The sequence below is a fragment of the Streptomyces sp. G5(2025) genome, assembly GCF_049542075.1.
GTDB lineage: Bacteria > Actinomycetota > Actinomycetes > Streptomycetales > Streptomycetaceae > Streptomyces.
This window is the reverse complement of the sequence record NZ_JBMUZT010000006.1, coordinates 5,308,585-5,422,239: the sequence shown is the minus strand read 5'-3', so window position 1 is coordinate 5,422,239 and position 113,655 is coordinate 5,308,585. Positions and strand designations below refer to the sequence as shown.

Below are 113,655 nucleotides of genomic sequence, written 5' to 3'. Positions count from 1 at the left end.
TCTCGGCGCCCGGCTGACCTTCACCAACGCCCCGGACGGCGGGGCGGTGGCGACGCTGCGGCTGCCGTTCGACGAGTGCCCCGCCGAGGACGAGGCGGACGGGCCCGAAAGCACCACGTGAGCGTGCGCGCGCCCAAAGTGCCGCTTTTACTGTGATGTGCGGCCTTTGAGCACTCATCAGAAGCCGCACGCCCGCGCCCTCTTTCCCTTCCTCCCGAGGAGGCCCCATGTCCCCGCGGACCACCGCCACCCGGCTCGGCGTACTCGCCGCCGCCGGCGCCCTCGCCACGCTCGGCCTTTCCGGCCCCGCCGCCGCCCAGGACGACCCCGACCACAAGGGACGCGTCACCGACCACAAAGCACCCGCCACCGATCACAGAGCACCCGTCACCGACTACAAAGCCCCCGTCTACAAGGGCCGCGTGACCGCCAAGAGCGGACTCCTGCTCCGCGACTCGCCCCGCCGCGGCAGCCGCGTGGTCCGCAGCGAGCCCCACGGCAAGGTCGTCACCATCTACTGCAAGACGAAGGGCGACCGCGTGGGCCGCACCAACCACTGGTACCTGCTCACCGACGGGACCTGGGCCTGGGGGTCGGCGAACTACATCGCCAACATCGGGAAGGCACCGCGCTGGTGCTGACGCCGCGCCGCCGCACCACACGGCCACGTCAGTCGACATATACGGCATAAGCGGACTTCAGGGCGCGTTGCTTGCTACGTTCCCGGCATGACCGGAACAGGAGTGGGCACCGCATCCCCCGCGGTCCCCGCCGTCCGCGTCCCGCGGCGCCGCGGCACGGAGCTCGCCCTGCTCGTCGTCGCCGTCCTGCTCTGCGTGTACGGCTACTGCGCCGTCGGTCTCGCGAAGAACGGCACCGTCCCGCCCGGCGCCGCCGGTTACGGCGCCGGGCTCGGTGTGCTCGCCCTCCTCGCGCACCTCGCCGTCCGCTTCCGCGCCCCGTACGCCGATCCGCTGCTGCTGCCCATCGCGGTGCTCCTCAACGGCCTCGGCCTGGTGCTCATCTACCGCCTCGACCTTCAGACCCCGCACGACGAGGCCGCGCCCGCCCAGCTGGTCTGGTCGACCGTCGGCGTGGCGCTGTTCATCGCCGCCGTGCTCGTCCTGCGCGACCACCGGGTGCTCCAGCGGTACGCCTACCTCTCGGTGGTCACCGCGCTGGTCCTGATGATCGTGCCGATCTTCTTCCCCGCCGTGAACGGCGCCCGGATCTGGATCAGGTTCGGCGGGCTCTCCATCCAGCCGGGCGAGTTCGCCAAGGTCCTCCTCGCGGTCTTCTTCGCCAGCTACCTCGCCGCCAACCGCAACGCGCTCGCCTGCACGGGCCGCACCCTGTGGCGGTTCCGGCGCCTCCAGCTGCCCACCGGCCGCGTCCTCGGCCCGATCGTCACCATCTGGCTGCTGAGCGTCGGCGTCCTCGTCCTGGAGCGCGACCTCGGCACCTCGCTGCTCTTCTTCGGGCTCTTCGTGATCCTGCTGTACGTCGCCACGGGCCGCATCGGCTGGATCGCGGTCGGCCTGCTCCTCGCCGCGCTGGGCGCCTTCGCGGTCGGCTCGCTCGAACCACACGTGCACAGCCGCGTCCAGGACTGGCTGCACCCCTTCGCCTCCATCGACGCGGGCGAGGGACCGAACCAGCTCGCCCAGTCCCTCTTCGCCTTCGCGGCCGGCGGGATGCTCGGCACCGGGCTCGGGCTCGGCCACTCCATCCTCATCGGCTTCGCCGCGAAGTCCGACTTCATCCTGGCGACGGCGGGCGAGGAGCTCGGCCTCGCCGGGCTCTGCGCGATCTTCCTGCTCTACGCCCTCCTCGTCGAGCGCGGCTACCGCGCGGGCCTCGCGCTGCGGGACCCCTTCGGGCGGCTGCTCGCGATCGGGCTCGCCTCGATCATCGCGCTCCAGGTCTTCGTGATCGCCGGCGGTGTCATGGGGCTCATCCCGCTCACCGGCATGGCGATGCCGTTCCTCGCGCAGGGCGGTTCGTCCGTCGTCACCAACTGGATCATCGTGGCGCTGCTCATCCGGCTCAGCGACTCGGCCCGCGCCCAGTTCGCCGGCGAGGACCCCCGGTGACCCGGTACATGCGGCACGCCTCCGCCTTCTGCGCGCTGCTGCTGCTCGCGCTGCTCGTCAACGCCACCCGCGTGCAGGTCGTCGACTCCGCGTCCCTGGACGGGAACTCCGCCAACCGGCGGCCGGCCATCGCCCGCTTCGAGCAGCCGCGCGGCGACATCCTGGTCGACGGGCGTCCGATCACCGGTTCCAAGGACACCGGGGAGCAACTGCGGTACGAACGCACGTACAACAACGGGCCGCTGTACGCCCCGGTGACCGGCTTCGCCTCGCAGGTGTACGGCACGACCTTCCTGGAGAACGCCGAGGACGGCATCCTCTCCGGCACCGACCCGATGCTCGCCCCGCTCCCCCTGTGGAACGACGTCACGCGCGCGCGGAACCCCGGCGGCAAGGTGGAGACCACCATCAAGGCGGCGGTGCAGCGGGCCGCCTACTCGGGGATGGGCGGCAAGCGGGGCGCCGTGGCGGCGGTCGAGCCGTCCACCGGGAAGATCCTCGCGCTGGTCAGCACGCCCAGTTACGACCCCGAGCGGCTCTCGGGCACCGGCCGGGCGGTGGCGAGGGCGTGGGCGAGGCTGAACGGCGGGGCCGAGAAGCCGATGCTGAACCGCGCGATCCGCCAGACGTATCCGCCCGGTTCGACGTTCAAGGTCGTCACGGCGGCCGCCGCGCTGGAGTCGGGGGCGGTGAAGGACCCGGACGCGCCGACGAAGTCCCCCGACCCTTACACCCTGCCGGGCACGCGCACGCGGCTGACCAACGAGGTGGAGGGCTGCGCCGACGCCTCGCTGCGGTTCGCCTTCCAGTGGTCCTGCAACACGGTCTTCGCGAAGCTCGGCGTCGACACGGGGCTCGGCCCGATGGTGGAGACCGCACGGAAGTTCGGCTTCGACGACAGCGGACCGCGCATCCCTTCTCCCGCCTCCCCCAGCCGTTTCGACACGTCCCTGGACAAGCCGCAGCTCGCGCTCTCCTCCATCGGCCAGTACGAGACCCGGGCGACGCCCCTCCAGATGGCGCTGGTCGCGGCGGCCGTCGCCAACGGCGGCTCCCTCAAGGCGCCCTACCTGGTGGAGCGGACGACCACGGACGACGGTGACGTGGTGGCCGCCTCGGGCCCGCGGACCCTGCGGCAGGCGATGAACCCCGGCACGGCGGCGCGGCTGCGCGAGATGATGACGCAGGTCGTCGAGAAGGGCACCGGCGCCAACGCCGCCGTGCCGGGGGCGACGGTGGGCGGCAAGACGGGCACCGCCCAGCACGGCATCGGCAACTCCGGCACGCCGTACGCCTGGTTCGTCTCCTGGGCGCAGGGCCGCGAGGAGCCCGAGCCCTCGGTGGCGGTCGCGGTGGTCGTCGAGGACGCGTCGGCGGACCGCGGCGACATCAGCGGCGGCGGCAGCGCGGCCCCCGTCGCGAAGGCGGTGATGGAGGCGGCGCTCAGCGGCGGCGGAGCGCGGTGAGGTCGATGTCGAGGGGGAAGGGCGCGGTCAGCTTGAGCCGGTCGTGGAAGATGCCCGACAGGCCGTAGGCGCGGCCCACCGGGTCGAGCTCGTAGACGTACACCACCGGGAGACCCCGGTTCTGTTCGACGAGCCAGTAGTGGGCGATGCCCGCTTGGGCGTACTTGCGGGGCTTTACCTCACGGTCGCGGTCCTCGGAGTCCTCGGAGACGACCTCGACGGCGACGACGACGTCCTCCGGGAGCAGCCGCGTCTCCTTGGTCCCGAGGTCCGCGCCGGCGCGTGTGACCAGCACGTCGGGCTCAGGGCGGTTGCGCCTGTCCAGCGTGATGGTGAACTCGCGGAAGACGTCGAAGTCGTCCGGTGCCTGGTCGAGCAGCGAGTTCTCCAGCAGCCGGATCGTACGCATGTGAAAGGCGGTCTGCGGACTCACGAGGACCAGGCTCCCGTCGAGCAGCTCTGTGTGCGGAGGAAGATCCGGGAGCTCGTCGAGGTCGTCCGCCGTCCAGCCGCCCTCCGGCGGGCGAGGCCACTTGTACTCACCGTCGAGTCCGTACTCGCGTGCGGCGCTCATGATCGCTCCCATGGGGCAGACCTTGCCTGGTGAGGCCAGCGTACCCAGCGGGAACGCCTGAGCACCCGCCCATCGAGTGACGCGCGTGCGCCGCGTTGGCCTCAGTCCGCCGCCCCGCCCGCCGCGATCGCGTCCTCCACCTCCGCCACGCGCTCCTCCTCCTCGGCGGCGAAGCGTTCCGCGTCCAGTTTTTCGGCGATCTCCTCGTCCTGGGCCATGAGCTGGTCGAGGTTGGCGTCGCCCAGTTCGAAGACGCCCATGTCCACATAGGCCTGCTGGAGCCGCTTGCCCCACAGGCCGATGTCCTTGACGCAGGGGACGATGCGGCTGAAGAGCAGCTGCCGGAAGAGGGCGAGGAACTCGGACTGCTCGCTGTACTCCTCGGCCTGCGCCTTGGGGATGCCGAGGTTCTCCAGGACCTCGACGCCGCGCAGCCGGTCGCGCATCAAGTAGCAGCCCTCGATGACGAATTCCTCGCGCTCGCGCAGCTCCGCGTCGGTGAGCTGCTTGTAGTAGTCGCGCAGCGCCATCCGCCCGAAGGCGACATGGCGGGCCTCGTCCTGCATGACGTACGCGAGGATCTGCTTGGGCAGGGGCTTGTCGGTGGTGTCGCGGATCATGCCGAAGGCGGCAAGCGCCAAGCCCTCGATGAGGACCTGCATGCCGAGGTAGGGCATGTCCCAGCGGGAGTCGCGCAGGGTGTCGCCGAGCAGCGACTGGAGGTTGTCGTTGATCGGGTAGAGCATCCCGATCTTCTCGTGCAGGAAGCGGCCGTAGATCTCGGCGTGCCGCGCCTCGTCCATGGTCTGGGTCGCGGAGTAGAACTTCGCGTCCAGGTCGGGCGCCGACTCGACGATGCGCGCCGCGCACACCATCGCGCCCTGCTCGCCGTGGAGGAACTGGCTGAACTGCCAGGAGGCGTAGTGCTTGCGCAGCTCGCCCTTGTCCTTCTCGGTCAGCTTCGCCCAGTGGGGCGTGCCGTACAGCGACAGCGACTCGTCGGGGGTGCCGAGAGGGTCGAGCGGGTCGACCTCCAGGTCCCAGTCGATGCGCCTGGCGCCGTCCCACTGCTTGTCCTTGCCCTTCTGGTACAGGGCGAGGAGGCGCTCGCGTCCCTCGTCGTACTCCCAGCTGAAGCGAGCCGAACCGGCCGACGGTACCTGCCAGTTGGGCTCGCCGGGGGGCCTGGTGTAAAGCTCGTGCGTCGACATAGAGGCAGGCTCACACGCTGCTGGACAAGGGGTCAACAAGTCGTGCGCGAGGGATTGACGGCCTTGCTGACAAGCAGTCTCATAAGTGGATGACCGCCGGTGATACCGCCGGTAACCCGCGACAAGGCAGGGACAGTCATGACGACCGTGACGGAAGACGTTTCACTCCAGGGCCTGCGGGACGCGCTCGGACTGCTCAAGGACCGGGAGCAGGTGGCCGTCCGGCTCCTGGAGTCCTCCGCCAAGCACTCCTTCGACCCCGACAGGGAACTCGACTGGGACGCCCCCGTAGAGGAGGGCAAGTGGTTCTGGCCGCCGGAGCTCGTCTCGCTCTACGGCACCCCGCTGTGGAAGCAGATGTCCGAGGAACAGCGGATGGACCTGGCCCGGCACGAGGCCGCCTCCCTGGCCTCGCTCGGCATCTGGTTCGAGATCATCCTCATGCAGCTGCTCGTGCGGCACATCTACGACAAGTCGGTGACCAGCGCGCACGTACGGTACGCGCTGACCGAGATAGCCGACGAGTGCCGGCACTCCATGATGTTCGCGCGCATGATCCAGAAGGGCGGGGCGCCGACGTACCCCGTCACGCGCCTCAACCACAACCTCGCGCGCATACTCAAGACGGTCTCCACCACGCCCGGCTCCTTCGCCTGCACGCTGCTCGGCGAGGAGATCCTCGACTGGATGCAGCGGCTCACCTTCCCGGACGAGCGCGTCCAGACCATCGTGCGCGGCGTGACCCGCATCCACGTCGTCGAGGAGGCGCGCCACGTCCGGTACGCCCGCGAGGAGCTGCGGCGCCAGATGGTGACCGCGCCGCGCTGGGAGCGGGAGTTGACGCGGCTGAGCTGCGGCGAAGCCGCGCGGGTCTTCTCGCTCGCCTTCGTGAACCCCAAGGTGTACTCGGATGTCGGGCTCGACCGCCGCGAGGCCGTGGCGCAGGTGAAGGCGAGCGGACACCGCAGGGAGGTCATGCAGACCGGGGCGAAACGACTGACGGATTTCCTGGACGACATCGGGGTGATGCGGGGGCCCGGGCGGCGGCTCTGGAGGTCGTCGGGGTTGCTGGCGTAGCCCTTCGCTCGCCGCGGGTCGTGTGCGGGTGACCGCGCAGTTCCCCGCACCCCTCCGGGACGCGCGGCGGTTACGCTGCGAGGCATGACCTCGCCAGCCACCAGCCCCGCGTACCGCCGCCTGAGCGTCGAAGCGCGGCGGCGGCAGCTCCTGGAGTCCGCGCTCTCCCTCTTCGCGCACCGCGCACCCGATGAGGTCAGCCTCGACCACGTGGCCGAGGCGGCCGGGGTCTCCCGGCCTCTCGTGTACCGCTACTTCCCGGGCGGCAAGCAGCAGTTGTACGAGGCCGCGCTGCGGTCTGCCGCCGACGAGCTGGAGCAGTGCTTCGCCGAGCCCCCCGAGGGCCCCCTCACCCAGCGGCTCTCCCGGGCGCTCGACCGGTACCTGGCGTTCGTCGACGAGCACGACACGGGGTTCAGCGCGCTGCTCCAGGGCGGCAGCGTGGTGGAGACCTCCCGGACCACCGCCATAGTGGACGGCGTGCGCAGGGCCGCCGCCGAGCACATCCTCACCCACCTGGACGTGCCGGAGCCGGGGCCCCGGCTGCGGATGACCGTACGGATGTGGATCACCGCGGTGGAGGCGGCGTCGCTGATCTGGCTCGACGAGGAGAAGCAGCCGCCGCTGGACGAGCTGCGGGACATGCTCGTCGAACAGTTCATGGCGGTGCTCGTGACGACGGCGGGACGCGACCCGCAGACGGCGCGGGTCGTGCGACGGGCGCTGGACCTGGAGACGGCGGAGGGCCCCGTGGGCGGCCTCGCGCGGCGTGTGCTGCCGGTGGTCGCCGACGCGGGCCACCTGCTGTGACGGCCTCGGTGTGACACTGGTGGTGTGAAGAGCGAAGAGACCCCCTTCGTGGGTGGCCCCCTGGACGGCCGCGTGCTCCCGGTCCTGCTCGGCCCGACCGGCCACCCGCCGAAGGTGTACCGCGTCCCCGTCCCGGACGACGCCGGCGGCCCCCCGACCGTCCTGGTCTACCGCCGCACCCCCACGAAGCCAGCCCAACGCCTCACCCTCACCCCGAAGTGGCAGTACGAGTACGACCCCGAGGGCGCCAAGGACGACGGCCTGAAATGGCCGTGGTCCAAGCCGGGCGGCCGACCGTAAGGGGCGGGGCTCCGTAAGGGGCGCGGCTCCGTAAGGGGCGCGGCTCCGTAAGGGGCGCGGGACTGCGATACCTGCGCCTCCGCCGCGCGAGCGCCCCCAACCACAGGCCACCCACCGCCCCGTAAGGGGCGCGGGACCGTGGCACATGCGGCTCCGCCACGCGAGCGCGCCCAACCCCACGCCACCCACCGCCCCGTAAGGGGCGCGGGACCGTGGCACATGCGGCTCCGCCACGCGAGCGCCCCCAACCCCACGCCACCCACCGCCCCGTAAGGGGCGCGGGGCTGTGACACATGCGGCTCCGCCGCGCGAGCGCGCTCAACCGAGACGCACCCGCACGCACGACCGAGAGAACCCACCCCCCTCAGGGGCGCGGGGAACTGCGCACCCAGCCCCCACTCACCCGCACCCAAAACACAACCCCCCACACCGCCACCCCCCGTACGAGTGACCCCATTGCGCCGACCGCCCACCCCCGAGAGGCGCACCCCCCGCTGACCCCCCACGCTCACGATGCGCGCGGCGGAAGTCCCGCCCCTGCACCGGAGGTGATGACGTGTCAGCACGGCTGCTGCGCTGGATCTGCACAGGCGCCGCCCTGAGCGCCCTGTGCACGCCCGCACCCCCCGCCCACGCGGCCCCCGCGGCCCCCGCGGCCCCGCGACCGGAAGGCCGCACCCTCAGCGCCTTGCTGACAGACCTTCAGCAGCGCTACCGAGCCGCCGAGGAGGCCACGGAGACCTACAACGCCACCGAGGAGAAGCTCAAGGAGCAGCGTGCCAAGGCGGCGGACCTGAACCGGAAGCTGATCCAGGCCCGCGCCTCGCTGCGCGACAGCCGCGGCGACGCGGGCCGCTTCGCCCGCCAGCAGTACCAGGGCGCCACCGGCCTCTCCCCCTACGTACGCCTACTGCTCGCCCGCGACCCGCAACGCGCCCTCGACCAGAGCCACGTCATCCAGCGGGTCGCCGCCGGGCGGGCCGCCGCGATCGAGCGGCTGACCGGCGGCGAGAAGAGGGCCCGGGAGCTGGCCGACGCGGCGCGGCGGGCCCTGGCCGCCCAGAGCGCCCTGGCCGCCCGGCAGAAGAAGCAGCGGGACGAGGTCGGCGGCCGGCTCAAGGAGGTCCACGAACTGCTCGCCGCGCTCACCCCCGACCAGCTCGCCGCGCTCCGGGCGGCGGAGGACGCGGGGACGGCCCGCGCCCAGGAGGAGTTCGTGGCGTCCGGCGCCCTCGGCGGCAGCCCGGCCACGCGCGCGCCCTCACCGCGGGGCGACAAGGCCCTCGACTTCGCGGTGCGCCAGATCGGGCGGCCCTACGAATGGGGCACCGCGGGCCCGGACACGTACGACTGCTCGGGGCTGACGTCGAAGGCCTGGCGGCACGCGGGCCGCGCGATCCCCCGGACCAGCCAGGAGCAGTGGGCGAAGCTGCGCCGCGTCCCGCTGTCGAAGCTGCGCCCCGGCGACCTCGTCGTCTACTTCCCGAAGGCCACGCATGTGGCGATGTACCTGGGCGACGGGAGGGTCGTGCACGCGCCGCGCCCCGGCGCCCGCGTCAAGGTGTCACCGATCGCGGCGAACCCCGTCCTCGGCGCGGTCCGGCCCGACCCCAAGAGCCGGCCCCTGAGCGGCTACACCCCGCCGGAGCTGCCCGAGGGGGCGACCTCGGGCAGCGATCTGGGGTACGGCGGCGATCAGGCGCCGGACGCGACCGACTCCAGGTAGGCGGCGGCCTTGTCCGGGTCGTAGAAGAAGTTCTCGAAGTCGGCCGGGTCGTTGAAGCCGTTCGCGAACCGGTCGGCGACCGGCTGGAGCTGCCCCGCCGCGCCGAGGATGTTCAGGACGTGCTCCGGCGGGGCGCCCAGCATCGCGTTGGTCCACTTGGTGACCCACTGCGCGGTGTCCCAGTAGCGGTCGAACGCCGACTGCATCCACGCCTCGTCGAACGGCTTGTCGCCGTGCTCGACGATGGCGGAGATGTACGAGGCGGCGCACTTGGACGCCGAGTTGGAGCCCTGCCCGGTGATCGGGTCGTTGGCGACGACGACGTCCGCGACGCCGAGGACCGCGCCGCCGCCGGGCAGCCGCCCGATGGGCTTGCGGACCGTGGGGGCGTACCGCCCGGCCAGCGTGCCGCCCGCGTCGGTCAGCTCGACCTTCGTGGCGCGCGCGTACTCCCAGGGCAGGAACTTCTCCAGGAGTTCGAGAGTGAGCGCCAGGTGCTCGCTCGGGTCCTTGACGCCCTGGAAGACATCGAGGGGGCCGCCCGGGATGCCCTCCCAGAAGAGGATGTCGGCACGGCCGGAGGTGGTGAGCGTCGGCATGACGAAGAGCTCGCCGACGCCGGGCACGAGGTTGCAGCGCACCGCGTCGAACTCGGGATGCTCGGGGCGCGGGCCGAGCCCGTGGACGTACGCGACCGACAGGGCGCGCTGCGGCTCGGTGAACGGCGAGCGGGACGCGTCGCGCTCGAACATCGACACCAGCTCGCCCTTGCCCGCCGAGACGAGCACCAGGTCGTAGGCGCGGGAGAAGTAGTCGAGGTCGGAGACCGCCGCGCCGTGGATGACGAGCTGGCCGCCGCGCTGGGCGAACGTCTCCATCCAGCCGGCCATCTTCACGCGCTGGTCGACGGACTGGGCGTAGCCGTCGAGCTTGCCGACCCAGTCGATGACGCGGGAGGAGTCGGGGCCGGCGACCGAGACGCCGAGGCCCTCGATCCTCGGGGCCTGCGACTCCCAGAAGTTCGCCTGGATGTCGCGCTCGTGCTGGAGCGCCGTGTGGAACATGCACTGGGTGGACATGACCCGCCCGGACCGGATCTCGTCCGCCGTGCGGTTGGACATCAAGGTGACCTCGTACCCCCGCGCCTGGAGTCCGAGGGCGATCTGGAGTCCGGACTGACCGGCTCCTACGACAAGTATCTTCCGCATGGGGGCACTTCTCCTACGTACGTACTCAAAGAGGCTGAGGCTGTGGGGGGTGGCGTCGGCTACTCGGGGGTGGCGTCCAGCGCGTGGCCCACCAGGGCGAGCAGCGACTCGATGACCGAGATCCGCTGCCGCGCGTCCATGATCAGCACGGGTATGTGCGGCGGCACCGTGAGGGCCTCGCGCACATCGGGCACCTCGAACCTCTCGCTGCCGTCGAAGTGGTTGACGGCCACGATGTACGGCAACCCGCAGCTCTCGAAGTAGTCGAGCGCCGGGAAGCAGTCGGACAGGCGGCGGGTATCGGCGAGCACGACGGCGCCGATCGCGCCGCGCACCAGGTCGTCCCACATGAACCAGAAGCGCTGCTGCCCCGGCGTGCCGAAGAGGTACAGCACCAGGTCGTCGTCGAGCGTGATGCGGCCGAAGTCCATGGCGACCGTGGTGGTCGTCTTCTCCGGCGTGCCGCTCAGGTCGTCGGTGTCGGCGCTCGCCTGCGTCATCAGCGCCTCCGTCTGGAGGGGCGTGATCTCGGAGACGGCGGTCACCAGCGTCGTCTTGCCGACGCCGAAGCCGCCCGCCACCACGATCTTCGTGGCGATGGGGGCGCGTGACCTGTCCGTCTGCCAGGCCTGCAACTGACCCTCGTGTTCGTGTTCGAGGAGTTCAGAGACGGCGGAGTCCACTCAGCACCCTTTCCAGCAGTGCGCGGTCGGGCTTGCCCGGGCCGTGGCCCGTACCGTACACGCGGATCTTTCCCTGATCGGCGAGGTCGCTGAGGAGTACGCGGACCACGCCGAGCGGCATCTTGAGGAGGGCCGCGATCTCCGCGACCGTGCGCATGCGGCGGCAGATCTCGACGATCGCTCGCATCTCCGGCATGACGCGGGAGAGGTTGCCCTTGGGCAGTTCGAGGCGCTCCTCGGCCGCTTCCAGCTCGGGGTTGCTCGCCACGAACGTCTCGACGAGCAGGACGTGGCCGAACCGGGTCCGTCCGCCGGTCAGGGAGTAAGGGCGCACGCGAGCGGGTTTCCGGTCGCCGCCGCGCTGCGGCAGCTTCGGCGTATTGCTGCGGCTGCCGCTCATCGGGCGCTCTCCATCGACTTGCGCAGCTCGCTGCGGAGTTCGGGGGTGAGGACGTGCCCGGCGCGGCCGACGAAGAGCGCCATGTGGTACGCGATGACGCTCATGTCGCAGTCCGGGGTGGCGTGCACGCCGAGCAGCGAGCCGTCGCTGATCGACATGACGAAGAGGCTGCCCTCCGCCATCGCGACCACGGTCTGCTTGATCCCTCCGCCGTCCATCAGCTTGGCGGCGCCGATGGTCAGGGAGCCGAGCCCCGAGACGATGGTGGCGAGGTCGGCGCTGGATCCCTTGGGGCCGCCGGTGTTCGCGGCGGGGCGCTCGGCGTTGCGCCCGGGGTCGGAGGAGAGCAGCAGCAGTCCGTCGGAGGAGACCACCGCGACGGAGAGGATCCCGGGCACCTCCTCCACGAGGTTCGTCAGCAGCCAGTGCAGATTGCGGGCTTCACTGCTCAGGCCGTATGGAGCGGGCGTGGCGGGTCCGGCGGAAGAACTGGGCGTGCGCATGGGCGCAGTCAACTGCTTGCCTCCTCGACTGAGTCCCCCATTACGTCTGCGGCTTTTGCGGTCTTTTTGTTACGTTCCGACTGGTCCCCCGGCTCCGTCGGGTCCGCCCCCGCGGCGAGCTCGGCCTCCACGTCCCGTCGGCCGCTCTGCGCGCCCTGGTGGAAGCCGCCGAGGCGGCGTCGGAGTGCGTCGGCGTCCACGGGACCGCGCGGCTTGGGCGCGGCGCTCGCGGGTGCCGTGATCTTCGGCGTGCGCTTGGGCAGCCCCTTGTCGGTGACGCGCTCCCACTTGGGCTGCGCGGGGGCGGGGGCTTCGGGTGCGGGGTCTTCGGGTGCGGGCTCGGGCTCCTGGTCGGGGGTGGCCTCCGGGCCGGTTTCCGGGACCGCGGGGGCCATGAGTTCCATGGTCGTCTCCGCCGAGGGCGACGGCGACGGCGAGGGCGAGGCCGACGGCACGGGTTCGGCCTCGGGCTCGGGCCCGGCCTGGGACTCGGGCTCGACCTTGCTCCGGGGCTCGGACTCCGGCTCGGCTTCGTGCTCGGCCGCCGACTCCTTGGCAGGCTCCGGCTCGACCGGGAGCTCCGGCAGGGCCGACTCCAGGGTCCGTTCGGCCGCTGCGATCAGCGGGTCCTCGCCGGGGGTGCTGATCGAGCGGCCCGGCAGGACGTTCGAGTTGGCCTCGGCCTCCGAGCCGGGCAGGTGCGTCAACGGCTCGCCGTTCCGCGGCGGCGGGACCACCGCGGTCGCCGAGAGCGCCTGCGCCAGGATCGGCTTGGGCAGCACCACGACCGCCGCGACGCCGCCCTGCTTCTGCTCCCGCAGCCGCACCCGCGCGCCGTGCCGCGCCGCGAGCCGGGCGACGACGTACAGGCCGAGGCCGAGGCCGTCCCCGCTCTCCTGGTCGTACGCCGCGTCGGGGTCGAAGTCCGCGAGGCGCGCGTTCAGCTCGTCCATGCGGTCCTTGGTGACACCGATGCCCTCGTCCTGGACGGAGAGCATGACCTCGCCGCTCTCCAGGAGCCACCCGCAGACCTCGACGGAGGCGTCCGGCGGCGAGAACGAGGTGGCGTTCTCCAGGAGTTCGGCCATGAGGTGGCTGATGTCGTCCGCGGCGAAACCCGCGACGTGCGCGTGCGGCGGCAGCGTGGCGATGCGCACCCGCTCGTACCGCTCGATCTCGGAGACGGCGGCGCGTACGACGTCGACGAGCGGGACGGGGCCGGGGTGCTGGTGGCCGTGCTCGGCGCCCGCGAGGACCAGGAGGTTCTCGCTGTGACGGCGCATGACCGTGGCGAAGTGGTCGAGCTTGAAGAGCGTGGCGAGGCGCTCGGGGTCCTGCTCGCGGTCTTCCAGGTTCTCGATGACGGCGAGCTGGCGCTCGACCAGGCCGAGGGTGCGCAGGGCGAGGTTGACGAAGGTGCCGTGGATGGACTGGCGTACGCGGTCCAGGTGCGCCGAGGCCTCGGCCAGTTCGGCGCGCAGGGCCTCGCGCTCGTCGGCCATGGCCTGGCGCTTGCCGATGAGGTGCTTGCGGTCCGCTTCGAGGGTGGTCAGGCGCTCGGTGAGGGCGGCGGCGTGGCCGTGCAGGGCGTTGACGGAGCGGACGACCTGGGCGAACTCGTCGTCGCGGCCGGTGAAGCGGATCGGCTCCTGCGGCGCCGGCTCGGTGGCGAGGCGGGCGGAGCCGAGGCGCAGGACGGCCAGCGGACGGGTCAGCGAGCGCGCCATCGCCATGGAGACGCCGACCGCGGCGAGCAGGCAGACGCCGACGAGCGCGACGCGGATCTCCAGCGCCGTGACGTCGTCGTCGCGCAGCTGGGCGAGGTGCTTGGTGCGCTCGACGCCGAGCGCGGACTCGGCGCCGCGCATCATCTCGATGCGGGCGGAGAGCGCGGCGTCGACCTTCTTGGGGTCGAGGCCCTGCTCGGCGGTGGAGAGCGTGGGCTGGTCGGTGAGCCGGGCGAGGTACTTCTCGGCGGTGGTGACCTCGGGGCCGGTGACGGTCGACTCGTACGTGCCCCGGGCGGGGTCGTCGGCGGCGTCGCGGAAGTCGGCGAGGGCGGCCTGCTCGCGGAAGTGGGCCTGCTGGGCGGCGGCGCTCAGTCCGTCGCGGCGCTTGCCGTCGGCCGGCGACTCGCCCGTGGCGGTGGTCGGCAGACCGGTGGCCGGGTCGACGGTGGTGGACGCGGACGAAGAGGGCCGTACGGCGAGGGCGGCGAGGAGCAGGCCGCGGGCGGCGGCGGCCTGCTCGACGGCGTGGTCGAGGTCGGCGAGGGCGAGGGCGCCCTTGTTGGCCTCGGGCGGCAGCTGCTCGGCCAGGTCGCGGGTGAGACCGTGGAGTTCGGTGATGACCTTCGTGTACGCCTCGTGCGCTTCGAGGGCGGTGCTCTTGCCGGTGAGCGCGGCACGGCGCACGGCGGCGACGTCGGCGAGGTCGTCGCGCAGCCCGGCGGGGGCGTCGGCGCCCCGCAGCTCGCCGATCTGCCGGTCCACGCGGGCGCTGCGGCTCTCGGACAGGCCCTTGCCCTCGGGGCGGCCGGCGGCGATGAAGGAGGTGACCTCGTCGCGCTCGTCGGCCAGCGAGTGGCTGAGGGAGACGGCCTGCTGGGTCTGCTCGGCGAGGGTGACGAGGCTCTGCGTGTCGTTCAGCCGGCCGGAGGCGGCGAGGAGGGCGGGCGCGCCCGCACCGGCGATGGCGGCGGCCACGACCGCCACGGCGACGATCAGCCGGTTGCGCACGCGGGCGGTGGGCTTCTTATCGACACCGGCGGCAACCGCGGCGGCGGCCTTGGCGACGTCTCCGGAGGGGGCGGTGGGGGCGGCCTGCCCGGCCGGGGGCATCGCGGCCTGCCCGGCGGGCGTCACCGGCACCGTCACGTCAGGCCCTTCGGGGCCCGCCGCGCGGTCGGTCGAATTGGTCGCGCCCGGCGTGGCCCCTTCCGGGGCCGTCTGCTTGCCTTCGCGCCGAGGCCGCATCATCTGCACCGGTGCTCGCATTCCTGTTTTTCGTCTGCCCATGTGCCCGGGTGACGTTCCGTCAACACGAGCGCGGCCCCCGGTACGGCACCTGACCCTTCCAGCGCCGGTGAGTGGCGGTCGCGCATCGCATGCCTGGCCACCCGAAGGAGTGAACATCGGCGGGGAGTTGGCGGGCAAGTCCCGGCGCGTGGAGCTCCGGGCATATGCGGTGTGCCGGTTGGACGTCGCCGACCGGCTTTGGCAGGATGCGCCGCCACAGCCCGCCGGAGTCGATCATTCCGGTCCAATTCCGGCGCGTGACCTGCTGGTCCGGGCCAATCCCGGCCCCGCTCCCCGTATCCGACGGCCCTCGTGAGGGCCTCGTGCAGACTGGCTGAATGCGTATCGAACTCGCCACTGAGCCCGGAGACCCCGCACGCCCCAACGAGGACTACGCGTCGGTCGCGCTTCCCGCTTCCGGGCAGGGCGGATCGCTCGTCCTCCTGGACGGCGTGACCCCACCCGAGGGGTCCGTGGGCTGTCTGCATTCCGTCCCCTGGTTCACGGCGCGACTCGGCGGCGCACTGGGCGAACTGTCCGTTTCGCGGCGGGATATGACGCTCCCTGAGGTCCTTGCGGCCGCCATCACGCGTACCGCCGACGCCCATGGTTCAACCTGTGACCTTTCTCACCCACGCACCCCTCAGGCAACGGTGGTGCTCATGCGGTGGGACGCCGAGCGCCTCGAACATCTGGTCCTGTCCGACTCGGCCCTCCTCATGGAGGGCGAGGGCGGCGGGGTGACCGCCGTCCTCGACCGCCGTCTCGCCGAACTGCCGCCCGCCGTCCAGGCCCTGCGCGACCAGGTGCGCGCCCTGCCGCGCGGCTCGGCCGAGCGGGAGGTGGCGGGCCGGGCCTACGGGGCGGCGGTCGAGGCGCTGCGCAACGCCGAGGACGGCTTCTTCACGGCCGCGGCGGACCCCTCGGCCGCCCTGCGCGCGGTCACCGGCGAGGCGGCGCGGGCGGACGTGAAGGCGGTGGCGGCCCTCACCGACGGGGCGGCGCGCTGGGTCGAGACCTTCCGCGAGGGCGACTGGGCGGAGTGCTTCGCGCTGCTGCGCAAGGAGGGGCCGCAGCACCTCCTCGACCGGGTGCGGGAGTTGGAGCACGCCGATCCCGACCGCCTCGCCTTCCCGCGCGGCAAGCGGCACGACGACGCGGCGGCGGTGTACGTGGAGCTCTGAGGCGTCCGGCGGCTCACGCGTCGGCGGTGTACGTGGAGCTCTGAGGCGCCCCGCGGCTCACGCGTCGGCGCCGGCGTTCAGCCGCCCGAGCAGCCGGGCCAGCTCGGCCACCTCCGCCCGGTCCCAGCCCTGGAGTTGGCGCACGTACCGGGCGCGGCGGGCGGCGCGCACCGTGCGGAAGCGGGTACGGCCGTCGGGTGTGAGCCGGATGAGCCAGGCGCGGCCGTCGGCGGGGTCGGGTTCGCGGGAGACCAGGCCGAGCTCCTCCATGGCCCGCAGCTGGCGGCTCATCGTCGCCTTGCCGACGCCGATGTACGCGGCGAGCTCGGTGGCCCGCTGCGGGCCCGAGTCGTCCAGGCAGACGAGCAGGCCGTACGCGGCGGGCTCCAGGTCCGGGTGGACCTGGCGGGCCATCTCGCCGGAGGAGGCCCGCGCGCGGCGCATCAGGAGCGACAACTCCCGTTCCAGGGAGAGGAACTCGCGGTCCACCCCCGGGTCGACCTCACCGTGCGTCCCGTCCTTCACGCCCTGCTCTGTAGCACCCATGTCCCGCTTTCCCGATTCTGAAAGTTATCGCCGGAAGACTCCCGCGCCGCGGCCGTGGCGCCAGCGGCCTGACCAGTATTTCGCAAGGTCGGAACCGTGCCGCCCGGGTCCACCGCCACTGGAGTGGACCAACGGCGGCGCTCTGTTCCTCTTCCCCGCGGCGGTCTACGTGCGTAGCTTTTCAAGTGGCATGTTCACACCATGACGTCCTCCCCGACGTCCACCACGAACGTCCTCCCTGGACATCCACCACGAACGTCCACCGTGAACGTCCACCGTGAACCTGTCGCAAGGTCCCCCCAGAGCACCATCGAGGCCTTCGGAGGCACGCAGATGCCACAGACGCCCGTGCACAGACCCGGCCCGTCCCGCCGCTCCCGCTTCTCGCCGGCGGCGGTCCTCCTCGCGCTCCTGTCCGCTCTCTCCCTCCTCCTGACGCTCCCCACGGCGGCCCAGGCGGACGACGTCCCCCCGCGCGGCTCCGCCCGCCTCGGCCAGGGCGTCATCGAACACGACGGCCAGGGCGGTCTGCCCACCGGCGGCGGCGCCACCCAGACCGAGGGCGTCGACGTCAGCAGCCATCAGGGCAACGTCGCCTGGTCCACGCTGTGGAACAGCGGCGTGAAGTGGGCCTACGTCAAGGCCACCGAGGGCACGTACTACGAGAACCCGTACTTCGCCCAGCAGTACAACGGTTCGTACAACGTGGGCATGATCCGTGGCGCGTACCACTTCGCGACCCCCGACACCGCCAGCGGGGCCACCCAGGCCAACTACTTCGCGAGCAACGGCGGCGGCTGGTCGCGCGACGGCAAGACGCTGCCGGGCGCGCTGGACATCGAATGGAACCCCTACGGGGCGGCCTGCTACGGCAAGACGCAGTCCGCGATGGTCAGCTGGATCCGTGACTTCCTGAACACCTACAAGGCCCGCACCGGCCGCGACGCCGTGATCTACACGGCCACCAGCTGGTGGAAGCAGTGCACCGGCAACTACAGCGGCTTCGGCGCCGGCAACCCGCTGTGGATCGCCCGCTACGACACCACCCCGGGCGAACTCCCCGCCGGCTGGGGCTTCCACACCATGTGGCAGTACACCTCCTCCGGGCCGACGGTCGGTGACCACAACAAGTTCAACGGCGCCTACGACCGGGTCCAGGCACTCGCCAACGGCTGAGTACGCGAACGGCGGCCCGCCCCGAGGACCGGGACGGCCGCCGTTCCCCAGCCGCTACACCGCGGCCGGGATCCTCAGCTCGGCCACGGTGGCCTCGGTGAGCGCCAGTTCGAGCACCTGGCGCACATCGGTCACCGCGTGCACGTCGAGCTTCTCCAGGACCTCGGCCGGGACGTCGTCGAGGTCCGCCTCGTTCCGCTTCGGGATGATCACCGTGGTGATACCGGCGCGGTGCGCGGCCAGCAGCTTCTGCTTGACGCCGCCGATCGGCAGCACGCGACCGGTCAGCGAGACCTCACCGGTCATGGCCACGTCGGTACGGACCAGCCGGCCGCTGAGCAGCGAGGCGAGGGCCGTCGTCATCGTGACGCCCGCGCTCGGACCGTCCTTCGGCACCGCACCCGCCGGGAAGTGGATGTGCACGCCCCGGTCCTTCAGGTCGGCGACCGGCAGCTCCAGTTCGGCTCCGTGGGAGCGCAGGAAGCTCAGCGCGATCTGCGCCGACTCCTTCATCACGTCGCCGAGCTGGCCGGTGAGCGTGAGCCCCGAGGCCCCGGTCTCCGGGTCGGCGAGGGACGCCTCCACGAACAGCACGTCGCCGCCCGCCCCGGTGACCGCGAGCCCGGTGGCCACGCCCGGCACCGCGGTGCGTCGCTCGGCAGGGTCCTGGGCGGACTCGGGCACGTGGTGCGGCCGCCCGATCAGGTCGCGCAGATCCGCGTCGGTGACGGTGAAGGGCAGCTCCCGCTCGCCCAGTTCGTGCTGGGCCGCGACCTTGCGCAGCAGCCGCGCCACCGAGCGCTCCAGGTTGCGTACGCCCGCTTCGCGCGTGTACTCCCCGGCGAGCTTGCGCAGGGCGCCCTCGTCCAGTGTGACCTCGTCCTGCTCCAGGCCCGCCCGGTCCAGCTGGCGCGGGAGCAGGTGGTCGCGGGCGATGACGATCTTCTCGTCCTCGGTGTAGCCGTCGAGGCGGACGAGTTCCATGCGGTCGAGCAGGGCCTCCGGGATGGCTTCGAGGACGTTCGCCGTCGCCAGGAAGACGACGTCGCTCAGGTCGAGCTCCACCTCCAGGTAGTGGTCCCGGAAGGTGTGGTTCTGCGCCGGGTCGAGGACTTCGAGGAGTGCGGCGGCCGGGTCGCCCCGGAAGTCCGAGCCCACCTTGTCGATCTCGTCGAGGAGCACGACCGGGTTCATGGACCCGGCCTCCTTGATGGCCCGCACGATCCGGCCGGGCAGCGCGCCGACGTACGTACGGCGGTGTCCGCGGATCTCCGCCTCGTCCCGTACGCCACCGAGCGCGACCCGCACGAACTTGCGGCCCATGGCATGCGCGACGGACTCGCCGAGCGAGGTCTTGCCGACGCCGGGCGGACCGACGAGGGCGAGCACGGCGCCGCCGCGACGCCCGCCGACGACCCCGAGGCCCCGGTCGGCGCGGCGCTTGCGCACCGCCAGGTACTCGGTGATGCGCTCCTTCACGTCCTGGAGCCCGGCGTGCTCGGCGTCCAGGATCTCCTGGGCGCCCTTGATGTCGTACGCGGAAGCACTGTCATCGGTGCGCTCGTTCCAGGGCAGTTCGAGGACAGTATCGAGCCACGTCCTGATCCACGAGCCCTCGGGCGACTGGTCGCTGGCGCGCTCCAGCTTGTCGACCTCCTTGAGGGCTGCCTCGCGGACCTTCTCGGGCAGGTCGGCGGCCTCGACACGGGCGCGGTAGTCGTCGGACTCCTCGGCTGCGTCCTTGCTGTCGCCGTTGAGCTCGCGCAGCTCCTTGCGTACGGCGTCCAGCTGACGCCGCAGCAGGAACTCGCGCTGTTGCTTGTCCACGCCCTCCTGGACGTCCTTGGCGATCGTCTCGGCGACGTCCTGCTCGGCGAGGTGCTCGCGCAGCTGGGCGGTGGCGAGCTTGAGGCGGGCGACGGCGTCCTCGGTCTCCAGGAGTTCGATCTTCTGCTGGACGGTGAGGAAGGGTGAGTAGCCGGAGTTGTCGGCGAGCGCGGAGACATCGTCGATCTGCGTGACACGGTCGACGACCTGCCAGGCACCGCGCTTCTTCAGCCAGCTGGTGGCGAGCGCCTTGTACTCCTTGACCAGCTCGGTGACGGCGCCGGGGAGGGGTTCGGGGACGGAGTCGTCGAGCTTCTGGCCCTCGACCCACAGCGCGCCGCCGGGCCCGGTCGTACCGGCGCCGATGCGCACGCGGCTCCGGCCCCGGATGAGGGCGCCGGGGTCGCCGTCGGAGAGCCGCCCGACCTGCTCGACGGTGCCGAGGACGCCGGTGGCGGCGTACGTCCCGTCGATGCGCGGAACAAGCAGCACCTTGGGCTTGCTGTCGCCCTCGGAGCGGGCCGCGGCCTGCGCCGCCTCCACGGCGGCGCGCACCTCGGCGTCGGAGAGGTCGAAGGGGACCACCATGCCGGGCAGGACCACCTCGTCGTCGAGCGGCAGCACAGGCAGAGTGAGCGTTGTGTACGAGCTGTACGAGGCGGACTCAGTAGCCATGATCTCCCTTTCGGCATTCAAGTTGAGTTATACCGGCTCAATGCTTATGAGCGCCTGAATGTTCCCCAAGCGTTGTTCGCTCTGAGCGATCAGCGAGAGCGCTGTCCTGTAACGCTTGACCTTGCAAAGGTCAGCTTGATCCTGCATGCGATCTCGCACAGGTCAGCGTGACCTTGCATCGGGGGCCAGCGTTAGCTGGTCGTGGTGCATGCGTTGAAGGTGCTGTCCGGCGGGTCCGCCGGGCCACCGATCGAGGGGTTCGAGGTCGCCTACGCCGACCGGGACCGGTCAGAGTTCCGTCTGCCGCTGGTGGATGCGTGGGCCGTACGGTTCGAGGACGTCGCTCCGGTGCGCGCGTTCAAGTCGTACAAGGGACAGCGCCACCTGCCCGGTCTGTGATGGTCGGCGACGGCCGGTGGGCACGTCGGGTACGAGTCCTGGCTGGAACGCGATCACGTGATGCTGATGGACTTTGACCCGTCGGTGGTGGGGATCTCATCGCAGCCGTTCTGGCTGTTCTGGCGGTCGGAGGCGGGCAAGGCCGTCTCGCATGCGCCGGACTACTTCGCCCGCCAGGAAGACGGCGCGGCGGTGGTGGTCGACTGCCGTCCGGCGGATCGCCGCAAGCCTCGGGACGTGGCGAAATTCGAGGCGACGCGGTCGGCCTGTGCTCAGGTGGGTTGGGAGTTCCGGCTGGTGGGGGCGCCGAACGCCATTGTGGTGCGCAATGTGCGCTGGCTGGCCGGTTACCGCCATCCCCGGCACCGGTTGGAGCCGGTCGCCTCCGAGTTGCTGGCGGCGTTCGCCGAGCCGCGGCCGCTGCTAGAGGGGGCGGCTTCGGTGGGGATGAGATCGCGGCGTTGCCGGTGCTGTTCCACCTGCTGTGGTCGCACGAGCTGGCTGTGGACGTGTCCGTTCCTCTGCACACGGAAGCTGCGGTGTCCGCGGGGGTGGCCGGTGACTGGATCACTTACAGCGACGAGGACCACCAGGTGGTGGCGCTCGCCGGTACGGCGGTGCGGCTGCGGTCGCAGTCTGGGGCGGAATCGGTGGTGCTGGCCGCACATCTGATGGCGGCGCCGGACTTCTCCGTCACCGGCACGGAGCCGTTGCCCGCGCTGGAGCCGTCCGGGCTGCTGACGGCGCTTCCGGAGGCGGTGCTGAGGGCGGCAAAGGAGTGGGAACGGCACATTGCCGAAGTCAACATGGGGCTGTCCGCCGACGCCGGGCCGGGCACGTCTCCTCGGCCGGAGTACGACCCGGCAGTGCACCCGTTGAGCGAGCGGGCCAGGGCGAAGGCGGTCGAGCTGGGGGTGGGCCTGCGCACAGTGAACGAGAAGCGGGCCCGTTATGCCCGGCAGGGGCTGTGGGGCCTGGTCGATCAGCGTCTGGTGCGGGTGTCGGAGCCGACCGGGCGGGCGGATGCCCGTCTGGTGGCGGCGATCCGGGAGGTTGTGGACGCGGAGACGTCCGGCTCGACGGGGACGCGCTCGCGGCTGATCCGCCGGGTGGTGAAGCGAGTGGAGGCCACCCACGGCGAGGGGGTGGTTCCGCTGCCGAGCAAGAACACCTTCTACAGGCTGATCGACGCGTTGTCGGCCGGGCGGCATACGTTCAGTTCGGCGGTCACCCGGCGGTAGACGGCGAACCGGCCGCAGGGGCCGTTCACGCCGACGTTCGCGGACCGGCCGGGGGAACAAGTACAGATCGACTCCACCCCGCTGGATGTGATGGTGGTGCTCGATTCGGGGCTAACTGCCCGCGCGGATCTGACGATCGCGGTCGACGTCGCGACCCGCACGGTCTGCGCCGCGGTGTTGCGGCCGGTGGGCACCAAGGCGGTGGACGCCTCGCTGCTGCTGGCCCGGATGCTGGTGCCCGAGCCGATGCGGCCCGGCTGGCCTGCGTCGCTGCGGATGGCGGCCTCACGGATGCCCCACATACGGCTGCTGGACGTGGACGCGCGGATGGAACAGGCCGCGGCGAAACCGGTGATCGTGCCGGACTCCGTCGTCATCGACGGCGGCAAGGTGTTCATCTCCGACACGTTCCTGCGGGCCTGCGAACGGCTCGGCGTCTCGGTGCAGCGGGCGCGTCCGCGCACGCCGACCGACAAGGCGATCGTGGAGGCCACTTTCTCCTCGATCAACACACTGTTCAGCCAGCACCTGGCCGGCTACACCGGCCGGGATGTCTCCCGCCGCGGCGAACGGATCGAGGACCGGGCCGTCTGGACGGTCCCTGAGCTCCAGGATCTGCTCGATGAATGGCTGCTGGCCGGGTGGCAGGCCAGGCCGCACAGCGCTCTGCGCGACCCCTTCCGCCCGAAGAGGGCGATGTCGCCGAACGACAAATACACCTCGCTGGTGGCGGCCTGCGGCTATCTGCCGTTGGTGCTGCGCGGAGAGGACTACCTCGAACTGCTGCCGACGGCCTGGCGGGCGGTCAACGACTACGGCATTCAGATCAGTTACCGCACCTACGACAGCCCTGATCTGGGGCCGCATCGGCGCGAGCACTCCGGGATCACCGCCAAACGCGGTCTGTGGGAAGTGCACTACGACCCCTACGACCTGTCTCAGGTCTTCGTTCGCACACCGGGCGGCTGGGTCACCGCGCCCTGGACGCAGTGGCCGCTGGTGAATGCGCCGTTCGCGGACTTCACCTGGCAACACGCGCGCCGTCTGGCGGCCGAGGCTGGACTGGACTGGACGACACGAACGAGACGGCTGTCGCCCGCGTCCTGGACGACTTGCTCACCCGCGCCGAGCACGGCCCGGACACCCGGTCCGCCAAAGTGGCCGCCCGCACCCGCACCGCCCGCGCCGTCCCCGCGCCCGCCGCGGCACCTGAGACCGAACGCTCCACAGAATTGGAGACCGGACTCCAGCCGCCCGCGGCGGCGGTCGAATTCGGGATCTTCGATGCTCACGCAGAAGCCGAGAGGTGGCTATGAACATGCCCTCCCCGCCCGCCCCGGGCACGGAGGCCCCGCCGGACAACCCGCTGACCAGCAAGGAGGGCTGGCGTCGCTTCGTCGACCACGAGCCGGTCCCGCCCCGGCTGCTGACAACCGACGAACGGACCGCGCTGAGCGGGCGGGAACGGATGCATCAGGACGAACGACGCCGCGAGTATCACGCTGATCTACCGATGGTGAACACCCCGGTCATCCGCAAGGTGACGACCACCTCCCGGTTGCTGATCCAACTCAACCGCAACCAGATCTCCGCCCGCCGCGGCGTCATCCTCTCCGGCGTCTCCGGCACCGGGAAGACGACCTTCCTGACCCAGCTCGGCCGGGCACACGAGCTGGCCGTCCGCAAGCGGCATCCCCACGACCGCAACCGGCTCCCGATCCTCTACGTCACCGCCCCGCCCGCGGCGACACCGAAGATGCTCGCCATGGAGTTCGCCCGCTTCTTCGGGCTGACTTTCCCTTCCCGCGCCAACGTCACCGACGTCGTCGACGCCGTCTGCGCGACGGCCGCCCACGTCCATGTCGACCTGGTACTCGTCGACGAGATCCACAACCTGACCCTCGCCACCTGTTCCGGGGCCGAAGCCTCCGACCAACTGAAGTACTTCGCCGAACGGCTGCCCGCGACCTTCGCCTACGCGGGCATCGACATCGAGTCCAAGGGCCTGTTCACCGGCACCCGGGGACAGCAGATCGCCGGACGCTTCATCGTCATCCCCGCCGCCCCCTTCGCACACGCCACCGCCGAGGACCAGGACGCCTGGCGGGCACTGGTGGGCACCCTGGAATCCACGCTCCGGCTGCACCACCACACCCCCGGCACGCTGGCCGGGCTGAGCGAGTACCTCTTCCACCGCACCGGCGGCATGATCGGCAGCCTCTCCCAGCTCATCCGCGGCGCCGCCGTCCTGGCCATCGAGGACGGGAGCGAGCGCATCACCGAGGACCTCCTGAAGGACGCCCCCGTCGACTACGCGGCCGAGCAGTCCGAGAAGCGCACCGCCCCCGCCAAGCCCGCCGCCCGGCGAAGGCGCGCGGCCTGATGCACATCCGCCGACTGCCCGATCCCGTCCCGCCCGCACAGCACGAGATCCCCGCCTCCTACATCAGCCGCCTGGCTACCCTCCACGGCCTCGACATCAACGCCCTCTGGACACAGGTCACCGAACGCGAGAAGTCCGGCGGCATGCGCCGCGTCGTCGTCCCCGAGCGCCTCGCCGCGCTGACCGGACGCACCGTCCACGCCCTCGCCGGAGCCCTGCCCGAACTGCGCACACCACGGCCCGACTGGACGATGTTCCGGCACCAGCCACAGATCGGCTGCCACCGCTGCGACGCCCGGCACCCCGGCGGCAAAGTGACCCGGCTCCTGCCCCACCACCGCTACGTCTGCCTGCGCCACCGCACCTGGATCGGTCCGCCCGACATCGATCACCCCAACGTCGACCTCACCCAACTGCCCGAAGTCGTCGACGCCCAGCGCAAACATCTGCGCATCCTCAGCCGCTACGGCTGGGCCGCCGCCTACGACGCCGTGCTCAGCGGCCTGATGCTCTGCGCACACATCTGGTCCATCGACGGCTACCCGACCCCATGCGGAACGTGGGACACCTGGGACGACCGCATCGACCTCCTCATCCCGTTCGACCGGGAGAAGCAGGACTACACCAACTACAGCACCTCGCGGATGTTCGCAGCGGTCTATCCCGAGGCCGTTGCCCTGGCACCCATGATCGCCTCACCCCACTGGCGGCAGCTGGCCGACGGCACCAAGGCCGAGCAAGCCCGCTTCTTCGCGGAGATCAGCAACCGAGTCACCTACCCCTACAACCCACCCGACCGCAAGGGCGACGCCATCGCGCACTGGTCCCTCGCCGACTCCTGGCGCCCGCCCAGCCAGCCCTTGACGACCTACACGCCCGGCCGGATGCGCGGCACCCTCCCCGGCCTCGCAGCGAACCGCCTCGCCCGGCACGAAAAGAGCGCAATGTGGTTCAGCCGGACGCGGCGGGAACTGGGCCGCCAACTCCTCTTCCACGGCCACCTCAAGCCGGTCCTCCTACGTGACCCCGACCCCCAGTACGAGAAGTGGGAAGGAACCGTCTGGCACAGCACACGCGCCGACGACCTCATGCGCGAAGAGGTCGCTAAGCAGCGCCGATCCCTCAGAGGACGTCCGTGAGGCTATGTCCGTAATGCCGTTGACTCTGGGTTATAGCTGCTGGTGGCGGGCTGGGCGAGGGTGACCAGGATCAGAGTCGAGCTGTTCTATCTGCCGCCAGACAGCCCGGAGCTGAACGACATCGAGCTGGTCTGGCGGCAGGCGAAGCACGAGGACTACCCACGACGCACCCAGACCAGCACTGACTCCCTCGGCGAAGCCGTCGACCAGGCAATGGCCCAGCAACGAGACCGAATCCGAGGATCAACAAAACGACTTCCCCCAAACCACTTAGGCGTTGAGCCTGGGGGCCGTGACGCGGAGCTGGACTGCCCTGCGGGCAGATGGCGTCGGCGAGTGGGCCGAGGCCGTCCTCCCCTCCCCACCGCACCTGGCCCCACCACTGACAGAAGGACGGCACGATCATCGAATACGTCGAGCACCGGCCCGCTCCAGAGGGTGCCTGGCGTTGTCCTCGCGCCTGGGCGGAGGCAGATGCGGGGACCTGACGACTACTTCGGCCGACAACCGTCGCGGTAGGGCATGCCGGGTACGTCACGCTTCCATTCCTTGCGGGTCGGACCGCCGTTCGCGATCTCGCATGCTTCGGCTGCTGGATCGGTGACCAACGTGGGCAGCCTCCCCAGGTCCCATAGGGTGATGCCGTCGCCGCCGCCCGTGACCAGGGTGCGGCCGTCCGGGGTGAAGGTCATGTCAGCTACGTCCTGGCTTTCGTGGTCCACCGATTCGGTGCGGGTGGGGCGGCCCGCGTTGCTGATGTCCCACAGCGTCACCGTTCCGTCCTGCGTCCACACCCCGAGGAGCCGCCCCCGCGGGTGGATCGCGAGGCGGCTCACGCGGTCCGTCGTGGGCGGAAGCTGGGTGAGCTGACGGGGGTGCGAGGCGGAGCGCACGTTCCACAGGGAGACGCGATGTCCTTCGCCCGTGACAGTGGCCATGTGCTCGCCGTCCCTTCCGAACGCGGCCGCGCCCCCTGGCACGGTGCTCAGCCGTCGGCCGTCCGTCGTGAGCAGCCGTGTCTTGAGTTTCTCCGCGGCCCAGCCCTCCTCCGACACGTCGTCGGAGAGGGCCAGCAGCCGGCGGCCGGGGACGTAGGCGACCTCGGTGGTGTTGTCGGAGGAGCCCATCGCCTTCTCCTTGACGGGAGGCCGCACGGTGACGTTCCAGGTCTCTATCTCGGTCTGCTCGTCCGTGACCATGGCCAGGGAAGTGCCGTCGTGGGAGAGGGAGACGGACGGGCTACCGCTCTCCTTGGGCAGAGTCGAGTAGAGGCGCGGACGGCGGGGTTCGCCGATGTTCCACAGCTCGACGTTCTCCCATTTGCCGCCGTTCGCGAGCAGTCTGCCGTCGCCACTGAAGGCCAGGTCCTCCGATCCGCTCTGGCCGTTCAGCGTGGTCAGGTGGGAGGGGGAACGCGGGCGGGTGATGTCCCACAGGCTCAGCATGCGCGGCTTCTCGTCGGGGCCGATGATGGTGGAGTTCTGCGGGGTGTCCCCGGAGGCCACCGTGTGTCCGTCGGGGCTGAGGGCGAGGGCCGAGGTGCCCTGGCCGCCGTTGACGAGGGTGGCCAGGCGCGATGGACCCGGCTCGTCGGTCCTCCAGTGGAGCACCCCGCCGTCCACGTCGGCGGAGACGAGCTCCTTGCCGTCTTTCCGGAATCCGAGCCCTGAGATCCAGCCGCGGTGTCCGTACAGCGTCGAGTGGCGGCTGCCGCTGTTGGACGGGTCCGTAGTGTCCCACAGGACGACCTCGTGATCCTCCCCGCCGCTCGCCAGCTTGGTGCCGTCGTCGTTGAATGCGAGGGCGCCCACCGTGTCACGGTGGGCGTCGAGCGTCGCCACGCGGCGGGGAGCCTTGCCCTGCCCGTACCGCCACAGCGTGACCTGGCTGCCCTGCCCCAGTGCGAACAGGGGCTTCTTGGGGTGGAAGACCGGGCAGGCCGACCAGCCCTCGATCCCTGCCACGGGGTGGAGGCGCGGGGTGCCGCGACGGTTCCAGAGGACGATGCCGGGCTGGGTCCGCTTGCCTCCCACCTGCGTGAGCATGCTCGAAGCGGTCACCACGGTCTTTCCGTCGGGGCTGACCGTGATGCTCCCGCTGGGATCGTCGGACACCGCCGTTTCGACGGGGGTCCCCTTGGACAGCAGACGGCCGCGCGGCCGTCCCGAACCGTCCATGTCCCAGGAGGTGATCCGGCCGCGCATCTCGGAGGAATCCCCCGACAGGAGACGACCGTCCGGGGTGAAGGCGACGGAATTCGCCTTCACCGAACCGGGGAACGCCGGCTTCTCGACCGGCTTCCGCGGATCCGTGAGGTCCCAGGCCCTCAGGTGCGGTCTCTCGGAATCGTCCATACGGTCGTCGGCCGCAGCCGCGAACTCCCGGCCGTCGTCGCTGAAGGCCAGGTCGACCCGGCTGCCGGGCATATGGGCGAGCGAGGCCACGGGGCGCGTCCTGTGGCGCTCGGAGACGTCCCACAGCTTCAGCCTGCCTGAGCCGTCCACAGTGGCCAACAGGTTGCCGTCGGGACTCAGTTCGGTGTCGCTGGTGAGCGAGAGCGCGGGGACGCGCGAGCTGCCCGCATAGCGGGTCCTGCTCAGCGTGTCGAGCAGGCTCTTCCTGCCCGCCGCCGTCGGCTTGATGGACTGAGCCGCAAGACCCAGGCGCAGGGACCGCTGTGGGTCGGACCTGCGTACGCTGTCGGCCTGGGCCAGCAGCGCCCGGCGGGTGGCGAGGCTCCGTTGACGTTCGGCCTCGTCGCGCTGCTGGGTGGCGACGACCGCCTGCCAGCCCGCGAGGACCGCCACAACGGCCAGAGCGACCGCTGCGGCCCAACCCACGGCGACTGCCTGCCGACGCCGTCGCAGGTCGTCGGAGTACAGCTCGTCCTTGCTCTTGTTGTGCATCGGTGCGGCGAGGGAGCCGACAACGTCCCGAAACCGGGCGTCGCGCAACGTCAGCTGTTTCCTCTCGCATGCCCAGCGGAGGTCGACCCACTTCGGCTCGGCGGAAAACCATCCGCTCAGCGTGCGCGGCAGCGCTGTGGTCGATTCCCAGTCGAAGTCTCCGGCCGACTGGTCCCACGCGATGGTGCCGCTGGTCAGGACGATGTAGAAGGTGTCGCGTGCGCGATGCTCGCGCCACCACGCGACCTCCTCGTGCACCCAGCCGGACACCGCGGCCTCCGGTGAGGCCAGCAGTACGAAATGCCGGGATACGCCCAGCACTCTCTGGAGGCTCTCCCACAGGTCGCTGCCGGCCGCCAGGCTGCTGTGGTCGTAGAAGACCCGCAGCGCCCGCAACTGGTTCCATTGCCGGGCGAACCGGTGCAATCCCCGCTTGAGCGCGGGAGCGCGGCGCGCGTCGGCCTTGCGACTGTAGGACAGGAAAGCGTCGTACGAGCGGTGGTGCGGTGTCTTCCCGGGTGGCCCGGTCACGGACGCTGGGGCTGGCAGTTCGAGCTCCGGCATGGGCTCCTCTTCACTCTCACCGTGCACCGTGCGTGGGCTTCACCCACCGTGTGAGGCTCGCCATAGCGTGTGCTCACGGGAGATGGCCTCCTCCGCGTCGGCCACGAACGCCGCCCAGGTGTCCTCCGAGCGCGCCCGCTCGGCCCGCGCCCGGATGGCGGCCAGCTCGTGGGTCGCCACGCCGTACGCCGTGGCGAGGTTCTGATGCTGCTTGGTCTGGACCCAGGCCGCTCCGGCCGCGGCAAGTGCGGCCGCGATGCCCAGTACGTCGATGGTGATCAGCTCGGCCACCCGCATGATGCCTGCGGAGATCCCGACGAGTTCGAGCACGGCCAGCAGCACCGCCCAATGCGTGGAACGCCGGGCGTTCCAACGCGCCTTGCGCGCATACCAGTTCCACTGGTCGTCGATGCGCTGTCGCAGATACAGGTCGCGACGGCCGTCGAGCGGGAGCTCCCTGGCCCGGCGCATGCCGGCCGTCACTTGGTCGGGGGCTCCGTGGTCGGGCAGCAGCCAGATCGGCTGCACGTCCGCCTGGATCTCCGCGAGACGCTCCATCAGCACCTCGGTCGCCCTGTCAGTCTCCATGACGCCGGTGCCCAGCGGCGCGCCGCCCACCATGTAGCGCCACGTGAGGGTCTTGACGGACTCCGCGACGGCTCGCCCGCCGTACCAGTGCCGGTCGGGGCGCTCCTTGAGCTGGTAGATCTCGCTGACCAATGCCGTCGCGAAGGCCACCGTCGCGAGCACAGCGGACACGTCGACCCCCGACGTGGTGAGGCTCAGCGCACCGAATACGGCGGCAGCCACGAGGGCAGTGAGCTGGATCCTGGTGGCTCTCAGATACCTGCGCTGGCCCGCGAGGGAATTGGCGTCGGCCGCACGCAGGAGGGCCGGGAGATCACTGTAGCCAACGGTCACCGAACACCTTTCTGCAGCCCAACAGGTATTCTATGTAAGCATGTTGACGTCTGTGCCGGGCCAGCGCCACGGACCGTGCACAGCGTGACGTACCCCGCATGCCCTACCGCGACGGTTGTCGGCCGAAGTAGCCGTCAGGTACCCGCACCTGCCCCTGCCCAGGTTGCGTTTCCCCGAGGGGTAGGGACGATCGAGGCCGCCCACATGCGCCGTGACTGTCTGCTCACCTGCGGCCCACGGACCTCGGTGTGGTGGCGTCGATGCCGGAGGCGCCAGGAACCGACAGCGGACTACGCGCCAAGGACATCTGCCGCGCCCTCGACACCGGCACCACCACCAACCACGCCGAAAGCCTGCGCGCAGAACTCGAACGCCTCGTCGCCCGCAGCGTGCTCACCGAACCGGAGTCCGGCCTGTTCACCTCGCCCAGCCCGCCACCCGCAGCGCTAACCCAGAGCCAACGGCATTACGGACGCAGCCTCACCGGCGTCCCCTCACAGCAACAACCCCTCCCCTGCCTCCGCAGCGGACGGAAAGTACAGAGACAACCTGCACACAGCCACGCCCTGCCGATCAATCCGTTCGCTCATCTTCCAGGTAACACACCGGCCCTGATGCAGCATCGAACGTGATGGGACAAGAGCGCTGACGGTGACGGTGACGGCGGCACCAGCAGCCGGCACCGGATCGCCCTCTGTACGGGCGGCCGTTCTCTCGGGACCGTGGAGACTTCCGGCTTTCCGACTCTCGCGGAGGAGATCCACGGTGGACACACCCGACCTCACCGGGCAGCTCATGGAGCACGCACTCGGTCATCTCTTCTCGGCGGCGCTGCGCACGGCGGCCCGCTGCCGCGTCGCCGACCACCTGGCGGCCGGGCCGCGCACCGCCGAGGAGCTGGCCGAGCTGACCGACACGCACGCCGGGCACCTGCGGCGCGTCCTGCGCTATCTCGCCACGCGTGACGTCTTCCGGGAGGACGAGGCGGGCGCCTTCCACCTCACGCCGCTCGCGGAGTCGCTGCGCACGGACGTGCCGCACTCGCAGCACGCGGCGGTCGTGATGCTGACCGACCAGGCGTTCCAGCAGACCTCGGCGGGCCTTGAGGAGACGGTGCGCAAGGAGGGGCCGTCCTTCGAGCGCACCTTCGGGCAGCCGTTCTTCGCGTACCTGGCCGGGGACCCGGCGCTGCGGGAGCTGTTCGACGCCGGCATGACCTCGCTCTCGGGGCCGGTCGACGCGGCGGTCGCCGAGGCGTTCCCCTTCCCCGAGCGGGGCACGGTGGTGGACGTCGGCGGCGGGCGCGGCAACCTCCTGAGGACGCTCCTGCGCGGGCGGCCCGGCCTGACCGGGGTCCTCTTCGACCAGACCCCGGCGATCAGTACGCACGTCCTGAGCGGGGACGACGCCGTGCGAGGCCGCTGGAGCGCCGAGTCCGGGGACTTCTTCGCGCAGGTCCCCAAGGGCGGCGACCTCTACGTCCTCAAGCACGTCCTGCACGACTGGCCGGACGACGCCTGCCTGCGGATCCTGCGCAACTGCCGGGCGGCGATGCGCCCCGGCGCCCGCCTCCTGATCGTCGAGTCGGTGCTGCCCGAGGGCAACTACCCGCACCCCGGCAAGGCCCTGGACGTCGCCATGGCGGCGATCGTGGACGGCCGGGAGCGGACGGAGGACGACTTCACGGCGCTGCTCTCAGCGGCGGGGTTCACGCTGACGCGGATCCTGCCGACGGCGGCGTGGCCGTCCGTGCTGGAGGCGGTGCCGGCCTAGCTCGCGCCGGCGCGTGAGGCCTGCCCCGAGGGAGGAGCCCGGAAGGGACGACCGCGCCGGAGCAGGGGCCAGACGCAGACGCCGACCGCGAACGCGAGCAGGTGCCCCCAGTTCGTCATCGGGTCGGTGAACGCGATCAGGTCCTCGACCAGCATCCAGCCGAAGCCGGCGAGCACGGCCCAGCGCAGCCACGGCGTGAGCAGCCCCGCGAGCGCGCCGACGCTGGCGGCCACGCCGAAGCTGATCCCGTAGTCCAGGCGGTGCAGCGAGCTGCCGGGCAGATGGCCCGCGAGGACGGACAGACCGACCGGGACCTCCGTCGCGAGGGTGGCGACGACGTGCCCGAGCAGGAAGACCCCGGCCGTGCGCAGGCCTCCGATGCGGCGCTCCAGCGCGGTGAGGACCAGCAGGAAGCCGATGGCGTACGGCGAGGTGATGCCGCCCGCGATCCACAGCGCACTGGCGACGAGAACGAGGAGCGGGTTGTGCGCGAGGTGCGCGACATCGGTGCTGGAACCGCGCAGCAACGCGTCGACCAGCTCCGGGTCGGCGTACCGGCCGAGGAGCGAGGTGGCGGTGAGGACGACCGCGTACCCAAAGGTGAAGGGCGTACGACGAGGCCCGGGCAACAGCCACCAGGGGCGGATCCGGGAGCGGACCCGGGAGGGAGCTGCGGGGGAGGCGGATCCGGCGGGGGCTGTGGCGGTGGGAGCGGGCCCGGCGACGGCGGCAGCTCCGGCAGCGGTCGTGACGGCAGGCACGGGCCCGGCGACGGCCGTGGCGACGGGCGCGGGCCCGGCGGCGGCCGTGGCGACGGGCGCGGGCCCGGCGGCGGCCGTGGCGACGGGCGCGGGCCCGGCGGCGGCCGTGGCGACGGGCGCGGGCCCGGCGGCGGCCGTGGCGACGGGCGCGGGCCCGGCGGCGAGGGTTGGGGCGACGGGCGCGGGCCCGGCGACGGCGGCAGCTCCGGCAGCGGTCGTGACGGCAGGCACGGGCCCGACGACGGCGGCCGTGACAGCGGGCGCAGGCCCGGCGGCGAGGGCTGTGGCGACGGGCGCAGGCCCGACGGCGGCCGTGGCGACGAGGACGGGCCCGGCGGCGACGGATCCGGCGGCTGTGGCGGCAGGCGCACGCCCCACGGCGGCGGCAGCTCCGGCGGCGGTCGTGACGGCAGGCACGGGCCCGGCGACGGCGGCCGTGACAGCGGGCGCAGGCCCGGCGGCAGCCGTAGCGGCGGCGGGCCCAACGGCGGCAGATCCGACGGCGGCCATGACAGCGGGCGCAGGCCCGGCGGCGCACGTGACGGCCGGCACGGGCCCCGCCGCGGCCGGAGCGGCGACGGGGGCTGTGGCAGCGGGTACGGGCCCCACGGCGGCCGTGGCGACGGGCCCGGCGACGGCGGTCGTGACGACAGGCGCGGGCCCGACGGCGGCCGTGGCGACGGCCGCAGGCCCGACAGCGGCCATATCCCGAGCCGCAGGCCCGACCACGGCCGTGACGGTGGCCGCAGAGCCGACACCGGTCCTGGCCCTGGCCCTGGCCGCAGATCTGACGGCGGCCGTGCCCGTGGCCGCAGGCCCCGCGGCCATAGCCGTGACCCCGTGCTCGCCCTCCGGCGGCCAGAGGCGCGGGGGCGGCTGCCGGGGGATCGCGTGCAGGGTGGGCGGCTCACGGTCCCCGGGAGCCGCGGGCGGCTCGCAGCCCCCGGGCGCGCGGGCGATGCCGGTGGTGTCGGCGGTGTCCGGGGGCTCGACGCTCTGGTTCACGGGTGAGGCGCTCCTTCCGTCCCGCCCTACCCTTTGCCCATTCCCGGAGCGCTGTCCACGTCCGGCGTCCACGTGGGACGCGATTCACAGCAACCTCAGGGGTCACTTCCGCGTCACCGGCGGCCTCCCGCACCGCCGGAAAAGCCGCCCGCGCCGTCGAAAAAAGCGGCCCGCGCCCCGCCCCGCCGCTCATACCCTGTGGCCCATGCACACCCACACCACCGCCCCCGTCGTCCTCGACCGGCGCGAGGGCCCGTACGGCGAGGTCGTACTGCGGCGCCACGGTGAGCTGCTGCAGATCATCGCCAACGGCTGCTTCCTGATGGACACCTCCGACGGCCGCTCCGAGCGGCTGCTCGTCGACGCGGCGCGGGACGCCCTCGACGACCGCCCGGGGCCGGCCCTCCTGATCGGCGGCCTCGGCGTCGGCTTCTCCCTGGCGCACGCCGCCGCCGACCCCCGCTGGGGGCGTATCACCGTCGTCGAGCGCGAGGCGGCCATCATCGACTGGCACCGGGCGGGACCGCTCGCCGAGCTGTCCGCCGCCGCACTCACCGATCCGCGTACGCAAATTCTTCACACTGACCTCGTCACCTACATGAACGGAACCGGGGGCGCACGACCCGGTCCCCCGCAGACGTACGACGAGACGTACGACGCACTCTGTCTGGACATCGACAACGGCCCCGACTGGACGGTGACGGAGGGCAACAACTCCCTTTACTCGCCTGCCGGTCTGGCCGCCTGCAAAGCCCGCCTCACCCCCGGCGGCGTGCTCGCCGTATGGTCCGCCAAGCCCTCGCCCGCTTTCGACGACGCTCTACGGAATGCCGGATTCCAACAGGTACGCACCGAAGAGATCCCCGTTGCCCGAGGCGTCCCCGACGTGGTGCATCTCGGCGTCAGGGCTGCGTAGCCGAGGTGCCTTCGCGACCCGTACCCTGCTGACCGAACACAAGCGATCAGTGTCAGGGGCGGGCGATGGAGCAGACACACACCTCCCACAACGGCGCCACGGCGGCGACACCCGGCGCCCAGCGACGGGTCCTGGTGGTCGAGGACGACCCGACGATCGTCGACGCCATCGCCGCCCGGCTGCGGGCCGAGGGTTTTGTTGTGCAAACGGCCGGGGACGGCCCTTCGGCGGTCGACACGGCCCAGGCCTGGCAGCCCGACCTGCTCATCCTCGACATCATGCTGCCGGGCTTCGACGGCCTGGAGGTGTGCCGCCGGGTCCAGGCCCAGCGGCCCGTCCCGGTCCTCATGCTCACCGCGCGTGACGACGAGACGGACATGCTGGTCGGCCTCGGCGTGGGCGCCGACGACTACATGACCAAACCGTTCTCCATGCGGGAGCTCGCGGCCCGCGTCCACGTCCTGCTCCGCAGGGTCGAGCGGGCCGCACTCGCCGCGACGACGCCCCGCAGCGGCATCCTGCGCCTGGGCGAACTGGAGATCGACCACGCCCAGCGGCGTGTGCGCGTGCGCGGCGAGGACGTCCATCTGACGCCCACGGAGTTCGACCTGCTGGTCTGCCTGGCCAACACCCCGCGTGCCGTCCTCTCCCGCGAGCAGCTGCTCGCCGAGGTCTGGGACTGGGCCGACGCCTCCGGCACCCGCACCGTCGACAGCCACATCAAGGCGCTGCGCCGGAAGATCGGCGCCGAGCGCATCCGGACGGTGCACGGCGTGGGCTACGCCCTCGAAACCCCGGCGCCGTGAGGCCGGTCCTGCCATGAGCGGGCCTTTCGGGTCCTTCGGGCCGTTCCAGGGGCTGCGGCCGTTCTCCATCAAGACGAAACTCGGGGCCCTGGTCGTCGTCTCCGTCTTCATCACCACGGGCCTGCTGCTGGTGGCCATGAAGACCGAGACCGAGCTGCGCTTCATCACCGTCTTCTCGGTGATCGCCACGCTGCTCATCACGCAGTTCGTGGCGCACAGCCTCACCGCGCCGCTGGACGAGATGAACGCGGTGGCCCGCGCGGTGAGCCACGGCGACTACACGCGCCGGGTGCGCGGCGCCGACCGGCGCGACGAGCTGGGCGACGTGGCCACCACGATCAACGCCATGGCCGACGACCTGGAGGCTCAGGACACCCAGCGCAAGGAGCTCGTGGCCAACGTCAGCCACGAGCTGCGCACCCCCATCGCGGCCCTGCGCGCCGTCCTGGAGAACGTCGTGGACGGGGTCTCCGCCGCCGACCCCGAGACGATGCGCACCGCCCTGAAACAGACCGAGCGCCTCGGCCGTCTGGTGGAGACCCTGCTCGACCTCTCCCGCCTCGACAACGGCGTCGTACCGCTGAAGGCCCGCCGTTTCGAGGTCTGGCCGTATCTGTCGGGCGTACTGAAGGAGGCCAACATGGTGGCCTCCGCGCGCGCGGCCATCGCCTCGGGCTCCGGCAGCCACACGCGTACGGACGTCCATCTGCACCTCGACGTCTCGCCCCCGGAGCTGACGGCGCACGCGGACGCGGAGCGCCTGCACCAGGTGGTAGCCAACCTCATCGACAACGCGGTCAAGCACAGCCCGCCGCACGGCCGCGTGACAGTGCGGGCCCGGCGCGGCCCCTACCCCGAGTCCCTGGACCTGGAGGTGCTCGACGAGGGCCCCGGAATCCCCCAGTCCGAATGGCATCGGGTCTTCGAGCGGTTCAACCGGGGCAGCCACGCCGGCGCCCCGCCAAGGGCTCGGCCATCGACGGCGGCACCGGCCTGGGCCTCGCCATCGCGCGCTGGGCCGTCGATCTGCACGGCGGCCACATCGGGGTGGCCGAATCCCCGCGCGGCTGCCGGATCCAGGTCACTCTTCCGGGCCTGTCCGACGCGTGAAGTTGACGTAGGGTTCGAAGCGGAAGCGATTACCGGCCGCTCTCGCGGGCACCCGGAGGCCGCCGCCGCGCGTAGACGTCCCTCCGACGTACCCGCGCGGCCATCTCGCGTTGCGGAACCTCGCTTGTTTCCCGCCATTTACACCCCCGAAACCCTTCGCCCAGTGTGACTTACGCGACGGATGACGGGCCCGGCCTGCACCCAGCGCCGATGGAGGCGTAGCCTTTATTTCCGCTGTCCATCACCTTGTGAAGCGGAAGAGGGCGGTTACCGCCGTGTCGCCAGAGTCCCCCAGTAACTCGAGCATCTCGACCGACCAAGACGCGCAGGGCAAGGACCCTGCCGCCGCCTTCGGTCCCAATGAGTGGCTCGTCGACGAGATCTATCAGCAGTACCTCCAGGACCCGAATTCGGTCGACCGAGCCTGGTGGGACTTCTTCGCCGACTACAAGCCAGGGGCGGGCGCTTCCGTAGCCGCCGCCCCGGCGAAGCCGGCGGGTGACGCGGCCGCGGGGGCCGCGGCCACCAGTGCTCCCGCCACTCCGGCCGCGCCCGCCGCACCGGCCGCCGCCGCACCCGCGGCTCCGGCCGCCCCGGCCGCCGAGAAGCCCGCCGCCCCCGCGGCGAAGCCCGCGGCCGCCGCTCCGGCCCCGGCCGCCAAGCCCGCCGCCGCGAAGCCGGCCGCCACCAAGGCGGAGCCCGCGAAGGAGGCCCCTGCGAAGGAAGCCCCCGCCGGTCCCGAGTACGTGACGCTGCGCGGCCCCGCCGCCGCGGTCGCGAAGAACATGAACGCCTCGATCGAGGTCCCGACGGCCACGTCGGTCCGCGCGGTCCCGGTGAAGCTGCTCTTCGACAACCGCATCGTCATCAACAACCACCTCAAGCGCGCCCGCGGCGGGAAGATCTCCTTCACGCACCTCATCGGGTACGCGATGGTGCAGGCCATCAAGGCCATGCCGTCGATGAACTACTCCTTCGCGGAGAAGGACGGCAAGCCCACCCTGGTCAAGCCGGAGCACATCAACTTCGGCCTCGCCATCGACCTCGTGAAGCCCAACGGCGACCGCCAGCTCGTGGTCGCGGGTATCAAGAAGGCCGAGACCCTGAACTTCTTCGAGTTCTGGCAGGCCTACGAGGACATCGTCCGCCGCGCCCGCGACGGCAAGCTCGGCATGGACGACTTCACCGGCGTCACGGTCTCCCTGACCAACCCCGGCGGCCTCGGCACCGTCCACTCGGTGCCGCGTCTGATGCCCGGTCAGTCGGTCATCATGGGCGTCGGCTCGATGGACTACCCCGCGGAGTTCCAGGGCACCTCCCAGGACACCCTGAACAAGCTCGGCATCTCGAAGGTCATGACGCTCACGTCGACCTACGACCACCGGGTCATCCAGGGTGCCGCCTCCGGCGAGTTCCTGCGGATCGTCGCCAACCTCCTCCTCGGCGAGAACGGCTTCTACGACGAGATCTTCGAGGCGCTGCGCATCCCCTACGAGCCGGTCCGCTGGCTCAAGGACATCGACGCCTCGCACGACGACGACGTCACCAAGGCCGCCCGCGTCTTCGAGCTGATCCACTCCTACCGGGTGCGCGGCCACGTGATGGCCGACACGGACCCGCTGGAGTACAAGCAGCGCAAGCACCCCGACCTGGACATCACCGAGCACGGCCTCACCCTGTGGGACCTGGAGCGGGAGTTCGCGGTCGGCGGCTTCGCCGGCAAGTCGATGATGAAGCTGCGCGACGTCCTCGGCGTGCTGCGCGACTCGTACTGCCGCACCACCGGCGTCGAGTTCATGCACATCCAGGACCCCAAGCAGCGCAAGTGGCTCCAGGACCGCATCGAGCGCCAGCACGCCACCAAGCCGGAGCGCGAGGAGCAGCTGCGCATCCTGCGCCGCCTGAACGCCGCCGAGGCGTTCGAGACGTTCCTCCAGACCAAGTACGTCGGTCAGAAGCGCTTCTCGCTCGAAGGCGGCGAGTCGGTCATCCCGCTGCTCGACGCGGTCATCGACTCGGCCGCCGAGTCGCGCCTGGACGAGGTCGTCATCGGCATGGCCCACCGCGGCCGCCTGAACGTCCTCGCGAACATCGTCGGCAAGTCGTACGCGCAGATCTTCCGCGAGTTCGAGGGCAACCTCGACCCGAAGTCGATGCACGGCTCCGGCGACGTGAAGTACCACCTGGGCGCCGAGGGCACCTTCACCGGTCTGGACGGCGAGCAGATCAAGGTCTCGCTGGCCGCGAACCCCTCCCACCTGGAGGCGGTCGACCCGGTCCTGGAAGGCATCGTCCGCGCCAAGCAGGACATCATCAACAAGGGCGGCACGGACTTCACGGTCCTGCCCGTCGCGCTCCACGGCGACGCGGCCTTCGCGGGCCAGGGCGTGGTGGCCGAGACCCTGAACATGTCGCAGCTGCGCGGTTACCGCACGGGCGGCACGGTCCACGTCGTCATCAACAACCAGGTCGGCTTCACCGCCGCCCCGGAGTCGTCCCGCTCGTCGATGTACTCGACGGACGTGGCGCGGATGATCGAGGCGCCGATCTTCCACGTGAACGGCGACGACCCGGAGGCCGTGGTCCGCGTGGCCCGCCTGGCCTTCGAGTTCCGTCAGGCGTTCAACAAGGACGTCGTGATCGACCTCATCTGCTACCGCCGCCGCGGGCACAACGAGTCGGACAACCCGGCGTTCACCCAGCCGCTGATGTACGACCTGATCGACAAGAAGCGCTCGGTGCGCAAGCTCTACACCGAGTCCCTCATCGGTCGCGGCGACATCACCCTGGAGGAGGCCGAGCAGGCGCTCCAGGACTACCAGGGGCAGCTGGAGAAGGTCTTCACCGAGGTCCGCGAGGCCACCTCGCAGCCCTCGCCGGTGGACGTCTCCGGTCCGGAGGCCGAGTTCCCGGTCGCCGTGAACACCGCGATCTCCCAGGAGGTCGTCAAGCGCATCGCCGAGTCCCAGGTCAACATCCCCGACCGCGTCACCGTGCACCCGCGCCTGCTGCCGCAGCTCCAGCGCCGCGCGGCCATGGTCGAGGACGGCACGATCGACTGGGGCATGGGCGAGACCCTCGCCATCGGCTCGCTGCTGATGGAGGGCACCCCGGTGCGCCTGGCGGGCCAGGACTCGCGGCGCGGCACGTTCGGCCAGCGCCACGCGGTCCTCATCGACCGTGAGACGGGCGACGACTACACGCCGCTGCTGTACCTCTCCGAGGAGCAGGCCCGCTTCAACGCCTACGACTCGCTCCTCTCGGAGTACGCGGCGATGGGCTTCGAGTACGGCTACTCGCTGGCCCGTCCCGAGTCCCTCGTGATGTGGGAGGCGCAGTTCGGTGACTTCGTCAACGGCGCGCAGACCGTCGTCGACGAGTTCATCTCCTCGGCCGAGCAGAAGTGGGGCCAGACGTCCGGCGTCACCCTGCTCCTCCCGCACGGTTACGAGGGCCAGGGCCCGGACCACTCGTCCGCCCGCCCGGAGCGCTTCCTCCAGCTGTGCGCGCAGAACAACATGACGGTCGCCATGCCGACCCTGCCGTCGAACTACTTCCACCTCCTGCGGTGGCAGGTGCACAACCCGCACCACAAGCCGCTGGTGGTCTTCACCCCGAAGTGGATGCTGCGCCTGAAGGCCGCCGCGTCCAAGACGGAGGAGTTCACCTCAGGCAGCTTCCGCCCGGTCATCGGCGACGCGTCCGTGGAGGCGAAGGCGGTCCGCAAGGTCGTCTTCTGCGCGGGCAAGCTCTACTACGAGCTGGACGCCGAGCGGCAGAAGCGCGGCATCACGGACACGGCGATCATCCGCATCGAGCGCCTGTACCCGCTGCCGGGTGCGGAGCTCCAGGAGGAGATCTCCAAGTACCCGAACGCCGAGAAGTACCTGTGGGCGCAGGAGGAGCCGGCGAACCAGGGCGCGTGGCCCTTCATCGCCCTCAACCTCATCGACCACCTGGACCTGGCGGTCGGCGCCGACATCCCGCACGGCGAGCGGCTGCGGCGCATCTCGCGTCCGCACGGCTCGTCTCCGGCGGTCGGTTCGAAGAAGCGCCACGAGCAGGAGCAGGCGCAGCTCCTGAGCGAGGTCTTCGAGGCGTAGGCCTCAGCGGCCTCAGCGGTTCTACGAACGGTGGGCCCGGCCCCGAGCGCTTGTCGCCCGGGGCCGGGCCCACCGGCGTGTGCGGGGTCTCGGCCGCCTACCATGAGGGGGAAGAGGCCGTCCGCATCAGGAGCATGAGTTGTACTTCACCGACCGTGGCATCGAGGAGCTGGAGAAGCGGCGCGGCGAGGAGGAGGTCACTTTCGAGTGGCTCGCCGAGCAGCTCCGCACCTTCGTGGACCTCAACCCCGACTTCGAGGTCCCGGTCGAGCGCCTGGCGACGTGGCTGGCGCGGCTGGACGACGAGGACGAGGACGAGTAGCCACGCCCGGCCACCCGCTCACCCGGCCCCCAGCCACCCGGTCACCCGGCCCCCTGGTCACCCCGTCACGAGCGCAGGCGCCAGCTCCCGCCACTGCGGCAGGGGCAGCGCCGCCGGGTCCTCGGTCAGCACCTGTACGCAGACGTGGTCGGCGCCCGCGTCGAGATGGGCCCGCACGCGCGCGTGGAGCACGTCGACGTCTCCGTAGGCGACGATCGCGTCGACGAGGCGGCGGCTGGGCGGGCCGCCCGCGAAATCTGCGTCACCGAACCCCATGCGCCGTACGTTCGCCTTCTGGTGAGGAGCGCTCGTGACGTAGCCCGCCACGTGCCGCGCGGCCACCTCTCGCGCCCGGTCGACGTTCCTGTCGAGGACGACGGCCTGCTCGACGCCCAGGAACGCGTCCGGCCCCATGGTCCTTCGCGCGAGCGCCGTGTGCTCGACGGGGACGAAGTACGGGTGGGCGCCCCAGGTACGCTCGGCGGCCAGCGCCAGCATCTTGGGGCCGAGCGCCGCCAGGACGCGGCGCGGGGCGGGGTCGGGAACGGGGCCGTGCGCGGGGGCCGCGTCCATGGACTCCAGATAGCGGCGCATCGTCGCGAGCGCCTTCCCGCGCGCGGGAACGGGATAGCCGTCGACCTCCACGACGGTGTCGTCGACCCGGTGGCCGCCCAGACCGAGCAGATAGCGCCCCGGAAAGGCCTCGCCCAGCGTGCGCTCCGCCGCCGCCATGGCCAGCGGGTCCCGGAAGGCGATGTTGGCGATGCCCGAGGCGACGACGATGCGGCGGGTCGCGGTGAGCAGCAACCAGGCCTGCCCGAAGGTGTCCCGCCCGAAGGCCTCCCCGTACCAGAGGGCGCCGTACCCCAGCTCCTCGATCTCTATGGCGGTCTCCCGGACCCGCCCCGCGGGGTGCCCCTCGAAGGCGAAGGTCCATACCCCTGCCTGCCCGAGCCCGCCCCGCACCATAGCCCCACTCATGCGCCCCACCCTTGCCTTCCCGGCGCTCTTCCGGAGAACCTCTCCGCTTGGCGGTCCCAACAATATGGAGAACCTCTCCGGTTAGCTAGCCCCTTGCTGTGCGGTACGCGACGATGACCGGATGAGCACACCCGAGGAACGACGCCGAGAGGGACAAGGGAAGGGCCACAGGAGGGGGCAGGGGCAGAGGCAGAGGCACGCACAGGAGCAGGACCAGGACCAGGACCAGCGAACGGGACCGGCGCTGGACCGCCGTACCCGCGCCGCCGACCAAGCCTCCGTCGACCGGCGGCCGCGCGCGGACGCGCGGCGCAATCGCGAGCGGATCGTCGCCGCGGCACGGGAGGCGTTCGCCGAGTCCGGCCCCGAGGCGTCCCTCAACGAGATCGCCCGCCGCGCGGGGGTCGGCCCGGGCACGCTCTACCGCCACTTTCCCGCCCGCCCCGCACTTCTGACCGCGGTACTCCAGGACCGGATCGACACCCTGTGCGGACGCGCGGAGAAGCTGCTCGCGGCCGACTCCCCCGACGAGGCGCTGGCCGAGTGGCTGCGCGCGCTGCTCGCCCACGCGCGGGTGAACCAGGGCCTGGGCAGCGCCCTGCTGATCGAGGAACTGGAGCGGCCGGACGCCCTGGGCTTCGACTGCCACCAGCGGATCCAGGACACGGCACACGGGCTTCTGGCCCGGGCCCAGCACTCCGGCACGGCCCGCTCCGACCTCACGGCTCCCGACCTGGTCCAACTGGTCGTGGGCATCGCGTTGTCGACGGCCCACGCCACGGCGGACCCGGCCCAGCCGGACCGCCTCCTGACACTCGTCCTCGACGCGGTACACCGCCACTGAGCCGCTGGAACCGCCATCGCCGAACCTTGACGCGGTACACCCGCGCTGAGCCACAGGAACCGCCACCGCTGAGGCCTTTGGAACCAACGCCGCCGTCACCGCCGGGCCGACCACCTGGCCCCCGCGCCCGGCGGGGCCCCTCAGCCCCGGGCCCGCATCCGGTCGTACGCGAGGCCCAGCACCCTGCACCACCGCCGAGTCGACCACCTGAACCACCGCGGACGGCAAGGCCCCCTAACCCCCGCGCCCGGCGGGGCCGACCCCCGAGCCCTCGCGACCGGCGAAGCCCCTCAGCCCCGAGCCCGCATCCACTCGCACGCCAAGCCCAGCACCCCGAACCGCCACCGCTCTCGCCGCCGAGTCGACCACCTGAGCCACCGCGCCCGACGAGGACAACCACCGCCACGTCACCGCCGGGCCGACCACCTGACCCCACGCCCGGCGGGGCCGACCCCCGAGCCCCCGCGCCCGACGAGGCCCCTCAGCCCCGGGCCCGCATCCACTCGCACGCCAAGCCCAGCACCCCGAACCGCCACCGCTCTCGCCGCCGAGTCGACCACCTGAGCCACCGCGCCCGACGAGGGCAACCACCGCCACGTCACCGCCGGGCCGACCACCTGACCCCACGCCCGGCGGGGCCGACCCCCCGAGCCCCCGCGCCCGGCGAAGCCCCTCAGCCCCGGGCCCGCATCCACTCGCACGCCAAGCCCAGCACCCCGAACCGCCACCGCTCTCGCCGCCGAGTCGACCACCTGAGCCACCGCGCCCGACGAGGGCAACCACCGCCACGTCACCGCCGGGCCGACCACCTGACCCCACGCCCGGCGGGGCCGACCCCCGAGTCCCCGCGCCCGACGAGGCCCCTCAGCCCCGGGCCCGCATCCGGTCGTACGCGAGGCCCAGGGCCCCCTGCACCAGCAGCACCGCCGCCGCGGCGGCCCAGCCTCCGCTGCGCCGTCGTACCGCCCATACGGCGAGCGGCAGGGCGGCCGCCACCTGGGCCGCGGCCAGCGCACGTGCCTTTGGACCGCGCACCCAGGGGCCGAGCGGCCCGCTGTCGACCACGTCGAACTCCGCCCGTACCGCGTCACGCCAGCCGGACCACTCGATCCTGCGCAGGCCCCGCTGGACCCGCGCCACCTCGCGCAGCCGGTCGGCCGGTTCTCCGGGGCCGAGACCGGGCGGGAGGGTGAGTCCCGTGCGGGTGAGGACGGCGAGGAGGCCGAGCATCCTGGCGCGCGCGTCGGCCTGCGCGTCGGGTCGGGTCAACGCCTCCAGGGACTGCATGTCCAGGACCGGATCGAGGCCGAGCCGCGCCGCGAACGTCCGCATCGCCTCGTCCTCGCCCACAGGCGTGCCGTTGGCGAGCCATTCGTAGCCGACGGTGCGCCGGAAGCCCGCCGCGAGGGTGTAGCCGGAGCGGTCGGTGTCCCACCACAAGGCGAGCACGGGCCGGCCCGAGCCGACCGCGAGGGCCGTGGCCCAGCCGGTGAGCACCCGGTCGACAGGCTCCTCACCGTGCAGCCAGGGCTTGCCCTCGGGCACGAGTACGCTCCAGCCACCACCGGCCGGCGCGAGCAGCATCCGCTCGCGGAGCAGGTGGGCGGCGGGCTCCACGATGTCGGGCTCGGCCTGGCTGAGCAGCAGCGCGCCGACGCCCGTGGCGTGGTCGAGGGCTTCAGACGACATGGCCCCACGCTAGGACAAATCACGGCATTCGGCGCACGAGCCGGGACATATGGCTCACGGGCCACCACCAGGGGGGCGCCGACGACGCTTCACTCTCAGAATGTCTTGACTTCCGGCAACCGCGATATATCGTGGATAGCAGAGACGCGATATGGCGCGTCCTGTTCGTCCCGCCGCCCCGCCCGCCCCGCCCGACCCGCCCGACCCGCCCGACCCGCCAAGGAGGTCAGCCCATGTCCGAGTGGTCCGTCGCCGAGCCCCGGAAGCTCACGTTCGACGCCCCGGTGGCGACCCTCCACGTGCGCCTCGTGGAGGGCATGGTGCATGTCATGGGCACCGAGGAGAGCTCAGCCCGCCTGGAGGTCTCCGAGGTCGAGGGCCCTCCCCTGACCGTCACCCACAAGGACGGCGCCCTGTGCGTCGCCTATGACGACCTGCCATGGAAGGGCTTCCTCAAGCTCAAGGGACTTACTCGCAAACGATGGCGGCGCAGCGCGGTGGTGTCCCTTGCCGTACCCGCGGGCACCCGCGTCGAGGTGGGTGCGATCGGCGCGGGCGCCCTGCTCTCCGGTATCGAGGGACCCGCGGAGGTGAGGAGCGTCTCCGGCGACACGACCCTGGTCGGTCTCCTGGGCCCGGCCCGCGTGGAGACGGTGTCAGGCAGCGTGGAAGCGCAGGGCGTCCGCGGCGACCTGGAGTTCCAGTCCGTCTCCGGGGACCTCACCATGGTCGAGACCGCGGGCTCATCCGTCCGGGCGGATTCGGTCAGCGGCGCGTTGATCGTGGACCTCGCGCCGGTGGGCACCGCGACTGACATCGCCCTGACGAACATCTCCGGCGAGATCGCGGTCCGCCTTCCGCACCTCGCGGACACCGAGGTGGAGGCGGACACCACGAGCGGCGCGGTGTCGAACGCCTTCGAGGAGCTGAGGGCCGGCGACGGTTCGCAGGCTTGGGGATGGGGCGCCAAGCGCGTCACGGGCCGGCTCGGCGCGGGCAGCGGAAGACTCCGGGCGACGACGGTGACCGGAGCCCTCGCGCTCCTGCGCAGGCCGCCGATGGAGGAAGATCCATACGACGAGGTCCGCCCGGACGTCGCCCCGTCGGACTCCCCTGACGTCACCCCTCCGCCGACCGCCGCCCCGACCGACAAGAAGGTGCTCTGAAATGCCCCCCGTGTTCGCCCACGGCCGCCTGCGCCTGTACCTGCTCAAGCTGCTCGACGAGGCCCCCCGCCACGGCTATGAAGTGATCCGCCTCCTCGAAGAGCGTTTCCAGGGTCTGTACGCCCCCTCGGCGGGCACGGTCTACCCGCGCCTGGCGAAGCTGGAGGCCGAGGGCCTGGTCACGCACATCACCGAGGGCGGCCGGAAGGTGTACGCCATCACGGACGCGGGCCGCGCCGAGCTGGCCGGCCGCAGCGGTGAGCTGGCCGACCTGGAGCTGGAGATCCGCGAGTCGGTCGCCGAGCTGGCCGCCGAGATCCACGAGGGCGTCCAGGGCGCGGTGGGCGATCTGCGGCGCGAGATGCGGGCCGCCGCCAAGGAGGCGCGCGCCTCGGGAGCCGCGGGCGCTGGCAAGGGCTTCCCCGACCCGACCGGCTTCCTCGACGGCGCCTGGGGCGACAAGGACGGCTGGCGGCAGGCGAAGGAGGACTTCAAGCGCGCCAAGCAGGAGTGGAAGGAGCAGGCGCGCCGCGCGAAGGACGAGAGCCGCCGGGCCCGCGAGGAGGCCACGCGCGCACGCCGCCAGGCCAAGGACGCCCAGGAAAGGGCGCGGGCCCTGGCCCATGAGGAGGTCCAGCGCATCGCCCAGCGCGTCCAGGAGCAGGTCCAGGACCACTTCGCGCGGGGCGACTGGCCGGCGGGCGTACAGGAAGGCCTGGCCGAACTGGCCAAGGGGTTCGGCGAGTTCGGCATGGACTTCGGCAAGCGCTTCTCACGCCCGGCCCCTGGGGCCGAGCCGGACACCGAGCCGGACACCGGAGCAGACGCTAGGTCGAACACCGAGCCGAATACCGGGCCGGACGCCGAGCGCGGCTCCGCGTCCGGCCCCAACTTCAGCGCGGCCCCCGAGGACTTGGTCGTGGCCTACATGCCCGACTGGGCGCGGGAGGACTCGACCGGAAATCCGGCCCGCGACCTCGACCGCCTGCTGGACCGCTTCCGCGACGACGTCCGTGACGCCGCCCGTGACCACGGCGTCACGGAGGACCAACTGCGGGACGCCAGGCGCCACTTGTCGACAGCGGCCGCACATATCGCGGCAACCCTGCGCCCACCGAAGGCCTGACAGCCCGCCAGGGAGGCAGCGAGCCGAACCCACCACCCACCTCACCACCCACCCCGTCGCCCACCCCGTCACCTCACCCCAACACCCGATCCACCGCCGCATGGGTGACCCCATGATCCGCGAGCACCTCGGCGACGACTCCCGGGCGGGCGGTGAGGGCGAGCAGGATGTGCTCGTCACCGATGCGGCGGTCACGGCGGGCCGTGGCGATGCGCAGGGACTTCTCCAGGCTTCCTTGGCCTCGCGGGAGAAGGGCACCCGGCCGAGTCGGCCCCGCCCGCCCGCGCCCTGCTTCCCCCGGGCGCGGGCACCGTCCAGCGCACCCTCCCCGTGGCTCTCCTCGACGCGGGAGACGATCGCGGCCATGTCGATACCGAGCTCCGCCAGCGCGTCCGTGTCGGCCTGCGACAGGCCCCCTCGGCGCCGCGCCCCGCTCAGCGCCTCCTCGATGGAGTCCCGTTGGCGCGCGGCCCCGAGTGCGGCAAGGACGAAGGACGCCCGGCTCGCCTCGCGGTCGAGCAGCGCGAGCAGCATGTGCCCGTCGTCCACCGACGCGGCGCTCCCCCGCCCGGCGTGCTCGACCGCGCCCAGCACCACCGCGCGGGCATCCTTGGTGAACCGCTCGAACATCACTGCCTCCCGTACTTCTTGTGCACGGCCTGCCTGCTCACTCCGAGCTCCGCGGCGATCTCCTGCCACGACCACCCGTGCCGGCGCGCACTGCGCACCTGCACGGCCTCCAGCCGCTCCACCAGCTTCCGCAGCGCGGAGACGGCACGCAGCCCGACCCGCGGGTCCTGATCGCCCGCCCGCTCGGCGAGATCCGTAGCTTCGGTCATACATGTCAACTTACGTTGACAGGGCCCCTCCGTCAACCACAGTTGACAGAAGGGCTCCGGGAAGGCGTTGGCGGCGGCCGCTCAGACCTCCAGCACGATCTTGCCGAACTGGTCCCCGGACTCCATCCGCTCGAAGCCCTCCCGCGCCCGGCCCAGCGGCAGGACCTCGTCGATGACGGGCCGTACTCCCGTGGCGGCGCAGAAGGCGAGCAGGTCCTCCAGCTCGTCCTTGGTCCCCATCGTCGAGCCGACGACCTTCAGCTCCAGGAAGAAGATCCGGGTCAGCTCGGCGTGCGAGGGGCGATCGCCGCTGGTCGCCCCGGAGATCACCACGGTGCCGCCCGGCTTCAGCGACTTGACCGAGTGCGACCAGGTCGCCGCGCCCACCGTCTCGATGACGGCGTCGACCCGCTGCGGCAGCCTGGCGCCCGACTCGACCGCCTCCACCGCCCCGAGCTCCAGCGCCCGCTTCCGCTTGGCCTCGTCACGGCTGGTGGCGAAGACCCGCAGGCCCGCCGCCTTGCCGAGCACGATCGCGGCCGTGGCGACGCCGCCGCCCGCGCCCTGCACGAGGACCGAATCCCGGGGCGCACCCCGGCGTTGGTGAAGAGCATGCGGTACGCGGTCAGCCACGCGGTCGGCAGGCAGGCCGCCTCGGCGAAGGACAGCTCCTTCGGCTTGGGCAGCACGTTCCAGGTGGGGACGGCGACCTGCTCGGCGAAGGTGCCCTGGTACTTCTCCGTGAGGATGGAGCGGCCCTCGCGGGGCCCGACCCCGTGCCCGGACTGCCCGATGACGGAGTGCAGGACGACTTCGTTGCCGTCCTCGTCGATCCCGGCCGCGTCACAGCCGAGGATCATCGGCAACTTGTCCTCGTCGAGGCCGACCCCGCGCAGCGACCACAGGTCGTGGTGGTTCAAGGAGGCGGCTCTGACGTTCACGGTCGACCAGCCGGGGCGCGCCTCGGGGGCGGGACGCTCCCCCAACTCAAGGGCGGCGAGCGGCTGGTCACGGTCGATACGGGCGGCGTATGCAGCGAACATGCCGCCGACCATAGGCCGCCGCCGGGCCGTGGCGGAACCACGTACGACTGTGAGCGGAACCACGTACGACTGTGACACGAGCCGCGCCCCCTGCCGTACGCGAGGTGCGGCAGGGGGCGCGGTGTGTCAGTGCCGGGCGGGCGGTCAGCTGCGGGCGACGCCCTCCGCGCGGGCGGCGGCGGCGACCGCGGCCGTCACGGCCGGGGCGACGCGCTCGTCGAACGGCGACGGGATCACGTACTCGGCGGACAGCTCGTCCCCGACGACGTCCGCGAGGGCGTCGGCGGCGGCGATCTTCATGCCCTCGGTGATCTGCGAGGCGCGCACCTGGAGGGCGCCGGCGAAGATGCCGGGGAAGGCCAGCACGTTGTTGATCTGGTTCGGGTAGTCCGACCGTCCGGTCGCCACCACGGCCGCGTACTTGTGCGCGATGTCCGGGTGGACCTCGGGGTTCGGGTTGGCCATGGCGAACACGAAGGAGTTCGGCGCCATGGAGGCGACGGCCGGCTCCGGCACGGTGCCGCCCGAGACGCCGATGAAGACATCGGCGCCGGCGAGCGCGGACTCCAGCGACCCGCTCAGCCCCGCCTTGTTCGTCAGCTCGGCGAGCTCACGCTTGACCGGCGTGAGGTCGTCCCGGTCCCGGCTCACGACGCCCTTGCGGTCCGCGACCGCCACGTCACCGAGCCCGGCCTCCAGCAGGAACTTGGCGATGGCGACACCGGCGGCACCGGCGCCGGAGATCACGGCGCGCAGATCGCCGAGCGTGCGCCCGGTGAGCTTCGCCGCGTTGCGCAGCGCCGCGAGCGTCACGACGGCCGTGCCGTGCTGGTCGTCGTGGAAGACCGGGATGTCCAGCCGCTCCTGGAGCTTGCGCTCGATCTCGAAGCACCGGGGCGCCGAGATGTCCTCCAGGTTGACGCCGCCGAAGGACGGGGCGAGCCGCACCACGGTCTCGACGATCTCGTCGGCGTCGGTCGTCGCGAGCGCGATCGGCACCGCGTCGACGCCGCCGAACTGCTTGAACAGGATGGCCTTGCCCTCCATGACGGGGAGCGAGGCCTCGGGGCCGATGTCCCCGAGCCCGAGCACGGCCGTGCCGTCGGTCACGACGGCGACGACGTTCGACTTCCACGTGTAGTCGTGGACGAGCTCCGGCCGCTCCGCGATCGCGGAGCACACTTTCGCGACGCCGGGCGTGTACGCGAGGGACAGGTCGTCCTTGTCGCGGACCGGCACGGTGGCCTGCACGGCCATCTTGCCGCCGCGATGCAGCGCAAACGCCGGATCGAAGGGCTCGGCCGCACCGGCGGAGCCCTCGTGATCCGTACTGCTGTCGCTGCGAGGATTGACGATCTCCGCTGCCACTTGTCTGACCCCTTAAGTCTTAATCATTCGTTGAGGGTGTCCACTCCTGGTTGAGAAGTGGGCGGGCACCGCGTCCGTTCCCCGCCTGTCGGCGGAGGGAGGTACGGACACGCGGGCGCGCCGCACACGCGCCCTGAGCCCCGGATGAGGGGTGTAGCCCACCTTTCTACCCGAAGGCGGTGGGCCCGGGCGAGTGACATTGGTTGCAGTACGCGCCAGAAAGGGGGGTGCCGGGTCCGCGCCGGGGTAGAGGCGCGCCTCCGCGGGCCACGAGACGTGCGGCGGCCCGGCCGCACCCGGAGTCCACATGTCGAGATACGCGGGATATCACTCGGTTAACGGTGATTCGCACCGCGCCCCATACGCCCGCGCTGTACCGGGCCGTCAGCATTCGAGGCTGGCCCGTTATCCGATTTTGACATCTCCGGCACCCAGAATCGGACGGTCCGAATGGCAAGATGCCGTCATCACACGAGGTCGCGACACCCGAAGGTGTGTGCACGACTCATCGGCAACTCCCTCATCCGCCGGAGGACCCACCATGACCGCAAGCTCCATTTGTCGTAGGACCGCGAATAAGTCCGCGAAGTCCCGGATTGCCGCGGTCGGCGCGATCACGGTCGCCGGTGCGCTGCTGCTCTCCGGCTGTGGCGACCAGACCAACGACAAGGAGAGCAACGCGGTCGTCGACGCGCCGCTCGCCGACAAGCTGCCCAAGGACATCCGCGACAAGGGCGTCATCGAGGTCGGGTCCGACATCAACTACCCGCCGGTGGAGTTCAAGGACAAGTCCGGCAACACCGTGGGCATCGACCCGGACCTGGGCGAGGCGATGGGCAAGCAGCTCGGCGTGAGGTTCGAGTTCGAGAACGGCACCTTCGACACCCTCCTCGGCGGTCTGCGCTCCAAGCGGTACCAGATCGCGATGTCGGCCATGACGGACACCAAGAACCGTCAGGAGGGCATCGACGAGGAGACCGGCAAGAAGGTCGGCGACGGCGTCGATTTTGTCGACTACTTCACCGCCGGCGTCTCGATCTACACCAGGAAGGGCGACGACCAGGGCATCAAGACCTGGGCCGACCTCTGCGGCAAGGAGATCGTCCTCCAGCGCGGCACCGTCTCGCACGACCTGGCCAAGGCCGAGTCGAAGAAGTGCAAGGGCGGCAAGAAGATCTCCATCGAGCAGTACGACAACGATCAGCAGGCCCAGACCCGACTGCGCTCCGGCGGCGCCGACGCGGGTTCGTCCGACTTCCCGGTGGCCGCGTACGCGGTGAAGACCTCGGGTGGCGGCAAGGACTTCGAGTTGGTCGGCGAGCAGGTGGAGGCGGCGCCGTACGGCATCGCGGTCTCCAAGAAGAACCCCGAGCTGCGCGACGCGATCAAGGCCGCGCTCGACGCGATCATCGCCAACGGCGACTACGAAAAGATCATCAAGAAGTGGGGCGTCGAGGACGGCGCGGTCAAGGAAGCCAAGATCAACGGCGGCAAGTGACCGCGTCCCCCTCTCCCCAGTCGCTGAAAGGCCACGCACGTGACCACCGACATCTCCAAGAAGGGCCCCGAGGACGACGTCCCGAAGGCGCGGCAGGCGGAGGCCATCAAGGCCATCCCCGTGCGGCACTTCGGCCGCTACATCGCCGCGGTCCTCGCGATCGGCGTCCTCGCCGCCATCGTCTACGCCTTCTCCCAGGGCGACATCAACTGGGGCGCGATCCCCGACAACTTCTTCGACGAGCGCATCCTCAAGGGCGTCCGCGAGACCCTGGTCCTCACCTTCCTCTCGATGCTCATCGGCGTCGTGGGTGGCGTGATCCTTTCGGTGATGCGCCTGTCGAAGAACCCGGTGACCTCCTCGATCGCCTGGTTCTACATCTGGTTCTTCCGCGGTACGCCGGTCCTGGTCCAGCTCTTCGTCTGGTTCAACCTCGGCTTCGTGTTCGACTACATCAACCTCGGTCCTGTCTACAAGGACGAGTGGTCGGACTTCATGACGCCGTTCCTGACGGCGCTGCTCGGCCTCGGCCTCAACGAGGCCGCGTACATGGCGGAGATCTGCCGCGCCGGTCTGCTCTCGGTCGACGAGGGCCAGACCGAGGCCTCGCACGCCCTCGGCATGAGCCACAACAAGACGCTGCGCCGCGTGGTGCTGCCGCAGGCGATGCGCGTCGTGGTGCCGCCGACGGGCAACGAGTTCATCAACATGCTGAAGACGACGTCGCTGGTCGCGGCCGTCCAGTACTACGAGCTCCTCAAGTACGCCCAGGACATCGGCACCTCGTCGGGCGCGACGGTGGAGACGCTGCTGCTCGCCGCCTGCTGGTACCTGATCATGACGTCGATCCTCAGCGTCGGGCAGTTCTACCTGGAGCGGTACTACGCCCGTGGCTCGTCCCGCACCTTGCCGGACACCCCGTACCAGAAGATCAAGGCCAACCTGTTGTCGCTGGGCAACCGCTCGGGAGTGCGCTGATGACCGCCATGGTGAAGGCCGAGGGCGTCCACAAGTCCTTCGGTCACGTAGAGGTTCTGAAGGGCATCGACCTGGAGGTCAAGGGGGGTGAGGTCTTCTGCCTCATCGGCCCGTCCGGCTCCGGCAAGTCGACGTTCCTGCGCTGCATCAACCACCTGGAGAAGATCAACGCCGGACGGCTGTACGTCGACGGGGAACTGGTCGGCTACCGGCAGAAGGGGGACAAGCTGTACGAGCTGAAGGACAGCGAAGTCGCCCTCAAGCGCCGTGACATCGGCATGGTCTTCCAGCGCTTCAACCTCTTCCCGCACATGACGGCGCTGGAGAACGTCATGGAGGCGCCGGTCCAGGTCAAGGGCATCGCCAAGAGCGAGGCCAGGGAGCGTGCCGGGCAGCTGCTCGAACGCGTCGGCCTGGCCGACAAGGCGGGCAACTACCCCTCGCAGCTCTCCGGCGGCCAGCAGCAGCGCGTGGCGATCGCCCGCGCGCTGGCGATGGACCCGAAGCTGATGCTGTTCGACGAGCCGACGTCGGCGCTCGACCCGGAGCTGGTCGGCGACGTCCTCGACGTCATGCGCGACCTCGCGGAGTCCGGCATGACGATGGTCGTCGTCACGCACGAGATGGGCTTCGCCCGCGAGGTCGGCGACAGCCTCGTCTTCATGGACGGCGGCGTGGTCGTGGAGTCGGGCAACCCGCGCGACGTCCTGACGAACCCGCAGCAGGAACGGACGCAGTCCTTCCTGTCGAAGGTGCTGTAGCGCTCCGCTGGGTCGAACGGTTGCCGAAGGGGTCGGTACGCATCGCGTACCGACCCCTTCGGCATGCTCCGAGGGGCGCGGGACTGTGACATATGCGGCTCCGCCGCGCGGGCGCGACAAGCCGCCACCGGGCCCACAGCCGAAGTCCCGCTACTTGAGACCAAGAACCACCGCGTCCGACGGCGACGCCCACACGGCACGGGCCTCGGAGAACCCCGCCTCACGCAACGTACGGGCATGCCACTCCACAGACGGCATGTCCCCGTCCGCGTGATCGCCGTAGATCTCGAACCGCTTGGCGGTGGGCTCGGCAAGGACCGGATCCTGGGCGGCGAGCTGCCACCACTCCTTCCAGTCGAGGACACCCTCGGCCTTGGCCCGGTCCATCCGCCGATGGCGCAAGGCACTCTCGGCGGCGTTCAGCCGCGGGGTGGCCGGGTCCGGCATGTGATCGGCGTTCATGAAGACGCCACCGTCCCGGACGAGCCCGGCGACCTGCCCGTACAAAGTGGCGAGCGGCTCGCTGAACAGCCAGTGCAACGCCGTCGCGGTGAGCACGGCGTCGTACGAGTCGTGCGGCAGCGCGGCGACCCAGTCGGGGTCCTTCAGGTCGGCGGTGACGAAGCTGACCCGGTCGTCGCCCGCGAACGTGCCCTCGGCGATGGTCAGCAGCGCGGGGTCGAGGTCGACGCCGACGCTCGTCGCGTCCGGGAACCTCTTGAGCAGCCGGTCCGTAATACTTCCCGTACCGCACGCCAGATCCAGCACGCGCGGCGCGGGGCCGACCACGGCCTCGACCATGTCGAGCATGATCCGGAACCGCTCCTCGCGGTCGGGCAGGTACCACTGCTGCTGCCGGTCCCAGCTGTCCTGCCAGGCGCGCCAGTCGGTGCCGCGCCCGGCCGCTGTCTCGGCTCCGGTCCCCGTCTCCGTCATCAGAACCCCTCCACTCCGTAATACCCTGGTACCGCAGTCGGCTATTACCGGCCGATGAGATGACCCTAGCCCGCCCTCGTAAGGACTACAAGTGGAACTGGCCTATTACTCGGACTACGCCGTACGCCTGGTCAACAGCGAGGAGCCGGGCCGCAACAAGGACACGCTGACCTCGGTCGAAGCGATCCGGGAGCTGTTCGGGCCGAGCACGCAGATGGCCCGCCGCGCCACGGACTCCGACGTCACCCGCTTCCGGTCCGTACGGGGCAGGCTCCGGGCGGTCTTCGAGGCGGCGGACGGCGGCGACGAGACGCTCGCGGTCGACCTGCTGAACTCACTGCTCCTGGAGTTCCCGGTGAGCCCGCAGATCTCGGGCCACGACCACCGGGACGACGACGGGCGCCCGCTGTGGCACATGCACCTGGCGGACCACCCCTCGAACGCCACCGCGGGGTACGCCGCGATCGCCGCGATGGGCCTCGCCTTCCACCTCACCGAGCACGGCGTGGACCGCCTCGGGCTCTGCGAGGCGGCGCCGTGCCGCAACGCCTACCTCGACACGTCGACCAACCGCTCCCGGCGCTACTGCTCGGACCGCTGCGCGACCCGTGCCAACGTCGCCGCCTACCGCGCCCGCAAGCGCCTGGAGACGGAGCGCTCGGCGAGCACCGGCCGCACGGCGGAGACCGCCCAGCGCGCCAGCTCCAGCGGCGAGCGCCGCCCGGACGCGGGCGGCCGGTAGCGGAACCGCACCCTCCCCAGGACGAGCTCCTCGGGGACGACCCCGTAGTCCGTACTGTCCCCACCGGCGAACGCGTTGTCGCCGAGCACCCACCAGCCGCCCCCGCGCCGCTCCTTGGCGCGCTTGACGACCAACAGGTCCTGCTGGAACGGATGGCGCAGGATCACCACGTCCCCCGGGCGGACCCGCCCGCCCCACCGGACGAGCAGCCGGTCCCCGTGATGCAGCGTGGGCACCATCGAAGGACCCGTCACCTCCGCCGCGCCCCACGGCAGGACGGCCCTTCCGCGCTCGCTCTCCTGCGACAGCTCCGGCATCACCGGCACCTCCCCGGTCCTATCCTCCACCAGTCCCAGTCTGACCCTGGACTTTTGTCCTAAGCCCATGGGGGCACTCGCGAAAACCGGCCTCTCACGGAGTAATGTCCCCCCTTGAGAAGACGATCACGAGGAGGACAGCTCCATGCTTTCCCGCCTGTTTGCCCCCAAGGTAAAGGTCAGCGCCCACTGCGACCTGCCCTGCGGCGTGTACGACCCGGCCCAGGCCCGCATCGAGGCGGAGTCCGTCAAGGCCGTGCAGGAGAAGATGGCCGGCAACGACGACGCCCACTACCAGGCGCGTGCCACGGTCATCAAGGAGCAGCGCGCCGAGCTCGCCAAGCACCACGTGTCGGTGCTCTGGAGCGACTACTTCAAGCCCCCGCACTTCGAGAAGTACCCGGAGCTGCACCAGCTGGTCAACGACACCCTGAAGGCCCTCTCGGCCGCCAAGGCGTCGACGGACCCGGCCACGGGCCAGAAGGCGCTGGACTACATCGCCCAGATCGACAAGATCTTCTGGGAGACGAAGAAGGCTTGATCCCAGCCTAGGCCGCCTGACCTGCGCTTTCGCGGGTCTGGCTGCCTACCTGTCTGTCCGCACCCGGTCCGCAGGCCGCCGAGAACGGCGTCCATGACGGCCCGGGTGCGGTCTTCTTCGCCCGGCCACAGAGGCGGGTAGATCCGCGGTGTGATGACGGCAGCGGCATCGCCGACGCCCTCACCCACGCCGGGGCGATGGCCCTCGCCAGCCACCCGTCCCGACGAGCGACGCCAAAGAAGCGGTGATAGGAAAGATCAGGGGCTACGCGGCGCGAGCACAGGAGTGACGCATGGCCACGCACGCTTCCGAGTCCGATGTCATCGAGGTTGTCCTCGCGCCGAACCACCACTCCGTTGGCGGTGCGGAGCAAGAACTGCGGGCCGGCCTCGCAGAACGACCTCGGCGGATCCCGCACCGATACGGGTACGACGCCGCGGGCTCGGAGCTGTTCGAGGAGATCACCCGCCTGCCTGCCTACTACCCTCCCCGTTCGGAGCGCAGGCTGCTGCGGGACCACGCGGAGGAGATGGCGTGCCTGGCGGGCGTCGCGGAGCTCGTGGACCTCGGCGCCGGCAGCGCGGAGAAGTCGGAGATCCTCCTGTCAGCCATGGACACGCACGGCCTTCTTCGCGCGTACACGGCGATCGACGTGAGTCCCGAACCGATGAAGACCGCAGCCCGTCGTATCGCGGCCCGGTGGCCGAAAGCCCGCGTCACCGCGGTACACGGCGATTTCACCGCTGCTCTGCCCTGGCTCCAGGGCCGCGGGCACGGCCGTCTCATGGCAATGTTCGGCGGGACGTTCGACTGTCTGACGCCCCCCGAGCGTTCCCGCTTCCTCCAGGCCCTGCGAACCTGCTGCGGCCCGCTCGACCACGTACTCCTCTGCGTAGATCTGTGCCAGCCCCTTGAAGCCGTGCGCCAGGCATACCAGGCCGGCTTCACCGGGGAGCGGCCGGTCCGCCGGATGTTCGCTCTCAACACCCTGGCCCATCTCAACAGCGCGTACGGCGCCGACTTCGATCCCGCTTCCTTCGAGCCAACCGTCGTCTACGACGTCCCGCGCAGGCAAGTCCAGGGCCAGCTCCGCAGCACCACCCGGCAGCGCGTGATCCTCCAACAGCTCGGCGTGACACTCGACTTCACCGAGGACGAGACGTTCCTCCACGACGTGATCCAGAAATTCGAGCTGCACGAGCTCGTACAACATCTGGCCTCCTTCGGGTTCCAGTGCCGCCGACACTGGGTGGAGGCCGAATTCCAGTGCGCCGCCCTCCTGCTGAACTGAGGCGGTGACACGCGACTCCATGCGCCCCGCGGCGTACGAGGCGCTGGCGCTTGTGCCCGGCGTCAAGACGATCCCGGGAGTGAAGGACTCCGCCGGGCGGACCGGGGTGGGGATCGCCCATACCGAGCGCGGGTCATACGAAGGCAAGTATCTGATCTTCGACCCGGCGTCGTTTGCATTCCTGGGCTTCCGGGACGAGCGGATCTCGGCTTCCGGGAAGAAGAAGTACGTCCAGCTGTCGCACGTAGTGGACTGGGGGGTCGTCGACCGGGTGAAGCAGCGCCCGTAGGCCGTTATCCCGGGGCCGGGACCCGCAGGGCCGTCGGCACCGGCAGATGGTCGCCGGCGGCCCTGAGGTCTGCCCCCGGGAGGTCAGGGGGGATGCCGCAGCCGCAGACCTCGCCGCCCGGCGTCGCGAACGCCGCGTCGTAGGGCGGTCCGGGGTAGGGCGGCGAGGCCACACCCTGCGCACCAGTAGGCGCCGTGGCTTCGGCACCTGCTTGATGTCCGCGCGGTTGCCCGACGCGAACACCGAGAGAGTTCCCCTCACGCGAGCACCGTCAGAGTTCCCATCAACGAACCGGCCGCCCACGATCTGATCGCGGGGGCAATCTTCTCGGTCGCCGCGTCGATGTCCGGACGGACGTTGTACGGCTTCGCGCAGCTTGCTGCGAGCCCAGTGCAGCACGGCCGCAGTCGGCACACCGTCCGCAGGGCACCCGATCCCGACCGTCGCACCCCATCGCCAGCTGTCAGTTCTTCGATCATGCCTGGTGACCGTGGCCCGGTCGGCGCCCGGAGCCGCGTCGGTGCCACCACACCAGTGCCGGTGCGGTGACGGCCAGGGCGAAGAGGACGGCCGCGGTGACCAGGTGGGGCACCGCCCGGCCCTGCGTCAGCGCGTAGAGCCCGCAGGCCGCGCCACCCAAGGCGACGCCCAGGGCGGGCGGTCGGCGGTCGGCGGTCAGACCGGTGCAACGACCATCTGCGCGACCCACGCCCGTCCACCATCGCCCCACTCCATGCCGGCGCATCGCCGTGATCGTAGGCCGACGGAGGCGATCGTCACCGATGCCGTGCGGCTGCTCGCCGGGGGCGGGCCAGGCCCAGGTCGTACGCGAGGATCGTGGCCTGGACGCGGTCGCGCAGACCCAACTTGCCGAGCAGGGCGTTGACATGGGACTTCACCGTGCCCGTGGTCACGCCGAGGGTGTCGGCGATCTCCGCGTTGGTGTGACCCGCCGCCACCAGGGTCAGCACCTCGCGTTCGCGGGGCGTGAGTGAGGTGAGGAGTTCGGGGTCCGGGGCGGGGGCCGTGTCGGCGAAGGCGTCGATCAGGCGGCGGGTGACGGTGGGCGCGAGCATGGCCTCGCCCGAGGCCACGACCCGAATGCCGGCGAGGAGCTCCTCGGGCAGCGCGTCCTTGAGGAGGAAGCCGGAGGCCCCGGCGCGCAAGGCGTCATGGACGTACGCGTCCTGGTCGAAGGTGGTCAGGACGAGGACACGCGGCACCGCCACCCCCGGCTCCGCGGTGAGCAGGCGGGTCGCCGTCAGGCCGTCCATGCCCGGCATGCGGATGTCCATGAGGACGACGTCCGGGGAGAGTTCACGGGCCAGCCGCACGGCCTGAGCACCGTCCTGCGCCTCCGCCACGACGTGCAGGTCCGGTTCCGCGTCGACGATCGCCGCGAAACCGGCACGGACCACGGCCTGATCGTCGACGACCATCACTCGGACGACTCCCTCACCGCGCACCTCGCCGGCTCCGCCGTCGGCGTTCTCGGCGTTCTCGGCGTTCCCGGTGTTCCCGGTGTTCCCGGTGTTCCCGGTGTTCCCGGTGTTCCCGGTGTTCCCGGTGTTCCCGATGGCGATGGGGGTACCTCCCTGGGGCTCTCGGCCGCCGTACGGATATAGGCCTTCGTAGGGATGTGGGGTGTCATAGCAACGTCGGGCCTTGTTGCGACGCCGCGTCTCGCAGAGGCGTCGAGGGGCGGCGCCGCGGCACCAGACGGCGCCTCCGGCATGCGCGCCCCGCGGGCGTTGCCCGGGGCCGTTGCCTCCCGCAGGGTCGCCAGTAGGTCCCGCATGGCTGAAAGGCCCGACCTCGCCTCGTCCGCCACGCCCTTGAGGTCGCCCGCCTCGGCCCGCGCCACCACCCCGCCCGCGTGCCGTACGACCTCGCCGCGCAGCTCCGTGGCGATACGGCGGCGCTCCTCGTACGCCTCGAAGACCGCCGAGCGGACCGTCTCGGTGAGCGCGTGGTCCTCGATCGCCCTGATGCGTTCGCGTCGGGAACGGACCAGCGCGCCGATGGCCCAGGGCACCGCCAGGGGGAACAGGAACAGCACCCCGAGCACGCACGCCAGGAACGCGAGCAGACCGGCGCCGCCGCCCTGTTCGAGTTCCGCCATACCGTCGGCCACCGCCAGCGCGAGCGACGACAGGGACAGCCCGCCCGCCCCCACCACCACGGCGGTCCAGGTGCCCCGCGCCGGCCCCGCGAAGGCGCCTACGGCGTGCACGGCCACGCACTCCGCCACTCCCCCGGCCACCGCCAGGCAGAGCCCCACCGCGGGCGAGACGACCCCGAAGGCGACCCCGAGCGGCGTGAACCAGGCCGTGGCCAGGACCGCGCACAGCGCCGCCCAGGGCGCCCGGCGCCGCCACAGCAGCGGCAGCGCGTGGACGACGGCGGGCGCGCAGGCCAGGGCCGTGTCACCGGGGCTCTCCGCGAGGACGGCGAAGACCGGTAGCGAGGCGACGGCGAGCACGGTCGCCCCGTCCGCCGGATCGAGGCCGCGCAGGGCCCGGTGGCGCGCGGCGTGGTGGCGCGGCGGGGCCGCGGTGTGCGGCAGCCGTGCCCGCACCGACCAGCCGGGGCCGTCGGCGCGCGGCCCCGCCTCCAGGGTGCCGTCGAGCGCGGCGGCGCGCTCCCGCATGCCCGCGGCGCCCCGGCCCGACCCCAGCCGCTGCCGGGGCCCGGAGGCGGACGCGTCGGACGGGGCGCCCGCGGCCGCCCCGTCGTCCTCGACCGTGAGGTCCACCGCGCCATCACGTTCGAAGACGCCGATCCGTACGCGTACCGCGGCCCCGGGGGCGTAGCGCAGGGCGTTGGTGAGGGCCTCGCGGACGATGCCGAAGGCCGCGTCGGCGGCCGGGCCGGTCAGGGCCGCGAGGTCCGGTGTCACGTCGACGGCGGGGCGCAGGCCCAGGCGGGCGAAGCCGTCGGCCAGTTCACCCACGCGCTCCTGGATGCCGCTCTCCTCGTCGGCCGCGGAGCTCCGCATCACGGCGACGAGACGGTGCAGCGCCGCCAGCGTCTCGCGGCCGCTGTCCGCCGCGAACGCGAGGGCCTGTGCCGACAGTTCCGGCCTGCGGCCGCCGAGCCGCAGCGCCGCGTCCGCCGTGACGACGACGGAGGTGAGGTGGTGGGCGCTGACGTCGTGCAGTTCGCGGGCGAGGCGCAGGCGTTCGGTTCCGGCGGCGCGGCTCCGTTCGGCCTCCGCCCGCGCCAGGTCCCGTGCGGCGGCCCGGCGTCCGGCGAGCCAGCGGCGGCGGCTGCGACCGAGGCCCAGGACGGTCAGGAAGAGCGCGCAGTTGATGAGGGTCTCGCCGCCGACCTCGGCCACGGAGTGGTAGAGCACCGCCGCGCGGACCGCCTCCGCGACGACCAGAACGGCCCCTAGCAGGGCGGCCGTCCGCATCGGTCGGCGCACCACCACGGAGTACAGGGTCACCGGCACGGCCAGCGAGTGCAGCAGCGTCGCGTCCTCGGGCAGAAGCAGCCCGCCCACCAGGCCCGCCTCGACGACGATCGCGGCGACCACCGGCCGGCTTCGGCGCACGCCGAGCCCCGCGGTGACGGCGACCGCGACGATCAGCGCCCCCGTGAGCTGCGCGGCGCCGGTCTGGTCCCCGTCCCGCAGCGCGCGTCCCGGCCAGTAGGCCAGCTGCTGGACCGCCAGCAAGGCGGGCAGCAGCCAGTTCCGTATCCCCTCCATATGGGCTCCGATGATACGGAGGGGCGGTACCGCGACGGCCTGCGCCCGGGCCCGGCGGGGGCGCGGCTCGACCCGGCTCTATCCCAGGGTGGAGAGCGTGATCCTGCCGGCGGCCGACGTCCTGGCCCTCCTCTGCCGGAATGCTGAGGTGCATGACCGATACGCCGCCGCCCTTCCCGGCCGGGCCTTCCCCCGATCCGTTCGCACCGCCCCCGTCGCCCCCGCACGCGTACCCCCACTTCACACCGCCCCCGTCCCCGCACGCTTACCCCCAGTTCGCCCCGTACCCCGGCCCCCACCACCCCCCGATGGCTCCCCCGCCCCTCCCCTACCACCGCCTCGCGCTGATCACCGGACGTCACCGCTGGTGGCGCCCCCTCGCGGGCACCGCCCTGGTGCTGGCCGGTGGCGTCGCCGTCATGCTGCTCGTCCTGCTCGGCAGTCAGGTGACGGGAGCGCTGCTCGACCGGCCGGTGGACGCGGACGGGTTCCGGGTGTGGGGCGGCATCGGGGAGACAGGCCTTGCCCTGCTCTCCCTCGCGCTGCTGCTGCCCGTCGTGCTGCTCGCCGCCCGCTGGGCGCAGCGGCGCCCGGCCGGGACGGTGTCGTCGGTCGTCGGGCGGCTGCGGTGGGCCTGGCTCGGGCGGTGCGTGGCGATGGGGCTGCCCCTGATCGCGGGTGCGTTCGGGGTCATGATGCTGCTGCCCTCCCCGGCGGGCGACGGCACGGACGACATGCGGTGGATCGGACTCCCCGACTTCCTGGTCGGCCTCGCGATGGTGTGCGTTCTGGTGCCGTTGCAGGCGGCGGCCGAGGAGTACGTGTTCCGGGGCTGGCTCACCCAGGCGGTCGGCGCGTGGCTCCGCTCCCCGTGGGTGGCGGTCCTGCCCCAGGCACCGCTGTTCGCCGCGGCCCACGGCTGGGGCACGCCGTGGGGGTTCGCGGACCTGGTGGTGTTCGGGCTGGTCGCGGGCCTGCTGACGGTGCGTACGGGCGGCCTTGAGGCGGCCATCGGGCTGCACTTGCTCAACAACTTGCTGGCCATGGGGGTTTCGGCCGCGATCGTCGGCGCGCTCGCCTCCGAGGAGACGGCCGCCGACATGGACTGGATGTCGGTCTGCGTCGACGTCGTGATGCTCTGCGGGTACGCGGCGCTGGTGCTCCGGATGGCGGGGCGCCGAGGGATCGAAGCGGTCGGTACGGGGCGCTGGGCCGGGGCCAGGGTGGGAGTCGGGGCCGGATTCGGCCGAATGGGTTAATCACTTGCCGCCTGTGACGGCCCCCTGCTGCACTGGCGAGAGCCGGCCGGAGAGAGACCGGCGCAGTCGACGAAGGAGCAGCAAATGCGGCGTTCGCGCATGTCCCGCCCCGAGGAAAGTCACCTCTCTTCAAAGGACATGACGGTACGTGCGTTCTCCTGCTCCACACACCCTGAACCTGGGCATCCTCGCCCACATCGACGCCGGTAAGACCAGCCTGACCGAGCGGCTCCTGCACGCCGCCGGGGTCATCGACGAGATCGGCCGCGTCGACGACGGGAACACGTGGACCTACTCGCTCGCTCTGGAGCGGCAGCGCGGCATCACGATCAAATCCGCGGTCGTCTCCTTCACCATCGAGGCCCCGCACGCCATCGAGGCCCCGAACACCGTCAAGGCCCCGGAGGGCTCCGGCGAGGGCGTCACGGTCAACCTCATCGACACCCCCGGTCACCCGGACTTCATCGCCGAGGTGGAGCGGGTCCTGAGCGTGCTCGACGGCGCCGTGCTCGTGGTCTCCGCGGTGGAGGGCGTGCAGGCGCAGACCCGCGTCCTGTTGCGCACCCTGCGGCGGCTGCGCGTCCCCACCCTGATCTTCGTGAACAAGACGGACCGCAGCGGCGCCCGGTACGACGGCGTCCTGAAGCACATCGCCGAGCGGCTCACCCCCGACATCGTTCCGATGGGCACGGTCACGGACATCGGCACACGCAAGGCGCACTTCACCCCCTTCAGCTCGGACGGCGCCGAGGGCAGCGGGTTCCCCGCCCGGCTGACCGAACTGCTCGCCGGGCACGACGACGCGCTGCTCACGGCGTACGTGGACGACGCCTCGTCCCTCTCCTACGACCGCCTGCGCGCCGAACTGGCCCGGCAGACCGGGCAGGCCGTGGTGCACCCCGTCTACTTCGGTTCGGCGGTGACGGGCGCGGGGGTGAGGGAACTGGTGGACGGGATCCGTGAGTTGCTGCCCTCGGCCGCCGGGCGCGCCGAAGGCCCGCTCTCCGGGAGCGTGTTCAAGGTCGAGCGCGGGAGCGCCGGGGAGAAGATCGCGTACGTACGCGTGTTCTCGGGGACCATCCGCACGCGTGACCGCGTCGGCATCACGGGCGTCACAGACGGCACGGCGGGTGGCGGGGCCGACGGCCGCCGCGAAAGCAAGGTCACCGCCGTCAGCGTCTTCGACCAGGGCACGGACGTGCGCCGCGCCGAGGTCCGCGCGGGGCGGATCGGCAGGCTCTGGGGGCTGGGCGACGTCAGGATCGGCGACGTGATCGGCGTACCGACCAAGGGCGCGGCCCTCGGTGGCCGGTTCTTCGCGCCGCCCACCCTGGAGACGGTCGTGACCCCGCTGCGCCCCGCCGACCGGGGCGCCCTGCACGTCGCGCTCACGCAGCTCGCCGAGCAGGACCCGCTGATCGACCTGCGGCAGGACACCGTCCGCCAGGAAGTGTCGGTGTCGCTCTACGGAGAGGTGCAGAAGGAGGTCATCCAGGCGACGCTCGCCGAGGACTTCGGTCTGGGCGTCTCCTTCCGCGAGACGACGACGATCTGCGTGGAGCGGGTCGTCGGCACGGGCGAGGCGTTCGAGATCGGCGACAAGGAGCCCAACCCGTTCCTCGCCACGGTCGGGTTGCGCGTCGAGCCCGCGCCGGTCGGGGCGGGGGTGACGTTCCGGCTCGGCGTCGAGCTCGGTTCGATGCCGTACGCGTTCTTCCGTGCCGTCGAGGAGACCGTCCGGGAGACGCTGCATCAGGGTTTGTATGGCTGGCGCGTCCCCGACTGCGCGGTCACGATGACGCGCGCCGGTTACTGGCCGCGCCAGAGCCACGCGCACGGCACCTTCGACAAGAGCATGTCGAGCACCGCCGGGGACTTCCGCAACCTGACGCCGCTGGTCCTGATGGACGCGCTGCGCCAGGCGGGCACGGTGGTGCACCAGCCGATGCACCGCTTCCGGCTCGACGTGCCCGCCGACACGGTCGGGGCGGTGCAGCCCGCCCTCGCCCGGCTGCGGGCGGTACCGCACACCCAGGCGACGAGCGGAGCCTCGTACCGCCTGGAAGGTGACATCCCCGCGCGGCACGTGCACGCGCTGGAGCAGCTGCTGCCGGGACTCACGCGCGGCGAGGGCGAGTCGGAGTCCGCCTTCGACCACTACGAACCGGTGCGCGGCCCGGCCCCGACGCGTGAGCGGACCGACCACGATCCGCTCCACCGCAAGGAGTACCTCCTGCGGGTGGTGCGCAGGACGCCCGCCTGAGGGGCCGGAGGCTCAGGCGTCGAGCGGCGGGAACGGCGGAAGCGGCGGGAGCCGCAGGTTCCGCAGCCGCTCCGGGTCGGCGATGATGTTGATCTCCACGATCTTGCCGTCGACGACGGTGAAGGAGCCGAGGGAGAACACGTCGCCGCCCGGGGCCGCGACCAGTCCGGGCAGGCCGTTGACGAGCACGACGTGCTGATGCACGGCCAGCCGGGCGAACATCGCCGCCTGTGCGGCCACCGTCGCCGCGCCCCGCACCAGCTTCGACAGGCCCGAGGACAGCTCGCCGGTGTCCGAGCGCAACACGACGTCGGGGTCGAGGAGTTCGAGCAGCGCGTCGAAGTCGCCCGCCTTCGTGGCGGCCGTCCAGGCCTCGACGACCTCGCGCTGCTTGGCGACGTCCCTCTCGTGGGCCGGCGCCGAGCCCTGCACGCGGCGGCGGGCCCGGCTGGCCAGCTGCCGGGTCGCGGCGGGCGTGCGCTCCACGATGAGCGCGATCTCGTCGAACGGCACGGCGAACATGTCGTGCAGCACGAACGCGAGCCGCTCCGCGGGCGCGAGGGTCTCCAGTACGACGAGCAGCGCGAGGCCCACCGAGTCGGCGCGCAGCGCCTCCTGTTCGGGATCTACCACGTCCGCGCGGCTGACGACCGGGTCCGGCACGTGCGTCTCCAGGGAGACGTCCAGGGACTCTTCGCGCCGCGACTGCCGCGAGCGCAACAGGTCCAGGCAGACCCGGCCGACGACGGTCGTCAGCCAGGCGCCGAGGTTGCGCACCTCGCCCGCGCCCTCACCGGTCCCCGACGCCGCTGCGCCTGCCGCTGCATCCGCGCCTGCGGCTGCGGTCGCTGTCGCGGCTGCGGCTGCGGCTGCGTTCTGGGTGCGGCTGAGCCGGAACCACGCCTCCTGGACCGCGTCCTCCGACTCGCTGAGCGATCCGAGCATGCGGTACGCGACCGCGTTCAGCCGGGGCCTGTGCTCCTCGAAACGCGCGGCCAGGCCGGCCTCGGCCGATACGTTGACGTCCACTGCGCTTCTCCCGTTCCCCGTCCCTCACGTCCACGTGCGCCCACGTGGTGCTGGGGAGAACAGTAGTGAACGTTCCAGAGCGTCACAGAAGCGGTGTCAACGCCGCCCGCAGGTCGGCCGGTTCGCGGTAGAGCAGGCCGGTCATCCCCAGCGCCTCGGCCGCCGTGACGTTCTCCTCGCGGTCGTCCACGAACAGGCAGCGGCCGGGGGCGACTCCGGCCCGTTCCGCCGCCACTTCGTAGATGCGGCGGTCGGGCTTGGTGACGCCGAGGTCGGCGCTGCTGATCACGGCGTCGAAGACACCGTCGCCCGGGCCGCCGGCGAGGCCGAGCAGCGCCAGGTCGTCGGCCAGCCAGGGCGTCGCGTTCGTCACCAGCAGGACCGGCAGCCCGGCCGCGCGGACCTGCCGGAGCAGCCCGACCACCGCGTCGTCCGCCCGGAACTTGGTCTCCGCCAGCGTCGTCCCGAGCACGCGTCCCCGATCCCACGGGACCCGGTCGGCGAGGCCACGGGCGATGGAGTCGATCCACTGCTCCTTGGTGATCTCGCCGCGCATGAGCGGCAGATCCGTCTCGGGCGCGAAGGCTATCTCGGCGGTGCTGCCTCGTGGCAGCCCGCTCTCGGCTTCCAATTGCTCCAGCTGCTCCATGTCGTAGAAGCGGATCACGCCGTCGAGGTCACTCAGTACGGCGTCGAACGCGCGGCCGGAGGTCGTCATCGTCCGTGTCTATCACGCGTGCTCGAAGCCGGGGCGGGGCGGTCAGGCGGGGCGGTGGGACGCGGTGCCGGTGCCTGCGTCTCGCCGCCCGTGTCAGTCCCCCCGGTTCCCGTGTCAGGGGTGTGACAGGGGGCTGACAGGGCCGGTGGCGAAGGTAGCGGCATGAAGAGATCAGCCATTGCAGTTTCAGGGCTCCGCAAGGCGTACGCCGACAGGGCCGTGCTCGACGGCATCGACTTCGAGGTCGCCTCGGGCTCGGTCTTCTCCCTGCTCGGTCCGAACGGCGCGGGCAAGACGACCACGGTGAACATCCTGACGACGTTGCTGAGGGCCGACGCCGGGACGGCACGCGTCGCCGGTCACGACGTGGCGTCCGAGACCAAGGAGGTGCGCTCGGTCATCGGCGTGACCGGCCAGTTCGCCGCGGTGGACGACCTGCTGTCGGGGCGGGAGAACCTGCGGATGATGGCGGACCTGAAGCGCGTGCGCTCCGCCGGCCACGTGGTCGCGCAGCTGCTCGACCGGTTCGACCTGGTGGAGTCGGCGGACAAGCTGGCCGCGACCTACTCCGGCGGCATGCGCCGGAAGCTGGACCTGGCGATGACGCTGGTCGGCAAGCCGCGGATCCTCTTCCTCGACGAGCCGACGACCGGCCTGGACCCGCGCAGCAGGCGCACCATGTGGGGCATCGTCCGCGAGTTGGTGGCCGAGGGCACCACCATCTTCCTCACCACCCAGTATCTGGAGGAAGCCGACCAGCTCGCCGACCGGATCGCGGTGCTCAACGAAGGCCGCCTGGTGGCCCAGGGCACGCCCGAAGAGCTCAAGCGCCAGATCCCCGGCACCCACGTCCGGCTCCGCTTCACCGACCTCCAGGAACTCGACGCGGCGGCGCGGGTCCTCACCACCTCCACCCGGGACGACGAGGAGCTGACCCTGCGCGTGCCCAGCGACGGTGCGTCGCGGTCGCTGCGGGCCCTGCTCACCCGGCTCGACGAACACGGGCTCGACGCCGCGGAGTTCTCCGTGCACACCCCCGACCTCGACGACGTGTTCCTCGCCCTGACCGAGCACACCACCACCGCCCACTCCGCCACCACCACCCACGCCACCACCGAGGGGACGATCAACCGATGAGCGCCGTCGCGACCACCCTGACCGATTCGGCGATCATGCTGCGCCGCAATGTGAAGCACACCCTGCGCAACCCCACCACGGTGTTCAACGCGATCCTGTTCCCGATCGTGATGATGCTCCTGTTCGTCAAGGTCTTCGGCGGCGCGTTCGACGTCGGCGGCGCCGCCTACATCGACTACGCGACCCCCGGTCTCCTCGTGATGGCCATCAGCTACGGCCTCGGAGCCACCTCGGCGGCCGTGAACTCCGACATGTCGAAGGGCATCATCAACCGGCTCAAGACCATGGACGTCTCCCGCGGCGCCGTGCTGAACGGCCACGTCGTCGTCACCACGGTGCGCTGCCTGGTGGGCTGCGCGGCCATCATCGGGGTGGCCTTCGCGATGGGGTTCGACCCGGCCGCGAGCGCCCTCGACTGGCTCGGCGTGCTCGGTCTGGTCCTGCTGCTCAGCTTCGCCGCCGCCTGGCTCACCGTCGCCCTGGGGCTCGCCGCGAAGACTCCGGAGACCGCGGGCCTCGGCACCGTACCGCTGATCATGCTGCCGTTCCTGAGCAGCGCCTTCGTACCCGCGGACACGATGGGCACCGGTGTGCGGCAGTTCGTGGAGTACCAGCCCTTCACGCCGATCATCGAGACGCTGCGCGGGCTGCTGCTGGGCGGCCTGTCGCGGGGCGACGCGATCGCCGCCGTCGCCTGGTGCGTCGGGATCGCCGCCCTCGGGTACGTGTGGTCTGTCTCCACGTTCAAGAAGCGGGCATGACCTCGGCAGGCTCACCGCCACCCTCACGAGGCGAGCGCGACCTTGACCAGCTCGGACCAGTCGGCCTCCGCTCCCTCCCGGGCCACCTCGGCGTACCGCGCGTCACCGAGGCGGTGCCGCACGGCCCGCTCGATGCGGACCACATCCGGGTGGGAGTGGTCCCGCAGCCCCCGCACGGCCTGGCCGGCCGCCAGCAGCCGCGCGGCCTGCTCGTACTCATCACGGCGCAGTGCCAGATCCGCGACTCCTACGAGCACGTGGGCGGTCCCCAGCGCGTGCCCCGCCTCGGCCGCCGCCTCGCAGGCCGCCGCGCGGTGCGCACGGGCCTCACCGAGGTCGTCGGTGAGGTAGCCGAGGAAGTCGTGCCGCGCCGCGCGGATCTGCGCCCACTCCGCCTCCTCGCCCAACAGGGCGGTCGCCACACCGACCTGCCGGCGGGCCTCCTCGGTGTTGCCGGCCCACCGGGCGAGCCCCGCCTTCGCGAAGGCCAGCTCGGCCAGCGCGTCCGGCCAGCTGACCCGCTCCGCGTGCCTCTCCGCCTCGGCGAGGGCCGCCGCGCAGGCGTCCTTGTCACCGAGGAGCCAGTGCAGCTGCGCCTGCCGCGCCCGCATCTGGATGAGGTCCTCGGTGGCACCGACCTCGGCGACGGCTGTGATCGCCTCCTCCAGGTACGCGCACGCGGCGGCGAACTCCCCGCGCACCGCGAACCGCTCCGCCAGCTCCGTCAGGGCGAACGAGATCCCGAACCGCTCACCGAGCGCCTGGAACTCGGCGAGCGCCCCCTCCAGGTAGGCGTCCGCGGCCGCGGCTTCCGCCCCGCCCAGGCCGAGATGGACCCGCATCTTGCCCAGGTGCAGCCGGGCCAGCGCGCGCACCCAGGGGTCCTCGTCGTCGAGCAGCGGTTCGAACGCCGTCAGGGCCGCGTCGGGCCCGTCGAGCAGCCGGACCATCGCCGTGATGAGCCCCATCAGCGGGTTGCGGCCCCGGCTCCGCCGGCCGAACCGGTCCGCCTCGCGGATCCACTTCTCCGCCTGCTGCTCATCGGCCCGCCCGGAGCTGACGAAGAGCACGACCAGCGCGTATGCCATGGCCCGCGCCTCGTCGGTCACCTCGCCCGGAACCCTCGTCGCCGCGGTGATCAGCTCGATGCCCTCGGCCCTGCGCCCGCTGAGCCACCAGTACCACCCCGCGCCCCCCGCGAGCCTCATGGCCTCCTGCGCCTCACCCGCCGCGAGGGCACCGCGCATCGCCGCGCTGATGTTGTCGTGCTCGGCCTCCAGCCTGGCCAGCCAGTCGAGCTGCTCCGCGCGGCGCAGGTGCGGCTCCGCCGCCTCGGTGAGTTCGGTGAAGTAGGCCAAATGCGCCTGGCGCACCTGACCGGCCTCCCCCGCCTCCGCCAGCCGCTGCGCGGCGTACTCCTTGATCGTGCCCATCATGCGGTAGCGCGGGGTGCCGTCGCCCTCGGCCCGCAGCAGGGACTTCTCGGTCAGCGCGGTGAGCAGTTCGAGCACCTGCTCCTGTTCGACGGCGTCGTCGGCCTCGTCCGCGCCGTCGGAATCCTCGGCATAGCCCGCGCAGACCCGCTCGGCCGCCTCCAGGCTCGCCCCGCCGGAGAACACCGAGAGCCTGCGCAGGACCGTCCGCTCGGCATCGCTGAGCAGCTCCCAGCTCCAGTCGACCGCCGCGCGCAGCGTCTTGTGGCGCGGCAGCGCGGTCCGGCTGCCGCCCGTCAGCAGGCGGAACCGGTCGTCGAGCCGCGTGGCGAGCTGGTCGACGGACATGGTGCGCAGCCGTGCCGCGGCCAGTTCGATCGCCAGCGGCATCCCGTCCAGCGCCCGGCAGACCCGCGCCATCGTCGCCAGTGTGCGGGCGTCGACCGCGAGGTCCCGGCGCACCGCCTCGGCCCGGTCCCGCAGCAGCCGGACGGCGGGCGAGGACTCGATCGCCCCCAGGTCCGCGTCCCCGGCGGGCAGGGCCAGCGGTTCCACGGGCCACAGCGCCTCCCCGGTGATCCCGAGCGGCTCCCGGCTGGTCGCGAGAATCCGCAGCCGCCGGCACTCCCCGAGCACCCGGTGGGCGAAGACCGCGGCGGACTGGATCACGTGCTCGCAGTTGTCCAGGATCAGCAGCGTCTCGCGCTCGCGGATGGCGGCGATGAGCCGGTCCGTCGGCTCCGCGTTCGGGGCACCGCCGAGCAGGGTCTCCCGCAGGCCCAGCCCGGCGAGCGCCGCGTGCGCCACGTCGTCGTCGGCTCCTATGCCGGCGAGTTCCACCAGCCAGGCCCCGTCCGGCAGGTCGCCGAGGAGCGTGCGCGCGGTCTCCGTGGCCAGCCTGGTCTTGCCCGAGCCGCCCGGTCCGATCACGGTGGTGAGCCGGTGCTCGGCGACCAGCCCGCGGACCGCGGCGACATCGGCGTCCTTGCCCACGAAGGTGGTCAGCTCGGCGCGAAGGTTGGTGCTGCGGCCCGTCTCCCGCTGCCCCAACTCGCCGCGCAGCAGGGCGACGTGGAGCGCGGAAAGCTCCGGCGAGGGGTCGACGCCCAGCGCGTCGGCCAGGGTCTCCCTGGCCCGCTCGTAGACCAGCAGCGCCTCACTGTCGCGGCCGGCGGCGACGAGGGCGCGCATCAGCGCGGCGGCGAGGCGCTCCCGCATGGGGTGCGCGGCCACCAGGTCGGTCAGCTCCGTGACCACCTCCGCGCCACGCCCGAGGGTGACCTCCGCGTCGAACCGCTCCTCGGTGGCGGTCAGACGCAGCCCGTCGAGCCGGGCGAGCGCGGCGTCGTACGCACCGCTCTCCTGCAGACCGACGTCCTGCATGGCCGCGCCGCGCCACAGCTCAAGGGCCTCACGCAGCGACCGCACCCGTCCGGAGGCACCCCCGGCGAGGTCCTGGCCCGCGGTGACGAGACGTTCGAACCGCACGGCGTCGACGGCGTCGGGCTCCACCGTCAGCCGGTAGCCGTCCGGCCGCCCCTCGATCGTCCCGTCCGGCAGCACCTTCCTCAGCCGGGAGACCAGGCGCTGCAGGGCGTTCGTCGCGTCGGCAGGCGGCTGCTCGCCCCAGATCCAGTCGACGAGCGACGCCTTCGGGACCGCGTGCCCCGCCCTGAGCGCGAGGGCGACGAGCAGCCCGCGCAGCCGCGCCCCCGGTACGTCGACCAAGTTGCCGTCATCCGTGCGCACTTCGAGGGGACCGAGCACCCTGATCTGCATCCACCGATTTTGCCACGACACCCGGCGGTCACCATCGGCCGCTGCGGATCACGGTCGAAGCGGGGCGGCGTAGCCGTGACGCAGACGCGGGCCGGCCAGCCCCCGCTCCCTGGCTCCCGCCTCACTTCTCCCCCTCGCTTTCCCCTCCCCGCCCCGCTTCCCCTCCTCACTTCTCGCCGAGCGCCTCGCGGATGGCCGCCCGCACCCGGTCCCGGTCCTCGCGCACGGCCGCGTACCCGGCCTTGTTGTCGCGCACGTCGGCGCGCTGCTTCTCGTTGCTGACCGCCCACCACACACCGGCGGTGTTCAGCTTCCTCTTGCATGCGACATCGGCGACGGCCGTATCCAACTCCCGCTTCGTACGAGCCGTGTTGCCGTCCTCGCGCCCCGCCCACCACGCCTTGTCACCGAAGGCCTCCACCGGGCTCTCGTACTCCTTGAAGCCCTTGCCCTCGACGCAGCGCGACCAGTCCCGGAAGGCCCGCCGCACCCGCTCGTCCTCGGCCACGGCCCGGTCGATCTTCTGGGTGCGCCGGGAGACGTATCCCATCAAGTGCTCCCGGTTCGCCACGCCTGCGGTCAACCGCCGCTCCCCCTCCGCGGCACAGCCCCCTTCGGGTACCTCGCGGCCACGCACCACCGCCTTGCCGTCGTTTCCCGTGCCGAAGCCGTGCAGCACCTGGTTCTCCCGCTGGGTGGGGACCCTGCCCTTCGGCTCGGCCGCCGCTCCCCAGGCCGCCGCACGGTGCGGATCGAATCCGTAGCCCCATCGGCGCGCCTGGCCGAGGTCGAGAAGCCCGTATGGGGACACCGCCACCGCCATCAGGTGGGACTGTTCACTCATCGGGGCGGGGCGCCCGGGGTGGAGCGGGAAGTCCGCGAAACCGAAGGAACGCATGCACTGCCGTACGAGATGGGTCTGCGCCCGGGCCATGCGCTTGTGGTCACGAGCGTTGAGCCCTTGCTGCTCCAAGGGCAGCTCAGGCACGTCCCGCTCGCTCCTCACCCGCGGCACACCGGGCTCCCCCGCGTAACCGGGCAGGCCGTCATCCGAATACACCGCTACGGCGAGACCGCACCCGACCAACACCAGCCCCGCCAAAGCCGGACTGCCCCACCGTGCCTTCATCGCACCCCTCCCCGGGTGGCCGTGCCCACGCCGACCGAGGGACCTTACCGCCGCCGCCCGACAGGCAACCGACCGTCCGGCGGGGCTCACTGAGGCGTAATCAGCTCACCCGCTACCGCAGCTCACCTGCTGCCGCGGCTCACTTGATGCCGTCATCGCCGACTGGCGGTGAGGCAGCCGGAGGTGAGACGGGCTCCCGCTCCGATTCCTCCCCTGAAGCGTCCAGCCTCTCGGGAGCCGATAACGCCGCGGCCCTCCGGCCGTGCCGCGACCGGAATCGCTTGCCGCCGGGCCGCTCGGCGGAGGAGAGGGACGCGTCGACCGCACAGGCCGCGCACCGCGCGTTACGACATGGCCCGGGGCCCCACGCGGGGACGAACACCCCGAGCACCTTGCGCCGCCGGATGACCGTACCGACCGGTTGTCCGCAGGTCCCGCACACGGGCTCGTCCTGCGGGCCGGAGCCGGACCGGAGCCCTTCGCTGCCCATACGCAGAGTTTATTCCCGCCCAGCCCCACTCGGCAGCCCCACGGCGCTCCGCCCCGCATGGGCACCGGCCGAGGCCACCTCAGCGGCCGGGCCCAGCCTCATGGGCCCCGGCCGGCCCACCGCCCCTCAGACGGTCTCCCTCGGCCTCAGACGGGCGCCGTCGGCCTCAGACGGGCGCCGTCGGCCTCAGACGGGCGCCGTCGGGCTCAGGTGGTCTCTCTCGGCTCGCGCCACATCGGCCACATCCGCGGACCGTCCGGCAGATCGAGCGGCGCCCCCGCCCCGGTGAACCCCAGTCGCTCGTACAGCACGCGGCTCCGCGCACTGCTCGCCTCCAGGTAGGCGTGCAGGCCCTCCTCGTCGCAGCGTTCGAGAACGGCGGCGATCAGCGCCGTGCCGAGCCCTTCGCCCTGCCGGTCCGGCCGTACGGCGATCATGTGCAGGTACTCATGCGGCCGGTCGGTCGGGTGAGCCGCGTCCGTGAGCCGGCCGATCACCTCGACCCGCTCGTTCTCGGGGTCGACGGCCTGGCGCAGCATCGCGGGCCCGTCGACCTCCGCGTCGGTCTCGGCCGCCGCCACCGGTACGGACCACCACAGGGCCGCGGCCGCGCCGTCCTCGGTGATGTCGATGTAGCCCTCGCCGAGCGCGAGGTCGAAGAAGGCGCCCATCAACGCGCCGTGCCTGCGTCGACGGTGCTCCTCACCTGGGAAAACCCACGTGCTCACCGGGTCCCACATGAACGCCTCGTCGAGCAACCGGACCACGTCGGCCCGATCCCCCTCCCCGGCCCTACGGATCGCCACGCCCACAGCCCGTCCGCCCCTCACCTCTCGCCCACGACTAGCGGCAGACCGCGACCCCCACGCACAACTCCGCGACCCGGCCCACCGGTTGCAGCCTAAGTGATCGCCCCCACACTCACGGAAGGCCCCGGGGCCGCCCTCAACACGGCGGTCCCGGGACACTCCCGCATCACCTCACCTCACTTCGTCCGATACGGCCTCCCTTCACGCAAGCACTCCAACCTTCGTACGTCTCCCAAGAACCTCCCCCACGTACGTCCCCCCTGCCTACGCCCCGCCCCACCCCACGCGCCCCCACCACGTACGCCCCTCATTGCGTACGCCGCGTCACGAACTCGGCCAGCGCCAACAACCCTCCCGCCGCCTCCGGGTCGGGGACCGCCCTGGCGAGCTGGCCCACCGCCCTCGACATCCGGTCGGCCGCGTGCACCTGCGCCCAGTCGCGCCCGCCCGCACGCTCCACCGCGCAGGCCACCCGCCCCAACTCCCCCTCGCCCTCACCCCTGCCCGGCTCCCCGCCGGGCGGCCCTCCATACAACTCGGCCAGCTCGGCCGCGGCAGGCGTGCCCGAGGCGAGCGCGGCCACCACCGGCAGGGACTTCTTGCGGGCCGCGAGGTCGGCACCGGCGGGCTTGCCCGTGTGGCCGGGGTCGCCCCAGATGCCGATGACGTCGTCGATGAGCTGGAAGGCGAGCCCCGCCTCCCGGCCGAACCCGTCGAGCGCGTCGACCTCCTCGGGCCCCCCGCCCGCGTACAGCGCCCCGAGTGCGCACGCGCAGCCGAGCAGCGCGCCGGTCTTGGCCTCGGCCATGGCCAGGCACTCGTCGAGCGTGACCTCGTCGGGGCCGCGCCCCTCCAGGGCACAGTCCGCCTGCTGTCCCGCACAGAGCTCCACGACGCAGCGGGCGAGGCGGGCGGCCGCCGCCGGTGCCGCCGGGTGGGGGTCCTCGGCGAGCAACCGCTGCGCCAGCGCCTGGAGAGCGTCACCGACGAGGATCGCGTCGGCGTCGCCGAACACGGCCCAGACGGTGGGCCGGTGCCTGCGCGTGGTGTCGCGGTCCATCACGTCGTCGTGGAGGAGCGTGAAGTTGTGGACCAACTCCACGGCCGCCGCGGCCCGCACGGCCGTGGCGGGCTCCCCGCCGAGCGCCCGCACCGCGGCGAGCACGAGAGCCTGCCTGATGGCCTTGCCCGCGTTCCCCACGGCCGGTGTGCCGTCGGCCTGCTCCCACCCGAAGTGATAGCGCGCGACCCTGCGCAGGGTCGTGGGCAGCGAGTCGACCGCCCTGTGCAGCTCGGGATCGACGCGCACACGCGCTGCGGCAAGGATCTCCGAAGCCTCGTGCCCGTCACCGGAGCTCCGCCCCGACGCCCCCATACCCATCACGCCTGCGCCGACCTCCCCCGCGACGCCGACCGGCGTCACACCTGCCGTCGCGTCCGGCATGTCCGTCGTCGTGTCGGTCATGGGCTCACCTCGGAAAGACTGCGGACGGTGGCAGCCCCTCGACGTGTGGGCGCCAACGGAGACGGTGTGCTCCCCGCCGCGGCCACGGACACGGTCCAGGGCTCACCTCCAGCGGCCGATCTCGACGTTCTCCAGCACGCCGAGCGCGTCGGGCACGAGCACCGCGGCGGAGTAGTAGGTCGACACCAGATACGAGATGATCGCCTGCTCGCTGATGCCCATGAACCGCACGGACAGGCTCGGCTCGATCTCGTCCGGGATGCCGCTCTGCCGCAGGCCGACGACGCCCTGCTCCTCCTCGCCCGTACGCATGCAGATGATGGAGGTCGTGCGGGCCTCGGTCACCGGGATCTTGTTGCACGGGAAGATCGGCACTCCGCGCCAGGTCGGGATCCTGTTCCCGCCCATGTCGATGGTCTCGGGGACGAGCCCGCGCTTGTTCAGTTCGCGGCCGAACGCGGAGATCGCGCGCGGATGGGCGAGGAAGAGCTTCGATCCCCGCCTGCGGCTGAGCAGTTCGTCCATGTCGTCGGGTCCGGGTACGCCGTCGTGCGGCTGGATCCGCTGGTCGTACTCGCAGTTGTTCAGGAGCCCGAATTCGCGGTTGTTGATGAGCTCGTGCTCCTGGCGCTCCTTGAGCGCCTCGACGGTGAGCCGCAGCTGCTGCTCGGTCTGGTTCATCGGCTGGTTGTAGAGGTCGGCCACGCGCGTGTGGATGCGCAGAACAGTCTGGGCGACGCTCAATTCGTACTCACGGGGCGCCGATTCGTAGTCCACGAAGGTGCCCGGCAGCACCGCCTCGCCGACGTGTCCGGCGGAGAGGTCGATGGCCGCCTCGCCGTACTTGTTGGTGCGCTGCTCCGGGATGGACCGCAGCCGCTGGAGGTGGCTGCGCAGTGGTTCGCTGCGCGCCGCGACCTCTTCGAGGTCCTGCCTCGGCAGGGTGAGCACGGTGCACGCCGTCACGGCACGCGCGGTGAACTCCCAGATGGCCTCGGAGTCGAGGAGCGCCTGCTCGCCGAAGTAGGCGCCGTCGGCGAGTGTGCCGAGCTCCGCGTCTCCGCCGTAGGGGCCCGTACCGATCTTCTCCACGCGGCCGTGCGCGAGCAGGAACACCTCGTCCGCCGGGCTCCCGAAGGAGGTCATGATGTCGCCCGCGGCGAACTCCCGCTGCCGGCAGCGCCGCGCGAGCCTCGTGAGTACCTCTTGGTCGTCGAAGCCCCGCAGCACCGGCAACTCGCGCAGCTCGGCCGGGATGACCTCCACATGGTCGCCCGTCTTCACAAAGGTCACCCGGCCGTCACCGACCGAGTAGCTCAGCCTGCGGTTCACGCGATACGTGCCGCCCTGCACCTGCACCCAGGGCAGCATCCGCAGCAGCCAGCGCGAGCTGATCTCCTGCATCTGCGGTGCCGTCTTGGTGGTGGTGGCCAGATTCCGCGCGGCCGACGTGCCGAGGCTTTGCTGCGGCTTGTGCGGCTCTTCGCGGACCTCTTCGCCTACCGACATGTGAGTGTGCCCTCCCGAATCTGCGTGACCCGCTACCAGCGGTGATCTGCACGGGTCAGCCTTGCAGCACGGACTGTGGCCACGCCATTACACAAAAGAGCGGGAATGGATCACGCCCTGGCGGGGCAGTAAGCGCGCTCCCACCCGTTCGGCCCAATCCGAGAGGGCGGGGAACTCCAAGATCCCGGCGTCCGTTGAATCCGTCGCGGGGCATCGCACCGCCCGCACCCTTCGCTTCAACCGGCAGGAGACAGCAATGGCAGGCTTCCTGGATCGCGCCAAAGAGCAGGCGCAGCGGGGCCTCACGCAGGGCAAGCAGAAGCTCGACGAGGTCCAGGAGAAGCGTGCGGGCGACGCCCTCCTGAAGAAGCTCGGCGCCGCGTACTACGCCGAGCGCCGGGGCACCGGCTCCCCCCAGGCCACGCAGCAGGCGCTGCAGGCCTTGGAGTCCCACATCGCGACGAACGGCGACGGCTTCCTGCACGGCAACTGACCGGATCGGCTCGCACGGTGCCCGAACAAGCCTCGGATCGCTTCCGAACAGCTGGTCCGGGCACCACAGTTCCGGTACAAGCAGGGCGTACGAGGCGGTCCGCGACCGGCGGCCGTCGCGCCCCGCAAAGGAGGCGGTCATGGCCTCACCCATGTCCGCGGGACGCTTCCTGGACGCACTGCGAGACGAAGGCGTGACCGTCGTCGAAGTCGGCGACTGGGAGCACCACAACCGCAACCACAAGGGGCCCTGGGGCCCCGTGCACGGCGTCATGATCCACCACACCGTGACGTCGGGCAGCGAGCGCACGGTCGAGATCTGCCGCGACGGGCACCCGTCGCTGCCCGGACCGCTCTGCCACGGTGTCATCACCAAGGACGGCCGTGTCCACCTCGTCGGCTACGGCCGCGCCAACCACGCGGGCATGGGGGATGACGAGGTGCTGCGCGCGGTCATCGCCGAGAAGGGCCTCCCTCCGGACAACGAGTCGAACACCGACGGCAACCGCCACTTCTACGGCTTCGAGTGCGAGAACCTCGGCGACGGCGAGGACCCGTGGCCCGACGTCCAGTTGGGCGCGATCGAGCGGGTCTCGGCCGCGGTCTGCCGCGTGCACGGCTGGACGGAGCGCTCGGTGATCGGCCACCTGGAATGGCAACCGGGCAAGGTCGACCCGCGCGGCTTCACGATGAACGAGATGCGCGAGCGCATCAAGGAGCGCCTCAAGTAACCCCCTCCCCACCGGCCCCTGCCGGGCGGCATGCCCCGGGGGACAATGGCGGGGTGCACCACACCCCGCCCGCCGGTCTGCGACCCCGGCTCCCGTCGCCGCTGCAACGCATAGAGGACGACCGTTTCGGCCGTCACGGCGTGCGGCTGCTGCTCAAACGGGACGATCTGATCCATCCGGACCTGCCGGGCAACAAGTACCGCAAGCTCGCCTTGAACCTCCGCGCCGCGGCCGACGCGGGCCACGACACCCTGCTCACCTTCGGCGGCGCCTACTCCAACCACCTGCGCGCCACCGCCGCCGCGGGCCGCCTCCTCGGCCTCACCACCGTCGGTGTCGTGCGCGGCGACGAACTCGCCGGGCGCCCCCTCAATCCGTCCCTGGCCCGATGCGTGGCGGACGGGATGCGCCTGCACTTCGTCGACCGTTCGACGTACCGCCAGAAGGCCGAGCCCGGAACGCTGGCCGCGATCCAGCGCGAGACGGGCACCGAGGACGCGTACGTGATCCCTGAGGGCGGCAGCAACGCCCTTGCCGTCCGGGGCTGCACGGCCCTCGGTGAGGAGCTGCGCGAACACACCGACGTGGCCGCCGTGGCCTGCGGCACCGGTGGCACGCTCGCGGGCCTGGCCGCCGGCCTCGGCCCGGACCGGCAGGCCCTCGGCATACCGGTCCTCAAAGGCGGCTTCCTGGGCCGCGACATACGGGCCCTCCAGCAAGAGACTTTCGGCGAACCGACCGCCAACTGGCGCCTGGACGAGCGCTTCCACTGCGGCGGATACGCCCGCACATCTTCCGAACTCCTCGCCTTCGCGGCGGACTTCGAACAGCGGCACGGCCCAGAAACGGGCCTCTCCGTAGAGCGCCTCTACGTCGCCAAACTCCTCTACGCCCTGACCGCCCTCTCCGAAGAGGGCGCCTTCCGGCCCGGCACCCGCCTCACCGCGGTGATCACCGGCGCCCGCGAGGAACCGGCTCAGTCCTCGACCTCCCGGTAGGCGGCCGCCTCCTCCAGGTCCAGCTTGCGCAGCAGCGTCCGCATCATCTCGTCGTCGATGCGCCGCTCGTCCCGCATCCTCACGAACACCTCGCGCTCCGCGGCGATCGCCTCGCGCGCAAGCCGCCGGTAGGTGCCGTCCGCCGACTCCCCCGTCACGGGGTTGGGCTGGCCGAGCCGCTCCCACACGGAGTTGCGGCGCCGCTCCAGAACGGTGTGCAGACGGTCCTGGAGGGGTTGTGGAAGGCGGTTGCGCTCGTCCCGCATGAGTTCCTCCACCCGGGCCTCCGCGGCCTGCGAGGCGGCATTCTGCGCTTGCGCCTCCGCGAGCGTCTGTGCCTGCGCGTCACGGCCCGGCAGTTTCAGGACGCGGATCAGCCACGGCAGGGAGAGCCCCTGCACGACGAGCGTGCCGATGACGGTGGTGAAGGTAAGAAACAGGACAAGGTTGCGCGCGGGGAAGGGCTCACCGTTCTCCATGACGAGCGGGATCGAGAACGCGATGGCCAGCGAGACCACGCCCCGCATGCCGGCCCAGCTCACGATCAGCGGCCTGCGCCAGTCCATGTCGTCCTCACGCGCCCTGATCCGCGCCGACAGACGCGGCAGATAGGTGGCCGGGTAGGACCACACGAAGCGCGCCACGACGACGAAGACGAAGACCCCGGCGGCGTACAAGGCCGCCTGACCCACGCTGTACTCCCCGAGCCCCTTGAGCACGATGGGCAGCTGAAGACCGATGAGCGCGAAGACCGCCGACTCCAGGATGAACGCGACGACCTTCCACACCGCGGCCTCCTGCAACCGCGTCTCGAAGTCGACCTGCCAGGAGCGGTGGCCCAGGTACAGGGCGACCACGACCACGGCGAGCACTCCGGAGGCGTGCACCTGCTCGGCGGCGGCGTACGCGACGAAGGGGACGAGCAGCGACAGGGTGTTCTGCAGCATCGCCTCCTTGAGGTGGGTGCGCAGCCAGTGGATCGGGACCATCAGGAGCAGCCCGACGCCGACGCCGCCGACCGCGGCCACCAGGAACTCCTCGACGCCGCCCGACCAGCTCGCCCCCTCTCCGACGGCCGCCGCGAGGGCCACCTTGTAGGCGGTGATCGCCGTCGCGTCGTTCACCAGGGACTCCCCCTGGAGGATCGTGGTGATCCGTGAGGGCAGCCCCACCCTGCGCGCGATGGCGGTCGCCGCGACCGCGTCCGGGGGCGCGATCACGGCGCCGAGCACGAGCGCGGCGGTCAGCGGCAGGTCCGGAATCAGCAGGTACGCGAGCCAGCCGACGGCGAGCGTGGCGAACAGGACATAGCCGACCGAGAGCAGCGCCACGGGCCTGATGTTGGCGCGCAGGTCCAGATACGAGCTCTCCAGGGCGGCCGTGTGCAGCAGGGGCGGCAGGATCAGCGGCAGCACGATGTGCGGGTCGAGGTGGTAGTCCGGCACCCCGGGCACGTACGAGGCGACGAGCCCCGCCCCGACCAGGAGCAGCGGCGCCGGGACGGGGGTCCTGCGCGCGGCCCCCGCCACCACGGCGCCGGCCGCGATCAGTGCCACCAGGGGCAGTACGTCCATCGGCAGACCCCTCCGCCATCCACGTTCCCGTCGTAACCTGGCAATCATGAACGAGTGCCCGCACGTCGCGGCGCTGCCGCACCCCGAGGTGGCCCCGCTCAGCGAAACGTGCCTCGAGTGCCTGGCGGCCGGCAGTCACCCGGTCCAGCTGCGGCTGTGCCTGGAGTGCGGCCATGTGGGCTGCTGCGACTCCTCGCCGTTCCAGCACGCGACGGCGCACTTCAAGGAGACATCACACGCAGTGATGAGGACCTTCGAGCCGGGCGAGAGCTGGCGCTGGTGCTTCGTGGACGGTTCGATCGTCTGACGCCTGGGTACGTCAACCCGACGCCTGTTCTTTCCAATTGGGCCTGCCAGACCCCTAGCCACTGTGCGTACCCATATGCTTACTATGAGTGACAGCAACGGGGCGGGGTCCCCGGGACACGGAGCTGGGGAGCGCGGTAGCGTCACCGCAGAACCACGTGGCGCGTTACCCGTGTGACGCAGTCCGGACCGCCGCTGGACGGCGGTTCTGGAGCCCCGAAAATTGCTTGTACCACCTTGGAGGTGAGGGTGTCCCAGATCGCAGGCGAACCCGGGAATCAGGACTTCGTGGAGGTCCGCCTTCCGGCTGCGGGTGCCTACCTGTCGGTGCTGCGGACGGCCACGGCCGGCCTCGCGGCGCGTTTGGACTTCACTCTCGACGAGATCGAGGACCTGCGCATCGCGGTCGACGAGGCCTGCGCGATCCTGCTCCAGCAGGCCGTGCCGGGCTCGGTGCTCAGCTGCGTCTTCCGGCTCGTCGACGACTCGTTGGAGGTGACGGTCTCGGCGCCCACGACCGACGGCCGGGCCCCGGAGCGCGACACCTTCGCCTGGACTGTGCTGTCGGCCCTCGCGGGCCAGGTGGACTCCACGGTCGCCGAGGACAACACCGTCTCGATCAGCCTCTACAAGAAGCGCGGCGCGGGACCCGGGCCGGCGTGAGGGACGGGGACGGGCCGGTGCGGGACGAAGAGCGCGGCACACAGAGTCTGCCCGCCGACGGCAGGGAGGGGGTGCGCCGTATGGCCACCGGGATCCCCGAACAGCAGGCCAAACCGCACCCGGAGGACCCGGGCCAGCCGGGTCCGCTGACGGTGCCCGATGTGTCGGAGCAGGCAGAGCCGACCGCCAAGGACGAGCTCCAGCAGCTCTCCGGCCGGGGCGGCGGGCGACGGGCGGGAAACATGAGCGAGCACGAGCACAGCCGGCACCATCCCCAGGACCGCAGTGGCGCACGCGCGATGTTCATCGAGCTGCGCGGCCTGGACAACGGCAGCCCGGAGTACGCGGATCTGCGCAACCAGCTGGTCCGCATGCACCTGCCGCTCGTCGAGCACCTGGCCCGCCGCTTCCGCAACCGCGGCGAGCCCCTCGACGACCTCACCCAGGTCGCCACGATCGGGCTGATCAAGTCGGTGGACCGCTTCGACCCGGAGCGCGGCGTGGAGTTCTCCACGTACGCGACCCCCACCGTCGTGGGTGAGATCAAGCGGCACTTCCGCGACAAGGGATGGGCGGTCCGCGTCCCGCGGCGCCTGCAGGAGCTGCGCCTGGCGCTGACGACGGCCACGGCCGAGCTGTCCCAGCTGCACGGCCGCTCCCCCACCGTGCACGAGCTCGCCGAGAAACTGGCCATCTCCGAAGAGGAGGTCCTGGAGGGCCTGGAGTCGGCCAACGCCTACTCCACGCTGTCCCTGGACGTCCCCGACACGGACGACGAGTCCCCGGCCGTCGCCGACACCCTGGGCGCCGAGGACGAGGCCCTGGAGGGCGTCGAGTACCGCGAATCCCTCAAACCACTCCTGGAAGACCTTCCCCCGCGCGAGAAGCGCATCCTGCTCCTGCGCTTCTTCGGCAACATGACGCAGTCGCAGATCGCGCAGGAGGTCGGCATCTCCCAGATGCACGTCTCGCGCCTGCTCGCCCGCACGCTGGCCCAGCTGCGGGAGAAGCTCCTGGTGGAGGAGTAGCGGCTACTTCCGGTCCGGTACGTTGCCGGGGCCCTGGATGCCGAGGGCCTCGGTCGTCGCGGGGTTGACCAGGAGCACCAGCGACGCGACCGCCACGATCGCGAGGACGATCCCCGCCGGGATCGCCGCGCTGTCGGCCTGGAGCAGCTGCCAGGCCACCGGCAGCGCCATGATCTGCGTGATGATCGCGGGACCGCGGCTCCAGCGGCGCAGCTTCAGCAGGCCGCGCGCGGCCAGCAGCGGGAGCAGCGCGAGGACGATCAAGGTGATGCCGCCGGTCTCCGCCTGGCGCGGATTGTCGGGCGAGCCCGCGAGACCCATCACGAGCATGTACACACCTCCGCCGAGCAGGGCGAGGCCCTCCAGCGCGGCCAGGGCGGCAGCGGCGGTCAGCCGCGCGGGACGCGGGCCCGACTCGGCCGGTTCCGGGGCTTCGGGGGTGGTTTTCCGCTCAGTGCTCACCCCAGCAGGGTAGCTTCGCGCGGCCGCGCCCCGGCACCTCTGTCCGGGCCCGCCCCGGCACCTCGGTCTAGGCCAGGTAAAGAGCGCTAGGTAGTCTGCTGAGCATGCGTGCACTCCTCGTGGTCAACCCGGCGGCAACCACCACCAGTGCGCGTACGCGTGACGTACTGGTCCACGCGCTGGCGAGCGAGATGAAGCTGGAGGCGGTCACCACCGAGTACCGCGGGCACGCCAGAGACCTGGGCCGACAGGCCGCGGAGAGCAAGGACATAGAGCTGGTCGTCGCCCTCGGCGGCGACGGCACGGTCAACGAAGTCGTGAACGGCCTGCTGCACCACGGCCCCGACCCGGACCGCCTCCCCCGCCTCGCCGTCGTCCCCGGCGGCTCCACGAACGTCTTCGCGCGCGCCCTGGGACTGCCGAACGACGCCGTGGAGGCCACCGGCGCCCTCCTCGACGCCCTGCGCGAGGGCAGCGAGCGTACGGTCGGCCTCGGCATCGCGGCGGGCACACCGGGCACGGAGGACGAGGCCGTGCCCTCGCGCTGGTTCACGTTCTGCGCCGGCCTCGGCTTCGACGGCGGCGTGGTCGGCAGGGTCGAGCAGCAGCGGGAGCTCGGCAGGCGCTCGACGCACGCTCTCTATGTGCGCCAAGTGCTCCGCCAGTTCCTCGACGAGCCGCACCGGCGGCACGGCATGATCACGGTGGAGCGGCCCGGGGAGGACCCGGTGACGGACCTGGTGATGTCCATAGTGTGCAACACCTCGCCCTACTCCTACCTGGGCAATCGCCCGCTGTACGCGTCCCCGCGGGCCTCGTTCGACACCGGCCTGGACGTGCTCGGCCTGAAGAAGCTCTCCACGGCCGCCGTGGCCCGGTACGGCACGCAACTCCTGATGTCGACGCCGGAGCGCGGACCGCACGGTAAGCACGCGGTTACGCTCCACGACCTCACCGACTTCACCTTGCATTCGAAGGTCCCGCTCCCCCTCCAGATGGACGGTGACCACCTGGGACTGCGCACCAGCGTGACGTTCACAGGCGTTCGCCGTGCACTGCGTGTGATTGTGTGAGTGGAAGGGCCCAAAGTCCTTTCACTCGAACGTTTAGGCCAGGGTCCACCCCATGGAAGTACGGCTGTGACCCAGTCGACACTGAGGAATCAAAAAAAACTTTCCGGAAGGGGTTGTATCCGCCGCCGAGGTTTGCGAATCTCTACATGGCGATCGGGACGGCCCGCAACATCGGCCCCACAGAAAGCCAGAACCCCTCCTCCATCACAGGTCCACACCAGGCGACTGGGCGTCGGCCCTTCCCGTGTCGAGGGATTCGTGAAAGCGTTCACATTCACAAGCAACCTGCATGTAATACCAAGGAGAGGTAGCAGCCATGGACTGGCGTCACAACGCCGTTTGCCGCGAGGAAGACCCCGAGCTCTTCTTCCCCATCGGCAACACCGGTCCTGCGCTGCTGCAGATCGAGGAAGCCAAGGCCGTCTGCCGTCGCTGCCCCGTCATGGAGCAGTGCCTGCAGTGGGCGCTCGAGTCCGGCCAGGACTCCGGCGTCTGGGGTGGCCTCAGCGAGGACGAGCGCCGCGCAATGAAGCGCCGCGCCGCTCGCAACCGTGCACGCCAGGCCAGCGCCTGACGCCCACGCCCCCCACGAGCCTAAGCTTGGCGGCGCGTACAGCGAGTACGCATCTCCCGCCCCCGAGCCGCAGCCGCGCAGTACCCCCGATGCGCATCGCAACGTGAGCAGTGAGCCCCGGACCACAGAGGTCCGGGGCTCACTGCTGTGTCGGGGGCGTCAACTGCTGTGTGCGGTGACCGTCGGAGCCGTATGTGCCTGTCGCAGCCGTATGTGCCCGTCGTAGCTGTGTGTGACCTTCGCCGCTACTTGTCCGCGCTGACCGGGACGTCGAGGATCACCTGGGTACCGCGCTCCGGGGCGCGGACCATGTCGAAGGTGCCGCCCAGCTCCCCCTCCACCAGGGTGCGCACGATCTGCAGGCCGAGATTGCCGGAGCGGTGCGGGTCGAAGCCTTCGGGCAGGCCGACGCCGTCGTCCTGGACGGTGATCAGGAGTCGTGCGTCCTTGCTCGTACCGCCGCGCACCGCCGAGACCTCGACCGTGCCGGTGTCCCCGTCGCGGAACCCGTGCTCCAGGGCGTTCTGCAGAATCTCGGTGAGCACCATCGAGAGCGGGGTCGCCACCTCCGCGTCGAGGATGCCGAAGCGTCCGGTGCGCCGGCCCGTGACCTTGCCGGGCGAGATCTCGGCGACCATCGCGAGCACCCGGTCGGCGATCTCGTCGAACTCCACGCGCTCGTCCAGGTTCTGCGAGAGCGTCTCGTGGACGATGGCGATGGAACCCACCCGGCGCACGGCCTCCTCCAGAGCCTCCCGGCCCTTGGTGGAGTCGATACGGCGGGCTTGCAGACGCAACAGTGCGGCGACCGTCTGGAGGTTGTTCTTCACCCGGTGGTGGATCTCCCGGATGGTCGCGTCCTTGGTGATCAACTCCCGCTCCCGGCGGCGGAGTTCCGTGACGTCGCGCAGGAGTACGAGCGAACCGATGCGCGGCCCCTTGGGTTTGAGCGGGATCGCGCGCAGCTGGATCACGCCGTCGCCGCCCTCGATCTCGAACTCGCGCGGTGCCCAGCCGCTGGCGACCTTGGCCAGGGCCTCGTCCACCGGGCCACGTGACGGGGCGAGTTCGGCCGTGGCCCTGCCCAGATGGTGGCCCACCAGGTCGGACGCGAGACCCAGACGGTGGTACGCGGAGAGGGCGTTCGGCGACGCGTACTGCACGATGCCGTCGGCGTCGAGCCGCAGCAGACCGTCCCCCACGCGCGGCGAGGCGTCCATGTCGACCTGCTGCCCCGGGAAGGGGAACGACCCGGCGGCGATCATCTGCGCGAGGTCCGACGCCGACTGGAGGTAGGTCAGCTCCAGCCGCGAAGGGGTGCGCACCGTCAGCAGATTGGTGTTGCGGGCGATCACGCCGAGGACGCGCCCCTCCCTGCGTACGGGAATGGACTCGACGCGCACGGGGACCTCCTCGCGCCACTCCGGGTCGCCCTCGCGCACGATGCGGCCCTCGTCCAGGGCGGCGTCCAGGAGGGGGCGCCGGCCGCGCGGGACGAGGTGGCCGACCATGTCGTCCTGGTAGGAGGTGGGGCCGGTGTTCGGCCGCATCTGCGCCACGGAGACATAGCGGGTGCCGTCGCGCGTGGGAACCCACAGCACGAGGTCGGCGAAGGAGAGGTCGGAGAGCAGCTGCCACTCCGAGACCAGCAGATGCAGCCACTCAAGGTCGGAGTCACCGAGTGCGGTGTGCTGGCGTACGAGGTCGTTCATGGAGGGCACGTGTGCGAGCGTACCTGCCGCGCGCGGCGGGCCCCGTCGCGGAGATACCCGACGAGCCGCGGCGCCAGGGCGGGACCCTCAACCCGCCCACGGCACCGCAGCCCTTCAGGTGCACCGGCCGCCAGAATGTGCGGTACTGGCCGGCCGATCGAGAGGATCCGACGCGGTCAGGGCAGAGAGCGCCGGGTCCTCGGTCCGCTCTCCTGTGCGGGAAGAGCGGAGACTTTACCCACGCATTGTGGACTAGACCATTCTGTCATGTCTACGCGTCGGCAGATCTTTGTTCGGCCTCGATGTGTCAGGCTCCATTGTGCGCCCGCGGACCCCGCGGCCACGCCGTCATCGCGAGATCGGCCACCGCTTCGAGGTCCTGCCGGGTGGCACCGTCCCTGGCCTGCTGGGACATGCCCTGCAAGACCGCCGCCGTGTAACGGGCGAGGGCGGCGGGATCGGTGCCCTCGGGCAGCTCCCCGGCCGCCATCGCCGCGCGGACGCGGGACTCGAAGTCCGCCACGTTGGCCTTCCGCCGCTCGCGCAGGTCCTCCTCCACCTCCGGTGTCGTGCAGTTGGTGGCCGCCGAGATCACCAGGCAGCCCGGCGGATGGGCCGGGTCGGTGTACTCGGCGGCGGCTTCGCGCAGCATCCGCTCGATGGCGCCGCGCACGGTGGGCTCCTCCTCGAAAGCGCGCCTGCCGAAGGCGCCGTGCGTGATCCCGTACCGCACGACGACCTCGCCGAAGAGGGTCCGCTTGTCGCCGAACGCGGCGTACAGGCTGGGCGCCCCGATGCCCATGACGCGCGTCAGGTCGGAGACGGAAGTCGCTTCGTATCCGTGTTCCCAGAAGGCGCGGAGCGCTTGCTCCAGGGCCGTCTCGCGGTCGAAGGAACGGGGGCGTCCGCGCTGTTTCGTCGCCATGGGGTGAATTGTATAGCGGACACTAGAAAAACGGCCCGGGGTCGGGTACGGTTTTTTCTGTAGCGACCACTAGAGAAAGAGGGGCGTCTGACATGGCTGCATCCACGGGCAGGCTCGCGGGGAAGACGGCGCTGGTGACGGGCGGGAGCCGGGGCATCGGGCGAGGCATCGCCGAGCGGCTCGGGCGGGACGGGGCGCGGGTTGCCGTGCACTACGGCAGCAACGAGACCGCCGCGAAGGAGACGGTGGACGCGATCGAGGCGGCGGGCGGTTCCGCTTTCGTGATCGGCGCGGAGTTGGGCGTCGCAGGGGACGCCCAGGCACTGTGGTCCCGCTTCGACGCGCACGCGGACGGGTTGGACATCCTGGTGAACAACGCCGGGATCGGCACCTCGCGCCCCTTCACCGAGACCGACGAAGCGGAGTACGACCGCTTGTTCGCCGTGAACGCGAAGGCTCCGTACTTCATCACGCAGCTCGGCGCGGAGCGCCTGCGGGACGGCGGCCGGGTCGTCAACATCTCGTCCGGCCTCTCCAGGGCCGCGTTGATGCCGGAGATCATGACGTACGCGATGACGAAGGGCGCCCTGGACGTCTTCACCCGGAATCTGTCGAAGGTGCTGGGGCCCCGCGGGATCACGGTGAACGCGGTGGCGCCCGGGATCATCGACACGGATATCAACGCCGCCTGGCTGCGGGGCGAGGAGAACCGCGCCGCATGGGAGAGCTCCGCGTCGCTGTCGGCGCTCGGCCGCGTCGGCGCCGCTTCGGACGTCGCCGATGTCGTGGCCTTCCTCGCGTCGGACGACGGCAGGTGGGTCACAGGACAGTGGATAGACGCGACCGGTGGTTCGCTGCCGTAGCCGGCCGCGGCGGCGCGACAGGGGAGCGGGCCGTCAGCGGGTCTCGGTCACCTTGGCGAGGGCCCTCGGCGCGTCGGGATCCTGGCCGCGGGCGATCGTGACCTCGTATGCGAGGAGCTGGAGGGGGATGATCTCCAGGATCGGCTGGACCTCTTCGGGGACGCCGTCGGTGGGCAAGGCGAAGCCGGCGGAGGCCTGTCGGACCTGGGCCTCGGGGCCGATGACTACCAGGTCGGCACCCCGGCCGCGCAACCGGTCGAGGACGGGCCGGAGCGCCTCGCCACCCCTGCCGTCCGGTACCACCGCGATCACCGGCGAGATGTTGTCGACCATCGCGAGCGGGCCGTGCAGCAGATCGGCGCCGGAGTAGGCGAGCGCCGGGATGTAGCTGGTCTCCATCAGTTTCAGGGCTGCCTCCTTCGCGGTCGGGTAGCCGTAGCCACGGGAGGTGATCACCATGCGTTCCGCGAAGCGGTAGCGCGCGGCCAGGGCCTTGACCTCGTCATGGCGGGCGAGGAGGTCGTCGGCCCGTTCGGGCAGCGGGGCGGCGGCCGTGCCGTCCGAACCGCCCAGCCGCTCGACGAAGAGATAGAGGGCGAGCAGCGAGGCGGTGTATGTCTTCGTGGCGGGGAGCGCCCGCTCCGGTCCCGCGAGAATGTCGATGTGGTGCTCGGAGACGGCGGCCAGGGGTGAGTCCGGGTTGTTGGTCACCGCGAGGGTGATCGCGCCGGCCTCACGGGCGGCCTGGGTGGAGGCCACCAGGTCGGGCGAGCCGCCGGACTGGCTCACGGTGACGGCGAGGACGTCGCGCAAGTCGGGCTTGGCGCCGTACGCCGTGATGGTGGACATGGAGGCCAGGCCGCAGGGCATGCCGAGGCGGATTTCCAGGAGGTACTTCGCGTAGAGCGCGGCGTGGTCGGAGGTGCCGCGCGCGGTCAGCAGGACGAAGCGGGGCTTGCGCTCGGCCACCCGCCGGGCGATCTCGTGGATCGTGGGGGCGCCCGTGTCGAGGATGTGGCGCAGGGCCCCGGGCTGCTCGGCCATCTCCCGGGCCATGATCCGCCCGGGCCGCTCACTCTGCGGTCCCTGCGCGTCCTGCGGCGTCATGGCGCTCATGCCTCCTACTTTCCCTGCTACCCGGCGGGGGCGCCTCCGCTGGACTGGCGGGGGGCTTCGGCAGCGGGGGGCGACTGGCTGCGGGGGCCGCTGCCGGGGGTACGCGGGGCCTGGGGGGCGCGGCTGCCGGGCGGGATTCCGCTACCGGGCCTGGGGGGCGCGGCTGCCGGGCGGGATTCGGCTACCGGGCCGGGGCGGGGGCGGCTGCCAGAGGACTGCTGCCGGGGAGGGGCTGCTGCCGCGCTCCGGTGTCCGGGGCGGGCGGCTGCCGGCGGGCGGCGACTGCCGGTGGGCCGGGGCGGCTCCGGCGGGCGGCGACTGCCGGCCGGAGGTGACTGCCGGTGGGCCGGGGCGGCTCCGGCGGGCGGCGACTGCCGGCCGGAGGTGACTGCCGGTGGGCCGGGGCGGCTCCGGCGGGCGGCGACTGCCGGCGGGAGGTGACTAGCATCGCCCCCGCCCGCCCACCGCGCGGCCCCGCGGCCCCGCATCGCTCCCGCCCACCCGACGCGCGCACGTCCCGTGCAGGGGTGAGCATGGACGGCGGGAAACGACTGGTTCCGTGGTGGGGCTCTGCTAGATTGGTCTATACCACGGTCCCTGATTGAGTCCCGTTTCCCCTCTCCAGATCGGCAGGCCCAGCGTGGAAGTTGTCATCGTCCCGGACGCCAAGGCAGGCGGCGAGCTCATCGCGGAGGCCATGGCCGCCCTGGTGCGCCGTAAGCCTGACGCCCTGCTCGGTGTCGCCACCGGATCCACCCCGCTGCCCATCTACGAAGCGCTGGCCGCCAAGGTCGCCGCCGGTGCCGTGGATGCCTCGCGGGCGCGGATCTGCCAGCTCGACGAGTACGTGGGGCTGCCGGTCGGGCACCCCGAGTCGTACCGCTCAGTGGTCCTTCGCGAAGTCGTCGAGCCGCTCGGGCTGAGCGAGGCGGCGTTCATGGGCCCGGACGGCAGCGCCGAGGACGTCCAGGCGGCATGCGAGGCGTATGACAAGGCGCTCGCCGAGGCCGGCGGGGTCGATCTCCAGCTGCTGGGGATCGGGACCGACGGGCACATCGGGTTCAACGAGCCCTGCTCCTCGCTCGCGTCGCGTACGCGCATCAAGACGCTGACCGAGCAGACGCGGGTGGACAACGCGCGCTTCTTCGACGGCGACATCGAGCAGGTCCCCCACCACGTCATCACCCAGGGGATCGGCACGATCCTGGAGGCGCGGCACCTCGTGCTGCTGGCCACGGGCGAGGGCAAGGCGGACGCGGTGGCCGCGACGGTGGAGGGTCCGGTCGCCTCGGTCGTCCCCGCGTCGGCGCTCCAGCTGCACCCGCACGCCACGGTCGTGGTGGACGAGGCCGCCGCGTCCAAGCTGAAGCTCGCCGACTACTTCCGGCACACGTATGCCAACAAGCCGGAGTGGCAGGGGCTGTAGGGGCGTCGTCTGTCACCACTGACCCACGTCGAAGGGGCGCCCCCGCCGTGGGTCAGTGGTGTCAGACGCCGGTGATGGCCTCCGCCGCCGCCTCGCCGCAGACCCGGGCCGCGCCGCGCGTCGCGATGTGGAGGGCGCCGGTCGGGGTGGACTGAGGGACGCCCATCTCCACGACCACGGTGTCCGGGCGGGACGTCACGAGCGTACGTACCGCCGAGGCCATCCACGCGTGGCGGTGCGCGTCGCGGACCACCGCGACGATGCGGCGCTCCCCCGCCGCCGCGAGAGCCTGCGCCCCCGCGCCGTCGCCGGAGAAGCTGCCGGAGGCCGTGCCCGGGAGGCGGCGTTCGAGTTCGGCGGTGACGCCCCACGGGGTCTCGTCGCCGACCGCGATGTTCGGGAGCGGCGTGAAGGTGGCGACGTAGGGCGCCTCGGTGACCGGGGCCGCGTACGTCTCACCGCGCGTGACCGTCAGCGCGCGGCGGGCCGCGACCAGGCCGATTCCGGTGTCGGGCGCGCCCCCCGAACGCTCGGCCGCGCCCGACACCGAAGCCCAGTTCGCCAGCGACCGCACACGGTCCGCCGCGTCGGCGAGCCGCTCCTCGGGCAGTTCGCCCGAGCGCACCGCCGCGACGAAGGCGTCCCGCAGCCGCAGCACCGTGCCCTCGTCGGAGGGCCCGCCGCCCACGCAGATCGCGTCGGCGCCCGCGGCGATGGCGAGGACACAGCCGCGTTCGAAGCCGTAGCGGCCCGCGATGGCCTGCATGTCCATGCCGTCGGTGACGATCAGGCCGTCGTAGCCGAACTCCCCGCGCAGGAGGTCGGTGAGGATGCGGCGGGAGACCGTCCCCGGGTTCTCCGGGTCCAGGGCGGGCGCCAGGATGTGGGCGCTCATCACGGCGCGCGTGCCGGCGGCGAGCGCGGCGCGGAACGGCGCGAGGTCGCGGGAGTTCAGCACGTCCCGGTCGACGTCGATGACCGGCACCGAGTGGTGTGAGTCGATCGCCGTGTCGCCGTGTCCCGGGAAGTGCTTGGCGGAGGTGGCGACGCCGGACGACTGCATGCCCTCGACGTAGGCGGCGGTGTGCCGGGCCACCAGCTGCGGGTCGGCGCCGAAGGAACGTACGCCGATGACGGGGTTGTCGGGGTTGGCGTTGACGTCAGCCGACGGCGCCCAGTTGAAGTTGATGCCGCAGGCCGCGAGCCGGCGGCCGAGGTCGGCGGCCACCTCGCGGGTCAGCGTCGTGTCGTCGACGGCGCCGAGGGCGTGGTTGCCCGGGTAGGAGGAGCCGGTGCGCACCTCCAGGCGGGTGACGTCGCCGCTCTCCTCGTCGATGGCGACCAGCAGGTCCTCACGTTCGGCCCGCAGCTGGGCGGTGAGCGCCGCGACCTGCTCGGCGGTCCGGACGTTGCGCCCGAACAGGCCGACGGAGGCGAGGCCCTCGCCGATCCTGCGGCGCACCCAGTCGGGCGCGGTGGTGCCGTCGAAGCCGGGCTGGAGGACGGCCAGGGCGTTGCGGGTGAGGGTGTCACCCACAGGCGTCGCGTCACCGGAAGCGGGCGTGGCAAGTGTCGTCATGTTCGCGTTATCCCTTCACTGCGCCGTCGGTCAGGCCGCTGACGGCCCTGCGCTGCAGGAAGACGAAGAGGATCAGGATCGGGATGGCGAAGAGCGAGGCCGCGGCCATGGTGGCGCCCCAGTCGTCGCCGAAGGCGGTCTGGAAGCTGGACACCCATATCGGCAGGGTCTTGGCTTCCGCTTCCTTGTTGAGCACGAGGGCCAGCGGGAACTCGTTCCAGGCGGTGATGAAGCCGAAGAGCGAGGTCGACATCAGTCCCGGCGCGAGCAGCGGCAGGATGACGCGGCGGAAGGCCTGCATGCGCGTACAGCCGTCGACCATCGCCGACTCCTCCAGTTCCCTGGGCACGGCGGCGACGAAGCCGCGCAGCGTCAGGAGAGTGAAGGGCAGGATCATCACCATGTAGAAGAGGGTGAGTGGGATGAGGCTGTTCAGCATGTCGGCGTCGCGCACGATGATGTAGATGGCGATGACCATGACTTCCCAGGGCGCCATCTGGGCGAGCATGAAGCCGATGATGAAGCCGCGCCGCCCCTTGAAGCGCATCCGGGCGAGGGCGAAGGCCGCGGTGACGCCGATGATGAGCGAGAAGACGACCGCGCAGACCGTGACGGTGATCGAGTTGCCGACCATGGTCCAGAAGTGGTCGGCGTCCATGGCCGTCTTGAAGTGTTCGAACGTGGCGTCGGTCGGGAACCAGACCGGGTTCTCGCTGATGATGTCGCCGGTCGGCTTGAAGGCCGTCGCGAACATCCAGTACACGGGGAAGACGAAGATCAGGAAGAGAACGACGGCGGTCAGGTTGGGCCAGATCCGGCCCAGCGGCGAGCGCTTCACAGCTCGTCCTCCTCTTGCTTGAGCACGATCCGCAGGTAGTACGAGGTGATGGCCAGCAGGATGACGATGGTGAGCAGCGCGATGGCCGCGCCCATGCCGAAGTGCTGGTTGCCCATGCCCTCGATGTAGGCGTAGACGGGCAGGATCTCGGTGAGCCGGTCCGGGCCGCCTTCGTTGAGGGTGAAGACCTGGACGAACGCCTTGAAGACCCAGATGATCTCCAGGAACGTCGTGGCGTAGAGGAAGGGCCGCAGGTACGGCATGGTGACCGAGGTGAACTTCTGCCAGGCGCCTGCGCCGTCCAGCGAGGCGGCCTCGTACAGCTCCTTGGGGATGGTCGTCGTGGCGGCGTAGAGGTTGATCGCCACGAAGGGGATCGACTGCCAGACGATCAGGAGCAGGACCACGAAGAAGGTGGAGTACTGCGTGCTCAGCCAGTCGTGGTCGGCCATCGACTCGAAGCCGATCTTGGCGAGCACCCAGTTCACGACACCGAATCGCTGCGCGAACAGCCACTGGTAGACGGTGGTCGAGGCGACGACGGGCATCGCCCAGGCCAGGACGAGGCCGACCAGGAGCAGGGTCCGCATCTTGCGGCCGAGCCGTGCGAGGAGCAGGCCGACGAGCGTACCGAGGATCATGATCAGTACGACGTTGGCGGCGGTGAAGGCGACCGAGCGGCCGGTGACCCGCCAGAAGTCCTCGCCGGTGAGGATCTCCTTGTAGTTGTCGAATCCGTTCCACTCCGTGAGGTGCAGAATGAACTGCCTCATGTTGAGGTTCTGGAACGACAGCATCCCGTTGCTGACCAGCGGCCAGCCGAGCAGCAGCACGGTGGCGACGATCGCGGGGGCCAGCAGCAGATAGGGCGTCAGGCCGGCGAGACGCCCCGGGGTCGCGCGCGGACCACGTGGTCGTGGTCCGCCGTCCGGTGTCTGCACCTCCGTCGGGCCGGAGGGCGGCCGTTCGGTCTTCTGCACGGTCATACTCGCCATCTCTTTCGTGGGCATCGCGGCGGTACGCAGAGGTGTGCCGGGGGCGGCGAGGGCATCTCACCCGCCGCCCCCGGCAAGGGAGCCTCCGGCCAGGGAGCCCCGGCAAGGGGGCCCCGGCCAAGGGAGGCGTCGTTTACTGCTTCTGCGCCAGGCGCTTGTTCAGCTCGCCCTCGACCTGCTCGGCGGCGGCGGCAGGCGACTTACCGTTGAGCACCGCGGTCATGTAGTTCTTGATCGGGTTCGGCGGGTTCTCGACCGCGCCCCACTCCGGGATCAACGGGGTGATGCCGCCGCCGGGGGTGGCCGGGGTCATGGCCTTGGCGGCCGGGTTGCCCTTGAGGGCGGACTCCAGCGACTCCTTGTTCGGGATGACGCCGCCTTCCTTGGCGAACTGCCCCTCGAACTTGTCGGACAGCGCGATCTTCAGGAACTCCTTGGCGAGCTCCTGCTTCTTGCTGGTCGCGGCGACGGCGAGGTTGGAGCCACCGAGGAAGACGCCCTCGGGCTTGTCCGCCGTGGCGCCCGGGATCGTGAAGTAGCCGATGTCCTTCGCGATCTTCTTGTCCGTCTTGATCGCGAGGTCCGCCTCCCACGGCATGCCGATGAACGTGGCGGTCTTGCCCTTGCCGAAGACCTCGCCCTGCTGCGGGGTGGCCTCGTCCTTGTTCTTGGGGGCCTTGGAGAGCTTCTGGAACTCCTGGTACGTCTTCATGGCCTTGGCGACCTTGGGGTCGGCCAGGTTGGAGACGTACTTGTCGCCGTCCTTCTTGACCAGCTCGGCGCCCTCCCCGATGGTCAGGCCGACGAAGTGGTACCAGAACTGGCCCGGCATGTAGATCGGCTCGGCGTCGGTCTTCGCGCCGATCTGCTTGAGGTCCTTGAGGAACTCTTCGCGGGTCTTGGGGGTGTCCTTGATGCCGGCTTCGGCCCAGATCTTCTTGTTGTAGATCACGACGCGGTTGAGGACGAACCACGGGGCGGCGTACTGCTTGCCGTCGATGACCGAGGCCTTGTTCATCGACTCGGTCCAGTCGGCGCCGATCGACTCCTTGAGGTCACCCAGCTCGGCGAGGCCGCCGGTCTTGGCGTACGCGGCGGTCTGGGTGTTGCCGATCTCGAAGACGTCCGGCGGGTTCTCCTCGGAGAGGGCCGTGGTCAGCTTCTGCTGGATGCCGTTCCACTGCTGGACCTCGAACTTGAGCTTCGCGCCGGTCTTCTTCTCGAAGGCCGCCGTGACGTCCTTCTGCCACGTGTCGGGCGTCGAACCGTCCATCGCCCAGAGCGTCAGCGTCTCGCCCTTGTAGCCGTCGGCTCCGCCGGACTTCTTGTCCCCGTCGTCACCGCCGCAGGCCGCGACCGAGACCAACATGCCCGCGACACCGATGGCCGCTATGAGCTTGCGCTTCACGTCACCCTCCTCAAGGGATGCCAGTCAACCCCCACCCGCAGCGACCGAATGGACCGAGATCTGCCCGTGGGACTGGAACCTGGTCTTTAATGGTGTAGACCAGTACGGGGAGCTTGGCCTAGACCTTTAGGGGTGTCAAGGGTGTATAAGAAGGGCTGTCACGTCCGTTATCGGAACGACACCTGAGCGGGCGAAGCCCTCCCCCAAGCTCTCGCCTTCGCTCGACCAGGGGGCGCCCCCATGCCCCGTACCGTGCCACGATGTGAGCCGCGACAGACGGAGGAGCCGGTGACGGCAGCAGCACAGGAGCCGGAAAGGCTGACTATGGGCACCGAAGCGGGCAGTACCGGGACCGAAGCGGGCACGCCTTCGGAGGCCCCCAGCGTCGGCCGCACCGCGCGCGTGCCCAAGTACTACCGCCTGAAGCGGCACTTGCTCGACATGACGGAGACGCTGCCGCCCGGCACCCCCGTCCCCCCGGAGCGCACGCTCGCCGCCGAGTTCGACACCTCGCGCACGACGGTCCGCCAGGCCCTGCAGGAGCTGGTCGTCGAAGGGCGCCTGGAGCGCATCCAGGGCAAGGGCACCTTCGTCGCCAAGCCGAAGGTGTCGCAGGCCCTGCAACTCACCTCGTACACCGAGGACATGAGGGCCCAGGGCCTTGAGCCCACCTCGCAGCTCCTGGACGTCGGCTACATCACCGCCGACGACACCCTCGCCGGACTGCTCGACATCGGCGCGGGCAGCCGCGTCCTGCGCATCGAGCGGCTGCGCCTGGCCAACGGCGAGGCCATGGCCATCGAGACCACGCACCTGTCGGCCAAGCGCTTCCCCGCGCTGCGCCGCTCCCTGGTCAAGTACACCTCGCTCTACACCGCCCTCGCCGAGGTGTACGACGTACGTCTCGCCGAGGCCGAGGAGACCATCGAGACGTCGCTGGCCACCCCGCGTGAGGCGGGTCTGCTCGGCACCGACGTGGGTCTGCCGATGCTGCTGCTGTCCCGGCACTCGCTGGACGCCGCGGGCCGGCCGGTGGAGTGGGTGCGCTCGGTCTACCGCGGCGACCGCTACAAGTTCGTGGCCCGCCTCAAGCGCCCCACGGACTGACCGGCGCACGACCGCACGCACGACCGGCCGGCCGCGCGCCGGGGGTCTGGCGCGGACCACCGCACTGCTCTACGTTCCTCCCGTCATCGCATGAACGTCTTCGCATGGTGAACGTCATCGCATGGTGAACGGGAGGACGACCCGGTGCGCAGAGCAGATCCCCGATCCATCGTCATCTGGACTCTCGTCGCGCTGGTCGGCGCCGCGGGCTGGTCCGTCCTGGCGCTCGCGCGCGACGAGGAGGTGTCGGCCGCCTGGATGGTGGCGGCGGCCCTCGGCTCGTACGCCATCGCGTACCGCTTCTACTCCAAGTTCATCGCGTACAAGGTCCTGAAGGTCGACCGGAGCCGGGCCACGCCCGCCGAGCGGCTCGGCAACGGCATCGACTTCCATCCGACCGACCGCCGGGTCCTGCTCGGGCACCACTTCGCGGCGATCGCGGGCGCGGGCCCGCTGGTGGGGCCCGTGCTCGCCGCCCAGATGGGGTATCTGCCGGGCACCATCTGGATCGTCGTCGGGGTGATCTTCGCGGGCGCCGTGCAGGACATGGTCGTGCTCTTCTTCTCGACGCGGCGGGACGGCAGGTCGCTCGGGCAGATGGCGCGGGACGAGATCGGGCCGTTCGGCGGGGCCGCCGCGCTGCTCGCCGCGTTCGCCATCATGATCATCCTGCTCGGGGTGCTCGCGCTCGTCATCGTCAACGCGCTCGCCGAGTCGCCGTGGGGCACCTTCTCCATCGCGATGACCATCCCGATCGCCCTGCTCATGGGCTTCTACCTGCGGGTCCTGCGCCCGGGGCGGGTCAGCGAGGTCTCGCTCATCGGCATCGCGCTGCTGCTGGCCGCGCTCGTCGCCGGGCGCCGGGTCGCCGAGTCCTCGCTCGCGGACACCTTCACGCTCGCACCCTCGACGCTGGTCATCTGGCTGGTCGCGTACGGCTTCATCGCCTCGATCCTGCCGGTGTGGATGCTGCTCGCGCCGCGCGACTACCTCTCCACCTTCATGAAGATCGGCACCATCCTGCTGCTCGCGCTCGGCGTCGTCATCGCCCTGCCGACGATGAAGATGGACCCGGTGACCGACTTCGCCTCGCGCGGCGACGGGCCCGTCTTCGCGGGCTCGCTCTTCCCCTTCGTCTTCATCACCATCGCGTGCGGCGCCCTGTCCGGCTTCCACGCGCTGATCTCCTCGGGCACGACACCGAAGATGATCCAGAAGGAGACACAGGTCCGGATGATCGGCTACGGCTCCATGCTGATGGAGTCGGCCGTCGCGATCATGGCGCTCGTCGCGGCCTCGATCATCGACCCCGGGCTGTACTTCGCGATGAACGCGCCGGCGGGTGTCGTCGGCGACACCGTCCAGGAGGCGTCGAAGGCCGTCGCGAGCTTCGGGTACAGCATCTCCCCGGCCGAGCTGGCGCAGGCCGCGAAGAACGTGGAGGAGTCCTCGCTGCTCTCGCGCACGGGCGGCGCGCCGACGCTCGCGGTCGGTGTCTCGGAGATCTTCTCGCAGGTCACGGGCGGCTCGATGCGGGCCTTCTGGTATCACTTCGCGATCATGTTCGAGGCGCTGTTCATCCTGACCGCGCTCGACGCGGGCACGCGCGTGGGCCGCTTCATGCTCCAGGACATGCTCGGGAACGTCTACAAGCCCTTCAGGAGGGTGAGTTGGAAGCCGGGCCTGGTGCTGACCAGCGCCGCCGTCACCGGCCTGTGGGGGTACTTCCTGTGGGTCGGCGTCCACGAACCGCTCGGCGGGATCAACCAGCTCTTCCCGATCTTCGGCATCGCCAACCAGCTCCTCGCGGCCGTCGCCCTCACCGTCTGCACGACGCTGCTCGTGAAGTCCGGACGTCTCAAGTGGGCCTGGATCACGGCCGTTCCGCTCGCCTGGGACGCCACGGTGACCCTGACGGCGAGCTGGCAGAAGGTCTTCTCCGGCGACCCGCGCGTGGGCTTCTTCACGCAGCGCTCGATCTACCGGGACGCCATCGACGACGGCAGGGTCCTGCCGCCCGCCAAGTCCATGGACGACATGCGCACCGTCGTCACCAACTCCACGGTGGACGGCGTGCTTTCGGCGGCGCTCGCGCTGCTCATCGTCGTCGTGATCCTCGACGCGGCACGGGTCTGCCTCAAGCACATCCGCGACCCCGAGGCCTCCCGGCTGAGCGAAGCGCCGTATGTGGAGTCGAAGTTGACGGCTCCGGCGGGCCTCTTCGCGACGGCGCAGGAGAAGCGGGAAGCCTCGGAGCAGGAAGAGCTGATCCGATGACCTGGCTGCGGCGCGGCGTGCGTTGGATGCGGTGGTACGTCCGCGAGTTGACCGGCGAGTCGGCGTACGAGCGGTACGTGGCGCACGTACGCAAGGACCGTCCGGCCGCGACCGTGCCCAGTCGCCGCGAGTTCGAGCGCATGCGGACAGACCGCCAGGAGTCGGACCCGCGGCAGGGGTTCCGCTGCTGCTGAGCAAACCTGTCGACCGCTGCTGAGCAGGCACGTCGACGCTTCGATCTCCGTCCGTTATACGGACAGGGGTTCCATACCGCGAGACCGTGGCTTAGATTTCCCGCACGTTAAGCATGGGATAAGTGAGGGAACGGAGCCGCGACATGTCAGATGCGCCTGAAGTGAACAGACCGGTGGTCACGCCGGTCCGCGTGGTCATCGCAGCCTGCCTTGTCGCACCCTTCGTGGCGATGCTCTGGGTGAGTTCGTACGCGAAGCTCGAACCGACCCTCATAGGCATCCCGTTCTTCTACTGGTACCAGATGCTGTGGGTGGTCATCTCCACGCTGCTCACGATGATCGCGTACAAGCTGTGGCAGCGTGACCAGCGCGCCCGTAAGGAAGGTGCGCGGTCATGAACGGCGGAGTCAACGGCGTCGCGCTCGCCGTCTTCATCTTCTTCTTCATAGCGGTCACGGTCATGGGCTTCCTGGCCGCCCGCTGGCGCAAGGCCGAGAACGACCAGAGCCTGGACGAATGGGGCCTCGGCGGCCGGTCGTTCGGCACCTGGGTCACGTGGTTCCTGCTCGGCGGCGACCTCTACACCGCGTACACCTTCGTGGCCGTCCCGGCGGCGATCTACGCGGCGGGCGCGGCCGGGTTCTTCGCGGTGCCGTACACCATCCTCGTCTACCCGCTGATCTTCACCTTCCTGCCGCGCCTGTGGTCGGTCTCGCACAAGCACGGCTATGTGACGACCTCGGACTTCGTGCGCGGGCGCTTCGGCTCGAAGGGGCTGTCGCTGGCGGTCGCGGTCACCGGCATCCTCGCCACGATGCCCTACATCGCGCTCCAACTCGTCGGCATCCAGGCCGTCCTTGACGTCATGGGCGTCGGCGGCGGCCCGGACACCAACTGGTTCATCAAGGACCTGCCGCTCCTGATCGCGTTCGCGGTGCTCGCCGCGTACACCTACTCGTCGGGGCTGCGCGCGCCCGCGCTGATCGCGTTCGTGAAGGACGGGTTGATCTACCTCGTCATCGTCGTCGCGATCATCTACATCCCGATCAAGCTCGGCGGCTTCGACGACATCTTCGCCAAGGCCGGGGACGCCTTCGCGCAGACCAACCCGGCGACCGACAAGCCGCGCGGCGCGCTCGCGCCCGCCGAGGCCGGCCAGTGGACGTACGCGACGCTCGCGCTCGGTTCGGCCCTCGCGCTGTTCATGTACCCGCACTCGATCACGGCGACGCTCTCCTCCAAGAGCCGCAACGTGATCCGCCGCAACACCACGATCCTGCCCCTGTACTCGCTGATGCTCGGCCTGCTGGCGCTGCTCGGCTTCATGGCGATCGCGGCCGGGATCAAGGTGGACAACGGCCAGTTGGCGATCCCGCAGCTGTTCGAGAACATGTTCCCCGACTGGTTCACGGGCGTGGCCTTCGCGGCCATCGGCATCGGCGCGCTGGTCCCGGCGGCCATCATGTCGATCGCGGCCGCGAATCTCTTCACCCGCAACATCTACAAGGACTTCATCAAGCCCGACGCGACGCCCGCGCAGGAGACCAAGGTCTCCAAGCTGGTGTCGCTGATGGTGAAGGTCGGCGCGCTCGCCTTCGTCCTCACCATGGACAAGACCGTCGCGATCAACTTCCAGCTGCTCGGCGGCATCTGGATCCTCCAGACGATGCCGGCGCTGGTCGGCGGCCTGTTCACGCGGTGGTTCCACCGCTGGGCGCTGCTGGCCGGCTGGGCGGTCGGCATGGTCTACGGCACGCTGGCCGCGTACGGCGTCGCGTCGCCGACGCAGAAGCACTTCGGCGGCTCCTCCGACACGATCCCGGGGATCGGCGAGATCGGCTACATCGGTCTCACCGCGTTCGTCCTGAACGTCATCGTGACCGTGGTCCTCACCTTCGTCCTGAAGGCGCTGAAGGCCCCGGACGGCATCGACGAGACCTCGCCCGGGGACTACACCGCGGACGCGGGCGACCCGGGCGTCATCCAGGAACTGCCCAAGGCGACCGCGGGCGCCGGGCACTGAGCCCTTCCCCGCCGCGACGAAGGGCCGCCGGAAAACCGGCGGCCCTTCGTCGTACCCGTGTTGCACACTTCGGCTCATGGACACGACGACCCTCACGATCAGGCGGGCCCGCCCCGAGGAGTACGAGGCGCTGGGCGCCCTCACCGCCCAGGCCTATCTCGACGGCGGACATCTGGACTTCGGGGCGCAGGACCCCTATCTGGCGGTGCTGCGCGACGTGGCGGCGCGCGCGGCCGCGGCCGAGGTCCTGGTGGCGGAGGCGGGCGGGAAAGCACTCGGCTGCGTCACCTACGTCGCCTCCGGCGGCCCCATGGCCGACATCGCGCGCGACGGCGAGGCCGAGATCCGCATGCTGGCCGTCTCCACCGCGGCGCGCGGCCGGGGCGCCGGCGAGACGCTCGTACGGGAGTGTGTGCGGCGCGCCAGGGAGGCGGGCCGCACCGGGCTCGTCCTGTCCACGCAGACGTCGATGCACGCCGCCCACCGGCTGTACGAGCGCCTCGGCTTCGTACGCACGCCCGAGCGCGACTGGCGGCCGATCGACACGGTGCCGCTGCTGACGTACGCGTTGGCTCTCTAGGCTCTTCTGAGCTTCCCTTACCAGCCGACACAAGATGTGGGGCCGCCTCAGGAACCCGGCACAAGATGTATGCTCGTGCTCGCTGTCGCCGCAGGGGAATCCGGTGCAAGTCCGGAACTGTCCCGCAACGGTGCATGTGTACGTCTTTGGCGTACACGGAGTCCGAAGACCTGCCGACAGTGCACCCGTGCCGTCCGGTCCGGGTGCCGACCGTCCGGGCCTCGCGGAGTGGGCCGGTGGACGCGGTACGCCACCCTGCCCGGGTGCGCCCGTGTGTGCCCTCCCCCCTCCTCCTGGCCCAGAGCCGAGCGAGGGAGTGCCCCACGTGACCATCGCGCCTGCCGAACCCGCGTCAGCGCAGGAAGCGCAGTCAGTGCCTTCCGGGCCCGCCGTGCCCGCCGCACCTGCCGCGCCTTCGACGCCGACCCTCCAGGGCCAGGGTGCCGAAGGAACCGACGGGCCAGGGACCGCGCTGCTGCGCACCCTGACCGACCTCACCGCCGACCTCCCCGACGCCGACCCCGGCCGGGTCGCCGCCGCCGCGCTGCGCGGCCGCTCGGTCAAGGCCGACGCGTCGGAGCTGCGGGAGCTCGCGACCGAGGCGGCCGCGGGGCTCATCTCCGAGGACCCGGCGTACTCGAAGCTCGCCGCCCGGCTGCTGTCGATCGGCATCCGCGAGGAGGCGGCGACGCAGGGCGTGCGCTCCTTCACCGACTCCGTGGCGGTCGGCCACCGCGAGGGCCTGATCGCCGACCGCACGGCGCAGTTCGTGACGGCGCACGCGGCCCGGCTCGACGCGCTGGTGGACGCCGCGCTCGCCGACGGCGCCGACTTCCGCTTCGAGTACTTCGGCCTGCGCACCCTGCACAGCCGCTATCTGCTGCGCCACCCGATCACCCGGCAGGTCATCGAGACCCCGCAGCACTTCATGCTGCGCGTCGCGAGCGGCCTGGCCAAGGACGACGGCGCCACCGCCGTGGACGAGGTCGCCGCGCTGTACGGCCTGATGAGCCGCCTGGACTACCTGCCGTCCTCGCCGACGCTCTTCAACTCCGGCACCCGCCACCCGCAGATGTCCTCCTGCTACCTCCTCGACTCCCCACTGGACGAGCTGGACTCGGTCTACGACCGCTACCACCAGGTCGCGCGGCTCTCCAAGCACGCGGGCGGCATCGGACTCTCGTACTCCCGCATCCGTTCGCGGGGATCGCTGATCCGTGGCACGAACGGGCACTCCAACGGCATCGTGCCGTTCCTGAAGACCCTGGACGCCTCGGTCGCCGCCGTGAACCAGGGCGGCCGTCGCAAGGGCGCCGCCGCGGTCTACCTGGAGACCTGGCACTCCGACATCGAGGAGTTCCTGGAGCTGCGCGACAACACCGGTGAGGACGCGCGCCGCACGCACAACCTCAACCTCGCGCACTGGATCCCGGACGAGTTCATGCGCCGCGTCGCCGCCGACCAGGAATGGTCGCTGTTCTCCCCGGCCGACGTGCCCGCCCTTGTCGACCTGTGGGGCGAGGGGTTCGACGCCGCCTACCGCGCGGCCGAGGCCGCCGGGCTCGCGAAGAAGACCATCCCGGCCCGGGACCTGTACGGCCGCATGATGCGCACCCTCGCCCAGACCGGCAACGGCTGGATGACGTTCAAGGACGCCGCCAACCGCACCGCCAACCAGACGGCGGAGCCCGGCCACACCGTGCACTCCTCCAACCTCTGCACGGAGATCCTGGAGGTCACGGACGACGGCGAGACGGCGGTCTGCAACCTCGGCTCGGTGAACCTCGGCGCGTTCGTGGACACGGCGACCGGCGACCTCGCCTGGGACCGGCTCGACGAGACCGTGCGCACCGCCGTGACCTTCCTCGACCGCGTCGTGGACATCAACTTCTACCCGACCGAGCAGGCCGGCCGCTCCAACGCCAAGTGGCGCCCGGTGGGCCTCGGCGCGATGGGCCTCCAGGACGTCTTCTTCCAGCTGAAGCTGCCGTTCGACTCCCCCGAGGCGCGCGCCCTCTCCACTCGGATCGCCGAGCGGATCATGCTCGCCGCGTACGAGGCGTCGGCCGACCTCGCCGAGCGCGAGGGCCCGCTGCCCGCCTGGGAGAAGACCCGTACCGCACGCGGTGTCCTGCACCCCGACCACTACGACGTCGAGCTGACCTGGCCGGAGCGGTGGGCGGCCCTGCGCGCCCGGATCGCCACGACCGGTATGCGCAATTCGCTCCTGCTCGCCATCGCGCCGACCGCCACCATCGCGTCCATCGCGGGTGTGTACGAGTGCATCGAGCCGCAGGTCTCCAACCTCTTCAAGCGCGAGACACTGTCCGGCGAGTTCCTCCAGGTCAACGCCTACCTGGTGGAGGAGCTGAAGCGGCTCGGCGTCTGGGACGCGCAGACCCGCGAGGCGCTGCGCGAGGCCAGCGGCTCGGTGCAGGGCTTCGGCTGGATCCCCGAGGACGTCCGCGCGCTCTACCGCACGGCCTGGGAGATCCCGCAGCGCGGCCTGATCGACATGGCCGCCGCGCGCACCCCGTTCCTCGACCAGGCGCAGTCGCTGAACCTGTTCCTGGAGACGCCGACCATCGGCAAGCTCTCCTCGATGTACGCGTACGCCTGGCAGCAGGGCCTGAAGACGACGTACTACCTGCGCTCACGCCCCGCCACCCGCATCGCCCGCGCGGCCGGCGGCTCGAACGCCACCGCCGCCCCCGTCCCCGCCCCCGTCCCCCAGCAGGTGACCGACCCCGACGCCGTCGCCTGCTCCCTGGAAAACCCCGAGTCCTGCGAGGCCTGCCAGTAATGAGCTCCACGACCAACTCCGAGAAGAACCTCCTCGACCCGGGCTTCGAGCTGACCCTGCGCCCCATGCGCTACCCCGACTTCTACGAGCGCTACCGGGACGCGATCAAGAACACCTGGACCGTGGAGGAGGTCGACCTCCACTCGGACGTCGCCGACCTGGCGAAGATGACGCCCGAGGAGCAGCACCTGATCGGCCGCCTGGTCGCGTTCTTCGCGACCGGTGACTCGATCGTCTCCAACAACCTGGTGCTGACGCTCTACAAGCACATCAACTCCCCCGAGGCACGGCTCTACTTGAGCCGTCAGCTCTTCGAGGAGGCCGTGCACGTCCAGTTCTACCTGACGCTGCTCGACACGTATCTGCCCGACCCCGAGGACCGGGCGGCCGCCTTCGACGCGGTCGAGGAGATCCCCTCCATCCGCGAGAAGGCGCAGTTCTGCTTCACCTGGATGGACTCGGTGGAGAAGCTGGACCGCCTGGAGACCCGGGCCGACCGCCGCCGCTTCCTGCTCAACCTGATCTGCTTCGCCGCGTGCATCGAGGGGCTCTTCTTCTACGGCGCCTTCGCGTACGTCTACTGGTTCCGCAGCCGCGGTCTGCTGCACGGCCTGGCGACCGGCACCAACTGGGTGTTCCGCGACGAGACGATGCACATGAGCTTCGCCTTCGACGTGGTGGACACGGTCCGCAAGGAGGAGCCCGAGCTCTTCGACGACGCGCTCCGGACGCAGGTCACGGACATGCTGAAGGAGGCCGTCGAGGCCGAGCTGCAGTTCGCCCGCGACCTGTGCGGTGACGGTCTGCCGGGCATGAACACCGACTCGATGCGCGCGTACCTGGAGTGCGTCGCCGACCAGCGCCTCCAGCGGCTCGGCTTCGCGCCCGTCTACGGCTCCTCGAACCCGTTCTCCTTCATGGAGCTCCAGGGCGTGCAGGAGCTGACCAACTTCTTCGAGCGGCGTCCGTCGGCGTACCAGGTCGCGGTCGAGGGCTCGGTGTCCTTCGACGACGAGTTCTGAGCGTGTGCCCGCCCCGTCTCGGGGGCGGGGCGGGCACATCCGGGGCGTCCCTGATCGCTCAGCGACGTCCCTGATCGCTCAGCGCGGCATCACCCGCAGCACCAGCCGCTTCGGGTGCAGGGTGATGCCGACGCGGGTCCCGGTGTCGGTCTCCGGGACCCGCTCCAGGCGCCACTTCGGCGCCACCGTGCCAAGGATCAGGGCCAGTTCGGCCATGCTGAAGTGGTCGCCGGGGCACTTACGGTTGCCGACGCTGAACGGCATCATCGCGAACTCGGGTATGTCCGCGGCACGTTCGGGTATCCACCGGTCCGGGTCGAACTCCAGGTGCCGCTCGAAGGAACGCGGGTCGCGCTGCATCGCGTAGACGCTGTAGACGATGTCCGCGTCTGCCGGAATGCGATAGCCGCCAAGGTCGGTCTCGGCCACCGACCGGCGCGTGAATATCCAGGCGGCGGGCCGTATGCGCATGGCCTCGGTGATGACATTGCGGGTGTGCGGCAGGTCGCCCAGATCAGCGAATGTGATCGCGCGGTCCCCGGCCACGGAATTTACCTCTTCAACCAACTTCCTTTCCTGATCGGGGTGTTCGGTGAGCAGATGGAACGTCCACGACAGCGTCGACGCGACATTCTCCGCGCCGGCCACGACGAGGGAAACCACGTGGTCGTGGATCTCCTGGTCGGCCAGGGGCGCCCCGGATTCGTCCCTGGCGCGCAGCAATTCCGCGAGCAGGTCCCCCGGGCCGCCCGGTCCGGCCGCCCGGCGCTCCGCGATGATCTCGTCGACGAGCGCGTGCAGGTCGGCGAGGGCGTTCTCGAAGCGCCGGTTGGCGGGCGTCGGCACGCGGTAGAGCGGCCCGACCGAGAGCACCATGCGGCGGTAGAGGCCCTCGAAGACGGTGTGCAGGGAGTCGGCGATGCGGTCCGCCTTCTCGGGGATCGAGTCGACCTCCAGGAGCGAGCGCGAGACGATGCGCACGGCCGTGCGGAACATCTCCGCGCCCACGTCGACCGTCTCGCCCGGCCGCCAGCGGGCCGCCGTGGCGCGTGCCTCCTCCTCCATCACCTTGGCGTAGGCGGCGATCCGCTCGGGCCGGAACGCGGGCTGCATCATCCGCCGCTGCCGCCGGTGCAGCTTGCCATTGCTGGTCGCCACGCCCTTGCCGAGGAGCACTTCGAGGGTGTCCCAGAGCGGGCCCCCGACGATGTACTCGGGGCGCTTCAGCAGGGCGCCGACGAGCTCCGGATCGCAGACCGCGTACGCCGTCTTCGGCCCCAGCCTGATCCGTACGAGGTCCCCGTGGTCACGCAGCTCGGCGAGGAAGCCGAGCGGGTCGCGCACGAGGTTCCAGGCGTGGCCGAGCAGGGGCGCGCCGCCGGTGACGAGCGGCGGGGTGCGCAGCGGACCCGGCCCCGAGGCCGCCGGTACGGGTATTGCGGATTCGACGCTCATTCCTCACCCACCAGTTCGTTTTCCGCCAGGACGTCTTCCGTGACGTACGGGGGAATGGACCGGTCGTCCCAGCTGTCCACCCGATAACGGCCGGATTCGTGATGGAACCAGTACACGGAAGAGAACCAGTTCCGCATGTTGAAGACGCAGGATTCCACCGTCTCCGCGAGTTCTTTTCCGCGTTCGGTCCTCTCGGACAATGTACGGGCGAACAGCAGCACTTCTTCCTCGGCCGCGAGAAAATCCGTGACACACTGCGTGACCCGCCGGTGAACTTCGCGTACCGCTTCTTCGAGCGTCAGCCCCTCGTGGTGAATGAGGCTGATTCCCAGATTGTGCAGTTCATCTCCCGCCAGCTCTTTGGGAAGCGAGCACAGGTCGTTGTACCAGGCCGAGAAATCCTGGGTGGCCAGCGCCGCCCGCCGGTACGCGGGGTGCTTCCGTACGGCGTCCGGCAGTTCGCGGCGCGCGGTCGGTTCGAGCAGGTCGATCCAGGCCCAGTGCGCGAACGTGAGGCGGCGCAGCTCGACGTAGGTCTCGACGGTGGGCACGACGCCGCCGCGGCGGTTCCTGAACTCCTGGTCGTACGCCTCGATCACGGGGTGGAAGTGGCGGGCGAACCGGGCGTTCCATCTGGGGCCCAGGAAGGAGTACAGGCGCCGGACGCAGTCCGCGAAGCCCGCGACCAGCGGGTCCCCGTGGCGCAGATAGTCATGGGGGGCGTCGAGCGCGCCGTGCAGGCCCCGGCACAGCCGCCGCCACTGCGTCGCGCGGCCGTGCACCGAGTCCCGGTCGTGCCGGTCGTCCCAGGCGAAGAACCAGCTGCTGAGGTCGGCTATCGCGGTGAGCAACTCGTCCGGCGCGCCAATGTAGTAGCCGGCCACCAGGTCGGTGTAGCAGAGGCTGTCCGCGTAGCGCTCGACCTTCTCCGGCGGCATGAGCCGCATTTCGCGCAGCCAGGTCCTGGACTTCTCCTGAAGCTTTGGCCAATACGGATGCAGACGGCGAGGAAACGTGGCCTCGATCACCGGAACTGCGAGCGCCGGTGGGACGGATACCGCCTGAGTGTGTGGCTGTGTCTGAGAAGTGCTTCCGGAATATGCAGGCACGGACAAACCCCTTTCAGCCGCCTGGGTGACGCGCACCCCTCCCGCCGTGCCGGGCGCGCGCCGTTGCGTAACTCCCCGCACTTTCCATTCAGCACCACAACTGACCGTTCAGGGAACAGTTTTGCGCCATTCACTACCCCCCGGTGCCGAGAACATCCCCGGACGTGACTGATTATGGATCTTCGGCAGCCGGTTCCGCTCGCACAGGTGAGCGGATCATGGCAACGGCCCCTGGTCAGGGGGTTCCCGACCAGGGGCCGCTCGTGTCACGCGGTTCCCGCGCCGCTCAGGCGCCGCACACGTCAGTCATTGGGCACCACGGGGTAGCGCGGCGTGCCCTCTGCCATCTGGCGCAGCGCGTCCTTGCGCTCCCTCTTGGAGAGGCGGTCGATGTAGAGGTAGCCGTACAGGTGGTCCGTCTCGTGCTGGAGGCAGCGGGCGAAGTAGCCGGTGCCGCGCACCTTGATGGGGTGGCCCTTCTCGTCCTGCCCGGTCACCTCGGCGTAGTCCGGGCGGGCCAGCGGGGCGTAGGCGGTGGGCACGGAGAGGCAGCCCTCGCCCGAGTCGTCGAGGCGGCGCTTCTCGGCGGGCAGCTCCGTCAGGACCGGGTTGCAGACCACACCGACGTGGCGCACGCCCTCGTCGTCCATGCAGTCGTAGACGAAGACCTTCAGGTCGACGCCGACCTGGTTGGCGGCCACGCCCACGCCCTGCGCGACGCGCTGGGTCGCGAACATGTCGTCGATCAGCTGGGCGAGGTCGTCGTCGAAGGACGTGACGTCCTTGCACTCCTTGTGCAGGACCGGGTTGCCGACGACCGTGATCGGCCGCGACGTGCCGCGCTCGCGGTAGGCCGTCTCGCGCTCCTCGCAGTCCTCCGTGTCGATGACGAAGCCCTCGTCGTCGACGGGGAGCACCCCGCCCGAGGCCTGCTGCTCAGTGTCCTGCGCCATGTCCGCCGTAAGCCTTCCGTGAAACCCTCAGAGTTTGTGCCGGTACAGCCTACGGCGAAGTGCCGAGGGACCTCTTCGGGTCGCCGACGGAAGGGCTTCTTCCGGTCAGCAGACCTCTTCGAGGTCGCGCCAGTCCCGCGAGTCCGGGCTGTCCGCGACCCAGCTGTCGAGGAGCCCGCGCACCAGGGCGGCGGGCGCCGCGATGCCGCACTCGCGCTCCGGCACCCAGATCGCGCCGGGGCTGCGGTGGCCGAGCGGGCCCGGGTGGCCCGGCTCGCTGTGGTCGTGGGGGTCCAGGTGCTCGCCGTCGCCCTCGTCGCTCGGCATCCGCGACTCGGAGCACATGCGGCACAGCAGCCGCACGGAGGACGACCAGTCCTCGGCGGCGAAGCCCGCGTCGGCCGCGAGCTGCTCCAGGGCGTCCCGGTCGTCCTCGGTGGCCGCCTCCAGGAGGACGACCCAGGTCGGCACGGGCGAGGGCGCCCAGAGCTCGATCTCATCGAACACGGGGTACGAATGCCCGGCGGCCGTTGTCCGCTCGCCGTGCGGGACGCCGTCGTGCAGCACGACCTCGCCCCAGCGCCGCCCGGAGGACGGCAGCGGGATGGACAGCACCTCCATGCGCGCCGGGTCCAGCCTGCGGCCCCACACCACCTCGGCCTCGCCCTCCGGGGAGAGCCGCACGGCCGCGCTGCCCAGCTCCATGCCCGAGGGCTCGCCGGACGCGGCCACCCCGCCGGGCACCCGCAGGCCGTACGCCTGCCAGGCACGGCGGGCCAGCGGCCAGTCCTGGAGCGCTGTCGCCGCGATGCCGACGTTCCACCAGTCCGGGGCACCCGCCGAGCGGTCCAGGAGCGCGACGGCACGCAGCCCCGCGGCCCGCGCCTGCTCCCAGTCGTGCCGGAACTTGTGCAGCAGCGCGAGGTTGAACCAGGACTCGGACAGCCACGGTTCGAGGTCCGCCGCGCGCGTGAGCAGCGCCCCCGCGTCCTCGTACCGCCCGTCGCCGATCAGCGTGAAGGCGCGGTCGGTCGCCTGCCGCCAGGAGGCGGAGGGCCGGTGGCGTCCCTTGCCGAAGATCCTCACGATTCCCGCCTGATTCCCGCCTGTCACGATGTGCCGGAAGTCCCGTCCTGTGCGGGCGCGACGTCGGGTCGATGCCCCCGCGCACCCTCTTCTTCCTCTTCTTCGCATCCAACCACGTACGGTCGGACGGCCGCTCATTACCCATGGGTTACCCAGCCGGGGACCGGCTGAGGCCGCCCCTCGACACCACCCTCGCGAGGGACTCCACGACTTCCGGCTGGTAGTCGTGGCCGGTGGCCAGCCGCAGCCTCTCCAAGGCGTTGAGCGGGCCACCGAGCGCCCCTGAGGGTCCTTCTCCCCGCGCCATCTCGTCGTACGCGTTCGCGGTGCGCACAATTCGCGCGGGGAGCGGCTGATCGCGGTACGGGTCGGCCTGGCGCTCCACGACCACGGCGACCGCGGGGTCCACCCCGGTCTGGCGTACGACGGCGCCGCCGAGCAGGGCTATCCGGCGCTGCTGTGCCTCGGGCAGGGTGGCCGTGGCGCCCTCGGGCACGGGGTCGACGAGGGAGAGCTGGCCGATGTCGTGCATCAGGGCCGCGTACTCAAGGATGGTGAGATCGGGCCCGCTGAGTCCGAGGTCCCGCCCGACGGCCCGGCTGAGCCCGGCGACGCGGTGGGCGTGCCCCTGCGGGGTGTATCCGGCGATCTCCGTGGCCCTGGCCAGCGACGCGATGGTCTGCCGGTAGGTGGCCCGCACCGCCGCGTAGCGCCGGAAGGAGAGCTGGGCGAGCAGCAGCGGGAGGCTGAAGACGGGCAGCGCCCACAGCCCCGCCACGGCCACGGCGAGCGCCATCACGGCCCCCGTGGCGCAGACGGCCGAGCCGATGCCGGGCATGGCCCGCAGCTCGTCGCGGAGCAGCGGCCCGAACGGCCAGCGGGTGCGGGCGCTGGCCATCGCGGCGGCGAGGACGGCGTCGCAGAGCGCGGTGAGGACGAGCAGGGCGACGATGACGAGCGCGAACCAGGGGCCGTGGCCGACCCAGTCCTTCAACTTGCCGGCGTTGTACAGGGGTTGGAAGCAGGCGGCGGCGAAGGCGACGGTCAGCACGCGCCGCGCCAGGTGGTCGGGTGGCCGCCCGCGCCCGAGCGCCACGTGCGGCACGGCCGCCACGAGGGAGGCCGCGACGACCACGGTGATCACCTGGAGCACCCCGTGGTGTGTCGCCTGCCCGGCGTTCTGCCCGAGCAGCGCGTACGCCAGGGCTCCGGCGGCCCCGAGCGGCGCGGGCTCACGCTGCTTCCCGCTCCCCCACCGGGTCAGTTCACCGAGGGTGATCAGTACTCCAAAGGCGAGCGCGACCGGCCGTTCGGCGACGCCGTGCCACAGGGTCCAGCCGAGCGAGACGACGGCGAGCAGGCCGGCCACCACGTAGGCCGCCGTCGTCGGCAGGTGTTCCGCGCGGGCCGGCGGGCGCCCGCCGCCGGGGGCGGTCACCGGGCGGCCGGTCCGCGCGCGGCGGGCGTGGCGGCGGCCCGCGCAGAAGGTACGTTTCCGCCCTGGTCGGGGCCGGGCTCCGAGCCCCGGAGCGGGACGTCCGAGGTGACCTCGGGGTGCCACCCCTCCCGGTCCAGGGCACGCGTCAGCGCGGCGACCATCGCCGGGTCGAACTGCGCCCCCGCGCAGCGGGCCAGCTCCTCCAGCGCGGCAGGGACCGGCCGGGCCCGCCGGTAGGACCGTGTGGACGTCATCGCGTCGAAGGCGTCGGCCACGGCCACCACCCGGGCGCACTCCGGGATCTGCCGTCCGGCGAGCCCGTAGGGATATCCGCTGCCGTCGATCCGCTCGTGGTGGTGGAGGATCGCCGCCCGCGCCTCGCCGAGGAACCCGATGCCGCGCACCATCTCGTGTCCGTACTCGGGGTGGAGCTCGATGACGCGCCGCTCCTGTGGGGTCAGGGGCCCGTCCTTGCGCAGCAGGCGGGTGGGGACGCCGAGTTTGCCGACGTCGTGCAGGATGCCCGCGAACCGCAGGACCTCGACGCGCTCGTCGGCCATGCCCAGCTCGCGCGCGATCATCACCGAGGCGCGGCCGACCCGCTCGCTGTGGCCGCGGGTGTACTTGTCCTTGAGGTCGACGGCTTGGACGAGCGCGCGGATGGTGGCCTGGTGGGCGGCGCGCTCGCGGTGGTACTGCGCGAAGGCCCAGCAGGAGACGCCCATCGGCAGCAGGACGAGCAGCGCGGCCGGGGGGCCGTAGGGGCTCGTCCACAGGATCGCCATCATCAGCCCGGCCAGGCCGTGCACCGCCACGGGTGCCAGCGAGCGGGCGAAGAGGCCCCGCCACGCGGTCCGCACGGGCACCCGCTCGGCGGTCGCGAGGATCCCGCCGTCCAGCACGGCGAGCACGGCGCAGAAGACCGGCACGGCGGCTCCCGCGGGCCACAGCACGTGCGGGAAGTCGGGCCCGGCACCGGCAGCGGGCCCGCCGAGCGCCGCGTACACCCGCGCCGCGGCCCAGGAGGCCAGGGCGAGCTGGGCGGCGCGCCAGAGGCGGCGTATCCCGCGGGGGCGGCGGTCGACACGGGCGAGCAGCGCGCCCGGCACGGCGACGAGGGCGGCGGCCGCGGGCGGCAGCAGGAAGACCCCGGCGAGCAGTACGGGGTAGAAGGTGCCGAGGCCGCGCGTGCGGTCCCGGGGCAGGGCGATCCGCTCGGACCCGGCGTAGAGCACCGCGAGGAGCGCGATGGCCGGCCAGGGGGTGCGTCCGCTCAGCGCGGGCGCGGCACAGGCAGCGCCGGCCAGGGCGACGCAGAGGATGTACAGGCGGGCCCGCGCCGGCACCGACCGCATGGAGTTCTCCTCCCCGTTCCAGCTCGCATGACCCAGGTCCGGAGACTAGAGCGGTGGCTCGACGGCCAGTGCCCTGCGGCCGCGAATTAGCACATTCGAGTGACAGGGGGGAGGAACGGGGCAAAAAAGAAGAGCAGGCCGCCATCATGCGCGACCTGCTCCCCTTTTCAACTGTCTGACGGACCTACACGGTTCACGCCTCCGATGGCGTCACACCCGGTGCGGCGTCGTGCGTGACGTCCTGGTCGGGCACCGACTGGCCGGAGCGGATGAGGTCGATGCGTCCCATGACCTTGGCCCGCAGGTCGGTGGGCACGTCGTCGTGACCGCAGCAGCGCTTCACCAGCTTCTTCACGGCCTGCTCCAGGCCGTACTTCTCCAGGCACGGCGAGCACTCCTCGAAGTGCGTCTCGAACTTGGTGCAGTCGCTGTCCGGCATCTCGTGGTCCAGGAACTCATAGAGGTGGTCCAGGACTTCACTGCAGTCAGTCTCGTGCGGCTCTCCGCAGCTCATGAGCCCGAGCCTTTCGTTCCGTTCGACTCTCCGGCACCCGCCGGGACGAGCCCGCGCTCGCGGGCGTAGTCCTCCAGCATGCCGCGCAGTTGGCGTCGGCCCCGGTGCAGCCGGGACATCACCGTACCGATGGGTGTCCCCATAATGTCCGCGATCTCCTTGTACGCAAAGCCCTCGACATCGGCCAGGTAGACGGCGATGCGGAATTCCTCGGGGATCGCCTGGAGCGCCTGCTTCACGTCCGAGTCG

At 71.2% G+C, this 113,655-nt stretch carries 99 protein-coding genes, 4 pseudogenes and 1 riboswitch (2 of these 104 cut by a window edge); of the genes and pseudogenes, 56 read left to right on the top strand and 47 right to left on the bottom strand.

The genetic code is table 11. The annotated features are described in order from the left end of the window. The 4 genes from ACOBQB_RS35575 to ACOBQB_RS35560 form a co-directional block, all read left to right on the top strand. On the top strand, positions 1-121 hold the final stretch of the coding sequence (locus ACOBQB_RS35575; protein ID WP_423597819.1) for an ATP-binding protein. It extends 1,184 nt beyond the left edge of the window; 121 of the gene's 1,305 nt are visible here — the last part of the coding sequence; the start codon falls outside the window, past its left edge; the stop codon is at positions 119-121. 106 nt (positions 122-227) lie between these two features. Further along, positions 228-641: an SH3 domain-containing protein gene (locus ACOBQB_RS35570; RefSeq protein ID WP_423597817.1), complete on the top strand. Its 414-nt coding sequence runs from the start codon at positions 228-230 to the stop codon at positions 639-641. A gap of 87 nt (positions 642-728) precedes the next feature. Next, the gene (locus ACOBQB_RS35565) at positions 729-2,093 is read left to right on the top strand and encodes an FtsW/RodA/SpoVE family cell cycle protein (protein WP_423597815.1); all 1,365 of its coding nucleotides are present in this window, start codon (positions 729-731) and stop codon (positions 2,091-2,093) included. Next, positions 2,090-3,559 carry a peptidoglycan D,D-transpeptidase FtsI family protein gene (locus ACOBQB_RS35560; protein ID WP_423597813.1) on the top strand — a complete coding sequence of 490 codons (1,470 nt, stop codon included), beginning with the start codon at positions 2,090-2,092 and terminating at the stop codon, positions 3,557-3,559. The genes ACOBQB_RS35565 and ACOBQB_RS35560 overlap by 4 nt, the downstream gene beginning before the upstream one ends. On the opposite strand, the gene ACOBQB_RS35555 is transcribed toward ACOBQB_RS35560, so the two are convergent. Further along, positions 3,537-4,133 carry a Uma2 family endonuclease gene (locus tag ACOBQB_RS35555; protein WP_423597811.1) on the bottom strand — a complete coding sequence of 199 codons (597 nt, stop codon included), beginning with the start codon at positions 4,131-4,133 and terminating at the stop codon, positions 3,537-3,539. The genes ACOBQB_RS35560 and ACOBQB_RS35555 overlap by 23 nt on opposite strands. Positions 4,134-4,234: 101 nt before the next feature. Continuing rightward, a complete protein-coding gene (locus tag ACOBQB_RS35550; RefSeq protein WP_423597809.1) occupies positions 4,235-5,344 on the bottom strand; it encodes a ferritin-like domain-containing protein in 1,110 nt (369 codons plus the stop codon). 138 nt (positions 5,345-5,482) lie between these two features. Between ACOBQB_RS35550 and ACOBQB_RS35545 the strand changes: the two genes are divergently transcribed. The 4 genes from ACOBQB_RS35545 to ACOBQB_RS35530 all read left to right on the top strand — a co-directional run bounded on the left by ACOBQB_RS35545 (position 5,483) and on the right by ACOBQB_RS35530 (position 9,257). Beyond that, a complete protein-coding gene (locus ACOBQB_RS35545; protein WP_423597807.1) occupies positions 5,483-6,421 on the top strand; it encodes an AurF N-oxygenase family protein in 939 nt (312 codons plus the stop codon). Positions 6,422-6,505: 84 nt separating this feature from the next. Then, positions 6,506-7,231: a TetR/AcrR family transcriptional regulator gene (locus tag ACOBQB_RS35540; RefSeq protein ID WP_423597805.1), complete on the top strand. Its 726-nt coding sequence runs from the start codon at positions 6,506-6,508 to the stop codon at positions 7,229-7,231. 24 nt (positions 7,232-7,255) lie between these two features. Next, positions 7,256-7,531: a hypothetical protein gene (locus ACOBQB_RS35535; protein WP_423597803.1), complete on the top strand. Its 276-nt coding sequence runs from the start codon at positions 7,256-7,258 to the stop codon at positions 7,529-7,531. A gap of 556 nt (positions 7,532-8,087) precedes the next feature. Next, positions 8,088-9,257, top strand: a complete 1,170-nt coding sequence (locus ACOBQB_RS35530) for an NlpC/P60 family protein (RefSeq protein WP_423597801.1) — start codon at positions 8,088-8,090, stop codon at positions 9,255-9,257. Here the strand turns inward: ACOBQB_RS35530 and ACOBQB_RS35525 are convergent. The 5 genes from ACOBQB_RS35525 to ACOBQB_RS35505 are packed head-to-tail and all read right to left on the bottom strand — an operon-like array spanning position 9,227 to position 15,047. Further along, positions 9,227-10,465, bottom strand: coding sequence for a styrene monooxygenase/indole monooxygenase family protein (locus tag ACOBQB_RS35525; RefSeq protein WP_423597799.1), 1,239 nt, complete (start codon positions 10,463-10,465; stop codon positions 9,227-9,229). The two genes, ACOBQB_RS35530 and ACOBQB_RS35525, sit on opposite strands and share 31 nt — an antisense overlap. A gap of 59 nt (positions 10,466-10,524) precedes the next feature. Further along, on the bottom strand, positions 10,525-11,148 hold the full coding sequence (locus ACOBQB_RS35520; protein ID WP_423597797.1) for a GTP-binding protein: 624 nt from the start codon (positions 11,146-11,148) through the stop codon (positions 10,525-10,527). Continuing rightward, the gene (locus tag ACOBQB_RS35515; RefSeq protein WP_423597795.1) at positions 11,129-11,548 is read right to left on the bottom strand and encodes a DUF742 domain-containing protein; all 420 of its coding nucleotides are present in this window, start codon (positions 11,546-11,548) and stop codon (positions 11,129-11,131) included. The genes ACOBQB_RS35520 and ACOBQB_RS35515 overlap by 20 nt, the downstream gene beginning before the upstream one ends. After that, entirely contained in the window at positions 11,545-12,051 is a 507-nt protein-coding gene (locus ACOBQB_RS35510; RefSeq protein WP_423597793.1) for a roadblock/LC7 domain-containing protein, read from the bottom strand. Before ACOBQB_RS35510 ends, ACOBQB_RS35515 begins: the two co-directional genes overlap by 4 nt. An 8-nt stretch (positions 12,052-12,059) precedes the next feature. Continuing rightward, positions 12,060-15,047, bottom strand: coding sequence for a nitrate- and nitrite sensing domain-containing protein (locus tag ACOBQB_RS35505; RefSeq protein WP_423597791.1), 2,988 nt, complete (start codon positions 15,045-15,047; stop codon positions 12,060-12,062). A gap of 359 nt (positions 15,048-15,406) precedes the next feature. Here ACOBQB_RS35505 and ACOBQB_RS35500 point away from each other — a divergent pair, with 359 nt between their 5' ends. Then, the gene (locus tag ACOBQB_RS35500; RefSeq protein WP_423597789.1) at positions 15,407-16,252 is read left to right on the top strand and encodes a hypothetical protein; all 846 of its coding nucleotides are present in this window, start codon (positions 15,407-15,409) and stop codon (positions 16,250-16,252) included. Between the two features lie 57 nt (positions 16,253-16,309). On the opposite strand, the gene ACOBQB_RS35495 is transcribed toward ACOBQB_RS35500, so the two are convergent. Then, the gene (locus ACOBQB_RS35495; protein WP_423597787.1) at positions 16,310-16,798 is read right to left on the bottom strand and encodes a MarR family winged helix-turn-helix transcriptional regulator; all 489 of its coding nucleotides are present in this window, start codon (positions 16,796-16,798) and stop codon (positions 16,310-16,312) included. Positions 16,799-17,131: 333 nt separating this feature from the next. On the opposite strand from ACOBQB_RS35495, the gene ACOBQB_RS35490 reads away from it, so the two are divergent. Continuing rightward, positions 17,132-17,974, top strand: a complete 843-nt coding sequence (locus ACOBQB_RS35490) for a lysozyme (protein ID WP_423597785.1) — start codon at positions 17,132-17,134, stop codon at positions 17,972-17,974. A gap of 54 nt (positions 17,975-18,028) precedes the next feature. Here the strand turns inward: ACOBQB_RS35490 and lon are convergent, their stop codons facing one another. After that, positions 18,029-20,476, bottom strand: a complete 2,448-nt coding sequence (gene lon, locus ACOBQB_RS35485) for an endopeptidase La (protein WP_423597783.1) — start codon at positions 20,474-20,476, stop codon at positions 18,029-18,031. 201 nt (positions 20,477-20,677) lie between these two features. On the opposite strand from lon, the gene ACOBQB_RS35480 reads away from it, so the two are divergent. From ACOBQB_RS35480 to ACOBQB_RS35450, 7 genes and pseudogenes are all read left to right on the top strand, one after another. Then, on the top strand, positions 20,678-20,875 hold the full coding sequence (locus tag ACOBQB_RS35480; protein WP_423597781.1) for a hypothetical protein: 198 nt from the start codon (positions 20,678-20,680) through the stop codon (positions 20,873-20,875). A gap of 60 nt (positions 20,876-20,935) precedes the next feature. After that, positions 20,936-21,271, top strand: a pseudogene (locus tag ACOBQB_RS35475) (TnsA-like heteromeric transposase endonuclease subunit); the annotation flags it as partial. Between the two features lie 65 nt (positions 21,272-21,336). Beyond that, a complete protein-coding gene (locus ACOBQB_RS35470; protein WP_423599028.1) occupies positions 21,337-22,116 on the top strand; it encodes a hypothetical protein in 780 nt (259 codons plus the stop codon). A gap of 90 nt (positions 22,117-22,206) precedes the next feature. Next, entirely contained in the window at positions 22,207-23,622 is a 1,416-nt protein-coding gene (locus ACOBQB_RS35465; RefSeq protein WP_423597779.1) for a Mu transposase C-terminal domain-containing protein, read from the top strand. A gap of 7 nt (positions 23,623-23,629) precedes the next feature. Next, on the top strand, positions 23,630-24,499 hold the full coding sequence (locus tag ACOBQB_RS35460; RefSeq protein ID WP_423597777.1) for a TniB family NTP-binding protein: 870 nt from the start codon (positions 23,630-23,632) through the stop codon (positions 24,497-24,499). Then, the gene (locus ACOBQB_RS35455; RefSeq protein ID WP_423597775.1) at positions 24,499-25,638 is read left to right on the top strand and encodes a hypothetical protein; all 1,140 of its coding nucleotides are present in this window, start codon (positions 24,499-24,501) and stop codon (positions 25,636-25,638) included. The genes ACOBQB_RS35460 and ACOBQB_RS35455 overlap by 1 nt, the downstream gene beginning before the upstream one ends. Before the next feature lie 42 nt (positions 25,639-25,680). Further along, the gene (locus ACOBQB_RS35450; RefSeq protein WP_423597773.1) at positions 25,681-26,157 is read left to right on the top strand and encodes a transposase; all 477 of its coding nucleotides are present in this window, start codon (positions 25,681-25,683) and stop codon (positions 26,155-26,157) included. On the opposite strand, the gene ACOBQB_RS35445 is transcribed toward ACOBQB_RS35450, so the two are convergent. Together ACOBQB_RS35445 and ACOBQB_RS35440 are read right to left on the bottom strand one after the other, a co-directional pair. Further along, complete coding sequence (locus ACOBQB_RS35445; RefSeq protein WP_423597771.1) at positions 26,130-29,108, bottom strand: hypothetical protein; 2,979 nt, start codon at positions 29,106-29,108, stop codon at positions 26,130-26,132. The genes ACOBQB_RS35450 and ACOBQB_RS35445 overlap by 28 nt on opposite strands. Positions 29,109-29,147: 39 nt before the next feature. Beyond that, entirely contained in the window at positions 29,148-30,029 is an 882-nt protein-coding gene (locus ACOBQB_RS35440; RefSeq protein ID WP_423597769.1) for a DUF4231 domain-containing protein, read from the bottom strand. Between the two features lie 248 nt (positions 30,030-30,277). Between ACOBQB_RS35440 and ACOBQB_RS35435 the strand changes: the two genes are divergently transcribed. Together ACOBQB_RS35435 and ACOBQB_RS35430 are read left to right on the top strand one after the other, a co-directional pair. Then, positions 30,278-30,661 (top strand): hypothetical protein, encoded by a 384-nt coding sequence (locus tag ACOBQB_RS35435; protein WP_423597767.1) that lies wholly within the window; start codon positions 30,278-30,280, stop codon positions 30,659-30,661. A 133-nt stretch (positions 30,662-30,794) separates the two neighbouring features. Beyond that, positions 30,795-31,802, top strand: coding sequence for a methyltransferase (locus tag ACOBQB_RS35430; RefSeq protein ID WP_423597763.1), 1,008 nt, complete (start codon positions 30,795-30,797; stop codon positions 31,800-31,802). Here the strand turns inward: ACOBQB_RS35430 and ACOBQB_RS35425 are convergent. Further along, a complete protein-coding gene (locus tag ACOBQB_RS35425; protein WP_423597761.1) occupies positions 31,799-33,568 on the bottom strand; it encodes a rhomboid-like protein in 1,770 nt (589 codons plus the stop codon). The two genes, ACOBQB_RS35430 and ACOBQB_RS35425, sit on opposite strands and share 4 nt — an antisense overlap. Before the next feature lie 205 nt (positions 33,569-33,773). On the opposite strand from ACOBQB_RS35425, the gene ACOBQB_RS35420 reads away from it, so the two are divergent. From ACOBQB_RS35420 to ACOBQB_RS35400, 5 genes and pseudogenes are all read left to right on the top strand, one after another. Then, positions 33,774-34,484: a spermidine synthase gene (locus ACOBQB_RS35420; RefSeq protein ID WP_423597759.1), complete on the top strand. Its 711-nt coding sequence runs from the start codon at positions 33,774-33,776 to the stop codon at positions 34,482-34,484. 65 nt (positions 34,485-34,549) lie between these two features. Further along, positions 34,550-35,290, top strand: a complete 741-nt coding sequence (locus ACOBQB_RS35415; RefSeq protein ID WP_423597757.1) for a response regulator transcription factor — start codon at positions 34,550-34,552, stop codon at positions 35,288-35,290. A gap of 13 nt (positions 35,291-35,303) precedes the next feature. Further along, a pseudogene (locus tag ACOBQB_RS35410) lies at positions 35,304-36,400 on the top strand (HAMP domain-containing sensor histidine kinase). Between the two features lie 275 nt (positions 36,401-36,675). Beyond that, positions 36,676-40,503, top strand: a complete 3,828-nt coding sequence (locus ACOBQB_RS35405; protein WP_423597755.1) for a multifunctional oxoglutarate decarboxylase/oxoglutarate dehydrogenase thiamine pyrophosphate-binding subunit/dihydrolipoyllysine-residue succinyltransferase subunit — start codon at positions 36,676-36,678, stop codon at positions 40,501-40,503. A 139-nt stretch (positions 40,504-40,642) separates the two neighbouring features. Then, complete coding sequence (locus ACOBQB_RS35400) at positions 40,643-40,825, top strand: DUF6104 family protein (RefSeq protein ID WP_003961784.1); 183 nt, start codon at positions 40,643-40,645, stop codon at positions 40,823-40,825. Between the two features lie 57 nt (positions 40,826-40,882). Here ACOBQB_RS35400 and ACOBQB_RS35395 read toward each other — a convergent pair whose 3' ends face one another. Further along, positions 40,883-41,806 carry a TIGR03620 family F420-dependent LLM class oxidoreductase gene (locus ACOBQB_RS35395; RefSeq protein WP_423597753.1) on the bottom strand — a complete coding sequence of 308 codons (924 nt, stop codon included), beginning with the start codon at positions 41,804-41,806 and terminating at the stop codon, positions 40,883-40,885. A gap of 121 nt (positions 41,807-41,927) precedes the next feature. Here ACOBQB_RS35395 and ACOBQB_RS35390 point away from each other — a divergent pair, with 121 nt between their 5' ends. Next, positions 41,928-42,650 (top strand): TetR/AcrR family transcriptional regulator, encoded by a 723-nt coding sequence (locus tag ACOBQB_RS35390; RefSeq protein ID WP_423597751.1) that lies wholly within the window; start codon positions 41,928-41,930, stop codon positions 42,648-42,650. 864 nt (positions 42,651-43,514) lie between these two features. On the opposite strand, the gene ACOBQB_RS35385 is transcribed toward ACOBQB_RS35390, so the two are convergent. Beyond that, positions 43,515-44,339, bottom strand: coding sequence for a hypothetical protein (locus tag ACOBQB_RS35385; protein ID WP_423597749.1), 825 nt, complete (start codon positions 44,337-44,339; stop codon positions 43,515-43,517). 233 nt (positions 44,340-44,572) lie between these two features. Here ACOBQB_RS35385 and ACOBQB_RS35380 point away from each other — a divergent pair, with 233 nt between their 5' ends. Together ACOBQB_RS35380 and ACOBQB_RS35375 are read left to right on the top strand one after the other, a co-directional pair. Then, positions 44,573-45,505, top strand: coding sequence for a DUF4097 family beta strand repeat-containing protein (locus tag ACOBQB_RS35380; RefSeq protein ID WP_423597747.1), 933 nt, complete (start codon positions 44,573-44,575; stop codon positions 45,503-45,505). Between the two features lies 1 nt (position 45,506). Next, the gene (locus ACOBQB_RS35375) at positions 45,507-46,631 is read left to right on the top strand and encodes a helix-turn-helix transcriptional regulator (protein WP_423597745.1); all 1,125 of its coding nucleotides are present in this window, start codon (positions 45,507-45,509) and stop codon (positions 46,629-46,631) included. A 73-nt stretch (positions 46,632-46,704) separates the two neighbouring features. On the opposite strand, the pseudogene ACOBQB_RS35370 reads toward ACOBQB_RS35375, so the two are convergent. The 4 genes and pseudogenes from ACOBQB_RS35370 to ACOBQB_RS35355 all read right to left on the bottom strand — a co-directional run bounded on the left by ACOBQB_RS35370 (position 46,705) and on the right by ACOBQB_RS35355 (position 49,881). After that, positions 46,705-47,261: pseudogene (locus tag ACOBQB_RS35370) on the bottom strand (Clp protease N-terminal domain-containing protein). After that, complete coding sequence (locus tag ACOBQB_RS35365; RefSeq protein WP_423597743.1) at positions 47,261-47,470, bottom strand: helix-turn-helix domain-containing protein; 210 nt, start codon at positions 47,468-47,470, stop codon at positions 47,261-47,263. The pseudogene ACOBQB_RS35370 and the gene ACOBQB_RS35365 overlap by 1 nt, the downstream one beginning before the upstream one ends. 81 nt (positions 47,471-47,551) lie before the next feature. Continuing rightward, positions 47,552-48,513, bottom strand: a pseudogene (locus tag ACOBQB_RS35360) (zinc-binding dehydrogenase). Between the two features lie 144 nt (positions 48,514-48,657). After that, positions 48,658-49,881 carry an NAD(P)-dependent malic enzyme gene (locus ACOBQB_RS35355; RefSeq protein ID WP_423597741.1) on the bottom strand — a complete coding sequence of 408 codons (1,224 nt, stop codon included), beginning with the start codon at positions 49,879-49,881 and terminating at the stop codon, positions 48,658-48,660. 541 nt (positions 49,882-50,422) lie between these two features. Between ACOBQB_RS35355 and ACOBQB_RS35350 the strand changes: the two genes are divergently transcribed. The 3 genes from ACOBQB_RS35350 to ACOBQB_RS35340 are packed head-to-tail and all read left to right on the top strand — an operon-like array spanning position 50,423 to position 53,118. Further along, positions 50,423-51,379: an ABC transporter substrate-binding protein gene (locus ACOBQB_RS35350; RefSeq protein ID WP_423597739.1), complete on the top strand. Its 957-nt coding sequence runs from the start codon at positions 50,423-50,425 to the stop codon at positions 51,377-51,379. Positions 51,380-51,418: 39 nt separating this feature from the next. Then, positions 51,419-52,357, top strand: coding sequence for an amino acid ABC transporter permease (locus ACOBQB_RS35345; protein ID WP_423597737.1), 939 nt, complete (start codon positions 51,419-51,421; stop codon positions 52,355-52,357). Then, positions 52,357-53,118, top strand: a complete 762-nt coding sequence (locus tag ACOBQB_RS35340) for an amino acid ABC transporter ATP-binding protein (protein ID WP_276573906.1) — start codon at positions 52,357-52,359, stop codon at positions 53,116-53,118. The genes ACOBQB_RS35345 and ACOBQB_RS35340 overlap by 1 nt, the downstream gene beginning before the upstream one ends. Before the next feature lie 150 nt (positions 53,119-53,268). Here ACOBQB_RS35340 and ACOBQB_RS35335 read toward each other — a convergent pair whose 3' ends face one another. Next, the gene (locus ACOBQB_RS35335) at positions 53,269-54,054 is read right to left on the bottom strand and encodes a class I SAM-dependent methyltransferase (protein WP_423597734.1); all 786 of its coding nucleotides are present in this window, start codon (positions 54,052-54,054) and stop codon (positions 53,269-53,271) included. Between the two features lie 91 nt (positions 54,055-54,145). Between ACOBQB_RS35335 and ACOBQB_RS35330 the strand changes: the two genes are divergently transcribed. Continuing rightward, a complete protein-coding gene (locus ACOBQB_RS35330) occupies positions 54,146-54,796 on the top strand; it encodes a CGNR zinc finger domain-containing protein (protein WP_423597732.1) in 651 nt (216 codons plus the stop codon). Here ACOBQB_RS35330 and sodX read toward each other — a convergent pair. After that, complete coding sequence (sodX, locus tag ACOBQB_RS35325; RefSeq protein WP_423598973.1) at positions 54,679-55,113, bottom strand: nickel-type superoxide dismutase maturation protease; 435 nt, start codon at positions 55,111-55,113, stop codon at positions 54,679-54,681. The genes ACOBQB_RS35330 and sodX overlap by 118 nt on opposite strands. Positions 55,114-55,258: 145 nt before the next feature. On the opposite strand from sodX, the gene sodN reads away from it, so the two are divergent. The 3 genes from sodN (at position 55,259) to ACOBQB_RS35310 (ending at position 57,234) form a co-directional block, all read left to right on the top strand. Then, positions 55,259-55,654 (top strand): superoxide dismutase, Ni, encoded by a 396-nt coding sequence (gene sodN, locus ACOBQB_RS35320; RefSeq protein WP_205038491.1) that lies wholly within the window; start codon positions 55,259-55,261, stop codon positions 55,652-55,654. A gap of 292 nt (positions 55,655-55,946) precedes the next feature. Beyond that, positions 55,947-56,945: an L-histidine N(alpha)-methyltransferase gene (locus tag ACOBQB_RS35315; protein WP_423597730.1), complete on the top strand. Its 999-nt coding sequence runs from the start codon at positions 55,947-55,949 to the stop codon at positions 56,943-56,945. Between the two features lie 4 nt (positions 56,946-56,949). Beyond that, a complete protein-coding gene (locus tag ACOBQB_RS35310) occupies positions 56,950-57,234 on the top strand; it encodes a hypothetical protein (protein ID WP_423597728.1) in 285 nt (94 codons plus the stop codon). Between the two features lie 475 nt (positions 57,235-57,709). Here the strand turns inward: ACOBQB_RS35310 and ACOBQB_RS35305 are convergent, their stop codons facing one another. The 3 genes from ACOBQB_RS35305 to ACOBQB_RS35295 all read right to left on the bottom strand — a co-directional run bounded on the left by ACOBQB_RS35305 (position 57,710) and on the right by ACOBQB_RS35295 (position 60,946). Further along, complete coding sequence (locus tag ACOBQB_RS35305) at positions 57,710-57,943, bottom strand: hypothetical protein (protein ID WP_423597726.1); 234 nt, start codon at positions 57,941-57,943, stop codon at positions 57,710-57,712. 67 nt (positions 57,944-58,010) lie between these two features. After that, positions 58,011-58,673, bottom strand: coding sequence for a response regulator (locus ACOBQB_RS35300; protein ID WP_423597724.1), 663 nt, complete (start codon positions 58,671-58,673; stop codon positions 58,011-58,013). Further along, the gene (locus tag ACOBQB_RS35295; RefSeq protein ID WP_423597722.1) at positions 58,673-60,946 is read right to left on the bottom strand and encodes a sensor histidine kinase; all 2,274 of its coding nucleotides are present in this window, start codon (positions 60,944-60,946) and stop codon (positions 58,673-58,675) included. Before ACOBQB_RS35295 ends, ACOBQB_RS35300 begins: the two co-directional genes overlap by 1 nt. Positions 60,947-61,254: 308 nt before the next feature. Between ACOBQB_RS35295 and ACOBQB_RS35290 the strand changes: the two genes are divergently transcribed. Next, positions 61,255-62,205, top strand: coding sequence for a lysostaphin resistance A-like protein (locus ACOBQB_RS35290; protein ID WP_423597720.1), 951 nt, complete (start codon positions 61,255-61,257; stop codon positions 62,203-62,205). Positions 62,206-62,353: 148 nt separating this feature from the next. Continuing rightward, the gene (locus ACOBQB_RS35285; RefSeq protein WP_423597719.1) at positions 62,354-64,468 is read left to right on the top strand and encodes a GTP-binding protein; all 2,115 of its coding nucleotides are present in this window, start codon (positions 62,354-62,356) and stop codon (positions 64,466-64,468) included. Between the two features lie 12 nt (positions 64,469-64,480). Here the strand turns inward: ACOBQB_RS35285 and ACOBQB_RS35280 are convergent, their stop codons facing one another. Beyond that, positions 64,481-65,497, bottom strand: coding sequence for a sigma factor (locus ACOBQB_RS35280; RefSeq protein ID WP_423597717.1), 1,017 nt, complete (start codon positions 65,495-65,497; stop codon positions 64,481-64,483). Between the two features lie 82 nt (positions 65,498-65,579). Then, complete coding sequence (locus ACOBQB_RS35275) at positions 65,580-66,215, bottom strand: HAD family hydrolase (protein WP_423597715.1); 636 nt, start codon at positions 66,213-66,215, stop codon at positions 65,580-65,582. Positions 66,216-66,377: 162 nt separating this feature from the next. Between ACOBQB_RS35275 and ACOBQB_RS35270 the strand changes: the two genes are divergently transcribed. After that, complete coding sequence (locus tag ACOBQB_RS35270) at positions 66,378-67,352, top strand: ATP-binding cassette domain-containing protein (RefSeq protein ID WP_423597713.1); 975 nt, start codon at positions 66,378-66,380, stop codon at positions 67,350-67,352. Continuing rightward, positions 67,349-68,113, top strand: a complete 765-nt coding sequence (locus ACOBQB_RS35265; protein ID WP_423597711.1) for an ABC transporter permease — start codon at positions 67,349-67,351, stop codon at positions 68,111-68,113. Before ACOBQB_RS35270 ends, ACOBQB_RS35265 begins: the two co-directional genes overlap by 4 nt. 23 nt (positions 68,114-68,136) lie before the next feature. On the opposite strand, the gene ACOBQB_RS35260 is transcribed toward ACOBQB_RS35265, so the two are convergent. The 5 genes from ACOBQB_RS35260 to ACOBQB_RS35240 all read right to left on the bottom strand — a co-directional run bounded on the left by ACOBQB_RS35260 (position 68,137) and on the right by ACOBQB_RS35240 (position 76,727). Beyond that, a complete protein-coding gene (locus ACOBQB_RS35260; RefSeq protein WP_423597709.1) occupies positions 68,137-71,325 on the bottom strand; it encodes a BTAD domain-containing putative transcriptional regulator in 3,189 nt (1,062 codons plus the stop codon). 166 nt (positions 71,326-71,491) lie between these two features. After that, positions 71,492-72,313, bottom strand: coding sequence for a hypothetical protein (locus ACOBQB_RS35255; RefSeq protein WP_423597707.1), 822 nt, complete (start codon positions 72,311-72,313; stop codon positions 71,492-71,494). A gap of 837 nt (positions 72,314-73,150) precedes the next feature. Next, on the bottom strand, positions 73,151-73,756 hold the full coding sequence (locus tag ACOBQB_RS35250) for a GNAT family N-acetyltransferase (RefSeq protein ID WP_423597705.1): 606 nt from the start codon (positions 73,754-73,756) through the stop codon (positions 73,151-73,153). A 304-nt stretch (positions 73,757-74,060) separates the two neighbouring features. Further along, positions 74,061-75,218: a family 2 encapsulin nanocompartment cargo protein polyprenyl transferase gene (locus tag ACOBQB_RS35245; RefSeq protein WP_423597703.1), complete on the bottom strand. Its 1,158-nt coding sequence runs from the start codon at positions 75,216-75,218 to the stop codon at positions 74,061-74,063. A gap of 102 nt (positions 75,219-75,320) precedes the next feature. Further along, a complete protein-coding gene (locus ACOBQB_RS35240; RefSeq protein WP_423597701.1) occupies positions 75,321-76,727 on the bottom strand; it encodes a family 2B encapsulin nanocompartment shell protein in 1,407 nt (468 codons plus the stop codon). 256 nt (positions 76,728-76,983) lie between these two features. On the opposite strand from ACOBQB_RS35240, the gene ACOBQB_RS35235 reads away from it, so the two are divergent. The 3 genes from ACOBQB_RS35235 (at position 76,984) to ACOBQB_RS35225 (ending at position 78,948) form a co-directional block, all read left to right on the top strand. After that, positions 76,984-77,220 (top strand): hypothetical protein, encoded by a 237-nt coding sequence (locus tag ACOBQB_RS35235; RefSeq protein WP_223776691.1) that lies wholly within the window; start codon positions 76,984-76,986, stop codon positions 77,218-77,220. 139 nt (positions 77,221-77,359) lie between these two features. Continuing rightward, positions 77,360-77,950, top strand: a complete 591-nt coding sequence (locus ACOBQB_RS35230) for an N-acetylmuramoyl-L-alanine amidase (protein WP_423597699.1) — start codon at positions 77,360-77,362, stop codon at positions 77,948-77,950. A gap of 53 nt (positions 77,951-78,003) precedes the next feature. Beyond that, complete coding sequence (locus tag ACOBQB_RS35225; protein WP_423597697.1) at positions 78,004-78,948, top strand: 1-aminocyclopropane-1-carboxylate deaminase/D-cysteine desulfhydrase; 945 nt, start codon at positions 78,004-78,006, stop codon at positions 78,946-78,948. On the opposite strand, the gene ACOBQB_RS35220 is transcribed toward ACOBQB_RS35225, so the two are convergent. Then, positions 78,927-80,522: a Na+/H+ antiporter gene (locus tag ACOBQB_RS35220; protein ID WP_423597695.1), complete on the bottom strand. Its 1,596-nt coding sequence runs from the start codon at positions 80,520-80,522 to the stop codon at positions 78,927-78,929. The two genes, ACOBQB_RS35225 and ACOBQB_RS35220, sit on opposite strands and share 22 nt — an antisense overlap. A 46-nt stretch (positions 80,523-80,568) precedes the next feature. Between ACOBQB_RS35220 and ACOBQB_RS35215 the strand changes: the two genes are divergently transcribed. From ACOBQB_RS35215 to ACOBQB_RS35205, 3 genes are all read left to right on the top strand, one after another. Continuing rightward, a complete protein-coding gene (locus ACOBQB_RS35215; RefSeq protein WP_205035363.1) occupies positions 80,569-80,829 on the top strand; it encodes a UBP-type zinc finger domain-containing protein in 261 nt (86 codons plus the stop codon). Positions 80,830-81,077: 248 nt separating this feature from the next. Then, entirely contained in the window at positions 81,078-81,491 is a 414-nt protein-coding gene (locus tag ACOBQB_RS35210; protein ID WP_030780840.1) for an anti-sigma regulatory factor, read from the top strand. Positions 81,492-81,508: 17 nt separating this feature from the next. Continuing rightward, the gene (locus tag ACOBQB_RS35205; RefSeq protein WP_423597692.1) at positions 81,509-82,519 is read left to right on the top strand and encodes an RNA polymerase sigma factor SigF; all 1,011 of its coding nucleotides are present in this window, start codon (positions 81,509-81,511) and stop codon (positions 82,517-82,519) included. A 3-nt stretch (positions 82,520-82,522) separates the two neighbouring features. On the opposite strand, the gene ACOBQB_RS35200 is transcribed toward ACOBQB_RS35205, so the two are convergent. Next, positions 82,523-82,981 carry a hypothetical protein gene (locus ACOBQB_RS35200; protein ID WP_423597690.1) on the bottom strand — a complete coding sequence of 153 codons (459 nt, stop codon included), beginning with the start codon at positions 82,979-82,981 and terminating at the stop codon, positions 82,523-82,525. Positions 82,982-83,085: 104 nt separating this feature from the next. On the opposite strand from ACOBQB_RS35200, the gene ACOBQB_RS35195 reads away from it, so the two are divergent. Together ACOBQB_RS35195 and ACOBQB_RS35190 are read left to right on the top strand one after the other, a co-directional pair. Beyond that, a complete protein-coding gene (locus ACOBQB_RS35195) occupies positions 83,086-84,054 on the top strand; it encodes a diacylglycerol/lipid kinase family protein (RefSeq protein WP_423597688.1) in 969 nt (322 codons plus the stop codon). 316 nt (positions 84,055-84,370) lie between these two features. Beyond that, positions 84,371-84,628 (top strand): WhiB family transcriptional regulator, encoded by a 258-nt coding sequence (locus ACOBQB_RS35190; protein ID WP_016639615.1) that lies wholly within the window; start codon positions 84,371-84,373, stop codon positions 84,626-84,628. 245 nt (positions 84,629-84,873) lie between these two features. On the opposite strand, the gene ACOBQB_RS35185 is transcribed toward ACOBQB_RS35190, so the two are convergent. Together ACOBQB_RS35185 and ACOBQB_RS35180 are read right to left on the bottom strand one after the other, a co-directional pair. Next, a complete protein-coding gene (locus ACOBQB_RS35185; RefSeq protein WP_423598971.1) occupies positions 84,874-86,340 on the bottom strand; it encodes a sensor histidine kinase in 1,467 nt (488 codons plus the stop codon). Between the two features lie 307 nt (positions 86,341-86,647). Beyond that, entirely contained in the window at positions 86,648-87,265 is a 618-nt protein-coding gene (locus ACOBQB_RS35180; RefSeq protein ID WP_423597686.1) for a TetR/AcrR family transcriptional regulator, read from the bottom strand. Between the two features lie 92 nt (positions 87,266-87,357). On the opposite strand from ACOBQB_RS35180, the gene ACOBQB_RS35175 reads away from it, so the two are divergent. Beyond that, positions 87,358-88,128, top strand: coding sequence for an SDR family oxidoreductase (locus ACOBQB_RS35175; protein WP_423597684.1), 771 nt, complete (start codon positions 87,358-87,360; stop codon positions 88,126-88,128). A gap of 33 nt (positions 88,129-88,161) precedes the next feature. Here the strand turns inward: ACOBQB_RS35175 and ACOBQB_RS35170 are convergent, their stop codons facing one another. Continuing rightward, the gene (locus ACOBQB_RS35170) at positions 88,162-89,244 is read right to left on the bottom strand and encodes an SIS domain-containing protein (RefSeq protein WP_423597682.1); all 1,083 of its coding nucleotides are present in this window, start codon (positions 89,242-89,244) and stop codon (positions 88,162-88,164) included. Between the two features lie 640 nt (positions 89,245-89,884). On the opposite strand from ACOBQB_RS35170, the gene nagB reads away from it, so the two are divergent. Next, positions 89,885-90,670, top strand: coding sequence for a glucosamine-6-phosphate deaminase (gene nagB / locus ACOBQB_RS35165; RefSeq protein WP_423598969.1), 786 nt, complete (start codon positions 89,885-89,887; stop codon positions 90,668-90,670). A 61-nt stretch (positions 90,671-90,731) separates the two neighbouring features. Here the strand turns inward: nagB and ACOBQB_RS35160 are convergent, their stop codons facing one another. The 4 genes from ACOBQB_RS35160 to ACOBQB_RS35145 form a co-directional block, all read right to left on the bottom strand. Continuing rightward, positions 90,732-92,249 (bottom strand): glycoside hydrolase family 3 protein, encoded by a 1,518-nt coding sequence (locus ACOBQB_RS35160; protein WP_423597680.1) that lies wholly within the window; start codon positions 92,247-92,249, stop codon positions 90,732-90,734. 7 nt (positions 92,250-92,256) lie between these two features. Next, a complete protein-coding gene (locus ACOBQB_RS35155) occupies positions 92,257-93,087 on the bottom strand; it encodes a carbohydrate ABC transporter permease (protein WP_423597678.1) in 831 nt (276 codons plus the stop codon). Further along, the gene (locus tag ACOBQB_RS35150) at positions 93,084-94,073 is read right to left on the bottom strand and encodes a carbohydrate ABC transporter permease (RefSeq protein WP_423597676.1); all 990 of its coding nucleotides are present in this window, start codon (positions 94,071-94,073) and stop codon (positions 93,084-93,086) included. The genes ACOBQB_RS35155 and ACOBQB_RS35150 overlap by 4 nt, the downstream gene beginning before the upstream one ends. 142 nt (positions 94,074-94,215) lie before the next feature. After that, entirely contained in the window at positions 94,216-95,490 is a 1,275-nt protein-coding gene (locus ACOBQB_RS35145; RefSeq protein WP_423597674.1) for an extracellular solute-binding protein, read from the bottom strand. A 324-nt stretch (positions 95,491-95,814) separates the two neighbouring features. Between ACOBQB_RS35145 and ACOBQB_RS35140 the strand changes: the two genes are divergently transcribed. From ACOBQB_RS35140 to ACOBQB_RS35105, 8 genes are all read left to right on the top strand, one after another. Continuing rightward, on the top strand, positions 95,815-96,597 hold the full coding sequence (locus ACOBQB_RS35140; protein WP_423597672.1) for a GntR family transcriptional regulator: 783 nt from the start codon (positions 95,815-95,817) through the stop codon (positions 96,595-96,597). Positions 96,598-96,741: 144 nt separating this feature from the next. Next, on the top strand, positions 96,742-98,874 hold the full coding sequence (locus ACOBQB_RS35135; RefSeq protein WP_423597670.1) for a carbon starvation CstA family protein: 2,133 nt from the start codon (positions 96,742-96,744) through the stop codon (positions 98,872-98,874). Then, positions 98,871-99,068: a CstA-like transporter-associated (seleno)protein gene (locus ACOBQB_RS35130; protein ID WP_423597668.1), complete on the top strand. Its 198-nt coding sequence runs from the start codon at positions 98,871-98,873 to the stop codon at positions 99,066-99,068. Before ACOBQB_RS35135 ends, ACOBQB_RS35130 begins: the two co-directional genes overlap by 4 nt. Positions 99,069-99,211: 143 nt before the next feature. Beyond that, positions 99,212-99,466, top strand: coding sequence for a DUF3311 domain-containing protein (locus ACOBQB_RS35125; RefSeq protein WP_423597666.1), 255 nt, complete (start codon positions 99,212-99,214; stop codon positions 99,464-99,466). Then, positions 99,463-101,091, top strand: a complete 1,629-nt coding sequence (mctP, locus tag ACOBQB_RS35120; RefSeq protein ID WP_423597664.1) for a monocarboxylate uptake permease MctP — start codon at positions 99,463-99,465, stop codon at positions 101,089-101,091. The genes ACOBQB_RS35125 and mctP overlap by 4 nt, the downstream gene beginning before the upstream one ends. Before the next feature lie 76 nt (positions 101,092-101,167). Then, positions 101,168-101,671 carry a GNAT family N-acetyltransferase gene (locus ACOBQB_RS35115; protein WP_423597662.1) on the top strand — a complete coding sequence of 168 codons (504 nt, stop codon included), beginning with the start codon at positions 101,168-101,170 and terminating at the stop codon, positions 101,669-101,671. Between the two features lie 69 nt (positions 101,672-101,740). Next, a riboswitch (cobalamin riboswitch) is annotated at positions 101,741-101,863 on the top strand. Positions 101,864-101,996: 133 nt separating this feature from the next. Next, positions 101,997-104,474 (top strand): ribonucleoside-diphosphate reductase subunit alpha, encoded by a 2,478-nt coding sequence (locus ACOBQB_RS35110; RefSeq protein ID WP_423597660.1) that lies wholly within the window; start codon positions 101,997-101,999, stop codon positions 104,472-104,474. Further along, positions 104,474-105,496 (top strand): ribonucleotide-diphosphate reductase subunit beta, encoded by a 1,023-nt coding sequence (locus ACOBQB_RS35105; protein WP_423597658.1) that lies wholly within the window; start codon positions 104,474-104,476, stop codon positions 105,494-105,496. The genes ACOBQB_RS35110 and ACOBQB_RS35105 overlap by 1 nt, the downstream gene beginning before the upstream one ends. A 78-nt stretch (positions 105,497-105,574) precedes the next feature. On the opposite strand, the gene ACOBQB_RS35100 is transcribed toward ACOBQB_RS35105, so the two are convergent. The 8 genes from ACOBQB_RS35100 to sigR all read right to left on the bottom strand — a co-directional run. Next, complete coding sequence (locus ACOBQB_RS35100) at positions 105,575-106,951, bottom strand: cytochrome P450 (protein WP_423597656.1); 1,377 nt, start codon at positions 106,949-106,951, stop codon at positions 105,575-105,577. Beyond that, positions 106,948-108,060 carry an epi-isozizaene synthase gene (gene cyc1 / locus ACOBQB_RS35095; protein WP_423598967.1) on the bottom strand — a complete coding sequence of 371 codons (1,113 nt, stop codon included), beginning with the start codon at positions 108,058-108,060 and terminating at the stop codon, positions 106,948-106,950. The genes ACOBQB_RS35100 and cyc1 overlap by 4 nt, the downstream gene beginning before the upstream one ends. Positions 108,061-108,362: 302 nt before the next feature. Then, positions 108,363-109,013, bottom strand: coding sequence for a peptide deformylase (gene def / locus ACOBQB_RS35090; RefSeq protein WP_423597654.1), 651 nt, complete (start codon positions 109,011-109,013; stop codon positions 108,363-108,365). A 105-nt stretch (positions 109,014-109,118) separates the two neighbouring features. Next, the gene (locus ACOBQB_RS35085) at positions 109,119-110,099 is read right to left on the bottom strand and encodes a tetratricopeptide repeat protein (protein WP_423597652.1); all 981 of its coding nucleotides are present in this window, start codon (positions 110,097-110,099) and stop codon (positions 109,119-109,121) included. Positions 110,100-110,247: 148 nt separating this feature from the next. Then, positions 110,248-111,537, bottom strand: a complete 1,290-nt coding sequence (locus tag ACOBQB_RS35080) for an HD-GYP domain-containing protein (RefSeq protein ID WP_423597650.1) — start codon at positions 111,535-111,537, stop codon at positions 110,248-110,250. Further along, positions 111,534-112,892, bottom strand: a complete 1,359-nt coding sequence (locus tag ACOBQB_RS35075) for an HD-GYP domain-containing protein (protein ID WP_423597648.1) — start codon at positions 112,890-112,892, stop codon at positions 111,534-111,536. Before ACOBQB_RS35075 ends, ACOBQB_RS35080 begins: the two co-directional genes overlap by 4 nt. A gap of 193 nt (positions 112,893-113,085) precedes the next feature. Next, entirely contained in the window at positions 113,086-113,406 is a 321-nt protein-coding gene (gene rsrA / locus ACOBQB_RS35070) for a mycothiol system anti-sigma-R factor (protein ID WP_423597646.1), read from the bottom strand. Further along, on the bottom strand, positions 113,403-113,655 hold the end of the coding sequence (gene sigR / locus ACOBQB_RS35065; protein ID WP_423597644.1) for an RNA polymerase sigma factor SigR. It continues 431 nt past the right edge of the window; only the last 253 of its 684 coding nucleotides appear in the window; the start codon falls outside the window, past its right edge; its stop codon occupies positions 113,403-113,405. Before sigR ends, rsrA begins: the two co-directional genes overlap by 4 nt.

Coding starts and splice junctions, on each gene's coding strand:
- ACOBQB_RS35570 (WP_423597817.1), top strand. CDS start 228: ATGTCCCCGCGGACCACCGCCACCCGGCTCGGCGTACTCGCCGCCGCC.
- ACOBQB_RS35565 (WP_423597815.1), top strand. CDS start 729: ATGACCGGAACAGGAGTGGGCACCGCATCCCCCGCGGTCCCCGCCGTC.
- ACOBQB_RS35555 (WP_423597811.1), bottom strand. CDS start 4,133: ATGAGCGCCGCACGCGAGTACGGACTCGACGGTGAGTACAAGTGGCCT.
- ACOBQB_RS35550 (WP_423597809.1), bottom strand. CDS start 5,344: ATGTCGACGCACGAGCTTTACACCAGGCCCCCCGGCGAGCCCAACTGG.
- ACOBQB_RS35545 (WP_423597807.1), top strand. CDS start 5,483: ATGACGACCGTGACGGAAGACGTTTCACTCCAGGGCCTGCGGGACGCG.
- ACOBQB_RS35540 (WP_423597805.1), top strand. CDS start 6,506: ATGACCTCGCCAGCCACCAGCCCCGCGTACCGCCGCCTGAGCGTCGAA.
- ACOBQB_RS35525 (WP_423597799.1), bottom strand. CDS start 10,465: ATGCGGAAGATACTTGTCGTAGGAGCCGGTCAGTCCGGACTCCAGATC.
- ACOBQB_RS35515 (WP_423597795.1), bottom strand. CDS start 11,548: ATGAGCGGCAGCCGCAGCAATACGCCGAAGCTGCCGCAGCGCGGCGGC.
- ACOBQB_RS35510 (WP_423597793.1), bottom strand. CDS start 12,051: ATGCGCACGCCCAGTTCTTCCGCCGGACCCGCCACGCCCGCTCCATAC.
- ACOBQB_RS35505 (WP_423597791.1), bottom strand. CDS start 15,047: ATGCGAGCACCGGTGCAGATGATGCGGCCTCGGCGCGAAGGCAAGCAG.
- ACOBQB_RS35500 (WP_423597789.1), top strand. CDS start 15,407: ATGCGTATCGAACTCGCCACTGAGCCCGGAGACCCCGCACGCCCCAAC.
- ACOBQB_RS35495 (WP_423597787.1), bottom strand. CDS start 16,798: ATGGGTGCTACAGAGCAGGGCGTGAAGGACGGGACGCACGGTGAGGTC.
- ACOBQB_RS35490 (WP_423597785.1), top strand. CDS start 17,132: ATGCCACAGACGCCCGTGCACAGACCCGGCCCGTCCCGCCGCTCCCGC.
- lon (WP_423597783.1), bottom strand. CDS start 20,476: ATGGCTACTGAGTCCGCCTCGTACAGCTCGTACACAACGCTCACTCTG.
- ACOBQB_RS35465 (WP_423597779.1), top strand. CDS start 22,207: ATGGTGGTGCTCGATTCGGGGCTAACTGCCCGCGCGGATCTGACGATC.
- ACOBQB_RS35460 (WP_423597777.1), top strand. CDS start 23,630: ATGGTGAACACCCCGGTCATCCGCAAGGTGACGACCACCTCCCGGTTG.
- ACOBQB_RS35455 (WP_423597775.1), top strand. CDS start 24,499: ATGCACATCCGCCGACTGCCCGATCCCGTCCCGCCCGCACAGCACGAG.
- ACOBQB_RS35445 (WP_423597771.1), bottom strand. CDS start 29,108: ATGCCGGAGCTCGAACTGCCAGCCCCAGCGTCCGTGACCGGGCCACCC.
- ACOBQB_RS35420 (WP_423597759.1), top strand. CDS start 33,774: ATGCACACCCACACCACCGCCCCCGTCGTCCTCGACCGGCGCGAGGGC.
- ACOBQB_RS35415 (WP_423597757.1), top strand. CDS start 34,550: ATGGAGCAGACACACACCTCCCACAACGGCGCCACGGCGGCGACACCC.
- ACOBQB_RS35395 (WP_423597753.1), bottom strand. CDS start 41,806: ATGAGTGGGGCTATGGTGCGGGGCGGGCTCGGGCAGGCAGGGGTATGG.
- ACOBQB_RS35390 (WP_423597751.1), top strand. CDS start 41,928: ATGAGCACACCCGAGGAACGACGCCGAGAGGGACAAGGGAAGGGCCAC.
- ACOBQB_RS35385 (WP_423597749.1), bottom strand. CDS start 44,339: ATGTCGTCTGAAGCCCTCGACCACGCCACGGGCGTCGGCGCGCTGCTG.
- ACOBQB_RS35380 (WP_423597747.1), top strand. CDS start 44,573: ATGTCCGAGTGGTCCGTCGCCGAGCCCCGGAAGCTCACGTTCGACGCC.
- ACOBQB_RS35375 (WP_423597745.1), top strand. CDS start 45,507: ATGCCCCCCGTGTTCGCCCACGGCCGCCTGCGCCTGTACCTGCTCAAG.
- ACOBQB_RS35365 (WP_423597743.1), bottom strand. CDS start 47,470: ATGACCGAAGCTACGGATCTCGCCGAGCGGGCGGGCGATCAGGACCCG.
- ACOBQB_RS35350 (WP_423597739.1), top strand. CDS start 50,423: ATGACCGCAAGCTCCATTTGTCGTAGGACCGCGAATAAGTCCGCGAAG.
- ACOBQB_RS35340 (WP_276573906.1), top strand. CDS start 52,357: ATGACCGCCATGGTGAAGGCCGAGGGCGTCCACAAGTCCTTCGGTCAC.
- ACOBQB_RS35335 (WP_423597734.1), bottom strand. CDS start 54,054: ATGACGGAGACGGGGACCGGAGCCGAGACAGCGGCCGGGCGCGGCACC.
- sodX (WP_423598973.1), bottom strand. CDS start 55,113: ATGCCGGAGCTGTCGCAGGAGAGCGAGCGCGGAAGGGCCGTCCTGCCG.
- sodN (WP_205038491.1), top strand. CDS start 55,259: ATGCTTTCCCGCCTGTTTGCCCCCAAGGTAAAGGTCAGCGCCCACTGC.
- ACOBQB_RS35315 (WP_423597730.1), top strand. CDS start 55,947: ATGGCCACGCACGCTTCCGAGTCCGATGTCATCGAGGTTGTCCTCGCG.
- ACOBQB_RS35300 (WP_423597724.1), bottom strand. CDS start 58,673: ATGGTCGTCGACGATCAGGCCGTGGTCCGTGCCGGTTTCGCGGCGATC.
- ACOBQB_RS35295 (WP_423597722.1), bottom strand. CDS start 60,946: ATGGAGGGGATACGGAACTGGCTGCTGCCCGCCTTGCTGGCGGTCCAG.
- ACOBQB_RS35290 (WP_423597720.1), top strand. CDS start 61,255: ATGGCTCCCCCGCCCCTCCCCTACCACCGCCTCGCGCTGATCACCGGA.
- ACOBQB_RS35275 (WP_423597715.1), bottom strand. CDS start 66,215: ATGACGACCTCCGGCCGCGCGTTCGACGCCGTACTGAGTGACCTCGAC.
- ACOBQB_RS35270 (WP_423597713.1), top strand. CDS start 66,378: ATGAAGAGATCAGCCATTGCAGTTTCAGGGCTCCGCAAGGCGTACGCC.
- ACOBQB_RS35265 (WP_423597711.1), top strand. CDS start 67,349: ATGAGCGCCGTCGCGACCACCCTGACCGATTCGGCGATCATGCTGCGC.
- ACOBQB_RS35260 (WP_423597709.1), bottom strand. CDS start 71,325: ATGCAGATCAGGGTGCTCGGTCCCCTCGAAGTGCGCACGGATGACGGC.
- ACOBQB_RS35245 (WP_423597703.1), bottom strand. CDS start 75,218: ATGACCGACACGACGACGGACATGCCGGACGCGACGGCAGGTGTGACG.
- ACOBQB_RS35240 (WP_423597701.1), bottom strand. CDS start 76,727: ATGTCGGTAGGCGAAGAGGTCCGCGAAGAGCCGCACAAGCCGCAGCAA.
- ACOBQB_RS35235 (WP_223776691.1), top strand. CDS start 76,984: ATGGCAGGCTTCCTGGATCGCGCCAAAGAGCAGGCGCAGCGGGGCCTC.
- ACOBQB_RS35230 (WP_423597699.1), top strand. CDS start 77,360: ATGGCCTCACCCATGTCCGCGGGACGCTTCCTGGACGCACTGCGAGAC.
- ACOBQB_RS35220 (WP_423597695.1), bottom strand. CDS start 80,522: ATGGACGTACTGCCCCTGGTGGCACTGATCGCGGCCGGCGCCGTGGTG.
- ACOBQB_RS35215 (WP_205035363.1), top strand. CDS start 80,569: ATGAACGAGTGCCCGCACGTCGCGGCGCTGCCGCACCCCGAGGTGGCC.
- ACOBQB_RS35195 (WP_423597688.1), top strand. CDS start 83,086: ATGCGTGCACTCCTCGTGGTCAACCCGGCGGCAACCACCACCAGTGCG.
- ACOBQB_RS35190 (WP_016639615.1), top strand. CDS start 84,371: ATGGACTGGCGTCACAACGCCGTTTGCCGCGAGGAAGACCCCGAGCTC.
- ACOBQB_RS35185 (WP_423598971.1), bottom strand. CDS start 86,340: ATGAACGACCTCGTACGCCAGCACACCGCACTCGGTGACTCCGACCTT.
- ACOBQB_RS35180 (WP_423597686.1), bottom strand. CDS start 87,265: ATGGCGACGAAACAGCGCGGACGCCCCCGTTCCTTCGACCGCGAGACG.
- ACOBQB_RS35175 (WP_423597684.1), top strand. CDS start 87,358: ATGGCTGCATCCACGGGCAGGCTCGCGGGGAAGACGGCGCTGGTGACG.
- ACOBQB_RS35170 (WP_423597682.1), bottom strand. CDS start 89,244: ATGAGCGCCATGACGCCGCAGGACGCGCAGGGACCGCAGAGTGAGCGG.
- ACOBQB_RS35160 (WP_423597680.1), bottom strand. CDS start 92,249: ATGACGACACTTGCCACGCCCGCTTCCGGTGACGCGACGCCTGTGGGT.
- ACOBQB_RS35150 (WP_423597676.1), bottom strand. CDS start 94,073: ATGACCGTGCAGAAGACCGAACGGCCGCCCTCCGGCCCGACGGAGGTG.
- ACOBQB_RS35140 (WP_423597672.1), top strand. CDS start 95,815: ATGGGCACCGAAGCGGGCAGTACCGGGACCGAAGCGGGCACGCCTTCG.
- ACOBQB_RS35130 (WP_423597668.1), top strand. CDS start 98,871: ATGACCTGGCTGCGGCGCGGCGTGCGTTGGATGCGGTGGTACGTCCGC.
- ACOBQB_RS35125 (WP_423597666.1), top strand. CDS start 99,212: ATGTCAGATGCGCCTGAAGTGAACAGACCGGTGGTCACGCCGGTCCGC.
- mctP (WP_423597664.1), top strand. CDS start 99,463: ATGAACGGCGGAGTCAACGGCGTCGCGCTCGCCGTCTTCATCTTCTTC.
- ACOBQB_RS35115 (WP_423597662.1), top strand. CDS start 101,168: ATGGACACGACGACCCTCACGATCAGGCGGGCCCGCCCCGAGGAGTAC.
- ACOBQB_RS35105 (WP_423597658.1), top strand. CDS start 104,474: ATGAGCTCCACGACCAACTCCGAGAAGAACCTCCTCGACCCGGGCTTC.
- ACOBQB_RS35100 (WP_423597656.1), bottom strand. CDS start 106,951: ATGAGCGTCGAATCCGCAATACCCGTACCGGCGGCCTCGGGGCCGGGT.
- def (WP_423597654.1), bottom strand. CDS start 109,013: ATGGCGCAGGACACTGAGCAGCAGGCCTCGGGCGGGGTGCTCCCCGTC.
- ACOBQB_RS35075 (WP_423597648.1), bottom strand. CDS start 112,892: ATGCGGTCGGTGCCGGCGCGGGCCCGCCTGTACATCCTCTGCGTCGCC.
- rsrA (WP_423597646.1), bottom strand. CDS start 113,406: ATGAGCTGCGGAGAGCCGCACGAGACTGACTGCAGTGAAGTCCTGGAC.